Annotated in this window: 97 protein-coding genes, 3 pseudogenes and 2 riboswitches (1 of these 102 running past the window's edge); of the genes and pseudogenes, 51 read left to right on the plus strand and 49 right to left on the minus strand. The window is 68.6% G+C overall.

Annotation, left to right across the window (positions count from 1 at the left end; genetic code table 11):
- The first annotated feature begins 389 nt into the window (after window positions 1–389).
- A complete protein-coding gene (locus NBG84_RS13590) occupies window positions 390–1,112 on the plus strand; it encodes a polysaccharide deacetylase family protein (protein ID WP_250919647.1) in 723 nt (240 codons plus the stop codon).
- A 178-nt stretch (window positions 1,113–1,290) separates the two neighbouring features.
- On the opposite strand, the gene NBG84_RS13595 is transcribed toward NBG84_RS13590, so the two are convergent.
- The 7 genes from NBG84_RS13595 to NBG84_RS13625 all read right to left on the minus strand — a co-directional run bounded on the left by NBG84_RS13595 (window position 1,291) and on the right by NBG84_RS13625 (window position 10,232).
- Window positions 1,291–2,568 carry a thymidine phosphorylase gene (locus tag NBG84_RS13595; RefSeq protein ID WP_250919762.1) on the minus strand — a complete coding sequence of 426 codons (1,278 nt, stop codon included), beginning with the start codon at window positions 2,566–2,568 and terminating at the stop codon, window positions 1,291–1,293.
- A gap of 97 nt (window positions 2,569–2,665) precedes the next feature.
- A complete protein-coding gene (locus NBG84_RS13600) occupies window positions 2,666–3,061 on the minus strand; it encodes a cytidine deaminase (RefSeq protein ID WP_250919648.1) in 396 nt (131 codons plus the stop codon).
- The gene (locus NBG84_RS13605; RefSeq protein WP_250919649.1) at window positions 3,058–4,347 is read right to left on the minus strand and encodes an ABC transporter permease; all 1,290 of its coding nucleotides are present in this window, start codon (window positions 4,345–4,347) and stop codon (window positions 3,058–3,060) included. The genes NBG84_RS13600 and NBG84_RS13605 overlap by 4 nt, the downstream gene beginning before the upstream one ends.
- Entirely contained in the window at window positions 4,344–5,456 is a 1,113-nt protein-coding gene (locus tag NBG84_RS13610) for an ABC transporter permease (protein ID WP_250919650.1), read from the minus strand. The genes NBG84_RS13605 and NBG84_RS13610 overlap by 4 nt, the downstream gene beginning before the upstream one ends.
- A complete protein-coding gene (locus tag NBG84_RS13615) occupies window positions 5,453–7,162 on the minus strand; it encodes an ABC transporter ATP-binding protein (protein WP_250919763.1) in 1,710 nt (569 codons plus the stop codon). Before NBG84_RS13615 ends, NBG84_RS13610 begins: the two co-directional genes overlap by 4 nt.
- Window positions 7,163–7,401: 239 nt before the next feature.
- A complete protein-coding gene (locus NBG84_RS13620) occupies window positions 7,402–8,448 on the minus strand; it encodes a BMP family lipoprotein (RefSeq protein WP_250919651.1) in 1,047 nt (348 codons plus the stop codon).
- 554 nt (window positions 8,449–9,002) lie between these two features.
- Window positions 9,003–10,232, minus strand: coding sequence for an amidohydrolase (locus NBG84_RS13625; protein WP_250919764.1), 1,230 nt, complete (start codon window positions 10,230–10,232; stop codon window positions 9,003–9,005).
- 514 nt (window positions 10,233–10,746) lie between these two features.
- Here NBG84_RS13625 and NBG84_RS13630 point away from each other — a divergent pair.
- From NBG84_RS13630 to NBG84_RS13640, 3 genes and pseudogenes are all read left to right on the plus strand, one after another.
- Window positions 10,747–11,337: pseudogene (locus NBG84_RS13630) on the plus strand (CBS domain-containing protein); the annotation flags it as partial.
- A 275-nt stretch (window positions 11,338–11,612) separates the two neighbouring features.
- Complete coding sequence (locus NBG84_RS13635; RefSeq protein WP_250919652.1) at window positions 11,613–12,536, plus strand: universal stress protein; 924 nt, start codon at window positions 11,613–11,615, stop codon at window positions 12,534–12,536.
- A gap of 208 nt (window positions 12,537–12,744) precedes the next feature.
- Window positions 12,745–13,743, plus strand: coding sequence for an Acg family FMN-binding oxidoreductase (locus NBG84_RS13640; RefSeq protein ID WP_250919653.1), 999 nt, complete (start codon window positions 12,745–12,747; stop codon window positions 13,741–13,743).
- A gap of 444 nt (window positions 13,744–14,187) precedes the next feature.
- On the opposite strand, the gene NBG84_RS13645 is transcribed toward NBG84_RS13640, so the two are convergent.
- The 3 genes from NBG84_RS13645 to NBG84_RS13655 all read right to left on the minus strand — a co-directional run bounded on the left by NBG84_RS13645 (window position 14,188) and on the right by NBG84_RS13655 (window position 17,061).
- The gene (locus tag NBG84_RS13645) at window positions 14,188–14,487 is read right to left on the minus strand and encodes a DUF1876 domain-containing protein (protein WP_250919654.1); all 300 of its coding nucleotides are present in this window, start codon (window positions 14,485–14,487) and stop codon (window positions 14,188–14,190) included.
- Between the two features lie 80 nt (window positions 14,488–14,567).
- Window positions 14,568–15,227, minus strand: a complete 660-nt coding sequence (leuE, locus tag NBG84_RS13650; RefSeq protein ID WP_250919655.1) for a leucine efflux protein LeuE — start codon at window positions 15,225–15,227, stop codon at window positions 14,568–14,570.
- A gap of 253 nt (window positions 15,228–15,480) precedes the next feature.
- Entirely contained in the window at window positions 15,481–17,061 is a 1,581-nt protein-coding gene (locus tag NBG84_RS13655) for an acyl-CoA mutase large subunit family protein (protein ID WP_250919656.1), read from the minus strand.
- A gap of 161 nt (window positions 17,062–17,222) precedes the next feature.
- Between NBG84_RS13655 and NBG84_RS13660 the strand changes: the two genes are divergently transcribed.
- Entirely contained in the window at window positions 17,223–18,179 is a 957-nt protein-coding gene (locus NBG84_RS13660) for a L,D-transpeptidase family protein (RefSeq protein WP_250919657.1), read from the plus strand.
- Between the two features lie 290 nt (window positions 18,180–18,469).
- Here NBG84_RS13660 and NBG84_RS13665 read toward each other — a convergent pair whose 3' ends face one another.
- The 4 genes from NBG84_RS13665 to NBG84_RS13680 form a co-directional block, all read right to left on the minus strand.
- On the minus strand, window positions 18,470–19,531 hold the full coding sequence (locus NBG84_RS13665; RefSeq protein WP_250919658.1) for a hypothetical protein: 1,062 nt from the start codon (window positions 19,529–19,531) through the stop codon (window positions 18,470–18,472).
- Window positions 19,531–20,337 carry an RNA polymerase sigma factor gene (locus tag NBG84_RS13670; protein WP_250919765.1) on the minus strand — a complete coding sequence of 269 codons (807 nt, stop codon included), beginning with the start codon at window positions 20,335–20,337 and terminating at the stop codon, window positions 19,531–19,533. Before NBG84_RS13670 ends, NBG84_RS13665 begins: the two co-directional genes overlap by 1 nt.
- Window positions 20,338–21,307: 970 nt before the next feature.
- Complete coding sequence (locus NBG84_RS13675; RefSeq protein WP_425608629.1) at window positions 21,308–21,919, minus strand: hypothetical protein; 612 nt, start codon at window positions 21,917–21,919, stop codon at window positions 21,308–21,310.
- Between the two features lie 614 nt (window positions 21,920–22,533).
- Window positions 22,534–24,195, minus strand: a complete 1,662-nt coding sequence (locus NBG84_RS13680; protein WP_425608630.1) for a beta-N-acetylhexosaminidase — start codon at window positions 24,193–24,195, stop codon at window positions 22,534–22,536.
- Between the two features lie 475 nt (window positions 24,196–24,670).
- Between NBG84_RS13680 and NBG84_RS13685 the strand changes: the two genes are divergently transcribed.
- The 6 genes from NBG84_RS13685 to NBG84_RS13710 all read left to right on the plus strand — a co-directional run bounded on the left by NBG84_RS13685 (window position 24,671) and on the right by NBG84_RS13710 (window position 29,418).
- A complete protein-coding gene (locus tag NBG84_RS13685; protein ID WP_425608634.1) occupies window positions 24,671–25,165 on the plus strand; it encodes a 2-oxo-4-hydroxy-4-carboxy-5-ureidoimidazoline decarboxylase in 495 nt (164 codons plus the stop codon).
- A 149-nt stretch (window positions 25,166–25,314) separates the two neighbouring features.
- On the plus strand, window positions 25,315–25,695 hold the full coding sequence (gene sdhC / locus NBG84_RS13690) for a succinate dehydrogenase, cytochrome b556 subunit (RefSeq protein WP_308312055.1): 381 nt from the start codon (window positions 25,315–25,317) through the stop codon (window positions 25,693–25,695).
- 8 nt (window positions 25,696–25,703) lie between these two features.
- Entirely contained in the window at window positions 25,704–26,180 is a 477-nt protein-coding gene (locus tag NBG84_RS13695) for a succinate dehydrogenase hydrophobic membrane anchor subunit (RefSeq protein ID WP_250919660.1), read from the plus strand.
- A gap of 20 nt (window positions 26,181–26,200) precedes the next feature.
- Entirely contained in the window at window positions 26,201–27,955 is a 1,755-nt protein-coding gene (sdhA, locus tag NBG84_RS13700; RefSeq protein WP_250919661.1) for a succinate dehydrogenase flavoprotein subunit, read from the plus strand.
- Entirely contained in the window at window positions 27,955–28,713 is a 759-nt protein-coding gene (locus NBG84_RS13705; RefSeq protein ID WP_250919662.1) for a succinate dehydrogenase iron-sulfur subunit, read from the plus strand. Before sdhA ends, NBG84_RS13705 begins: the two co-directional genes overlap by 1 nt.
- A gap of 177 nt (window positions 28,714–28,890) precedes the next feature.
- Complete coding sequence (locus tag NBG84_RS13710; RefSeq protein WP_250919663.1) at window positions 28,891–29,418, plus strand: hypothetical protein; 528 nt, start codon at window positions 28,891–28,893, stop codon at window positions 29,416–29,418.
- 97 nt (window positions 29,419–29,515) lie between these two features.
- Here the strand turns inward: NBG84_RS13710 and NBG84_RS13715 are convergent, their stop codons facing one another.
- The 3 genes from NBG84_RS13715 to NBG84_RS41090 are packed head-to-tail and all read right to left on the minus strand — an operon-like array spanning window position 29,516 to window position 33,663.
- The gene (locus NBG84_RS13715) at window positions 29,516–32,011 is read right to left on the minus strand and encodes a DUF4132 domain-containing protein (RefSeq protein ID WP_250919664.1); all 2,496 of its coding nucleotides are present in this window, start codon (window positions 32,009–32,011) and stop codon (window positions 29,516–29,518) included.
- A complete protein-coding gene (locus NBG84_RS13720; protein WP_250919665.1) occupies window positions 32,011–32,307 on the minus strand; it encodes a hypothetical protein in 297 nt (98 codons plus the stop codon). Before NBG84_RS13720 ends, NBG84_RS13715 begins: the two co-directional genes overlap by 1 nt.
- A 51-nt stretch (window positions 32,308–32,358) precedes the next feature.
- Entirely contained in the window at window positions 32,359–33,663 is a 1,305-nt protein-coding gene (locus NBG84_RS41090; protein ID WP_308312056.1) for an alpha/beta fold hydrolase, read from the minus strand.
- Window positions 33,664–33,812: 149 nt separating this feature from the next.
- On the opposite strand from NBG84_RS41090, the gene NBG84_RS13730 reads away from it, so the two are divergent.
- Genes NBG84_RS13730 through NBG84_RS13740 form a run of 3 tightly spaced genes read left to right on the plus strand, consistent with a single transcriptional unit; the run spans window position 33,813 to window position 35,471 of the window.
- A complete protein-coding gene (locus NBG84_RS13730) occupies window positions 33,813–34,259 on the plus strand; it encodes a hypothetical protein (RefSeq protein WP_250919666.1) in 447 nt (148 codons plus the stop codon).
- Between the two features lie 4 nt (window positions 34,260–34,263).
- On the plus strand, window positions 34,264–34,686 hold the full coding sequence (locus NBG84_RS13735; protein ID WP_250919667.1) for a thiol-disulfide oxidoreductase DCC family protein: 423 nt from the start codon (window positions 34,264–34,266) through the stop codon (window positions 34,684–34,686).
- Window positions 34,687–34,697: 11 nt separating this feature from the next.
- Entirely contained in the window at window positions 34,698–35,471 is a 774-nt protein-coding gene (locus NBG84_RS13740) for a TetR/AcrR family transcriptional regulator (protein WP_250919668.1), read from the plus strand.
- 45 nt (window positions 35,472–35,516) lie between these two features.
- Here the strand turns inward: NBG84_RS13740 and NBG84_RS13745 are convergent, their stop codons facing one another.
- Window positions 35,517–37,964, minus strand: coding sequence for an MMPL family transporter (locus tag NBG84_RS13745; protein ID WP_250919769.1), 2,448 nt, complete (start codon window positions 37,962–37,964; stop codon window positions 35,517–35,519).
- 214 nt (window positions 37,965–38,178) lie between these two features.
- Between NBG84_RS13745 and NBG84_RS13750 the strand changes: the two genes are divergently transcribed.
- Together NBG84_RS13750 and NBG84_RS13755 are read left to right on the plus strand one after the other, a co-directional pair.
- On the plus strand, window positions 38,179–38,886 hold the full coding sequence (locus tag NBG84_RS13750) for a response regulator transcription factor (protein ID WP_250919669.1): 708 nt from the start codon (window positions 38,179–38,181) through the stop codon (window positions 38,884–38,886).
- On the plus strand, window positions 38,883–40,685 hold the full coding sequence (locus tag NBG84_RS13755; protein ID WP_250919670.1) for a sensor histidine kinase: 1,803 nt from the start codon (window positions 38,883–38,885) through the stop codon (window positions 40,683–40,685). The genes NBG84_RS13750 and NBG84_RS13755 overlap by 4 nt, the downstream gene beginning before the upstream one ends.
- A gap of 187 nt (window positions 40,686–40,872) precedes the next feature.
- Here NBG84_RS13755 and NBG84_RS13760 read toward each other — a convergent pair whose 3' ends face one another.
- From NBG84_RS13760 to NBG84_RS13770, 3 genes are read right to left on the minus strand one after another with little or no spacing between them, the layout of a single operon-like run.
- Complete coding sequence (locus NBG84_RS13760; protein ID WP_250919671.1) at window positions 40,873–41,076, minus strand: DUF397 domain-containing protein; 204 nt, start codon at window positions 41,074–41,076, stop codon at window positions 40,873–40,875.
- 60 nt (window positions 41,077–41,136) lie between these two features.
- Complete coding sequence (locus NBG84_RS13765) at window positions 41,137–41,349, minus strand: DUF397 domain-containing protein (RefSeq protein ID WP_250919672.1); 213 nt, start codon at window positions 41,347–41,349, stop codon at window positions 41,137–41,139.
- Complete coding sequence (locus tag NBG84_RS13770; RefSeq protein ID WP_250919673.1) at window positions 41,349–42,179, minus strand: helix-turn-helix domain-containing protein; 831 nt, start codon at window positions 42,177–42,179, stop codon at window positions 41,349–41,351. Before NBG84_RS13770 ends, NBG84_RS13765 begins: the two co-directional genes overlap by 1 nt.
- A gap of 103 nt (window positions 42,180–42,282) precedes the next feature.
- Between NBG84_RS13770 and NBG84_RS13775 the strand changes: the two genes are divergently transcribed.
- From NBG84_RS13775 to NBG84_RS13795, 5 genes are all read left to right on the plus strand, one after another.
- Window positions 42,283–42,549, plus strand: a complete 267-nt coding sequence (locus tag NBG84_RS13775) for a hypothetical protein (RefSeq protein WP_250919674.1) — start codon at window positions 42,283–42,285, stop codon at window positions 42,547–42,549.
- Window positions 42,550–42,587: 38 nt separating this feature from the next.
- Entirely contained in the window at window positions 42,588–42,821 is a 234-nt protein-coding gene (locus NBG84_RS13780) for a hypothetical protein (protein ID WP_250919675.1), read from the plus strand.
- The gene (locus tag NBG84_RS13785) at window positions 42,818–43,369 is read left to right on the plus strand and encodes a hypothetical protein (protein WP_250919676.1); all 552 of its coding nucleotides are present in this window, start codon (window positions 42,818–42,820) and stop codon (window positions 43,367–43,369) included. Before NBG84_RS13780 ends, NBG84_RS13785 begins: the two co-directional genes overlap by 4 nt.
- Window positions 43,370–43,726: 357 nt before the next feature.
- Window positions 43,727–44,077, plus strand: a complete 351-nt coding sequence (locus NBG84_RS13790; protein ID WP_250919677.1) for a hypothetical protein — start codon at window positions 43,727–43,729, stop codon at window positions 44,075–44,077.
- Window positions 44,074–44,277, plus strand: a complete 204-nt coding sequence (locus tag NBG84_RS13795; RefSeq protein WP_250919678.1) for a hypothetical protein — start codon at window positions 44,074–44,076, stop codon at window positions 44,275–44,277. Before NBG84_RS13790 ends, NBG84_RS13795 begins: the two co-directional genes overlap by 4 nt.
- Before the next feature lie 81 nt (window positions 44,278–44,358).
- Here NBG84_RS13795 and NBG84_RS13800 read toward each other — a convergent pair whose 3' ends face one another.
- Window positions 44,359–45,858, minus strand: coding sequence for a metallophosphoesterase (locus tag NBG84_RS13800; protein ID WP_250919679.1), 1,500 nt, complete (start codon window positions 45,856–45,858; stop codon window positions 44,359–44,361).
- An 11-nt stretch (window positions 45,859–45,869) separates the two neighbouring features.
- Window positions 45,870–46,121, minus strand: coding sequence for an SCO4848 family membrane protein (locus NBG84_RS13805; RefSeq protein ID WP_250919680.1), 252 nt, complete (start codon window positions 46,119–46,121; stop codon window positions 45,870–45,872).
- 136 nt (window positions 46,122–46,257) lie between these two features.
- Between NBG84_RS13805 and NBG84_RS13810 the strand changes: the two genes are divergently transcribed.
- Window positions 46,258–47,490, plus strand: coding sequence for a D-alanyl-D-alanine carboxypeptidase family protein (locus NBG84_RS13810; RefSeq protein ID WP_345780614.1), 1,233 nt, complete (start codon window positions 46,258–46,260; stop codon window positions 47,488–47,490).
- Window positions 47,491–47,787: 297 nt separating this feature from the next.
- On the opposite strand, the gene NBG84_RS13815 is transcribed toward NBG84_RS13810, so the two are convergent.
- The 3 genes from NBG84_RS13815 to NBG84_RS13825 are packed head-to-tail and all read right to left on the minus strand — an operon-like array spanning window position 47,788 to window position 50,555.
- Window positions 47,788–48,765, minus strand: coding sequence for a YihY/virulence factor BrkB family protein (locus NBG84_RS13815; RefSeq protein ID WP_250919682.1), 978 nt, complete (start codon window positions 48,763–48,765; stop codon window positions 47,788–47,790).
- Between the two features lie 55 nt (window positions 48,766–48,820).
- Entirely contained in the window at window positions 48,821–49,792 is a 972-nt protein-coding gene (locus NBG84_RS13820; protein WP_250919683.1) for a decaprenyl-phosphate phosphoribosyltransferase, read from the minus strand.
- Window positions 49,785–50,555, minus strand: a complete 771-nt coding sequence (locus tag NBG84_RS13825) for a phosphatase PAP2 family protein (RefSeq protein ID WP_425608631.1) — start codon at window positions 50,553–50,555, stop codon at window positions 49,785–49,787. Before NBG84_RS13825 ends, NBG84_RS13820 begins: the two co-directional genes overlap by 8 nt.
- 173 nt (window positions 50,556–50,728) lie before the next feature.
- Between NBG84_RS13825 and dprE1 the strand changes: the two genes are divergently transcribed.
- Window positions 50,729–52,180 (plus strand): decaprenylphosphoryl-beta-D-ribose oxidase, encoded by a 1,452-nt coding sequence (dprE1, locus tag NBG84_RS13830; RefSeq protein WP_250919684.1) that lies wholly within the window; start codon window positions 50,729–50,731, stop codon window positions 52,178–52,180.
- A 50-nt stretch (window positions 52,181–52,230) separates the two neighbouring features.
- The gene (dprE2, locus tag NBG84_RS13835; RefSeq protein ID WP_250919685.1) at window positions 52,231–52,986 is read left to right on the plus strand and encodes a decaprenylphospho-beta-D-erythro-pentofuranosid-2-ulose 2-reductase; all 756 of its coding nucleotides are present in this window, start codon (window positions 52,231–52,233) and stop codon (window positions 52,984–52,986) included.
- 357 nt (window positions 52,987–53,343) lie between these two features.
- Here the strand turns inward: dprE2 and NBG84_RS13840 are convergent, their stop codons facing one another.
- Both NBG84_RS13840 and trpS read right to left on the minus strand, forming a co-directional pair.
- On the minus strand, window positions 53,344–53,934 hold the full coding sequence (locus tag NBG84_RS13840) for a 2'-5' RNA ligase family protein (protein ID WP_250919686.1): 591 nt from the start codon (window positions 53,932–53,934) through the stop codon (window positions 53,344–53,346).
- A gap of 438 nt (window positions 53,935–54,372) precedes the next feature.
- Window positions 54,373–55,386, minus strand: a complete 1,014-nt coding sequence (gene trpS / locus NBG84_RS13845; RefSeq protein ID WP_250919687.1) for a tryptophan--tRNA ligase — start codon at window positions 55,384–55,386, stop codon at window positions 54,373–54,375.
- 73 nt (window positions 55,387–55,459) lie between these two features.
- Here trpS and NBG84_RS13850 point away from each other — a divergent pair, with 73 nt between their 5' ends.
- A complete protein-coding gene (locus NBG84_RS13850; RefSeq protein WP_250919771.1) occupies window positions 55,460–56,035 on the plus strand; it encodes an RNA polymerase sigma factor in 576 nt (191 codons plus the stop codon).
- Between the two features lie 264 nt (window positions 56,036–56,299).
- Here the strand turns inward: NBG84_RS13850 and NBG84_RS13855 are convergent, their stop codons facing one another.
- A complete protein-coding gene (locus NBG84_RS13855; RefSeq protein WP_250919688.1) occupies window positions 56,300–56,467 on the minus strand; it encodes a hypothetical protein in 168 nt (55 codons plus the stop codon).
- Between the two features lie 119 nt (window positions 56,468–56,586).
- On the opposite strand from NBG84_RS13855, the gene NBG84_RS13860 reads away from it, so the two are divergent.
- Window positions 56,587–57,321, plus strand: a complete 735-nt coding sequence (locus tag NBG84_RS13860; RefSeq protein WP_250919689.1) for a hypothetical protein — start codon at window positions 56,587–56,589, stop codon at window positions 57,319–57,321.
- A gap of 88 nt (window positions 57,322–57,409) precedes the next feature.
- Window positions 57,410–58,153: a hypothetical protein gene (locus NBG84_RS13865; protein WP_250919690.1), complete on the plus strand. Its 744-nt coding sequence runs from the start codon at window positions 57,410–57,412 to the stop codon at window positions 58,151–58,153.
- Window positions 58,154–58,474: 321 nt separating this feature from the next.
- Here the strand turns inward: NBG84_RS13865 and NBG84_RS13870 are convergent.
- Window positions 58,475–59,742, minus strand: a pseudogene (locus NBG84_RS13870) (serine hydroxymethyltransferase).
- A 30-nt stretch (window positions 59,743–59,772) separates the two neighbouring features.
- A riboswitch (ZMP/ZTP riboswitch) is annotated at window positions 59,773–59,864 on the minus strand.
- 201 nt (window positions 59,865–60,065) lie between these two features.
- Between NBG84_RS13870 and rocD the strand changes: the two are divergent.
- The 9 genes from rocD (at window position 60,066) to NBG84_RS13915 (ending at window position 68,634) form a co-directional block, all read left to right on the plus strand.
- Window positions 60,066–61,271, plus strand: coding sequence for an ornithine--oxo-acid transaminase (rocD, locus tag NBG84_RS13875; RefSeq protein WP_250919691.1), 1,206 nt, complete (start codon window positions 60,066–60,068; stop codon window positions 61,269–61,271).
- 584 nt (window positions 61,272–61,855) lie between these two features.
- Window positions 61,856–62,521, plus strand: a complete 666-nt coding sequence (locus NBG84_RS13880; RefSeq protein ID WP_250919692.1) for a polysaccharide deacetylase family protein — start codon at window positions 61,856–61,858, stop codon at window positions 62,519–62,521.
- Window positions 62,522–63,266: 745 nt separating this feature from the next.
- The gene (locus tag NBG84_RS13885) at window positions 63,267–64,079 is read left to right on the plus strand and encodes a DMT family protein (RefSeq protein ID WP_250919772.1); all 813 of its coding nucleotides are present in this window, start codon (window positions 63,267–63,269) and stop codon (window positions 64,077–64,079) included.
- A gap of 115 nt (window positions 64,080–64,194) precedes the next feature.
- The gene (locus NBG84_RS13890) at window positions 64,195–64,428 is read left to right on the plus strand and encodes a PQQ-binding-like beta-propeller repeat protein (RefSeq protein ID WP_250919693.1); all 234 of its coding nucleotides are present in this window, start codon (window positions 64,195–64,197) and stop codon (window positions 64,426–64,428) included.
- 176 nt (window positions 64,429–64,604) lie between these two features.
- Window positions 64,605–65,666 (plus strand): alpha/beta fold hydrolase, encoded by a 1,062-nt coding sequence (locus NBG84_RS13895; RefSeq protein WP_250919694.1) that lies wholly within the window; start codon window positions 64,605–64,607, stop codon window positions 65,664–65,666.
- Window positions 65,666–66,010, plus strand: coding sequence for a hypothetical protein (locus tag NBG84_RS13900; protein WP_250919695.1), 345 nt, complete (start codon window positions 65,666–65,668; stop codon window positions 66,008–66,010). The genes NBG84_RS13895 and NBG84_RS13900 overlap by 1 nt, the downstream gene beginning before the upstream one ends.
- Before the next feature lie 385 nt (window positions 66,011–66,395).
- Entirely contained in the window at window positions 66,396–66,572 is a 177-nt protein-coding gene (locus tag NBG84_RS13905; protein ID WP_250919696.1) for a hypothetical protein, read from the plus strand.
- A complete protein-coding gene (locus tag NBG84_RS13910; protein ID WP_250919697.1) occupies window positions 66,572–67,480 on the plus strand; it encodes a hypothetical protein in 909 nt (302 codons plus the stop codon). The genes NBG84_RS13905 and NBG84_RS13910 overlap by 1 nt, the downstream gene beginning before the upstream one ends.
- Window positions 67,481–67,767: 287 nt before the next feature.
- Window positions 67,768–68,634 (plus strand): helix-turn-helix domain-containing protein, encoded by an 867-nt coding sequence (locus NBG84_RS13915; RefSeq protein ID WP_250919698.1) that lies wholly within the window; start codon window positions 67,768–67,770, stop codon window positions 68,632–68,634.
- Window positions 68,635–68,651: 17 nt separating this feature from the next.
- Here the strand turns inward: NBG84_RS13915 and NBG84_RS13920 are convergent, their stop codons facing one another.
- The 4 genes from NBG84_RS13920 to NBG84_RS13935 form a co-directional block, all read right to left on the minus strand.
- A complete protein-coding gene (locus NBG84_RS13920; protein ID WP_250919699.1) occupies window positions 68,652–69,641 on the minus strand; it encodes a malate dehydrogenase in 990 nt (329 codons plus the stop codon).
- A 306-nt stretch (window positions 69,642–69,947) separates the two neighbouring features.
- Window positions 69,948–71,087 (minus strand): helix-turn-helix domain-containing protein, encoded by a 1,140-nt coding sequence (locus NBG84_RS13925; protein ID WP_250919700.1) that lies wholly within the window; start codon window positions 71,085–71,087, stop codon window positions 69,948–69,950.
- Between the two features lie 403 nt (window positions 71,088–71,490).
- On the minus strand, window positions 71,491–71,991 hold the full coding sequence (locus tag NBG84_RS13930; RefSeq protein ID WP_308312057.1) for a DUF3017 domain-containing protein: 501 nt from the start codon (window positions 71,989–71,991) through the stop codon (window positions 71,491–71,493).
- A gap of 725 nt (window positions 71,992–72,716) precedes the next feature.
- Complete coding sequence (locus tag NBG84_RS13935) at window positions 72,717–73,580, minus strand: bifunctional methylenetetrahydrofolate dehydrogenase/methenyltetrahydrofolate cyclohydrolase (RefSeq protein ID WP_250919701.1); 864 nt, start codon at window positions 73,578–73,580, stop codon at window positions 72,717–72,719.
- A gap of 257 nt (window positions 73,581–73,837) precedes the next feature.
- Between NBG84_RS13935 and NBG84_RS13940 the strand changes: the two genes are divergently transcribed.
- From NBG84_RS13940 to NBG84_RS13945, 3 genes are all read left to right on the plus strand, one after another.
- Window positions 73,838–74,434, plus strand: coding sequence for a hypothetical protein (locus tag NBG84_RS13940; protein WP_250919702.1), 597 nt, complete (start codon window positions 73,838–73,840; stop codon window positions 74,432–74,434).
- 208 nt (window positions 74,435–74,642) lie between these two features.
- Window positions 74,643–74,777, plus strand: coding sequence for a hypothetical protein (locus NBG84_RS40620; RefSeq protein WP_285366664.1), 135 nt, complete (start codon window positions 74,643–74,645; stop codon window positions 74,775–74,777).
- Window positions 74,774–75,862, plus strand: coding sequence for a protein kinase domain-containing protein (locus NBG84_RS13945; RefSeq protein ID WP_308312058.1), 1,089 nt, complete (start codon window positions 74,774–74,776; stop codon window positions 75,860–75,862). The genes NBG84_RS40620 and NBG84_RS13945 overlap by 4 nt, the downstream gene beginning before the upstream one ends.
- A gap of 314 nt (window positions 75,863–76,176) precedes the next feature.
- On the opposite strand, the gene purH is transcribed toward NBG84_RS13945, so the two are convergent.
- The gene (purH, locus tag NBG84_RS13950) at window positions 76,177–77,757 is read right to left on the minus strand and encodes a bifunctional phosphoribosylaminoimidazolecarboxamide formyltransferase/IMP cyclohydrolase (protein ID WP_250919703.1); all 1,581 of its coding nucleotides are present in this window, start codon (window positions 77,755–77,757) and stop codon (window positions 76,177–76,179) included.
- Entirely contained in the window at window positions 77,754–78,398 is a 645-nt protein-coding gene (purN, locus tag NBG84_RS13955; protein ID WP_250919704.1) for a phosphoribosylglycinamide formyltransferase, read from the minus strand. Before purN ends, purH begins: the two co-directional genes overlap by 4 nt.
- A gap of 362 nt (window positions 78,399–78,760) precedes the next feature.
- Here purN and NBG84_RS13960 point away from each other — a divergent pair, with 362 nt between their 5' ends.
- Entirely contained in the window at window positions 78,761–79,567 is an 807-nt protein-coding gene (locus tag NBG84_RS13960; protein WP_250919705.1) for a hypothetical protein, read from the plus strand.
- A 295-nt stretch (window positions 79,568–79,862) separates the two neighbouring features.
- Here NBG84_RS13960 and NBG84_RS13965 read toward each other — a convergent pair whose 3' ends face one another.
- On the minus strand, window positions 79,863–82,346 hold the full coding sequence (locus tag NBG84_RS13965; RefSeq protein WP_250919706.1) for a cell division protein PerM: 2,484 nt from the start codon (window positions 82,344–82,346) through the stop codon (window positions 79,863–79,865).
- A gap of 116 nt (window positions 82,347–82,462) precedes the next feature.
- Here NBG84_RS13965 and NBG84_RS13970 point away from each other — a divergent pair.
- Both NBG84_RS13970 and NBG84_RS13975 read left to right on the plus strand, forming a co-directional pair.
- A pseudogene (locus tag NBG84_RS13970) lies at window positions 82,463–82,654 on the plus strand (helix-turn-helix transcriptional regulator); the annotation flags it as partial.
- A gap of 426 nt (window positions 82,655–83,080) precedes the next feature.
- A complete protein-coding gene (locus NBG84_RS13975) occupies window positions 83,081–84,613 on the plus strand; it encodes a sigma factor-like helix-turn-helix DNA-binding protein (RefSeq protein WP_250919774.1) in 1,533 nt (510 codons plus the stop codon).
- A gap of 145 nt (window positions 84,614–84,758) precedes the next feature.
- Here NBG84_RS13975 and sucD read toward each other — a convergent pair whose 3' ends face one another.
- The 5 genes from sucD to NBG84_RS14000 form a co-directional block, all read right to left on the minus strand.
- Complete coding sequence (sucD, locus tag NBG84_RS13980; protein ID WP_250919707.1) at window positions 84,759–85,643, minus strand: succinate--CoA ligase subunit alpha; 885 nt, start codon at window positions 85,641–85,643, stop codon at window positions 84,759–84,761.
- Window positions 85,644–85,664: 21 nt separating this feature from the next.
- Window positions 85,665–86,846 carry an ADP-forming succinate--CoA ligase subunit beta gene (sucC, locus tag NBG84_RS13985; protein WP_250919708.1) on the minus strand — a complete coding sequence of 394 codons (1,182 nt, stop codon included), beginning with the start codon at window positions 86,844–86,846 and terminating at the stop codon, window positions 85,665–85,667.
- Window positions 86,847–87,503: 657 nt separating this feature from the next.
- Window positions 87,504–88,907, minus strand: a complete 1,404-nt coding sequence (locus tag NBG84_RS13990) for a VWA domain-containing protein (protein ID WP_425608632.1) — start codon at window positions 88,905–88,907, stop codon at window positions 87,504–87,506.
- A 207-nt stretch (window positions 88,908–89,114) separates the two neighbouring features.
- Window positions 89,115–91,724 (minus strand): DUF5682 family protein, encoded by a 2,610-nt coding sequence (locus tag NBG84_RS13995; RefSeq protein ID WP_250919709.1) that lies wholly within the window; start codon window positions 91,722–91,724, stop codon window positions 89,115–89,117.
- Window positions 91,721–92,845 carry an ATP-binding protein gene (locus NBG84_RS14000; RefSeq protein ID WP_250919710.1) on the minus strand — a complete coding sequence of 375 codons (1,125 nt, stop codon included), beginning with the start codon at window positions 92,843–92,845 and terminating at the stop codon, window positions 91,721–91,723. The genes NBG84_RS13995 and NBG84_RS14000 overlap by 4 nt, the downstream gene beginning before the upstream one ends.
- A gap of 118 nt (window positions 92,846–92,963) precedes the next feature.
- Here NBG84_RS14000 and NBG84_RS14005 point away from each other — a divergent pair, with 118 nt between their 5' ends.
- Window positions 92,964–94,304, plus strand: coding sequence for an SWIM zinc finger family protein (locus tag NBG84_RS14005; protein WP_250919711.1), 1,341 nt, complete (start codon window positions 92,964–92,966; stop codon window positions 94,302–94,304).
- A gap of 40 nt (window positions 94,305–94,344) precedes the next feature.
- Window positions 94,345–95,964, plus strand: coding sequence for a DUF5691 domain-containing protein (locus NBG84_RS14010; protein ID WP_250919712.1), 1,620 nt, complete (start codon window positions 94,345–94,347; stop codon window positions 95,962–95,964).
- An 837-nt stretch (window positions 95,965–96,801) separates the two neighbouring features.
- On the opposite strand, the gene icmB is transcribed toward NBG84_RS14010, so the two are convergent.
- Window positions 96,802–97,215 carry a coenzyme B12-dependent isobutyryl CoA mutase small subunit gene (gene icmB / locus NBG84_RS14015; RefSeq protein ID WP_250919713.1) on the minus strand — a complete coding sequence of 138 codons (414 nt, stop codon included), beginning with the start codon at window positions 97,213–97,215 and terminating at the stop codon, window positions 96,802–96,804.
- A gap of 692 nt (window positions 97,216–97,907) precedes the next feature.
- Here icmB and NBG84_RS14020 point away from each other — a divergent pair.
- The gene (locus NBG84_RS14020) at window positions 97,908–98,849 is read left to right on the plus strand and encodes an esterase/lipase family protein (RefSeq protein ID WP_486679375.1); all 942 of its coding nucleotides are present in this window, start codon (window positions 97,908–97,910) and stop codon (window positions 98,847–98,849) included.
- Window positions 98,850–99,199: 350 nt separating this feature from the next.
- Window positions 99,200–100,945: a M23 family metallopeptidase gene (locus NBG84_RS14025; protein ID WP_250919714.1), complete on the plus strand. Its 1,746-nt coding sequence runs from the start codon at window positions 99,200–99,202 to the stop codon at window positions 100,943–100,945.
- Between the two features lie 434 nt (window positions 100,946–101,379).
- On the opposite strand, the gene pcrA is transcribed toward NBG84_RS14025, so the two are convergent.
- On the minus strand, window positions 101,380–103,842 hold the full coding sequence (pcrA, locus tag NBG84_RS14030; protein ID WP_250919715.1) for a DNA helicase PcrA: 2,463 nt from the start codon (window positions 103,840–103,842) through the stop codon (window positions 101,380–101,382).
- Between the two features lie 604 nt (window positions 103,843–104,446).
- Here pcrA and NBG84_RS14035 point away from each other — a divergent pair.
- Window positions 104,447–106,075: an ABC-F family ATP-binding cassette domain-containing protein gene (locus NBG84_RS14035; RefSeq protein WP_250919716.1), complete on the plus strand. Its 1,629-nt coding sequence runs from the start codon at window positions 104,447–104,449 to the stop codon at window positions 106,073–106,075.
- Window positions 106,076–106,410: 335 nt separating this feature from the next.
- A riboswitch (cyclic di-AMP (ydaO/yuaA leader) is annotated at window positions 106,411–106,559 on the plus strand.
- 15 nt (window positions 106,560–106,574) lie between these two features.
- Window positions 106,575–107,717: a C40 family peptidase gene (locus tag NBG84_RS14040; protein WP_308312059.1), complete on the plus strand. Its 1,143-nt coding sequence runs from the start codon at window positions 106,575–106,577 to the stop codon at window positions 107,715–107,717.
- Between the two features lie 187 nt (window positions 107,718–107,904).
- Here NBG84_RS14040 and NBG84_RS14045 read toward each other — a convergent pair whose 3' ends face one another.
- The gene (locus NBG84_RS14045; protein WP_250919718.1) at window positions 107,905–108,258 is read right to left on the minus strand and encodes a hypothetical protein; all 354 of its coding nucleotides are present in this window, start codon (window positions 108,256–108,258) and stop codon (window positions 107,905–107,907) included.
- Window positions 108,259–108,513: 255 nt separating this feature from the next.
- Here NBG84_RS14045 and NBG84_RS14050 point away from each other — a divergent pair, with 255 nt between their 5' ends.
- The gene (locus NBG84_RS14050) at window positions 108,514–109,542 is read left to right on the plus strand and encodes a C40 family peptidase (RefSeq protein ID WP_250919777.1); all 1,029 of its coding nucleotides are present in this window, start codon (window positions 108,514–108,516) and stop codon (window positions 109,540–109,542) included.
- A 160-nt stretch (window positions 109,543–109,702) separates the two neighbouring features.
- Here the strand turns inward: NBG84_RS14050 and NBG84_RS14055 are convergent, their stop codons facing one another.
- From NBG84_RS14055 to NBG84_RS14065, 3 genes are all read right to left on the minus strand, one after another.
- Window positions 109,703–110,827 carry an alpha/beta hydrolase gene (locus NBG84_RS14055; protein ID WP_250919719.1) on the minus strand — a complete coding sequence of 375 codons (1,125 nt, stop codon included), beginning with the start codon at window positions 110,825–110,827 and terminating at the stop codon, window positions 109,703–109,705.
- A 217-nt stretch (window positions 110,828–111,044) separates the two neighbouring features.
- Window positions 111,045–111,740 (minus strand): LuxR C-terminal-related transcriptional regulator, encoded by a 696-nt coding sequence (locus NBG84_RS14060; protein ID WP_250919720.1) that lies wholly within the window; start codon window positions 111,738–111,740, stop codon window positions 111,045–111,047.
- On the minus strand, window positions 111,737–113,044 hold the full coding sequence (locus NBG84_RS14065; RefSeq protein ID WP_250919721.1) for a PspC domain-containing protein: 1,308 nt from the start codon (window positions 113,042–113,044) through the stop codon (window positions 111,737–111,739). Before NBG84_RS14065 ends, NBG84_RS14060 begins: the two co-directional genes overlap by 4 nt.
- 241 nt (window positions 113,045–113,285) lie before the next feature.
- Here NBG84_RS14065 and NBG84_RS14070 point away from each other — a divergent pair, with 241 nt between their 5' ends.
- Window positions 113,286–114,665 (plus strand): PspC domain-containing protein, encoded by a 1,380-nt coding sequence (locus NBG84_RS14070; protein ID WP_250919722.1) that lies wholly within the window; start codon window positions 113,286–113,288, stop codon window positions 114,663–114,665.
- The gene (locus NBG84_RS41095; protein ID WP_308312060.1) at window positions 114,652–115,146 is read left to right on the plus strand and encodes a hypothetical protein; all 495 of its coding nucleotides are present in this window, start codon (window positions 114,652–114,654) and stop codon (window positions 115,144–115,146) included. Before NBG84_RS14070 ends, NBG84_RS41095 begins: the two co-directional genes overlap by 14 nt.
- Here the strand turns inward: NBG84_RS41095 and NBG84_RS14080 are convergent.
- Window positions 115,053–115,343, minus strand: partial view of a DoxX family protein gene (locus tag NBG84_RS14080; RefSeq protein WP_250919723.1) — the 3' portion only. Its footprint extends 219 nt past the window's final position; the window shows 291 of its 510 coding nt (coding positions 220–510); the start codon falls outside the window, past its right edge — the gene reads right to left on this strand; its stop codon occupies window positions 115,053–115,055. The genes NBG84_RS41095 and NBG84_RS14080 overlap by 94 nt on opposite strands.

Raw genomic sequence — 115,343 nt, forward strand, 5'->3', positions numbered from 1 at the left:
CCAGCTGGGCGGTCCCGCGGTGGGCTCAGCGCGGCCAGGACGCGGTGCCCGCGCCCGTTCCGCGCGGAGAGATGGGCTGCCGCCAGTGGTGGGGCCTGGAAGGTGGGGCTCCTGGGGCCCAGGTGGTGGGCGTGCTGCAAGGTGCGATGGAGGGCTCCCGGAATCCGGGATTAGCGCTCCGCGGAACCGCCTGCTCGCGTTCAATGGTCCCCGGCCGAAGTTCGCACGAACGTGCGAGGAATCCGGCCTCGCGTGGAGGGCTGGCATGGAACGGCGAACGGGGTTCTGAGCACGGCCTTCGGGCGCCGCATATGTCCTGTGCACCGAAGCTTCGAGCCGCTCCGAGTCCTGCCCGACCACGACAGCCCATCAACCGAGAGGAACTCGGAATGAAAAAGCGAGGCAGGTCGCGGATATGGCTCGGCGCCGCCCTGGCGACCCTGATGTCAGCGTTCGCGTTGGCGCCGGGTGCCGCACAGGCAGACTCCGGGAACCGCTGCTCCGGGGGCTATGTGGCCATCACCTTCGATGACGGTCCGACCGCCAGCACGCCCGCGTATCTCCAGGCGCTGCGTGATGCCGGACGGGTCAGAGCCACCTGGTTCGTGACGGGCACGTTAGCGAGTGCCCAGCCTGACGGCACGCGACGGATCGCGGCCGAGGGCCATGAGATCGGCAACCACTCGTACACCCACCCGAACCTCGTCGCTCTCGACGCACCCACCGCGTTCGCGGAACTGCGGGACACCAGCCGTGTCGTCCGGGCGCAGACGGGCCGGGCACCGAAGCTCTTCCGGCCGCCGTTCGGGAGCACCGACGCGCGCACCCGGCAGGACGCTGCCAGGCTCGGGATGACCGAGGTGATCTGGACGGCCGACACGGTCGACTGGAGCGGAATCCCCACCGACACCATCGTGGCGAACGCGCTCACGGTGCAGGCGGGCGGCATCATCCTGCTGCACGACGGTCTCCCGGCGACGCTCGCGGCCATCCCGAAGATCGTCGACGGGCTCGCCGAACGCAGTCTGTGCGCCGGCCGGATCGTCCGCACGGCCACCCCGGTCCAGGCGTGGCCCGGCCTGACCTTCCACGCCAAGGCCGCCCGCTGGTGACAGAGCGGTTCCCGCGCTGGAAACCGTGCCGGTAACGGGTCGGCGCCGCCTCGTCCGCTGGTCCCGAGGTACGCCGGGGACGGTCCGGGCCCAACTGCCCGGACCGTCCCCGATGCGGTACGAGGCAACCTCAGGGCGTCCTGGATACCGTCGCCCCGCCCAGGGCGCCCGGCACCCCCTAGGCGATACGGCCCCGCACGATCGGCGGCGCCGTGAACTCCGTACCGGCCGGGGCGATGTCATAGCTCGACCCCAGCGACTGGAGTGCGTACGCGAACTTCTCCGGGGTGTCCGTGTGCAGGGTCAGCAGCGGCTGGCCCGCGGTCACCGGGTCACCGGGCTTGGCGTGCAGTTCCACGCCCGCGCCCGCCTGCACCGGGTCCTCCTTGCGGGCCCGGCCAGCGCCCAGGCGCCAGGCCGCGACGCCGATGTCATAGGCGTCGAGACGGGTCAGTACGCCCGAGGCGGGTGCGGTGACGACATGCTGTTCACGGGCGATGGGGAGGTCCGCGTCCGGGTCCCCGCCCTGGGCGGAGATCATGCGGCGCCAGACATCCATCGCCGAGCCATCGGCCAGCGCCTTCGCCGGGTCGGCGCCCTCGATACCCGCGGCGGCGAGCATCTCCCGGGCCAGGGCCAGGGTCAGTTCCACCACATCGGCGGGGCCGCCTCCGGCGAGGACCTCGATGGACTCACGGACTTCCAGGGCGTTGCCCGCGGTGAGGCCGAGCGGGGTCGACATATCGGTGAGCAGCGCGACCGTCTTCACCCCGCTGTCGGTGCCCAGCGCCACCATGGTGGAGGCGAGCTCTCGGGCGTCCTCGATGTTCTTCATAAAGGCGCCGGTGCCGACCTTGACGTCCAGGACCAGGGAGCCCGTGCCCTCGGCGATCTTCTTCGACATGATCGAGGAGGCGATCAGCGGGATGGCCTCGACGGTGCCGGTGACATCGCGGAGTGCGTAGAGCTTCTTGTCGGCCGGGGCCAGCCCGTCGCCGGCCGCGCAGATCACGGCGCCGGTGGTGTCCAGGACATGGAGCATCTCCTCGTTGGAGAGCAGCGCGCGCCAGCCGGGGATGGACTCCAACTTGTCGAGCGTGCCACCGGTGTGGCCAAGGCCCCGTCCCGACAGTTGCGGCACGGCCGCACCGCAGGCGGCGACCAGCGGGGCGAGCGGCAGGGTGATCTTGTCGCCGACGCCGCCGGTGGAGTGCTTGTCCGCGGTGGGGCGGGTGAGGGTGTCAAAGCTCATCCGCTCGCCGGAGGCGATCATCGCGGCCGTCCAGCGGGCGATCTCCGTCCGGTTCATGCCGTTCAGCAGGATGGCCATCGCCAGCGCCGACATCTGCTCGTCGGCGACCTCACCACGGGTGTAGGCGTCGATGACCCAGTCGATCTGCTCGGGGCTCAGCTCACCCCGGTCCCGCTTGGTGCGGATGACGGAGATGACGTCCATGGCATTCCTCCAGAATGGCAGCTCACCGCGCTCTACGCGCATAGAGACGAGGGTAAGGGAGCGGCCCCTCCTAAGGAACGGAGGGGCCGCGGGGGTTTTACCGAAGATGCTCAGGGCCGAACGGCTGCGGAAGTATCGCGACCAGGGGGACGATTCCCTTGGGCGTGTCCATCAGCAACTCGGGGCCGCCGAACTCATAGAGCAGCTGACGGCACCGACCGCAGGGCACCAGGCTCTCGCCCTGGCCGTCCACACAGGTGAAGTGGGTCAGCCGGCCGCCTCCGGTGGCCTGGAGTTGGGAGACAAGACCGCACTCGGCGCAGAGCGACAGCCCGTAGGAGGCGTTCTCCACATTGCAGCCGGTGACCGTACGTCCGTCGTCGACGAGGGCGGCGACGCCGACCGGGAAGCCCGAGTAGGGGGCGTACGCATGGGACATGGCCTCCCGCGCCCGTTCCCGCAGGGTCGCCCAGTCGACCGTCGCTTCGATCATTTGCCCTGGCCCTTGCGGTAGCGCATACCGTCCGCCTTGGGCATGCGGAGCCGTTGCGCGGAGAGGGAGAGGACCAGCAGGGTCACGACGTACGGGGTGGCGGTGACGAACTCGGTCGGGACCGTGTCCGTACCCAGGTACCAGACCAGCACACCGGCGGCGATGACTCCGCTGATCGCGGCCGTCCGGTAGCTCTTGCGGTAGAGCTTCCACAGCGCGATGCCGGCCAGGATGACGACGAGCAGAAGCAGTAGCGCGTGGACGGACTGGCCGCCGTTGCGCAGCTGGAGCGCGTCGGCGAAGCCGAAGAGGCCGGCGCCCATGGCGAGCCCGCCGGGCCGCCAGTTACCGAAGATCATCGCCGCCAGGCCGATATAGCCACGGCCGCCGGTCTGACCCTCGTTGTAGATGTTGGAGGTGACCAGCGCCAGGAAGGCACCGCCGAGTCCGGCCATACCACCGGAGACGATCACCGCGATGTACTTGTACTTGTAGACGTTCACACCGAGCGATTCGGCGGCGATCGGGTTCTCGCCGCAGGAGCGCAGCCGCAGACCGAACGAGGTCTTCCACAGCACCAGGAAGGTCAGCACGAACAGCAGCACGGCGACGATGGTGAGCAGCGAGAGATTGGTGACCAGACCGCGGAGCACACCGGCGATGTCCGAGACGAAGAACCAGTGGTGCTTCTCGATATCACCGAGCCAGTCGGAGACACCGGGCACGGTGATGGTGGTGATGGGCTCGGACGGCGGTGACTGTTTGGGGCTGCCGCCCTTGGCCAAGGCCTCAGGGCTGTTGAACCACAGCTTGGCGAAGTAGGTGGTGAACCCGACGGCCAGGATGTTGATCGCGATACCGGAGATGATGTGGTCGACGCCGAAGGTGACGGTGGCGATGGCGTGCAGCAGACCACCGGCCATGCCGCCGAGCACACCCGCGAGGACACCGATCCAGGGGTCGGTCTGCCAGCCGGCCCAGGCACCGAAGAAGGTGCCCAGGATCAGCATGCCCTCAAGGCCGATGTTGACCACGCCCGCGCGCTCGGCCCATAGACCGCCGAGACCCGCCATACCGATGGGCACGGCCATGGCCAGTGCGGCGCTGATCTGACCGGCGGAGGTGATGTCCTGCGCACCGGTGATGGCGCGCACCGCGGACAGGGCGACCAGTGCGCCCGCGATGATCAGCAGGATGACCGGGAAGGAGAGGCGGGTACGCCCCTTCTTGCCGCCACTCACCCTGGGTGCCGTGGGCGGCGGGGTGGAAGTCGCTGTGGCACTCACGCCGACACCTCCTGGTTCTCGGAGTTACGGGCCTGGGCGGCGAGCTTGGCGCCGACCTGCCGCTGCTGGCGCTTGAGGCCGTAGCGGCGCACCACTTCGTACGCGATGACGACACACAGCACGATGACGCCCTGGATGACGCCGACGATCTCCTTGTCGTAGCCCTGGAACTCCAGCTGGCCGCTGCCGCGCTCCAGGAAGGCCCACAGCAGCGCGCCGAGCGCGATGCCGACGGGGTTGTTGCGGCCGAGCAGGGCGATGGCGATACCGGTGAAGCCGATGCCGACGGGGAAGTCTCCGCCGTACTCGTAGGAGTCGTTGAGCAGCGTCGGCATACCGATCAGACCGGCCATGGCGCCGGAGATCAGCATGGAGGTGACGATCATCTTCTTGACGTTCACCCCACTGGCCTCGGCCGCGCTGCCGGACTGGCCGACCGTACGGAGGTCGAAGCCGAAGCGGGTGCGGGCGAGGGTGAACCAGAACACGATGCCCGCGATGATCGCGACGACGATGAAGCCCCAGACCGGAGCGGGCTGGGTCGGGAACTCGAAGAAGTGCGCGGACTCGGGGAGTGGCTTGGTGGCGATCTTCGTCCCCGCCTCGTCCAGCTCGCCGAGACGCCCCACCTGGAGCAGATAGCCGATGATCGCCGTGGCGATGGCGTTGAGCATGATCGTGGAGACGACCTCGCTGACCCCGCGGGTGACCTTGAGGACACCGGCGATACCGGCCCACATCGCGCCGACGATCATCGCGCAGAGGATGATCAGCGGGATCTGGATCGCGCCGGGGAGGGTGAGCGCACCACCGAGGGCGGCGGCGAAGAAGGCGGCGAGGCGGTACTGGCCGTCGACGCCGATGTTGAACAGGTTCATCCGGAAGCCGATGGCGACCGCGAGTCCTGCCAGGTAGTAGGTCGTGGCCTTGTTCAGGATGTAGACCTGGCTGTCCGACTTCGATCCGTAGTCGAACATGATCCGGAAGGCGTTGAAGGGCTCCTTGCCGGTGGCGGCCAGCACCACTGCCGTGACCAGGAACGCCACGATGATGGCGAGCAGTGGGGCCGCGATCGCCAGGAGCACCCGCTCCTTGTCGAACTTCTTCATCGGTCCTCTCCCCCGTCCGTGTCGCTGCCCGTGTCGGGGGTGCTGGGGTCATTGGGGGTATCGGCGCCGGCACGGGGGCCGGTGCCGCTGTCGGCTTGGGTGCCGGCCGGGCCTTCGGCCGAGGTGTCGTCGGCTGGAGTGTCGTCGGCTGAGGCCTCTTCGACGGGGGCTTCGAGATGCCCGGTGGCCGCGCCCGTCATCGCCGAGCCCAGTTCCTCCGGGGTGATCGTGGCCGGATCGGCGTCCGCGACCAACCGGCCGCGGTACATCACCCGCAGGGTGTCGGAGAGTCCGATCAGCTCATCCAGGTCCGCGGAGATCAGGAGTACGGCCAGGCCCTCCCGGCGGGCGGCCCGGATCTGGTCCCAGATCTGCGCCTGGGCTCCCACGTCCACACCCCGGGTGGGGTGCGCGGCGATCAAGAGCTTGGGCGCGTGGCTCATCTCCCGGCCCACGATCAGCTTCTGCTGGTTGCCGCCCGAGAGGGAGGCCGCGGTGACCTCGATACCGGGGGTGCGGACGTCGTACTCGCGCACGATCCGCTCGGTGTCGGCGCGGGCCGCCCGGGGGTCGAGGAAGACGCCCTTGCTGTTGGGCTTCTCGGTGACATGGCCGAGGATGCGGTTCTCCCACAGGGGTGCTTCCAGGAGCAGGCCGTGGCGGTGGCGGTCCTCGGGGATGACGGCCATGCCGTCCTCGCGCCGCTTGCGGGTCGGCCGGTGCGAGATGTCCACCGAGTCGAGGGAGAGCACTCCGCTCTCCAGGGTGCGCATTCCCATGATCGCCTCGACCAGTTCGGACTGGCCGTTGCCCTCCACACCGGCGATGCCCAGGACCTCGCCCTTGTGGATGGTGAAGTCGATGCCGTCGAGCAGTGAGCGGACGACTCCATCAGGGTCGGTGGCGGTCAGCCGCAGATTCTCCACCTGGAGCATCGGCACTTCGGTGACGGTCGACTCACGGGTCTCCGGTGAGGGCAGTTCGCTGCCGACCATCAGCTCGGCGAGCTGCTTGGTGGTGGTGTTGGCGGGGTCCGCGGTGCCGACCGTCGTGCCGCGGCGGATGACCGTGATGTCATCGGCGACCGAGAGCACCTCGCCCAGCTTGTGCGAGATGAAGATGACGGTCAGGCCCTCGGCCTTGAGCTCACGCAGATTGTCGAAGAGCGCCTCGACCTCCTGCGGTACCAGGACGGCGGTCGGCTCATCGAGGATCAGGGTGCGGGCACCCCGGTAGAGGACCTTGAGGATCTCGACGCGCTGCCGGTCGGCTACACCGAGGTCTTCGACATGGACATCGGGGCGGACGTTCAGACCGTAGGCGTCCGAGATCTCCTTGATCTTGGCGCGGGCCCTGTCGCCGATCCCGTACAGCTTCTCCGAGCCGAGAACGACGTTCTCCAGCACGGTGAGGTAGTCGGCGAGCATGAAGTGCTGGTGCACCATGCCGATGCCGCGGGCGATGGCATCGCCCGGGTTGGAGAACGTGACCTGTTCGCCGTCGACCTCGATGGTGCCCTCGTCCGGTTTCTGCATACCGTAGAGGATCTTCATCAGGGTGGACTTGCCCGCGCCGTTCTCGCCGATGAGGGCGTGGACGGTACCGCGGCGCACGGTGATGTCGATGTCGTGGTTGGCCACGACACCGGGGAATCGTTTGGTGATGCCGCGGAGCTCTACGGCATGGGAACTGCTGGACGCGTTGATGGCGCACTCTCCCTGGGCAGGAGCGGAGGAGGAGCAGAGGCGGGGTGGTAGCGGGGGCTGCCGGATGGTGCGGGGTGTCGGCTGGTCCGTTGCTGGATGCGTGGTGGCGAAAACTACCGTGCGCAACGGGAAGCTACGCGCGTAGCGCCAGCAACTTGTCGAGGCGATGGACCCACTACGTGCATCGGGGCCCGGAAGAGTGGGCGAGCCGCTCTTCCGGGCCCCGATCGCTGGACCGATCAGGTCGTGGTCTTGACCTTGATCTGACCGTCGACGATCTTCTTCTTCGCCTCGTCCAGCTTGGGCTGGATGTCCTTGAGGTGGTCACCCGTGGTGGTGAGGCTGACACCGTCCTCGGCGAGCGAGTAGACGTGCGTACCGGTCAGCGGCTTGCCGTCCTTGACGGACTTCGACAGCTCGAAGACACCGGTGTCGACGTTCTTCACGACCGAGGTCAGGATCGAGGCCGCGTACTTGGAGAGCGCCGGGTCCTTGGCCTGGTCCGAGTCGACGCCGATGGCCCAGGTGCCCGGCTTGGCGGCGACGGCCGCGATGGCACCGGCGCCGGAGCCGCCGGCCGCCGTGTAGATGACGTCAATGCCCTTGTCGAGCATTCCCTGGGCGGCGAACTTGCCCTTGTCCGGGCTGGCGAAGCCGGAGGTGTCCGTACCCGTGGAGAGGTACTGGATCTGCACCGTGGCCTTCGGGTTGGTCTCGGCGACACCCTGCTCGAAGCCGGCGGCGAACTTCTTGATCAGCGGAAGGTCGACACCGCCGATGAAGCCGATCTTGCCGTCCTTGGACTTCAGCGCGGCGGCGACACCGGCGAGGTAGGAGCCCTGCTCCTCGGTGAAGACGATGCTGTCGACGTTCTTGACGTCGGAGACCGAGTCAACGAGGCCGAAGGAGGTCTTCGGGTACTCCTTGGCGATCTTGTCGACCGCGGTCTTGTAGAGGTAGCCCACGGCGAAGACCGGGTTGTAGCCGTCCTTCGCGAGCGAGGCGAGGCGGGTCTCACGGTCGGCCGGGGTCTCGCTGGTCCGGGCGGTGAGCTCCTTGGTCTCCGCGCCGAGCTCCTTCTTGGCCTTGTCCAGGCCACGGGCGGCGGAGTCGTTGAACGAGTTGTCGCCACGGCCGCCGACGTCGTAGGCCATGCCGATCTTCAGCTTGCCGCTGTCGTCCGATCCTCCACCGCTATCGGTCGACGACTCGCCACATCCGGTGGCGGTGAGTGCGATAGCCGCGGCTGCGATGGACGCGACCGCGATCTTTGATACCTGGCGCAAGAGGAGGGTCCCTTCGAGGCTGACCGAAAGCGCCTCTTCCGGCGCTGGTTTCGCCGCGATCGTAACGCGCGTAGATGTCAGTTAAAACCACGTTCATGAGTCGTTATCGGATCGTCGCAAGACAGGCTCAGGCGCACCGCGCGGGCCCCGCTCGGGGAGCTGATCGTCCGGACGGATACCCCTAGATCGGGCGGGCGAATCGGTACATAACAGCGGCGGTCCTGAGGTGGTGCGCCAGCGGCCGACCCCTCAGGCCCCGGGCGATGCCCCTCTTCACGTCCCCCTCCCGCACACCTGGGGACCCACCCGTCCACCCGAACCGTTCTGGACCGCGTTGGACCGCGTTCGTCGGACCCGCGCCCCGGCGATCGGATACCACCGGGGGCTGTCTCCACGGAAGGCGACGGGGCTCATGGGTGCGCGCGAGGGGGGTGGGTGGCGATGGGCCCTTTGGACCGGCGGATGGCCGAGCGGGGGCTTGGCACCGGCGGGTGGCTCCCCGGTGGCCCTTGGCGACGGCAGAGGGCCGACCGGGTGGCCTGGCGCCCGAGGGGTCAGCCCGTGGCCGCCTCGGCGTCGAGCAGTGCCGCCGCGGTGAAGAGCTCGACCCCGACCTGGATCGCGTCCTCGTCGGCGTCGAAGTCACCTCGGTGCAGATCGCGCTTGACCGTGTCACCCGGCGTACGCACCCCCAGCCTGGCCATCGCACCGGGCACATGCTCCAGGTACCAGGAGAAGTCCTCGCCGCCGAGGCTCTGCTCGGTGTCCTCAATGGCATGGGCACCGCGGCGGGCCGTCTGTGCCGCGTGCAGCAGTTCGGTGACGTCCGGGTCGTTCACCACCGGCGGCACCCCGCGGATGTAGTTGATCTGCGACTTCGCCCGATGCAGGGTCGCGACCTCGTCGATCGCGGCGTGCACCAGATCCGGAGCGGCCCGCCACCCCGGGAGGTCCAGGCAGCGCACGGTGCCGGAGAGCTCGGCATGCTGGGGAATGACATTGCACGCGTGCCCCGCCTCGATGCGGCCCCAGGTGACGGCGAGCCCGGAACGGGCGTCCACCCGGCGAGCGAGCACCGCGGGGACCTCCGTGGCCACCTTCGCCGCCGCTGTCACCAGGTCCGTGGTCAGATGCGGCCTCGCCGTATGCCCACCGGGGCCGTCGAGGGTGACTTCGAGCCGGTCACAGGCCGAGGTGATGGGTCCGGGGCGCAGGCCGATGACTCCCGCGTCCACCTTGGGGTCGCAGTGGACCCCGATGATCTTGCCGACGCCTTCCAGCACTCCCGACTCGATGGCGTCGGCCGCGCCGCCCGGGAGTACCTCCTCGGCCGGCTGGAAGACAAGCCGCACGGGTCGGGGAAGCAGTCCCCGGCGATCCAGTTCGGCCAGCACGAGACCGGCTCCGAGTACCGCAGCGGTGTGGATGTCATGTCCACAGGCATGGGCCCGATGGGGAACGGTGGAGCGGTAGGGAACTCCCACCTTGGTGTCCGGGATGGGAAGCGCGTCGATGTCCGCACGGAGCGCCAGCAGGGGCGTTACGCCGTCCCAGGAGCCGATGTCACACATGAGTCCGGTACCGATGGACAGTACGCGCGGCTCCAGCCCGGCCTGCTCAAGGCGGGCCTTGAGGGCCGCGGTCGTACGGAACTCCTGGTTGCCCAGCTCGGGGTGCATATGCAGATCCCGGCGGAAGGCGATGAGCTCGGCACGTAGTTCGCTGGACAGGGTGCCGGGCAGTTCGACGCTCCCTGGCAGGTCGGCTTCGGACTCGCGGGACATCAGTTGGTTCACCTGTTGAAGGGTAATCCCAGGCAGGGGCCAACTGGCCACTGATCAACGAAAGTTCAATCCGATAGACGAAGAGAACATGGCCCCTAGGGGCATGATTGCCCGGGTCTGCGGGTATGGTCACGCCTCGTTTTTGACGGTACCGCAGCCCGGCGCACTTGGCCTTCGCTGGGAGCCGGGTGGGCGAGCGAGCGGGGGGCGAGCACCGCGAGGCTCCCGCACATCGGTTCGATCACACCGCATGACCTCCGCCTCCGCACCCCGTTCTGGTGCAACCAAGACCAAACGTTTGCAACCAGGATCAATCATTACAGACGGCAACACGGGACGGAGGATGTACCGCCCTGACGTCGGGCGCATGGGGAGCGACACCGTTATCAGGACCGTGAGCCCCCGCCAAAGGGTCGAAGGTCCCTGTGCGCTGACGTATCCGAGGTTCCAGTCTTGTGATCAGATCGTGTGATCAAAGGCGAATGATCGATATGTCCGGAGAGGTTGGCGAGCCATGAGAAACCGCAGGGTCACTGACCTGATGACGCCCACCGCTGTGAGCGTCCAGCGGGGAACCGGGTTCAAGGAGATCGCGCGCCTACTCGATGAGTACGGCATCACGGCCGTACCGGTGGTCGATGAGGACGAACGGCCGGTCGGCGTGGTGTCGGAGGCTGATCTGCTGCGCAGACAGACCTCGCAGACGATCGGGAACACGGCCGAGACACTGATGACCAGCCCCGCAGTCGTGGCACAACCGCACTGGAGCGCGATCCGGGCCGCCCGGGTGATGGAGCAGTACCGGATCAAACGGCTGCCCGTCGTGGACGGGGACGGCAGGCTGACCGGGGTGATCAGCCGCAGTGACCTCCTTCAGCTCTTCCTCCGCAGGGACCGGTCGATCCAGGAGGAGATCCTGGAGGACGTCCTCACCCAGACCCTGGGGCTGTCACCGTCCGCCATGACGGTGGATGTCACGGACGGCGTCGTCACCCTCAGCGGCACGGTGGAGCGCAGCAGCCTGATCCCGGTGACGGTGCGGCTGTGCGAGAGCGTGGACGGGGTGGTGGATGTGGTCGACCGGTTGCGCTACGAGGCCGATGACACCGGGGCGGCGGGGGCCGGGACCGGAACAGCAGAGACCGGAACGGCGGCGGGGGCCGCGCGGCCCGGGGAACCCGGGGTGCTTGAGGGGAGTACGGAAGCCTCTCCCGGGTCCATCGCGGCGGAGGTCTCCTCCGCCCTTGACTCGCCCAGGCCACCGGACGCCTCGCGCCGGGGTGGGGAGCCGGGGAACCTCGGGGTGGCGGCCCATGGGCTCCGTCCCGAACAGAGTCCTCAGCCCGAGGACGCCCAGGTGGCGGGTAGGAGGTCGGAGCGTTGACCCATCATGTGACCGCTGGTGTGGATGGCAGCCCGGAGGGTCTCGCGGCCGCCGAGTGGGCCGTCGAGGAGGCTCGGCTGCGCGGGGTGCCGCTCCGACTGGTGCATGTGGCGGAGAAGCCCCTCACCCTCGTGGTGGCCGCTCTCGCGATCAACGCCGACCAACCCGCTGGAGCTGCCGGCGCCGACGCGGCCGGTGACGCCGTCCTGCGGGAGACCGCCCGGACGCTTCGCGAGCGGCATCCGGACATCGAGATCACCACCCGCAGACGCTCGGGTCGAGCGCCCGCCGCGCTGGCGTCGGAAGCCGACGAGGCCGGGATGCTGGTGCTCGGTTCGCGCGGGCTCGGTGGAGTGGCGGGCTTCCTCATCGGTTCGGTCGGCACCGCCACGATCGGGGCGACCGCCCGTCCCGTGGTGCTGGTGCGGCCCGCACCGGCGGGTGAGCCGGGCCCCGCACCGGTGGGCCGGAGCCCGGACGGCGGGCGGGACCAGGCCGCCCAAGGCGATGTGGTCGTCGCGGTCGACATCCACGATCCCGCCGACGAAACCCTGGTCTTCGCCTTTGATGAGGCGGCACGACGAGGTTGCGCCGTCCGTGCCGTGCACGGCTGGCGGCTTCCCCGTCTCCTGGGACTGGCCATCGACGGGGACAGCCGGCTCGACCTGGAGCGGGAGATCACCCGCACCCTGCGCGATCTGCTGCTCCCGTGGCGGCAGCGGTATCCGTCGGTGAAGGTGGTCGAGGAGGCGCGTACGGGCTCCCCCGCACATGCCGTGCTCGCGGCCTCGGCGCAAGCCGCGCTGGTGGTCGTGGGTCGGCGGGTGCGGCGGTCTCCGGTGGGCGGCCACATCGGTTCGGTCGCCCATGCGGTGCTGCACCACTCCATCGCCCCGGTGGCGATCGTCGCCCACAACTGAAACGTTTCTTCAAGGTCGCCACCACCAGCCGCCGCCACGAGCCGCCAACACCAGCCGCCAACACCAGTCGGCACCACCAGCCACCACCGCCGTTCGGCGCTTCGCCCAAAACTCAAAAGCGCCAGCCGAAACGTTCCTTCATTTTCGCGACCACGGCCCACCCACTCCGCCCTCGCCATCTGCTGAACCGCTCCCCCGAGGAGGACCCGTGCCTTCACGACCACTCGATCCCGCCGCCGTGACGGCCATCGTCCAGGACGCGGCAGCAGCCCCCTCCCTCCACAACGCCCAACCGTGGAAGTTCCGGCTGCTGCGGGAGAACGGGGTGCTCCAGTTGCGCGCTGATCCGACCAGGGCGATGCCTGCCGAGGACCCCGCGAACCGGGCCCTGCACCTGGGGTGCGGAGCGGCGCTCTTCAATCTGCGGGTCGCCGCCGCGCGGCAGGGCTGTGAGCCGGTCACCGCGCTGCTGCCGGACGGCTCGGACCCCGCGCTACTCGCCGAGGTCCGGCTCGATCTCCCGGTACGCCCCGACGACGACCTCGCGGCGCTCCACCCGGCGGTCAGCCTCCGCCACACCAGCAGGTTCCCCTTCACCGACGAGCCGATTCCCGTCGAGGTGCTCGATGGACTGTGCGCGGCGGCGCTACTGGAGGGCTGCCGGCTGGCCTTCCCCGATGACTGGCATGTGCAGACGGTGTTGGACCTGGTGCATGACGCCGAGGACCGGGCCGTGCACGACCCCGAGGCACGGGCCGAGTTGGCCCGCTGGACCAGGACGGAAGCACCGGATGGAGCAGCCGGGAACAGGCCGGGGGACGGCATCCCGGCGGACGCCTTCGGCCCTCGGCCGCGGGGCACCACCGGCCCGATGCGGGACTTCGCCCAGGGGGCACCGGTCCCGGGCCGGGAGTCGGCGTCCTTCGAGCGATATCCACGGCTCGGACTGCTTGGCACCGCCGAGGACCGGCCGGTGGACTGGCTGCGGGCCGGTCAGGCGATGGAGCGCGTACTGCTTCAGGCCACGCTGGACGGGCTGGCCGCCTCGCTGACCTCACAGGCGCTGGAGTGGCCGGAGCTGCGCTGGGCGGTGCGGGACCCCGGGTCGGCAACGGGTCAGGTTCAGATGGTTCTGCGGCTGGGATACGGCCCCGAGGGGACACCGACCCCCCGCAGGCCGGTGGACGACATCCTGGAGATCCGCTAGACGCCCTCCCACCGACGGAGCGGTGGGAGCGGGTACGGGCAGGTGGACGGGAGGTGCGGACGGGCGGTAGCGGCCAGGGGAGGCCAGCGGCCGGCTCGCCCGTAGCGGCAGGGGCGGTAGCGGCCACGGGAAACCTTGGGCGCGCTCGCCCGTAGCGGCCGGGCCACGGGGGTGACCACGCGGCGGGTGACAAGGCAGCGCGGCCAGTGGCCGGAGTGGCTGAACCGCAGGACGGTCAGGACAGTCAGGACGGTCAGACAGGGCCAGCGGACGGACGGGAAGGTCCGAGCGGGTGGCTCAACGCCAGGAACCGCGCCCAGTGGTGACGACCGGTGGCGGTGTCCCGACGTTCGGCCATCGCGGGCTTTGGTGGGGGTTTGTGTTGGTGGGTTTGGGACACCCCCCGACCGGTCGCGTGGCTACCGTGCCCGGCCCCGTACCGCCCTATCCCGAGGCCGGTGACCATCCGGTGTCAGGAACCCCGGGCGCCACCGGCGGGCCCGCGCCCATGGCCTCCAGATCACGGTCGGCCGCCCGCATCAGCTGACCGGACAGGTCCCGCATCGCCCGTGCGGCAGCCAACTCATCCCCGATCTCGGGGATGTCGGCGTCCGTGGGACTGCGGCGGGCCGCGCCCCGCCCGGTCAGTCGCCCCGAACCGGTGTCGAGCACCGCGCGGGCCTTGGTCGTGCCCTCGCCCTCGGACAGCGTGAGGTTGACCTTCCATTCCAAGGTCCGGGTCATGGCGCACCTCCTTGGCCGCGCCCGGCCGTGGTCAGCCGCCATGACGCGGTCCTGCTCTCAGCATCGCATCCGCGAACGGCTCAGGCGCTGCTGAGCGTGAGCTTCACGGCGAACCCCAGGAACAGGGCGCCTGCCGCGGAGGTCGCTCCCGCCGAGAGTCGCCGGCGGCGCCGGAAGGCCGCCGCCAGATGGGTGCCGGTGAAGATGAGCAGCGTCAGGTAGAGGAAGGAGGCCAGCTGGGCGAAGGCTCCGAGGACGACGAAGGACAGCGCGGGATACGCATAGGCGGGATCGACGAACTGTACGAAGAAGGCGATGAAGAAGAGGATCGCCTTGGGGTTGAGCAGGCTGATCACCAAGGCCCGCCGGAACGGTCGCTCCGCGCTTCCGCTGCTCTCCGCCGTCTCGGTCATGGCCGACTCGGGTAGCTCGCGCCGGGCACGCCACATGGACCACGCGGCCCGCAACAGCCCGATCGCCAGCCAGGTCAGATATCCCGCACCGGCGAACTTCACTATCCCGAAGAGGATCGCGTTGGCCTGGAGCAGGGATGCGACGCCTGCGGCCGACAGGACCATCAGTACGGCGTCACCGCACCACACCCCGGCGGCGGCCGTGTATCCGGTACGCACTCCGCGCCGGGCGGCGACCGAGAGCACATACAGCGAGTTGGGGCCTGGCAGGAGGACAATCAGGATGAGACCTGCCAGATAGGTCGGAAGATCGGTAACTCCCAGCATGTTGGGGAGTTTCGCACAGGGACACGACAACGCGTCAGTGTGTTCCCCGTCACGGATCACGCCATGGACGCCGTCGTGTCGTGTACGCCGTCACGGGTGCCGTCAGGGACAGCACCGGTACGGACGCACCGGCGCCGATCCCTGAACCGGGCACAGCGGCTGACATGGGAGGCAGCCGTGAGAGGCGGGTGGAGAGAGGTAGGCGCGCAGGGCGGACATCCAGCGGGCAGACCTGAGGCATGCCCACGGACCGTTAGAAGACATCGGTCGGCTCGTAGTCGCCCCATACCTCCCGCAGGGCATTGCACACCTCCCCGACCGTGGCCCGGGACCGCAGGGCCTCCTTCATCGGAGGGAGCACGTTCTCGGTTCCGCCGGCTGTCTGCCGCAGTGCGTCGAGTGCCGCCGTGACGGCTCGCCCATCACGCTCCTCCCGCAGCCGCGCCAGCCGTTCGGCCTGCCGGGCCTCGATCTCCGGGTCGACGCGTAGCGGCTCATACGGTTCCTCGGCATCCAGCGTGAAGCGATTGACGCCGATGACGACCCGTTCACCGCTGTCGGTCTCCCGCGCGATCCGGTACGCGCTGCGCTCGATCTCCCCCTTCTGGAAGCCCTGTTCGATCGCGCTCACCGCGCCGCCGAGATCCTCCACCCGCCGCATCAGCGCGAGCGTCGCCTCTTCCACCTCGTCCGTCAGCCTCTCGATGGCGTAGGAACCGGCGAAGGGGTCGACGGTCGCGGTCACATCGGTCTCGTACGCCAGTACCTGCTGGGTGCGCAGCGCCAGACGGGCGGACTTGTCCGTGGGGAGCGCGATCGCCTCGTCGAAGGAGTTGGTGTGCAGCGACTGGGTGCCGCCGAGCACGGCCGCGAGGCCCTGCACCGCGACCCGCACCAGATTGACCTCGGGCTGCTGTGCGGTCAGTTGCACTCCGGCTGTCTGGGTGTGGAAGCGAAGCATCAGCGATTTGGGGTCGCGGGCCCCGAACTCCTCGCGCATCACCCGGGCCCAGATCCGCCGTGCCGCCCGGAACTTGGCGACCTCCTCCAGGATCGTCGTACGCGCGACGAAGAAGAAGGAGAGCCGGGGCGCGAAGTCATCGACGTCCATCCCCGCGGCGAGTGCCGTCCGAACGTACTCGATGCCGTCGGCGAGGGTGAAGGCGATCTCCTGCACGGGCGTGGCCCCGGCCTCCGCCATGTGGTAGCCGGAGATCGAGATGGTGTTCCAGCGGGGGATCTCGGTACGGCAGTAGCGGAAGATGTCGGCGATCAGCCGAAGGGACGGCTGGGGCGGAAAGATATAGGTGCCTCGGGCGATGTACTCCTTGAGCACATCGTTCTGGATGGTGCCGCTGAGCCGGTGCGCTGGTACGCCCTGCTCCTCGCCGACGAGTTGGTAGAGCAGGAGCAGCAGGGCGGCCGGAGCGTTGATCGTCATCGAGGTGGAGACCTCGTCCAGCGGAATCCCGCCGAAGAGCACCCGCATGTCGTCGATGGAGTCGATGGCGACACCGACCTTGCCCACTTCGCCATGGGCGATCGGCGCGTCGGAGTCATGGCCCATCTGGGTGGGTAGGTCGAAGGCGACCGACAGGCCCGTGGTGCCGTGCTCGATGAGTTGCCGATAGCGGGCGTTGGACTCGGCGGCGGTGCCGAACCCGGCGTACTGGCGCATCGTCCACGGTCGACCGGTGTACATCGATGGGTAGACACCGCGGGTGTAGGGGTAGGTGCCGGGCTCGCCCAGTCGTTCCACCGGGTCCCAGCCGGTGAGCGTCTGGGGTCCGTAGACCGGTTCGATGGGTAGTCCCGATTCGGAGTGGTGGGCCATGGCTGTGCCTCTCCGGGATGCGGCTCGTCATCACAGCCCTTCCCGTATTGCGGAGGATTGTGCAACCGAACCGGACGGGAATTCATCTCTTGGGACAGAGACCCATTCAGCGGACTCTTCAGATTTCAACCTATTTTCTGGTTCATAAGAGGACACAGAGGATGAAAATTGTGCAGAAGACCGCTGTATGGGGGCCACGAACCAGACCGGTCATCCATCGGGCGCTCGCCGCGGTAGCCGTCCTCGCGGTGACCGCGGGCTGTTCGGGGCCGACCGTCGACGGACCGACGGTACGGACGGACGGCAAGCCGGGTAGATCATCCGCGGCGAGCGGTGCGGGGCCCTCGCCGTCCTCGGCTGGGATGACTCCGGGGTCGGGACCTTCGCAGCCGGCGCCTTCGGAGTCCGCCTCGTCCGAACCCGCCTCTTCGGAATCTTCCGGCGCACCGCCGGAGGCCGACGCGGAGTCAAGCCCTCCACCCGCCGCGGTACTGATGTCCCGGGGAGCGCACGGCAAGCAGGTACGGGAGTTGCAGGCGCGTCTGGCCCAGATCGGCTGGTTCGACGACACCCCGAGCGGTGTCTACGGAAAGCTCACAGTCGCCGCCGTCAAGGGTTTCCAGGGCAAGCGCGGACTGCCCACGACCGGGGACACGGACACGGTCACCTGGCGGAGACTGCTGTCGATGACCACGGAGCCCACCGGTGCCGAGTTGCGGGGCAAGGCGGTCAACAAGCCGGTCGCCAAGCTCGATCCGCGCTGTCTCGACGGTCGGGTGATGTGTGTCAGCAAGACCACCCGCACGCTGTCCTGGGTGGTCGACGGCAGGGTGCGCTCCACGATGGACGTGCGTTTCGGCTCGCAGTACACCCCCACCCGCGAGGGTTCCTTCAGCGTCTTCCTGAAGTCCAGGGACCATGTCTCCACGCTCTACGACACCCCGATGCCGTACGCCCTGTTCTTCAGCGGCGGCCAGGCGGTGCACTACTCAGCGGACTTCGCGGCCCAGGGCTACAACGGCGCTTCGCACGGCTGTGTCAATGTCCGGGACCGTGCGGCGGTCGCCGCGCTGTTCTCCGAGGTCCGCAAGGGGGACAAGGTCGTTATCCACTGGTGAGGGCTACGGCGGATGAACCGGCGGAGCGAAGGAGGAAGAGGCGCGGGCGGGACCGGGGGAACGTGTCCCGCCCGCGCCATGTGCGCCTAGCCGCAGGTACGGGGGGAACCCCGGCTTCTGGCGCCGCCGATGACCAGTCGGCTCACTCTGTACTGCGCCGTAGGCCCCAGAAACGTCACACCTGACCGGCCAGTAGATAAGAACCGCTGGTCAGAGGGGCGCGGTGGCATTTCCCCAAGGGCGGTCCAAGAGTCTTGCCGCCGGTTTCGCGGTGATGGCGACCCCGCGCATCAGCGAGCGGCGGGGTTCTTCTTCGCGTTCTTGGTCTTCTTCGGCTTCTTGCCGTCCTTCTTGGTCTTGTCCTGGCCCTTGCCGGCCCCACCGCTGGCGGTGTTTCCCGGGGCCGGGCCGACCTGGCCGCCCTGCACTCCCTGGTAACCCTGGTTGCCCTGGTTGCCCTGGTTGCCCTGGTTGCCCTGGTTGCCCTGGTTGCCACCCTGCCCGGCGGTGCTGCCCTGCCCGGCGGTGCTGCCCTGGCCGGTGCCGCCGCCCTGGCCGTCCCCCAGCGCGGCACCGCTGAGGACGCCCGCGCAGAACTGGCCGACCGGGACGCCCTTGGCCGCCCTCTCCAGGCGCTTCAACTGCTGACGGTTGTGCTTTCCCGCCTGGAGGTCACGGCAGGCCGCCACGGTCTTGCGGTGCTTACCGCCCTTCCCCCGCGCCGCCTCCGTAGCCTTGGTCCCCTTGTCGGGGACGGCTTCCTCCGCGCCGACGACGGCACTCGGGCTCGACGGCATGGGTACCCCCCGCCCCGGAGGCGGTGGTGTGGACGGGCCGCCACTGGTCGAGGGAGGTCGGGAGGGCTGCTCCGTCTGGGCATCGGGCGACTTGCTGAGCAGGGGTTCGCCCGTGGGCACACCGGAAACCGAGGTCGCGGGCGCCGAGCCCGGATCGAACGGCGACGGCAGCAGGCCGGTTGTCGCCCCGACCGCAACCCCGCCGAACGCGCAACCGGCCAGCGCGGCGACCACACCGAAGCGGACCGGCCGCAGCAGACGGGTGACCAGCGAGGGCTTCGGGAGGGGGACCACTCGTACCATCCCGAAGTCGTGGTCCGTGCCCGCGGCCGCCTCCGATCTGGCCCTGCGGTAGGCAGCGGTGGCCACGGCCTCGCCCGCCATCTCGCCGTCGTCCGGGTGTGCGGGAACCTCCGGGCGGGCAGCGTGGCGCAGCGCAACGGTCAGTCGTGTGAGCTGGGTACGAGCGGGTTCGTCAAGAATTTCGACCGGCTCAGCGCGCAGCAAGCGCTCCGCTGTTTCCTTGTCAAGCCACTCGTACCGCTCATCGGCCATCACATGTCCTTCTGCGTCCGCAACCGTGTCTGCGTCACACCGGCGGGTGCCGTCGCACCCGGCCGAGGTCCACGCTGCGGAGGCACGCCATTCAGATCCGCCCCACACTCCGTAGGGTCGGCGCCCGGATGCCCATCGGCGTCCACGGGACCGTCCGGGTCGTCCGAACCGTACGCGCTGGCGACCGTTTCCCGGTAATCGATCTCCCTACCGGTGAACTCGGCTTCTGTACTGGTGAACTCGGCCTCGTCGAGGCTCTCGGCACCCAGCAGCTCGGCCAGCCGCTTCAGCCCGCGATGGGCCGCGGTGCGTACGGCTCCGGGGCGTTTGCCCAGGGTTTGGGCGGCGCTCTTCGCATCGAGTCCGACCACGACCCTCAGCACGATCGCTTCCGCCTGGTCCTGGGGCAGTTGGGCGATCAGCGCCAGGGTGCTACCGGTGGCGAGCGCTTCCATCGCCTCATCGGCGGTGTCGGACTCGGCGGGTCTCCCGGTGAGTTCGGTCTCATCGCCGCCAACGGCGGGCCGACGACCTCGCATTCGTATGTGGTCGAGCGCCCGATTGCGGGCGATCCGGGCGGCCCAGCCGCGGAATCGGTCGGCGTCGCCACTGAACCGGTCGAGATCGCGGGCGATCTGCAACCAGGCCTCGGATGCCACATCCTCGGCATCGGGCTCGCCGACGAGCGTCCGTACATAGCCGAGCAACCGCGGATGCACAGCGCGGTACACAGTACGGAAAGCGCATTCGTCCCCGTCCTGCGCCGCGAGCACTGCGGCGGTCAGCTCCGCGTCGTCCCCCAGCACTACCTTTACCTGTACCTGTTCCGAATCGCAGCTGGTCATCACTGCCCGTGCCCCCTGTAAGCGAGTGAGCACGCTACGGCGTGCTCAGGGGTCACGTCCATGGCTTGTACAACTTGCAACAATATGCCGACTCGCCCGACACGGCAGGGTGTGTGACAGAAATCGCCTGCTTGACGCTGAATGGAGTACGGGGCCGCTCTGCGGCTTCGATGGACGGCGACCGGGGCCTCTCCTGTGGGGGGTGGCGGCCCCGGTCGTCTCTCCGTCTGCCTCCTCTGACTGCGGCCAAACCCCTGCCGGGTCGGCCGCTGGTCACCGGCCGCCGAGATGGTGGCTCTGTCCCGGGTCTTCCCCGGCGTTCCTCGATCGTGGCAGTGGGCGACGACGGTCGACGGATCGACGGTAGACGGATCGGCAAGGGTCTCTAAACCAGTCGGTGTCCGCAGCTGTACGGGGACGGGTACCGGTGCTTCGACGGCGGCCGCACGGCTCGACCGTGACAGGCGCGAAGACCGGCACCGGCGCGGCACCCCGCCGGCCCGGAGCGAGCCGCGTTCCGTACAGCGCGGGTGATCTGATCGGTGTGCGTCCGTGTCGGATGCCTGGAGGGACGACGGCCCGGCACCGGCCGGGACCCGCGCAGCAGCTTGCTGCCAGCTCCCACAGCACAGGCATTCGACCCGCCAGTCGGACGGCAGCATGCCGCGGGCCCCCTGAGGAACCACCTGCCGAACGAGCCCGCGACAGCACTCGGAACGGACCGCCAGGAGCGTCAGCGTTCCCGGTGAGTGCGGGATTCCCCCTACGTACGGGATTCCCGGTGCGGACGGTCCGATGGGCGTCAGCCAGGGCGGTCGGGGCGGGGAGTGACCGACCAGGCAGGTCAAGCGAGGGGTCGGGCCGGGGCGGGGCTCGGCCGGGGTGAGACCGGGGCGCGCCGGGCGGTGGTCGGGGCCGGCGCCCGCCCCGCTCAGCGCTTGACCCGAGCCCGTCGGGATACCACCGCGCGCAGCACTCGCTGCCCCTCGGTGGAGACCCGCTGCACTTGCCGTAGCCCGAGCCTGCCCTCCCCCTCCGCGAGGATCTCCAGCACGCGGATCTGCCGGCGCAGTTCTCCGGTCACCAGCGGGCCCGCGTGGGTGGGCTCGCCTTCGCGGCATCCCTTGAGGACCTCGATCACGGCGGACGCGGCCGGCTCGCCGCCGGGGCCGGCGTCGAGCCGGTGGTGGAGTTCAAGCGCCGCGACCGAGCAGTCATCGGCCCACTCGCGCATCGGTTCGACATCCCAGTCGTCGGGCGCGGCGTCGAGCATCTGCCGTATGAGTGCGGCAGCCTCGTCCTCGATTTCGGGGGCGGCGCGCGCCAGCCCCTCCCTGGCTTCACCGAGCCGCCCGGACCAGCCCCCCGCTCCCTCGGCCAGCCCTGCCCACAGCGGGCCGAGCGGGTCGGCCTCCGAGGTGAGCAGGGGCAGGCAGCGCTCCAGGCAGGCAAGCCCACTCGCGGCCAGGCCCCGCTCATCTGTCTGTGCGATCAGTTCCCTCAGGCACTTCGACGCCACTGACGCCTCCCCTCGCGCACGCATGTCATTACCGCGCACACCTGAGCCCCGTGGCTCAATCGCGTCACACCGAAGACACCGGAGAACCGGGTCCGTCAGGGCGGTATGACAGACCGCTCATCAGCATGGGTCTCGGGCTGCTTGGCGCAAACTACTCCCATCCAAGCCCCGTCCGCCACGTTTGCGCGGAGCTGAGCGGTGTTGCACTCCAGGCATCCTCGGTTATCAAGTGAGCACTACCCATACACACTTGCACCACACTTCTGTTACATTCTGGGCACCTGGAGCTCGGGTTTTGGAGCAACTTGTTGATCCCGCGAGCTCCCGGGCAGCAGCGGTGTGAGCCCGCACACCCCCGGGCGGACTCACACCGCACGCCCGTGATCAGGGCCGATCGCGCTTTCCATGCCTTGCGGCCCACGATCCGGCGCCGCGCCGGAGCAGCCGGACCTCCCGAAACAACGGGACCATCCGAACAACAAGGGCTCCCTGAGCGGCGGGACCTCTCGGAGCGGCGGGCAGCAGGGCACCGGCCGCTCTCCGAACGCCGTATGGCCACTCCCCGAGGACATCGAAGCCACCCTGTCGGCCTCGATCACACCGAGCGCCCTCCAGCGGGTGACACGCAACGGGCGGCCTCAGTCGACTTGTTGTGCCAACGCCGAGAAGCTCGCCCAACTCCGGGCCGGCTTCCGTGGGTCCCAGACCTTCTGGGCCATCGCGCTCAGCGGCAGGGCGATGCCCCGCGCGATCTGCTCGGGCGTCTGCGACCGGGCCAGATCGCACCAGATGGCGAACCGTGCGCCCAGGATCTGCTTCGAGTACTTCGCGGGAACCGGCCGGGTCCCGCGCAGCACCAGCGGGGTCCACTGTGCGTAGATCCGCTCTCCGGTCGGGTAGCGGAAGTCATTGGGTTCACCCAGCACGTAGTAGAGGTACTCGTCGTTGACGTTGATCACGCGACGCCCCTCCGCCAGATACTCGACGGGCGGTCGGGCGCCGATCTCCTTGCCGGTCCAGTACTCGACCTCGATGTCCTTGTCGACGCTCACCCGGCCTCCGCGGAAGTAACCGTCGTTCCACGCCTTGAGCTTGCGGCCCAGCGGGCGCAGCACCGCCGCTCGGTCATTGACCCACTGTGTCGCCAGGTCCTGGACCTGCCCGTCGGGCCCGTACTTCTGCCGGGCGATGGTGGCGAGTCGGGGGAAGGAGGCCTCCGGGTCGCGCCGGGTGAGCGCCTGGTACTCGTCGCCCCCCAGATGCCAGTAGGCGCCGCCGAACAGATCCGCGTACTCCTTGAGCAGTTCGTCCACGAGCCGCGCGGACGCGGGCTGCCCGATGTCGATCGCACCCCGGACCCGTCGGCCGGCCGTGTCCCTGAGCTGCAACTGGGGGTATGCGGCGAGGACCGCCCCCAGATGTCCCGGTGAGTCGATCTCGGGGATGACGGTGATGTGCAGCGAGGCGGCGAGCGCGAGTATCCGCCGGACCTCGGCCTTGGTCAGATGCTCCCGGGAGACCACCTCCGGGTGGGTTTCGGACTCGATGCGAAACCCCTGGTCGTCGGAGAAGTGCAGCCCGAACTGATTGAGCTTGAGGTCGGCCATCTCCCGTAGCCGTCCCTCGATCCAGGCCGCGGAGAAGAACTTGCGCGCGGTGTCGACCATCAGCCCGCGCTGGGGTCGGTCCGGAGCGTCGCGTATGACGCCTTCGGGTATCGCCCCGCCGGAGCGCACGGCCTGCTTGAGGGTGCGGGTGCCGTAGAAGACTCCGGCTTCGGCGGGGCCGGCTATGCGGACCCGATTGCCGCTGGTGTGCACGGTGTAGGACTCGGGCCCGCCGGGCTGGGAGGCGACGAGGGCCAGTTCCACATCTCCCGCTCGCACCGGCACCGCACCCCGGTAGCTGATCTTGAGCTCGCCGGCGAGCAGTCGGGCCTCGTCCGCAAGGGCTTCGCCGCCCCGGGCGATCACGACACCCGCCCCGGGCGCGGGCCGCCAGCCGGGACCGCGGGCGGGTTCATGCGTCCGCACGGCGGGGATGGTCGCGGGGGCCGTGGAGAGGGGGTAGGTCCGAGTGGGTGAGGGACTCGGCGCGGTCGGGGCGGTGCCGTTGTCGACCCCGGCTTCCGTCCGGCTGGATCGAGCCGACTGACCGGAATCGCCCGGTTCATCGGAGCTTCCGTTGGAGCAGCCGCTCACTGCTATCGAGAGGGCGGTGGTCACGGCGACCGCCGCACCGAAGTGCCGAGCGCGCTCGGAGTGCCGCATCACGCGCATACCTCCCTCAGGGGAATCCATCTCACGACCATCCTTCAAAGGGAACGAACTACTCGACAACGCCCATCACATAAAGCGAAAACTCTCCCGTTCGGGTGAAAACGGAGTATCCACCGGACGGTCCCCTCGCACTCATCGATACCGTGAAGAAACTCCCGCCACTTCTTTCACTCCTCCCTCATGAGCCCCCAGGGCTCCGGGGGGCTCCCCTAGCCTCCCTCGATCTGCCAACCATTTCTTCCCCACTCACCTCTCACTCCCTGCCATCCGCCCGATCCGCACCGACTCGCCCAGCGGTCCCACTGTTCTGCCCGAGGAGCCCACGCTGTCCAGCGAAGCCCCCGTCGGCCTCCCGAAGCGACCGCCGACGAATCACCGCACCCCTTCCGCCACGGCGGCCGACCCCCGGACCCGGCTCCCCTGGCAGCGCGCCAGCGTTCCCCCCGGCCTGGCACGTTTCAACGGCGAGGAGCCCGGCTCCGCCGTCGCCGCCCTGCTGAAGTGCTGCGCCAGCCGCCGCTGGGCCGAACGGCTGGCCGAGCACCGCCCGTACCCCGATCTCGACGCCCTCCTCGCCGCGGCCGACGAGGCCAGCTACGACCTCTCCCCCACCGACCTCAGCGAGGCACTCGCCGAGGAGCCGGCGGCCAGACCGACCTCGGGCGCCGTGCCGGGGGCCGCCCTCACCGCGCTGGCCGCGGCCCACGCCGCGTACGAGAGCAGGTTCGGCCACTCCTTCGTCATCTGCCTCAGCAAGTACCGACCCGCTGAACACCTCGACGAGATCCTGGCCGGCGTCCACACCCGACTCGCCCATGAGAGGGATGTAGAGCAAGACGTCGCCGCCGAGGAGCTACGCGGTCTGGCGCGCTCCCGACTGGCTCAGTTGATGGCCGACCCGCCGGACGGCATGTCGGTTGCCGCGGTCACGGCTGGAGCGCCCGGGCCCCATACCACCAGGCCCGGCGATAGCCCGTCCGTGCCTCTTTGATTGCCTGTTTGATCACACCTGAGGACCCCGAGCGAACGAACCGACAAGTCGTCGCTACGATGGCCAGGGCCGGTGGACCATACCCGGCCGGGCCAGACCGACCATCGCAAGCCGGGAGGCCCCGATCCCCGCTCCCGGAGGGCTCTTCCGTGCCGGCTGGAACGCTGTACCGCGGCCGGGAAGGAATGTGGTCATGGGTGGCTCATCGAGTCACCGGCGTCCTCATCTTCTTCTTCCTGTTCGTCCATGTCCTTGACACTGCTCTCGTCCGTGTCTCCCCCGAGGACTACGACAAGGTCGTAGCCGTCTACAAGACGCCGATCGTCGCCCTGTTGGAGTACGGCCTCGTCGCCGCCGTGCTGTTCCACGCGCTCAATGGCCTGCGGGTCATCGCCGTGGACTTCTGGTCCAAGGGACCGCGCTACCAGAAGCAGATGCTCTGGACCGTCATGGGCATCTGGATCGTGCTGATGGCGGGTGCGCTCTACCCCGTCCTCGGACACGCCGTACGCGAAGTCTTCGGGAGCTGACGCCGGATATGTCTGCTGACACCTCTTCCGCGATCGGTCCCGTCGAGAGCGGCTCGCTCTACGACGTGGACAACCCGGCCCCCCTGATCGAGGCCCCGCGCAAGCGCACCGGCAAGACCCCGCGCGCCACCCGCGGCAACTTCGAGATGGCCGCATGGCTCTTCATGCGGCTCTCCGGCGTGGTGCTGGTCGTGCTGGTCATCGGCCACCTGCTGATCCAGCTGGTGCTGGACGGCGGCGTCTCCAAGATCGGCTTCGCGTTTGTCGCGGGTCGCTGGGCGTCCCCGTTCTGGCAGGTCTGGGACCTGCTGATGCTCTGGCTCGCCATGCTGCACGGCGCGAACGGCCTGCGTACGGTCATCAACGACTACGCCGAGCGGCCGAACACGCGCCTGTGGCTCAAGGGCCTGCTGTACACCGCGACGGTGTTCACCATCCTGCTGGGCACGTTGGTGATCTTCACCTTCGACCCGAACATCCGCTAAAGCCGGGGCTGACGAACCACATGAAGATCCACAAGTACGACACCGTCATCGTCGGCGCTGGCGGAGCGGGAATGCGCGCGGCCATCGAGGCCACCAAGCGCAGCCGTACCGCCGTCCTGACGAAGCTCTACCCCACGCGCTCCCACACGGGCGCGGCGCAGGGCGGCATGGCCGCCGCGCTCGCCAATGTGGAAGAGGACAACTGGGAGTGGCACACCTTCGACACGATCAAGGGTGGTGACTACCTGGTCGACCAGGACGCCGCCGAGATCCTGGCGAAGGAGGCCATCGACGCCGTCCTCGACCTGGAGAAGATGGGCCTGCCGTTCAACCGGACCCCGAACGGCACCATCGACCAGCGCCGTTTCGGCGGGCACTCCCGCAACCACGGCGAGGCCCCGGTCCGCAGGTCCTGCTACGCCGCGGACCGCACCGGCCACATGATCCTCCAGACGCTGTACCAGAACTGCGTGAAGGAGGGCGTGGAGTTCTTCAACGAGTTCTACGTCCTGGACCAGCTGATCACCGAGGTTGACGGGGTCAAGAAGTCGGCCGGCGTGGTCGCCTACGAGCTGGCCACCGGCGAGATCCATGTCTTCCAGGCGAAGTCGGTCATCTACGCCTCCGGCGGGACCGGCAAGTTCTTCAAGGTGACCTCCAACGCCCACACCCTCACCGGTGACGGCCAGGCCGCCTGCTACCGGCGCGGACTGCCACTGGAGGACATGGAGTTCTTCCAGTTCCACCCGACGGGCATCTGGCGGATGGGCATCCTGCTCACGGAGGGCGCCCGCGGTGAGGGCGGCATCCTGCGCAACAAGGACGGCGAGCGCTTCATGGAGAAGTACGCGCCCGTCATGAAGGACCTCGCCTCGCGCGATGTCGTCTCGCGCTCCATCTACACCGAGATCCGGGAGGGCCGCGGCTGCGGCCCCGAGGGCGATCACGTCTATCTCGACCTGACCCACCTGCCCCCGGAGCAGCTGGACGCCAAGCTGCCGGACATCACCGAGTTCGCGCGCACCTACCTCGGCATCGAGCCCTACACGGACCCGATCCCGATCCAGCCGACCGCGCACTACGCCATGGGCGGCATCCCCACCAACGTCCAGGGCGAGGTGCTGCTCGACAACACCACGGTCGTCCCCGGTCTGTACGCCGCCGGTGAGGTCGCCTGCGTCTCGGTGCACGGCGCCAACCGGCTGGGCACCAACTCGCTGCTCGACATCAATGTCTTCGGCAAGCGCTCCGGCATCGCCGCCGCCGAGTACTCCGCCAGCAACGACTACGTCGACCTGCCGGAAGACCCCGCGTCGCTGGTCGAGGCCCAGGTGGAGCGGTTGCGCGAGGCCACCGGCAACGAGCGCGTTGCGGACATCCGGCGCGAGCTCCAGGAGACCATGGACGCCAACGTCATGGTGTTCCGGACCGAGCAGACCATCAAGACGGCCGTCGAGAAGATCGGCGAGCTGCGCGCCCGCTATCTGAACGTGTCCATCCAGGACAAGGGCAGGCGTTTCAACACGGATCTGCTGGAGGCGATCGAGCTGGGCAACCTGCTCGACCTGGCCGAGGTCATGGCCGTCTCCGCACTCGCCCGCAAGGAGTCCCGCGGCGGTCACTACCGCGAGGACTACCCCAACCGCGACGACGTCAACTTCATGCGCCACACCATGGCGTACCGCGAGGTCGGCGACGACGGCTCCGAGAGCATCCGTCTCGACTACAAGCCGGTCGTCCAGACCCGCTACCAGCCGATGGAGCGTAAGTACTGATGGCTACCCCCGTACTGGACAAGGCCGAGGCCGAATCTTCCGCCTCGCCGTACATCACGGTCACCTTCCGCATTCGCCGCTTCAACCCGGAGGTCTCCGAGGACGCGGTCTGGGAGGACTTCGCGATCGAGATCGACCCCAAGGAGCGGGTGCTCGACGGGCTCCACAAGATCAAGTGGGATGTCGACGGCACCCTGACCTTCCGTCGCTCGTGCGCGCACGGAATCTGCGGGTCGGACGCCATGCGGATCAACGGCAAGAACAGGCTCGCCTGCAAGACGCTGATCAAGGACCTCAACCCGGAGAAGCCGATCACGGTCGAGCCCATCAAGGGCCTGACGGTCCTCAAGGACCTGATCGTGGACATGGAGCCGTTCTTCCAGGCGTACCGGGACGTCATGCCGTTCCTGGTCACCAAGGGGAACGAGCCGACCCGGGAGCGTCTGCAGTCCGCCGAGGACCGGGAGCGTTTCGACGACACCACCAAGTGCATCCTGTGCGCCGCGTGCACCAGTTCGTGCCCGGTGTTCTGGAACGACGGCCAGTACTTCGGCCCGGCGGCGATCGTCAACGCGCACCGCTTCATCTTCGACTCGCGTGACGAGGCGGGCGAGCAGCGGCTGGAGATCCTCAACGACAAGGACGGTGTGTGGCGCTGCCGTACGACGTTCAACTGCACGGACGCGTGTCCGCGTGGCATCGAGGTCACCAAGGCGATCCAGGAAGTGAAGCGGGCGCTGATCACGCGTCGCTTCTGACCTGCGCTCACTCCCGCGTGCCCGTACGCCTGTACGCGGCGAAGGCTCCGATTCCGGTGGGATCGGGGCCTTCGCCCGTTGGCACCGTTATCGGTACGGACTTCACCGAGCGCGCCGGGACCTGGCAGGATCGAGGGAACGTCTGTTTGTGTCGCAGCGGGAAGCGGGGAAACCAAGATGACCGAGCCCAATCCATACGCGGCGGAGGGCGAGCCTGAGTACCAGTGGGGGCCAACACAGCCCTATGGGTACCCCCATGACACCACTCCGGGATATGGCTATCCGCAGCAGCCTCCGGGCTACTCCCAGACCCAGGCCGCCGGGGTGCCGGTGCCGTTCCAGGGGCCGGCCATGGGCGGCACACCGCTGCTGGCGATCGGTGATATCACCGTGATGAGCGACGCGATCATCACCCCTGCCGGACCGATGCCGCTCAAGGGCGCGGTCTGGAACGCGACGGACATGTCGCGCACCGAGGAGAAGATCCCGACCTATGCGGTCGTGTTGGCCATCGTCTTCGCGCTCGCCTGTCTGCTGGGCCTGCTCTTCCTGTTGATCAAGGAGCGTAAGACCACGGGCTTCGTCCAGGTGACGGTGGCGAGCGCTGGCAAGCATCACGCGACGATGATTCCGGTGCACAGTCCCTATGCCTTCCAGGAGATCATGGGTCAGATCAACTACGCCCGATCGGTCAGCACCATGTAGCAGCGCGCCACGGGACAAGAGGGCAGGCCACCATCAGAGTGGGCCTGCCCTTTCTCATGGACGGCGCCGATCGCCCCGATGCCGGGTGACGGCCCCCTCAGAGCTGGCTGGTGATCGTCGGGTCGGTGATCTCCCTGTCCTTAGCCAGCAGCATCGCCTTGCTGAGGATCACCGAAAGCACGCCATCCCCCTCGAACGGCAGATACCCGGCCTCCGTCCCGCTTCCCCGCCCGGTGGGCACGATGCAGAGATAGCGGTCCTGCGGCGCGATCAGAACGTTTCCCGAGCCCAGGTGGATGCGGTAGGCGTTCATCTCGCCCCGGACACGCAGGAAGCGTCCCTCCACCGTGCAGCGGTCCCCGATCGCCAGCCGGGGTATCAGTCGGGTGAGCAGTTCGGCTCGGAGCTTGGCGCTCGTGGACAGCTCTCCGAAGCCATAGGAGTGCCAGTAGTCCCGGAAACGGCCTCGGGGTCCGCCGTCCTGCCACGTCGGGTCGTTGCCGACGGACGCGACGCCGACGAACAGGTCCACATCGCGCAGGACTTCGCTGAGCACCAGCTCCGGTACCGAGGAGAGCGGCAGGGGGTCCAGCAGAGGGCGGCCGTCCCTACGCCAGTTGGCGCCCTGGCTATAGCGACCGCCTCCTGCGTGGGCCCAGTTGTGTGCGGCCGCCAGGGGGTAGAAGCGGACCTGATCGGTGGAGATCCTGGTGTAGGCGCCGGATTCGGTGAGATCGTCCTCCTCCCGGCCACCGACGCTTTCGATCCAGAACTCAGCGCGCAGCCCCCACTGGGGCAGCTCCTTGTACGCGGGCGGGCAGGTGTCGTCCACACAGAGCCGCAGCTTGGAGGTCCAGCCGCGGGTGGCGGCCAGGGAGTGGAACTGGTGCTGGCGCAGGAAGTGGCCCGCGAAGCGGTTGGAGTAGTCGCCGGTGGTGCGTTCGGCGTCGGTGAGGGGGTAGGTCTCTCGATGGGCCTGCTTGAACGGCTGGGTGATCTCGCGGATCTCCAGCCACTCCCGCCAGCCGGCGACTTGGGCATCGGCATGGCCCAGGGGATGCCAGAGGGTGATGGGCGCGGCGGGATCAGAGCTCACCGGCCGGCCGTCGACCGTACGCAGATCCCTGCCTTCAAAGGCGGCCGGGGTGCCGTCGACCGTCCAGATCAGTCTGCGGGCGAGGGTGCCCAGCAACGGGTGGTCGAGGATGCACTCACGCCATGGGCCGAGGGCCCAGCTTCGGCGGGCGAGGAACTGCCGGTCCAGCCGCTCGGACTGGGCGGTCAGCATTCTGTCGATGTCCTTGGCGGCGGCTCTGACCTCCTTGATCGCGTCCGGGAACGCGTTTCTGACGGCGGCGGGGGCAGTCTTGACGGCCCGTCCGGCCCCGGTGCGCCAGGACAGCAGGGCCTTGGTCCCCTGGACCTCCAGAAGGGCGGTGGCATCGCCGACCGGGTGCTCGCCGCGGCCCACGGCGCTCAGCCCGTAGCTGGGGACACTGAGCTCCTCGATCTCCGCACGGCTCAGTCCGGCGGCCTCCGCCCGGACGTCGAGCGCGGTACCGATCATCTTCAGCGTGGCCTTGTAGGTGACCCGGGTGGCGAGCCGAGCCAACTCTGCCAGTGCCCCCTCCCCCTCGATACGTGCCAGCGCGGTCACCGCCGCATTGGCGACCTTGGGGTTTCGGGGACCGATACCGGGGACCTTGCGCAGCGAGGTCTCCGCGAGGCCACCGAGGCCCCGGACGATGTCCTGCCCCGGTGTCAGCAGGGCGGTGAGCCAGGCGAGTCCGCGCAGCGCGTCGACGTTGTACGGGTCGTACTGGGAGTCGGCCCGGGGGTTCTCCCACTCGGAGACGGGGTCCAGCGGCAGTGTCCTGGGCTTGCCCGCCAGGTCCAGCCAGCTCAGCGCCGTGTGCCGGACGGTGGCCGGTCCGATCTGGTCCACCAGGGCGAGCACGGCCCTCTCCCAGGCGCGGGTGGGCCTGCTGGACACCGCCGCCCGTAGTTGTCCCAGCAGTCGCCGCCCCGGCTCCCCGAAGGTCTCGGCATCGGCGAGCGCCTGGTCCGCCCATGCCTCACCGGGGTTGAGCACGGGCTCCTCGAAGAGATGCAGCATCTGATCGAGCACCGGCCCGGACCAGTAGGCGGCGAGGCGGGACCGGCGGATCATGGCGATGAACGGCCCGGGCAGGGCACGGCCCGCCGCCACTTCGCCTTCCACCAGGGCCAGTAGCTCTTCGTGGTCGTGACACATCACGCGGCGGGAGAGCTCGTCGATGCGTTGGAGTCGCTCGGCGCTGAGCAGACCGGAGCTCGGGTCCGCGACCCGGAGCAGGGTCAGCAGGACGCTCCGCTCGCCCTCCGGGTCCGTCGCCCGCTGATAGCGGCTGGTCCACAGCTGTGCGAGCCGTCGCCGCTGTTCCTCGGGAAGTTCTCTGACGCGTTCGGGGAGACAGGCCCGGTCGCCGTGCCAGGTGTTGCCTTCGCGGGTGCCGATCCGCACCAGGAGCTCCGCGAGCTCGTCCAGGTCCCCACCGCTGATGGTCTCGCGCACGGCCATGATGTCGGCATACGCCGATTCCGGGGCCCTCATCAGCCACCCACCAGCGGAACGAGCTTGAGGAAGATGACCTCGGGCGCCTCGGCGATCTCGATGGGCTCATCCAGCTCCACTATCTGCCGGTCCCCCACCAGCACCAGGAACCCATTGCGGCCAAACGCCTCGATCGCCCGCTCATAGGCCGCGTCCGCCCCCTCCGCGGGGGCCTCCTCGCTCACCCGAAGCCGGATGAGCTCCCGTAGTGCGAGGCGCTCCTCGTCGACCAGGACGCCCATCGCGCCCCGGCGTTCCCCTGTGGTCGTCTCATCGACGAAGGTCACCAGTCCCATGCCGAAAACCGTAGCTCCGCCCACTGACAGTCGGCGCTGAGCTGCACTTCCTCAGCCGAGACCGGCCAACAGGACCAGTTGTTCGGGCAGCAGGGGCACGCCGAACCGATGGTGCAGGGCGAGGACATCGCGTGCGTCGTTCGCGTCGATGGCGTATCCGGCGTGTGCGGCGACCTGGAACCCAGCCGTGACACAGGGCAACACCTTCCCCAGGACCGTGCCGGTGGCCGTGAGGGAACCCACGGGGTAGGCGAGTCCGCCGGGGCCGTGGATCCGGGTGCCGTGCTGATCGAGGGCGGTGGCGGTGAAGTCCACGTAATGGATGTCCACAAGCCGTCCCGCCGCATCGGCGAAGACCGGGTTGAACGGGCCGTCGTCCCGGATCTCCTGGAAGCCGGCCTCCCCGAGCGCCTGCCGGAGTCGGTCGGCGTCTCGGCTGTCCACGGCGATGTCGAGGTCGCCATGGGGCCGGGTCTCCTCGCCGAGCAGTGCGTCGACGCCCCAGCCGCCGTCCAGCCAGACCCGGGCCCCGGCTCGTTCGAAGAGCCCCCAGAGGTCGAGGACATCGTGGGCGGTCATGGTGGGCAGCAGGTGCTCCGTGAGGAAGTCCAGCAGCAGTTGCGTGGTCTCCGCCGGGCGTTCCAGACCGGGGAGATGGCCCGCCCAGGGCAGTTCCCGGGCGCTGGCCTCGGGAAGCAGGGAGGCCAGTCGGGCCGCTGTGGTGCGGAAGTCGGGCAGGTCATACGCGCCGGAGAGCACCAGTGCGGGGGCCCGGACGGCGGCCAGGGCCGCCGGGTCGAAGTCATGGTCGCCGTAGTGCTCGCCATGCTCCTGTGCGCCGGCCACCTGCACTTCAAAGGCGTGGAGCTGCATCTTCGCCACCAGGGCGTGCGCCTGCGGGCCGGCGTCGGGGCCGAGCCACGTTCGGGCGTTGAGGGCTGCCGCGCCGGACAGGTCGCCCCGCTCGAAGAGCTCGGTCTCCTGCTCGTCGTACGCGATGAGTTCGGGGCTGGTGCCTTGGTCGGGGAGTCCGGCGCAGAGCAGGGCGAGGGCGGTGATGCGCTCGGGAGCTCGGGCCGCGAGCTCCAGGGCGACCCGGCCGCCGTAGGAGGAGCCGACCAGTGCCGCCCGTTGGACGCCGAGCCCATCCAGCAGTTCCAGGACGTCCTCGGCGTCGGTGAAGGGGCCGTCGGCCGCGGGGGTGTCCCCGTATCCGCGGAAGTCGCAGCGCACGACGCGTAGTCCAGCGCCGGTCAGGGTCGGCCATTGGGGGTCCCACATCCGGCGGTCGCAGACGGTCGAGTGCAGCAGCAGGACCGTCGGGCCGGTCCCGGCCAGGTCATAAGTCAGTTTCATTGGGCTGAGGTTAGGTCAGAACCGCAGGTCACGCCGCTGCTTTAAGAGCGCCTGGGGAGAGCGCCCGGGGTTTCGCTTGAACATGTTCAAAAACAGGTCTACATTCCGTCTCAACAGCTTTTTTGAACACGTTCAAGGAGTGTGGGGGCATGGACGACCTCAATGTGGTCGCGTACATCGTCTATCTGCTGATCAGCGTGGCCCTGACGATCTGGGTGGCCCGCACCCTCAGCAAGAACGGGCGGATCTTCCTGCAAGACGTGATGCAGGGGAACGAGAAGTTGGCCGACGCGGTGAACCATCTGCTGGTCGTCGGCTTCTACTTGGTCAACCTCGGCTTTGTCGCCCTCTACCTCCGGGTCGCCGAAACCGTCGACGACGCCCGGGAACTCTTCGACGCGCTCTCCGTGAAGCTGGGAGTCGTGCTCCTCGTCCTCGGTGTGATGCACCTGGGCAATGTCTATGTGCTGAACAAGATCCGCAGGCGCGGTGTGATGGAGCGCGAGCAGGTCCCTCCGGTGGGGGCGCAGGGCTGGACCAATCCCGCTGGCAGGACTCCGCCGGCCGGCGGCGGCCGGGCGCGGGCAGGCGCGTGACGCCATGGCCACACCGCACGAGCAGCGCACCCCGGTCACCTCGCTGACCGTCCTCTATGACGCCAACTGCTCCCTGTGCGTCCATCTACGGCACTGGCTCAAGGGACAACCCCAACTCGTCCCGCTGTATCTGGTGCCGGCCGGATCGGACCAGGCGCGCCAGCTGTTCCCCGAACTCGACCACGCCCGCACCATGCGGGAGATCACCGTCATCGGTGACCAGGGCCAGATCTACAGCGGTTCCGCCGCCTGGATCATCTGCCTCTGGGCCCTGGCCGAGCACCGGCCCAAGGCACACTGGCTCGCCACCCCCAGCGGAGCGCCCTTCGTCCGCGGCACCATGTTGGCCGCCGCCAAGTACCGCGAACTCTCCGGAGCGGGGACGGGTCAGGCGCCCTGCGACGACCAGTGCGAATCGCCCGGCTAGGCTCGGGCACTGTGAGTGAAGAGAAGGCCCTCAAGAGCGTCCCGAAGAGTGAACAGACCCGGACGCTCATCCTCGAAACCGCGCTCCGGCTGTTCCAGGAGCGCGGTTACGACAAGACGACCATGCGGGCCATCGCCAAGGAGGCCGGAGTATCGGTGGGCAACGCCTACTACTACTTCTCCTCCAAGGAGCACCTCATCCAGGGCTTCTACGACCGGATCGCCGCCGAGCACCAGGCGGCGGTGCGACCGGTGCTGGAGCGGGAGACCAAGCTGGAGGCCCGGCTGGCGGGGGTACTGCTCGCCTGGTTGGACATCGCCGAGCCGTACCACGAGTTCGCGGCCCAGTTCTTCAAGAACGCGGCCGACCCGGACAGTCCGCTCAGCCCCTTCTCGCCCGAATCCGAGCCCGCGCGCGAAGAGGCCATCGACGTCCACCGCAAGGCGCTCGCCGGTGCCAAGACCAAGGTGCCGGCGGAGCTCGCCGACGCCTTCCCCGAACTGATGTGGCTCTCCCAGATGGGACTCGTCCTCTACTGGGTCTTCGACCGTTCGGAGGGGCATGAGCGCAGCCGTCAACTCGCGGAGCGCGGTGCCAAGGTCACCGCGCGGGGCATCTACCTCTCCCGCTTCCGGGTGCTGCGCCCCCTGGTCCACGATGTGCATGAACTGCTCACCGATCTACTGCCCGGAATGGCGCAGAATGTCGTGGCCCGTCAGCAGGCCGCACCGCACAAGCAGACGGCGCCCCGGAAAACTTCCACCAGCGAGCCGGACGAGGAGTGATCACCCCGGCTCAGCAGCGAGCCGGAGTGATCAGTACGGCCGGGTTCAGTGGTTGGCTCCCACCTCCGTCAGCACCACATCCTGAACCAGCGGGTCGCCGCCGATCACGATGTGCCTGGCCCACTGCTCCCGCGTCCGGGCCGTCACATTGAGCAGATACGCGCCCGACTCGGGCGCCGAGAGGATGTACGAACCGTCCGCGAGCGACTCCACCCGGTCGATCTGACCGCCCTCCGGTGACACCAGGGTGAGCACCGCCGCCATGACCGACTCGCCCGACGGGGTAAGGACCAGGCCATGGACCACCGAGCCCCGCGACACCGAAGGTGCGGTGACCCCCGAGGGGCCCGAGGGACCGGGCGGCAGGGTCTCGGGCCGTGCGTCCTGCGGCTCCACCGCCAGGTGGGGCAGCCGTCTGTCCAGTGCAGCGGGAAGCCACCAGTTGGACGTACCGAGCAGATGCATCAGAGCCGGGACCAGGGCCGTACGCAGGATGAACGCGTCCAGTGCCACCGCCACCGCCAGCCCCACACCGGCCATCGCCCCCTCCATGTCCCCGCTGAGGATGAAGGCGCCGAAGACACAGATCATGATCAGGGCGGCACAGTTGATGACCCGGCTCGTCTCGGCCAGCCCCACCCGTACCGCCCGGGCGTTGTCCTTGGTGTGCACCCACTCCTCATGCATCCGGCTGACCAGGAAGACCTGGTAGTCCATGGAGAGCCCGAAGAGCAGGGACAACATGATCACCGGCAGGAACGCGGTGATCGGGCCCTCCTTGCCGATGCCGAGCAGTTCCGTCCCATAGCCCCACTGGAAGATCGCGACCATCACCCCGAAGGACGCCGCCGCGGCGATCAGGTTCATCACCGCGGCCGTCAGGGGCACCACCACCGAGCGGAACGCGATCATCAGCAGCAGAAAGCCCAGGGTGATGATCGTGCCGACGAAGTACGGCAGCCGGTCGCTCGTGACCTGCGCGAAGTCCTTGAAGATCGCGGTGACGCCACCCACATGGACCTTCTCGCCCGATTCCGGGATGACCTCGTCCCGCAGGGTGTCGATCAGTTGATCGGTCTCCACCGACTGCGGCGATGTGGTCGGCACCACCTGGATGACGGTCAGCCCCGAACCCGGCTGCGACGGCAGGGCCATCACATGGGCCACCCCCTTGGTCACCCGCACCCGCTCGACCAGGGCTTCCACTTCCGCCGGTTCGGCACGGTCGGCCACCAGTTGCAGCGGTCCGTTGAAGCCGGGACCGAAGCCATCGGCGAGCAGGTCGTAGGCCTGCCGAGTCGTCGAGCCCTCCGGATGGTTGCCCTGGTCGGTGGCACCGAGCCGCAGCGAGAGCACCGGGACGGCCAGGGCCACCATCACCACCAGGGCCAGGGCGCCGATGGCCCGGGGCCGACGCTCCACCAGCGCCGACCAGCGGGCCGCGAGCCCGGCGGCCTCACTCGACTCAGGTCCCCGCGCGACCAGTCGCCGCCGCTGGCGCCTGCTGAGCACCCGCGGGCCCAGCAGACCCAACAGCGCGGGCAGCAGGGTCACGGCGGCCAGCACACTGAGGATGACGGTCAATGAGGTGGCGATGACCACACCGTCGAGGAAGCGCATGTTCATCACCAGCATGCCCGCGAGGGCGATGCACACCGTCCCACCGGCGAACAGCACCGCACGCCCCGAGGTGTTGAGCGCATGGACCGCGGAGTCCTCGGGGTCCCTGTTCTGCAAGAGGCCCTTGCGATGCCGGGTGACGATGAACAGCGCATAGTCGATGCCGACGCCCAGGCCGATGAGCGAACCGAGCAGCGGAGCCACCTCGGGCATGTCCGTGGCATGGCTGAGCAGCATCGTCGACATCATCGCGGTGCCGACCGCGAAGACGGCCACCACCAGCGGCAGTGCCATCGCGAACAGCGAGCCGAAGGCCAGGAAGAGCACGACGGCCGCGGCCCCCAGACCCACGAGTTCGGCCGTTCCCGTGGGTGGTTCCTGGATGCGGACGATGGCCTGTCCGCCGATCTCCGCCTGGACGCCGTCCCCGGCCAACCCCTCGGTGATGTCGACGACATCCTCGACCAGCGGCTTGGGCACCGCGTCGGCCTGCTCGGCGAAGGTGATCTGGGCGTAGGCCGTCCGTCCGTCCTCGCTGATCTGAGCCGCGCCTTGGGGCGCGTAGGGGCTGACGACCTCGCCGACCCCTGCCAGGCCGGCGATCTCCCGCAGCGCCGGCTCCATCCGCTGCCGTACGGGGGCGTCCCGCACCGAACCGTCCGACACCCGCCACACCAGGGTGTTCTGATCCCCCGACCGCTCCGGGAACGCCTTGACCAGCAGGTCGAACGCGTGCTTGGAGTCGGTGTCCGGGAGGCTGAAGACATTCGAGTAGTTGGTGCCCGCCGCGCTGCCGGCCGCCCCCAGGCCCAGCAACGCCCCCAGCCACACCATCACAACCACCAGCCGGTGCCGATAGCACCACCGCGCCAATGCCGCCACGATCACTGCCCCTTCATTGGTTCGTGTTGCCCCCGAGTGGGTTTCAGAATCGGTCGTCCGGCACGTTCACCACGGAGTTGGGCCCTGACTCACAAGGAACTCCCAGGCAGCGGAAGGTCTTGGACGCCTGCCGCTCGCCGATACTGAGAACCCCTCGCCGACGGACGGGAATCGGCGGGGGCGCGAGGGACCAGAAGGGGCGGGCATGAGCCAGGAGGAGCGGAACGGGGACGGCGGCGGGGCGACCGTACTGGTCGTGGAGGACGAGCCGAGCATCGCCGATGTCCTGGCCATCGCCCTGCGCTACCACCGCTTCGAGGTGATGACGGCGGGCAGCGTACGGCAGGCACGACGGCTGGCACAGCGGACCAGACCGGATGCGGCCCTGCTCGATGTGATGCTTCCGGACGGCGACGGGCGCGTGTTCGGGCGGGAGTTGCGGGCGCTCCATCCCGAGACGGCCGTCGTCTTCCTCACCGCCCGCGACGCACCGGCCGAGATCGTGGGCGCACTCGGCTTCGGCGACGACTACATCACCAAGCCCTTCAACGTCGACGAGGTGGTGGCCCGGGTCAGTGCCGTACTGCGGCGGACCCGATCGGCCGATGTGCTCTCGGTACGACCGCCCCTGCGGTACGGGGACCTGGAGTTGGACGAGACGACGTACGCGGTCCGCCGCGCGGGCCGCTGCGTACAGCTCACCCCTACCGAGTACGCGCTGCTGCGTTTCCTCGTACGCAACGGAGGGCGGGTGGTCCCCAAGGATCAACTGCTGCGGCATGTGTGGCAGTACGAGCACGAGGCGGAGTCGACCGTGGTGGAGACGTACATCAGCTATCTGCGGCGCAAACTCGATCCGCTGGGGCCACCGCTGATCACCACCCGCCGAGGTGTGGGATACGGGCTCGCATGAGAGGGGTGAGGGGCGGACGGCGGGGCGGGTTCTGGGGCCAGGGCCCCGATCGGTGTGGTTCCCGGGACCCGGAGGCGGACTCGGCGGGGATCGCGGCGGTCGCGCCGAAGGGCGCCAGCCGGTGGGACCGGCTGGTCACCTGGTTCAAACACCACCACCACCAGCACTCGCCGCACTCCCTGCGCGGGAAGCTGACCGCGGTCAATGTCATCCTGCTGGCCCTCGGGATCGCCGCGGCCACGGCCGTCAGTCTGATGGGGATGCAGCACTATCTGATGGACCGGGTCGACACGGAGCTCATCGGCAACCGCGAGGCCCTGGAGGGCACGGGCTTCACCCAGAAGGAAATCGACTCCTTGCGGGCCATGGGCACGCTGCTCGAACAGTTCGCCCCGGGAGACCGGCGGTCCAGTCTCCCTCGTTCCGACACCCTCATCGTCGCGCTCGACAGCGAGGGCCAACCCACCGCCCTGGCCGGGATCGAGCCCAGCGCACGACAGCGAACCATCGCGGCAGCCGTCGACAACCCGGCCGGGCTCAGTCGCTCCGGCGAGGTGCGGAGCATCACCATCGACGGCGAGCCCTACCGGATCTGCGCCGCGCAACTCGGCGATGACACCACCGTACTGATGGCCACCAGCACCGGAGCGATCCAGAACGCGATGCGCAGAGCCCTCAAGCTCGACATCGTCTTCGGGGCGGTGCTGCTGGTACTGCTGGCCCTGCTCACCATGGGCTGGGCCAGGCGGCGGCTCCGTCCGCTGGAGGACATGGTGCAGACCGCCTCCGCGATAGCGGAGGGCGACCTCACCCGACGCGTACCAATGGACTCGCACACGGCGACCGAGATCGAGCAGTTGCGGATCGCTCTCAACGCCATGCTGCACCAGGTCGAGTCGGCCTTTGAGACCCGCGAGCGCAGCGCGGCCCAACTGCGTCGCTTTGTGGCGGATGCCTCGCATGAGCTGCGTACCCCGCTGTCCGCGATCCGCGGCTATCTCCAGTTGTACGACAGGGGGATGCTGCGCAAGCCCGCCGAACGTTCCCGGGCGTTGGCCCGGATGAACGCCGAGGCGGACCGGATGGGCCGACTGGTGGAGGAGTTGCTGACGCTGGCCCGACTGGATCGACAGGCCCCGCTGCGGATGTCCGCGGTGGAAGTGGGCCAGTTGGTGCGGGACGCGGTGGATGATCTACGGGCTCAGCAGTCCGGCCGACCGATCGTGATCCGCGCGGACGGGCCGATGACCGTCCGGGGCGATGAGTCGGGGCTGCGCCAGATCGTGGGGAACCTGTTGGGCAATGTCCGGGCGCACACGCCCGCCGAGGCCCAGGTGACACTGGAACTGGTACATGAGGAGGGCGACGGGCCGGGACCGGGACGGGTACGGCTCATGGTCGCGGACGCGGGACCGGGGATGACCGCACAGGACGCGGACCGCATCTTCGACCGCTTCTTCCGGGCGGCGGCAGGGGGCCAGTCAGCCACTCGGGAGCCGTACGAGCTTCCGGCCGCGGGGTTGCGGGGGGCGCCGGATGAGCGACTGACCGCGGAGCCGGGCCCGGTCGATGGGTCGAGGAAGGCGGCAACCGACGGACGCGGGGTGCCCGAAGAGCAGCAGGAGGTGGCACAACCACCTGGCAGTGGCCTCGGCATGGCCATTGTGCAGGCGGTCGTGGCCGCTCACAGCGGTGAGGTGTCCGTACGGACAGCGCCGGGCGAGGGCCTTGCGGTGACGGTCGTACTACCAGCGGCGAGAGAAACGCCCCTTCCGCCGCCCGTGTCCTCCCCCACCTGAGTGTCGCCGTAGCGCGCTCCAGGCCGGTCACCGTGGGATTGCCCACCCCGGCGAGACCAACCACCGACCAGCTCCGCGACACCAGGGAGCCCCCGTACTCGCTACCCACCAGGGCGGCGAATACGGGGGCTGTCTGCGTCCCCGTCGATCCGGAGGAATGGAGCGGCGGGGCTCGGAGTGTGCGGGTCTACAGCTCAGCAGAGCGAGCGAGGGTAACCAGCCCGGCAAACGCGTCGCTGGAGACCATGAGGACAGGGCCATTACTGACCTTGCTGTCCCGGACCGGGACTACGCCGGTACTAGCTGCGTGCGCGGGGGCCCACTCAACGCAGGCCCCACCGTTCACTGTGCTGTAGGAGGACTTGACCCACTGGAGGGATTCGGTCGTCACAGAGTGCCCTTTCGAATCTGGTCGATCATGTCAACGAACACAACGTGAGGACGTGCGGTACTACAGCTCGGCAGAGCGAGCGAGGATGACCAGCCCGGCAAACGCAGAGGCGGAGACCATCAGAACAGGGCCGTCCGAGCACTTGCTGTCCCGAACCGGGACTATGCCGGAGGTGAACGCACCCTCCGGGGCCCACTCAACGCAGGCCCCACCGTTCTCGGTGCTGTAGGAGGACTTGACCCAACGCAGCGGGGAAGAGCTGGTCTTGGTCATCACAGAGTGCCCTTTCGTAGATTTTCGATCATGGCGACAGATTCCGCCTGGGAGGCTGCCCCGATCTGTAGCTGATGGTAATTCCTCACCAGCGGCAGTACGGAGGACGGCTCACGGTCTAGATGCCCATGGGTCTGAGACTCTACGTACGACATCAGCGACCGATCAGGCAGCGTCAGAAGATAGACCATCCGAACAAAGGGCTTGCTCTCTCCCATGGAGTACGGCGCGATCTGGAGACCGGAGTTCGGTAGTGCGGCGAACTCGACCAGCCGTGCCAACTGAGCGTCCATAACGTCAGCTCCGCCGATCGGTCGCCGGATACAACTCTCGTCCAACACCGCCAAGATCAGCGGTGATGGCGTTCGGGCCAGTACCGCTTGCCGCTGTATCAAGTAGTCGACTCGTTCAGTGGCCTGTTCGGGGGTGATGTCACCGCGCAGTGCAGCAGCGTCCGCCAACGCGCGTGCGTACTCCCGCGTCTGGAGTGGTCCGGGAATCACTCCCGACTCGAACAACCGGACCTCTGACGCTCGCCCCTCATGGGTTACGTATTCCGGAAACCCCTCCAGAAGTGCCGTTTGCCGTACCGCCAGACTCCGGCGTTCCAGCTGATCTCCGGTGCCCAACGCCCGATCGCAACTTGCGGCGAAGCGTCGAGTTGGTAGGCGACGACCAGTTTCTACGGCCGAGACATGCGAACCGGTGCACCCAATGCGATCCGCTAACTCGTCCTGCGTCCAGCCGCGACTATCCCGCAACCTGCGCAGACGTGCTCCGAAAGCCGCCTGAGGGCCGATCTCAGGGTCCAGTTCCTTGCGGTTCACCATCCGAATCGCCACCAATCAATCAATTTCAGCAAGTTGAGCAACGCTCCACTCACAGTCCACGCTGAACCTCTCGGTAGCGGAACCACTACGGAGAGGAACGGCCTTGTCCGGCAAAAATGTAGCGGAACACCAGACACCCCGACTCAATGTTGGTGAACTCGCCTACGACACCAGCAAAGGTGCACTCGGGGTGGTCATGGACACGGGTACGGATGCGGGGGACGGTCGCTACGCGCTCCGGCCGCCCCAGGGCGGTGTCGAGTGGAGCGCGTTGTGTGCGGAGGTTCGACCGGCGACGGTGGCGGACCAACTCCGGCCCGCTCTGGCCGAGATGAACACCCGCAGCAGTGGGGGTTCGGCATGGGGATGACCCGACTGTTCAGGTACGCCCGATGGACTTTGAGGCAGGTGGAGTCCAGCGGGGTCCGCGCGCACATCGAGTGTGTGTCCGGCACCCCGCCGTGTGGGGCGGAGCCGCCCGATGCGGAAAAGGGGCTCGCCCCGGACGAGGTGGAAGCGTGGGCCGAGTACCACTTCCGGAGCACCGGGCACCGCCGCTATGACCGCGTCTGCTGCGACACGGTGCAGTGGGACCCGCCCGAGGACATCGACCCGCGCACCATCACGGGGGTGACCTCATGAACCACCCCTTCGACTACTGGGCGGAGGTCACGGCAGAAGGGCCCGTATACGGAAGCCATGACACAGCCCGGGTGGTCCTCGCCGAGTATCAAAGTCCCTTTATCCGGGCGGCGGTCCGCTGGTTGGCCACGCAAGCGCTCCGCATCGCTGACGGTCTCGACCCGCACCCCCGGATGCGTTGGTTTCCCACTGGTGCACTCCGCATCATCCCCGACCACATCGGCGACCAACTCGACGATGTACCAGCACAGTTACGCGCCTGGGCAGGGTCGGCCGACGAACGGCGCGCGACGTACCAGAGGTTGCGGAACGGCGACCCGTTCGCGCTGATCGTCAGTGATCACAGCGGTGTGTATGTGCTCGCTCTCTGGCCGGTGGCCATGGCGGCCACCCCAACAACCCCCCACGCCGATCGTGCTCGACACCGAAAGCGGCGCCAGGGCATCCCCCTCCTGAAGACATTCCTGAAGAGACTCCTGAGGAGATCCCTGAAGGGAGTCCGGCGAGGGCGCACCCACCGGTCCGCTCTCGTCCCGTCCCTGGTGTGAGATCGTCCGCCCCCTGAATACCCGGCCACTGTGATTCGCGGGTTCATCATGCGGGGCGGTCACCGGTCCGCCCGGCCTCCGTTGAGAGTCGGCAGTCGGGCGGACCACCTACCCCCGCTTCGTGCGGCAGCGTCCCCCTGACGCTGCGGAGGAACGCACGGAGCGGCACCCCCTCGCGTCCGGTGCGGTCACCACCTGGACCGAGGGAAGGGGAGCGAACCACCGCGTTCACTCCCGGCCCCGGCCGCCTCCCGGCCCCCGCACGGGCGACCGGGGCCACCCCCGAGTTCCAGAAAACCCCCGCGACGGGAGCAACCGTCCGGGGGCATGGCCAACGCTTTCCAAAGGAGCGTCAACATGCGAAACCCTATCGTCCGTGCACTCGTAAGGGTGCTGAACTTCATCTTGTGGACTCGCCGACCCAAGCCCGGACGGCACACTGCCCGGTACCTCGCCCAGCACGCTTCGCCCACTCCCGTACCGCCGGAGCCCACTCTCAACTCCTGTGCGTGGTCCCGGCCGTGGACCGGTCCGAGTGCGGAGCTCGCCCGTTCGATCTTCCGGGCCGAAGAGGCACAGTTACTCACGCCCGAGTGCCGAGAGCGGTTCTTCGCCACCGCATGGGCAGAGCGGGGCTATGACTACCCGTACACCGCCAGCACCGGAGTTCACCAGGTCAGGGTTCGTACGGCGGCAGTGGCCGCATGAGTCCGGAGGAGCTGTTCCCGGAGGTCTCGCCCGACCCGGCCGCGTACTGCTGCGACTGCGGCAGGATCACCAGAGCCCCGATCACCGTCCGCTACGTCCTCAGCTCCAGCGGGCCCGGAACGATCCTCTACGCGTGCCCCGGCTGTTTCCCCAGGCTCGATTGCGGACCCACTCCCGAAGACGTGATCCGCAAGACGTGATCCGCAGGCAGTAGCCCCGTACGCCGTGGTTCGTCCGGATCAGGCTGGGGCCGTGCCCCAGCCTGATCCAGACGTGAGGCACTAGGCCTGCCGGGACGCCAACTGCACCACGGTGATGTCCGATGAGGCACCCACCCGCACCGGTGGGCCCCATGCTCCGGCGCCCCGGGTCACATAGAGCTGGGTGTCGCCGTAGCGCTCCAGGCCCGCCACGGTGGGATTGGCCAGTTCGGCGAGGTAGCTGCCGGGCCAGAGTTGGCCGCCGTGGGTGTGTCCGGAGAGCTGGAGGTCCACTCCGTGTTCGACGGCGTCATGGATGACGACGGGCTGGTGGGCCAGCAGCACCGAGGCCCGGGAACTGTCCCGGTCGCCGAGGGCCTTGCGGAAGTCGGGCCCCTTGCCGACCTTCTCGCCTTCGATGTCGTCGACTCCGGCGAGGTCGAACCCGTCGATCTCCACCCGCTCGTTCTCCAGCGGGCGAAGTCCCAGCTCGCGCACGTGGTCGACCCACTCCTCGGCCCCGGAGAAGTACTCGTGGTTCCCCGTGACGAAGAACGTGCCGTGCCGGGCCTTGAGCTGGGTGAGCGGCTCGGCGGCCGGACCGAGGTCGGCGACGCTGCCGTCGACCATGTCGCCGACGATGGCGATGAGATCGGGCTGGGCCGTGTTGATGGTGTCGACGATCCGCTGGGTGTGCCCCCGGCCGAGGATGGGCCCGAGGTGGATGTCGCTGACCACGGCGATCCGGAAGCCATGGGCGGCGCGGGGCAGCTTGGCCAGCGGGACGGTCACCCGTTTGATCTTGGGCCCGCGCAGTACTCCATAGGTGCCGTAGCCGACGGTGCCCAGCGCTGCTGCTGCGGCTCCGCCGCCGACCACCCGGGAGACGAAGAGCCGGCGGGAGACCGTCTGGGGATGCTCGGCGCCGGGGTGGGCCTTGACCTCCTGGACCGCGCTCTGGTCGAGGGAGGACTCACGGTCCGCGGTCGCTCGTATGGATGAAGGGGATTCCAGGGGGGCGGAGTCGGTGCTGGTGGCGGTCTCGGCGTTGTCCTGCTGGTGGGATGCGCCGACGGCGGCCGTGGTGGTGGTGCCGGTGTTGGCGCTGGCGCCGGTGGTGGCTTCAGCAGCGGTGGCGGTCGGCCCTGAGGGCACCGTCACCGCACCCCGCACGGTCGACTTCGCGGGGGTCGGTTCAACCGGCCTGGAAGACGCGGCCGGCTCGGAGGAGTGCGGGGGGTCGGACGGTCGGGACCCATCGGACACCCGGGAGCGGCGCAGCCATACCGCCCGTACGCCCTCACCGACCAGCAGGGCGAGCACCAGATAGAGCAGCACCGCCAACCAGAGGTAGCCAGGCCAGGCGACCACTCTTTCCAGCCAAAAAGGAGCTCCGGCCCGGCCGGCTGTCAGCGCTCCGAAGGAGAACAGCGGGAGCACCCAGATCAGCACGGTGCCCACCCCGCGGGCAGCCCCACGGGCCTGTGTCGTGTCGCGGACCAACCTCCGCCAGACGTACCAGTGCGCCCCGACGAGGAGGGCGAGCACCGCCACGAAGACGAGTACGACGACCACGATCACAGAAAGCTCCCCTATTCTTCGCGTTCCTCGCGCCGCAAAGCGCGGACGGCACGCAACCCAATGAGTCCTACGACCGTCCCCAGAAGAAAGGACGTAATGGCGAGCAGCAGATGAACCCAGAAGTAAGCCGTTGGATCGCCCGCGTCATCGAAGGCGAGTCCGCTGCCGTCCTGCCATAGGTTTTTGACGAAGGTGACCCAGATGAACCAGCTCCACACACCGAAAGCGAGCAGGAACCAGGATGTGGGGCGGTTGAGCTTCATCCTTCCAGTATTGCCGTCAGCTGCCGACCGAGGTTCTCGGGGTGGGCTGACCCAGCGGCGTTCCCGGCGAGTCATCAACCCGATAAGCATATTTTCTGATCAGCACTGTACTTTCACGCACGTGCCTGCCTTGAAGATGATCACTGCGAAGGCCGCGCGGAGGACCGCGCTGACGGTCACCGCCGCCTTGCTGCTCCCCCTGTTCGCCGCCGTGCCCGCGGCTGCGGACACCCACGATCGCAAGGCGGATAACAAGCCACAGAAGCACCCGAATCCCCCGGCCGTCATGTCCACGGTCGGCGGGGCCCAATTGGGCAAGCCGGGCACACAGGTCAGCCTGGGTGCGGGCGCACCCGTACTTCCCAAGGATCTCAGCGGTCGCTCCTGGTTGGTCGCTGACGCGGAGTCCGGAGCGGTGCTGGCGGCCCACAACGCGCACTGGCGACTGCCCCCCGCGTCCACCTTGAAGATGCTCTTCGCGGACACCCTGCTGCCCAAGCTACCGAAGGAAGCCACGCATCTGGTGACCGAGGCGGAGCTGTCCGAGGTGGGCACGAACAGCAGCCTGGTCGGGGTGAAGGAGGATCTGACCTACACGGTCAACGATCTCTGGCTCGGGGTCTTCCTGCGCTCGGGCAATGACGCGGTCCATGTGCTCTCCGCGATGAACGGCGGCATCCCCAAGACCGTCCAGGACATGCAGGCGCACGCCGAGGAGTTGCAGGCGCTGGACACCCGGGTCATGTCACCCGACGGCTATGACGCGGCGGGCCAGGTCTCGTCCGCCTACGACCTCACGCTCATCGCCCGCAACGGCATGCAGAAGAAGGACTTCCGCGACTACGCCGCCACGGTCCGCGCCAAGTTCCCCGGTGAGATGGACGGCGCCAAGCGGGATACGTTCGAGATCCAGAACACCAACCGGCTGCTGACCGGTGACTACGGCGTCGCGCCGTACCAGGGGATCGCCGGTGTGAAGAACGGCAACACCACTCATGCGGGGTCGACCTTCACCGGGGTTGCCGAGCGCAATGGGAAGGTGCTCCTGGTGACCGTGATGAACCCCGACTCCGGCGAGAGCCAAGCGGTCTACAAGGAGACCGCGCGACTGCTCGACTGGGGCTTCGCCGCGACGGGGAAGGTCACCCCGGTCGGTGAACTGGTGCCGCCGCGGTCGGCGAAGCTGAAGGAGGCGGGTGGCGGTGCGGGACCGGACAAGCACGGCTCCCAGGCCAGGCCGGTGGGCATCGCGAAGGATGAGTCATCGGGTGGAGTCGGCATCGCGCTGGCCATCATCGGTGGAGTGCTGATGGCGCTGGCGGCGGGCGTGTTCGTGGTGAACCGACGCTGGCCGTCCGCCCGCGGGTAACCGGCCAACGCGGCACGGGATCGGGCTCGGGCGCGTCCTCGCACCTCGCTCTCATGCCTCATGCCTCATGCCTCATGCCTCATGCCTCATGCCTCATGCCTCATGCCTCACACCTCCTGGCTCCTGCCTCCTGGCTCCTGCCTCGTGCCTCGTTCTCGGCTCGCGTCCCGGTCCCGGTCCCGGTCCCGGTCCCGTTGCAGTTGGCGGAGCGGGGCCGCGGGGTCGACACCGCTGAGCGCCTTGGCGCCTCCGGTCAGTCAGTCAGTCAGTCCGGTCGGTCCGGTCAGTCCGGTCGGTTCAGCGGCTGAGGCCGGCGGGGGTGTTCGGGGACTCCGGTGCGCCCGGGGACTCCGGTGCGCCCGGGGTGTCGGGTGCGCCCGGGGTGTCGGGTGCGCCCGGGGTGTCCGTGGTGTCCCGGACCTCGCCCTTGCTGGGTGTCGCCGTCCACGCGGCGCAGAACAGCAGCAGCTTGGCCGTGAAGTTGATCCACAGCAGCAGGGCGATCGGCACTCCGAACGCCCCGTACATGCTCTTGGAAGCGACCCCCTGCATATACCCACTGAGCAGCAGTTTCAGCAGTTCGAACCCGACCGCGCCAATCAGTCCCGCGACCACGAGGCGGCGCCGCGGCGGGTGGGCGCTCGGCAACAGGGTCAGCAGATAGATCAGCATCAGGAAGTTCGCGAGAACGGCGAGAGCGATGGCCGCGACCGACAGCAGGACTCCCCCCACACCGCCCTTGTCGAGTCCCAGCCGGTCCGTCGTCCAACCGACCGCGCTGGAACCGAGCGCGGACGCGCCCAGCGAGACCAGGGCGGTGGCGCCGAGCCCGAGCAGCACCCCCGCGTCCTTGGCCTTGCGGATGAAGGGATTGCCCTCGTCCTCGTCGTCGGTCCCCCACACGGCCCGCAGACAGTCCCGCATGGCGCCGACCCAGCCGATACCGGTGAAGAGCAGCAGCGCGCCAGCGACCAGTCCGACCGTCCCCGCGTTGGCCACCAGGGAGTCGATGTCCAACTGGTCGGAGATACCGGGCACCTGCTCGCCGATCTTCTCCTGCAACTTGTTCAGCTGATCATCGCTGAGCAGGGCCGCCCCCACAGCGGCGGCCACGGTGATCAGCGGGAAGAGGGCGAGGAAGCTCAGAAAGGTGATGGCGGCAGCGAGACGGGTCCAGTGGACCCGTTCCATGGTCTCGTAACTGCGCCAGGCGTGGGTCTGCATCATGCGGGCGGCAGCGGGCCCGATGACGGGGAGCTTGGTCAACCAATCCATGCCGTACGCCTACCCTCGGTACCGAACACCAGTGGCCGGAAAATGCGCCGGAAGGTCACAGTCCGGCGACGGCGAGCCCATACATCGCGGCCCACACCACACCGATCACGGCCAGCGCGCGATCTCGGAGCACCACGTCCTCGGGTTCACCGGCGGTGCCGCGGTCCGCGAAGACCGCGTACCGCAACACCGCGAGGATGAAGGCGATCATCGACAGCTGACGCCAGGGAAGCAGCGCCTCCTCGTCGGTGCCGCCGCTCTCCAGCGCCCACAGGCAGTAGGCCAGTACGGCGACCCCGGCCGCGAGCTGCCACACAAAACGCAGATAGCCGGTTGTGTACTCGTTCAGCAGTGCCCTGGTCGCGCCCTTGCCACCCGTTTTGCCCTCCATCTGCACGGCCTCCGAGTAGCGCTTCGCGGCCACCATGAAGAGCGCCCCGAACCCGGTCGTGATCAGAAACCAACGGGACAGCGGGATGCCGAGAGCGACCCCACCGACCATGGCGCGCAGCAGGAATCCGGTGGTGACGACGGCCATATCGACGACGAGTACGTGTTTCAGCCAGATGCAGTAGGCGAGTTGCATGGAGAGATAGGCGGTGAGGAGCGCGCCGGTCAGCGCGTTGCACAGGACCGCCGCAGCGACGGTGGCAAGGACGCCTAGGGCCGCACCGACGGCGTAGGCGGTGTGCGGAGGCACCTGGCCCGCTGCCACCGGGCGCCGGCACTTGACCGGATGGGCCCGGTCGGCCTCGGCGTCCCGGGCGTCATTGATCAGATAGACAGCCGCTGCGGCCGCGGTGAAGAGGACAAAGACCACGGCGAGCTGGGCTGCGGTGTGGAAGGAGTCCAGCTCACCCGCGGCGGCCGGAGCGGCGAGAACCAGCAGGTTCTTGACCCACTGCCGGGGCCGTGCGGTTCTCAGTAGCCCGATGAGCGGGCCGCCGCCCCGGGCCGGTGACGGTCTACGGGGCTTCTTGGGTCGCCGTTCCGGCCGTTCCAGTAGGGCCGTGCCGTGCTCAGTCACCGCGCTCGCCTCCCCTGGTGCCAAGGGTGGCCAGCGGACGGATCATCCAACGGCGGCCAAGCCGGGCCGCGAGCCCGCCCAGCGCGGCGCCCGCGGCGATGTCCGTGGGGTAGTGGACTCCGACCACGAGCCGGGAGACGCACATGGCGGCGGCGATCGATGGCAGCAAACGGCCGCCGCTGGGCAGGAGAGCGCCGAAGGCGACGACGGCGGCCGCGGCAGAGGCGGCGTGGCAACTGGGGAAGGAGTACCGCCCCAGGGTGTTGACCAAGGGCGGGCGAAGCGCCTGCTCAGGGGGGCTGCCCGGGTGTGGAGCAGCACCCGTGGCAGGGCGGGCCCTGCGCACCACCCGCTTCATCCCCATGCCCATCAGATGCGCCCCACCCACCACGGTGGTAGCCCGGAGCCACGCACCGCGCCGCTCACCGTCGCTCGCCGCGCCCGCAAGACCCGCGGCGAGCCAGAGCGCGCCGTGCTCCCCGGCGAAGGAGAGGGCCTGGGCCGCCGCGGCGATCCCCCGTTGGCCGCCGCAGTCACGAGCCATGACCAGCAGCCTTCGGTCGACGGCTCGTAGTCGACGGTCGGCGGCCGACCATCTCCTATCCGCTGGACGACGGTCGGCGGCCAGCCACCCTCTGTCCGATGGTCGACGGTCGGCTGCGGCCAGCCATCTCCCGTCCGGCGGTTGACGGTCAGCGGCCGACAATTCGCCGTCCAACGATGACCGTCCGCACTGAGCCTCCATATATTCGGCGTAGATCATCCTCCGCCCCTTCCCATGAACCGCCGCCCCTTCCCATGAACCAGGGGGGACTCTTGTGGGCGAACGCCCGAGTTTGCGTGTCATTCTTTGATGACACTCGTTTAATCACCCATTTCGGCGAGTCCATAGGGCACTGCAAAAATGTGGGCATAAGCGGCGATACGGTCTTAGCTATGTCCCCCGATGCTCCTTCCGCCCCCGCCGACCCCGCTCAGCCGCACACCCCCGTGAGCACCAACACCCCCCAGAGCCACACCGCTGAGACCCATGGCGACGAGGACGACCCCTTCGTCTCCATCAGCGGCTGGGGACGCACCGCCCCGACCACCGCCCGGGTGCTGCGCCCCCGCACCGCCGCCGAGGCGGCGGCGGTCGTCCAGGGCTGGGGTGCCCGCGGAGGCATCGCACGAGGGCTCGGCCGGGCCTACGGTGACGCCGCCCAGAACGCCGGCGGCTGTGTCCTCGATATGACGGGCCTGGCACGCATCCACACCATCGACGGCCAGGCGGGAACCGTCGTCTGCGATGCCGGAGTCAGCCTGCACCGGCTGATGGAAGTACTGCTACCGCTCGGCTGGTTCGTACCGGTGTCACCCGGCACCCGACAGGTGACCGTCGGCGGAGCGCTCGGCGCGGACATCCACGGCAAGAACCACCATGCCAGCGGCTCCTTCTCCCGCCATGTGGAATCGCTCGAACTCCTCACGGCCAACGGGGAGGTCCAGACCCTCCGCCCCGGCAGCGACCTCTTTGACGCCACCACAGGCGGCATGGGCCTGACCGGAGTGATCCTCTCGGCGACCGTACGGCTGCACCGGGTGGAGACATCCCTGATGTCCGTGGACACCGAACGGGCGGCCGACCTCGACGAGCTACTGGCCAGGCTCACCACCGATGACCATCGATACCGGTACTCGGTCGCCTGGATCGATCTCCTCGCCCGCGGCAAGGCGCTGGGGCGCTCGGTCCTCACCCGCGGGGAGCACGCGCCCCTGACCGCGCTACCCTCCCGCGCCCGTCACCAGCCGCTCGACTTTCGGCCGGGACGGCTGCCCGCACCCCCCGCCCAGCTACCGCGGGGGCTGCTCAACCGAACCACGGTCGGCCTCTTCAACGAGTTCTGGTACCGCCGGGCACCCCGGTCCCGTACGACGGAACTACAGCCCCTGACCAGGTTCTTCCATCCGCTGGACGCCGTACCGCACTGGAACCGGATCTATGGCGGCGACGGTTTCGTCCAGTACCAGTTCGTCGTCGGCCACGGTCAGGAAGAAGCCCTGAGGAGCATCATCCAACGGATCGCACGACGGGGTTGCCCCTCGTTCCTCGCCGTCCTGAAACGCTTCGGCACGAGTGACCCGGGGTGGCTCTCCTTCCCGATGCCGGGCTGGACGCTGGCCCTGGACATCCCCGCCGGGCTCGCCGGGCTCGGAAGCTTCCTGGACGAGCTGGACGAGGAGGTCGCCACGGCCGGCGGCCGGATCTATCTCGCCAAGGACTCACGGCTGCGCCCGGAACTGCTCGACGTCATGTACCCACGGCTGCCCGACTTTCGAGCGCTGCGCGCCCATCTGGACCCCCAGGGGGTCTTCACCTCCGACCTCTCCCGCCGGCTGGCCCTGTGACCCCGCATTCGCCCGCAATGAAACCGCGCACTCCAAGGAGTCATCCGATCATGAAGGACGCCTTCGGCACCCCGCAGTCCCTGCTCATCCTCGGTGGCACATCGGAGATCGGGCTGGCCATCGCCCGCCGGATGATCGCCCGTCGCGCCCGGACGGTCTGGTTGGCCGGCCGCCCCTCCCCCGAGCTTGAGCACGCAGCCGACTCCCTGCGCACCCTGGGAGCGGATGTCCGTACGGTCCCCTTCGACGCCCTGGACCCGGCGCCGCACGCGGAAGTACTGGGCAAGGTCTTCACCGAGGGTGACATCGATATGGTGCTGCTCGCCTTCGGAGTCCTGGGCGACCAGGCCAACGACGAAGGTGACCCACCGGCCGCGGTACGGGTCGCCCAGACCAACTACACGGGGGCGGTCTCAGCCGGGCTGATCTGCGCGGCGGCCCTTCAGAACCAGGGCCATGGCTCGCTGGTGGTGCTCTCGTCGGTCGCGGGTGAGCGGGCTCGCCGCACCAATTTCATCTACGGCTCCAGCAAGGCCGGCCTCGATGCCTTCGCCCAGGGGCTGGGCGACGCGCTGTACGGGACCGGGGTGCACGTCATGGTCGTACGCCCCGGCTTCGTCCGTACCCGAATGACCTCGGGGATGCCCGACGCGCCGCTGGCCACCACCCCGGAGGCCGTCGCCACGGCCGTGGAACTCGGGCTGCGACGCAGATCCGAGACGGTGTGGGTGCCGGGGGCCCTGCGAGTGGTGATGACCGCGCTACGGCACACACCGCGTTCGCTCTTCCGCAGACTGCCGCTCTGAGCCCATTCAACCTGAGCCCATTCAACCTGAGCCCATTCACCCTGAGCCGGCTCGCTCCGAAGACTGCTCGCTCTGAAAACTGCTCGCTCCGAAGGCTGCTCGCCGGCCCGTGCACAGGGCCGGCTCGGCAGCCGGATGCCAGCGTCCCGAGCCCTCACCACAGCTTCGAGCGACAGCTTCGAGCCACTGGGAGGTCCGAGCCCCAGAGAGAACCCGGGCTCCGGGCTCCGGGCTCCGGGCTCCGGGCTCCGGGCTCCGGGCTCCGGGCTCCGGGCTCCGGGCTCCGGGCTCCGGGCTCCGGGCTCCGGGCTCCGGGCTCCGGGCTCCGGGCTCCGGGCTCCGGCGAGGTCTACAGGTCTACGAGGTGAAGGGTGCCCTCGCCGGCTCATCGACGGGGGAACCCTGTGCGGGTACGGAGCCGATGCCGCCCCCGAACGCGTACTCGTGCAGCTTGCGCCAGACCCCGTCCGCGCCCTGCTCGTACAGCGCGAAGGAGGCGCATGTCCAGGCCGCCTCGAACTCCGCCAACTCCGCATAGGCACGGTCCATCGCCTCTTCGGAGATGCCGTGCGCCACGGTCACATGAGGGTGGTAGGAGAACTGCAGCTCGCGCACCAGCGGGCCGGATTCATCCCGTACCCGCTTCTGGAGCCAGGAGCAGGCAGCAGCGCCTTCGACAACCTGAACGAAGACGACGGGCGAGAGCGGGCGGAACGTCCCCGTGCCGCACAGCCGCATCGGGAACGGCCGACCTGCGCGGGCCACCTCGGTGAGATGGGCCTCGATCGCGGGCAGCAGCGCGGGATCGGCCTCCGTAGGAGGTAGCAGGGTGATGTGCGTGGGAATGCCATGCGCGGCAGGGTCCCCGAAGCCCGCACGCCGCTCTTGGAGCAGGCTGCCATAGGGCTCCGGGACCGCGATCGAAACGCCGAGCGTTACGGTCCCCACGTCGTTCTCCTCATCGTCTCGAACGGGCTGTGTGTCCATCCGTACGTCTGCTGTCGACGGATGTGGTGCAGCCGCCAGTGTGGCGGCTGCACCGTGCATGTGACCAGAGGCGTTGGACACACCCGGCGGGGCCGGGCTGGCTCCACAGATGTCCCGTGCCTGGTCAGGACTGCTTTGAGCGGCTGCAATACCGTTCGGGTGCGGTAGGCCACCGGTCGGTTGCCGATCCGCCCTTGGCCTCACCCGAGCTCGTTCCCCGAGCCGGCCTTCCTGCCGTTCCGGTACCGGGGACCGTGCCGGCCTCAGGCCGATTCCGGCCTTCCGGATCAGCGTTGACTCCACAGTCCGTACCTGCGCCGGGCTGGAGGGGAACGGAGTCGCTACGGATTCCGGCGTACCGATTCGGGTCCTTGCGGGCCCGGTTCCGCTTACTGCTTCCTAGTGCTTCGCGGGCAGGAATCCCACTCTGTCGTAGGCCGCCGCCAGGGTCTCGGCGGCTACGGCACGCGCCTTCTCCGCGCCCTTGGCCAGAACCGAGTCCAAGGTCTCGGGATCATCCAAATACTCTTGCGTACGAGTCCGGAACGGCGTGACGAACTCCACCATCACATCCGCGAGGTCGGTCTTCAGTGCGCCGTACATCTTGCCCTCGTACTCCTTCTCCAACTCGGCGACCGTCGCGCCGGTGAGAGTGGAGTAGATGGTCAGCAGATTGCTGATGCCGGGCTTCTCGACCGGGTCGAAACGGATCACGGTGTCGGTGTCGGTCACCGCGCTCTTGATCTTCTTCGCGGTCACCCTGGGCTCGTCGAGCAGATTGACCAGGCCCTTGGGCGTGGAAGCCGACTTGCTCATCTTGATCGTCGGGTCCTGGAGGTCATAGATCTTCGCGACCTCCTTGACGATGTGCGGCGCCGGGATCGTGAACGTCTCGCCGAAGCGGGTGTTGAAGCGCTCGGCGAGGTCCCGGGTCAGCTCGATGTGCTGGCGCTGGTCCTCACCGACCGGCACGGCGTCCGCCTGGTACAGCAGGATGTCCGCGACCTGGAGCACCGGGTAGGTGAAGAGACCAACGGTGGCCCGGTCAGCACCCTGCTTCGCGGACTTGTCCTTGAACTGCGTCATCCGAGATGCCTCGCCGAAACCGGTGAGGCAGTTCATCACCCAGCCGAGCTGAGCGTGCTCGGGCACATGGCTCTGGATGAAGAGAGTGCAGCGCTCGGGGTCGAGCCCGGCCGCGAGCAGCTGAGCGGCGGCGAGCCGGGTATTGGCCCGCAGCTCGGCCGGGTCCTGCGGCACGGTGATCGCGTGCAGGTCAACGACCATGTAGAACGCGTCATGGGTCTCTTGCAGCGCTACGTACTGGCGGATCGCTCCCAGGTAATTACCGAGGTGGAACGAGCCGGCAGTGGGCTGGATGCCGGAGAGAGCGCGGGGTCGGAGTGCGGCCATGTCGCTCATTCTCTCAGGTGTGGAACCGATCTCCGGCCGGCGGTGTATCAAAGGCGTGAGCACGCGGGAGGGGATGCTGGAGGGAGGCCGCGGCGTCGTAGACGAGAGCGCGGTGATCGCTCGGGTGCGCGCCGGAGAGCCGGAGGCGTACGCGGAGCTGGTGCGTGCCCATACACAGGTCGCGCTCAGGGCCGCGGTGGCCTTCGGAGCGGGCGCGGACGCCGAGGATGTGGTGCAGACGTCATTCCTCAAGGCATACCAATCGCTCGACCGTTTCCGGGAAGGCGCGTCGTTCCGTCCCTGGCTGCTACAGATCGTGGTCAATGAGACGAGGAACACAGTCCGCTCGGCGGTGCGGCTGCGGGCGCTCGCTGGACGGGAGGCGCTGTTCCTCGGCTCCGAACCACGGATACCGGAATCGGTGGACCCGGCAGTGGCCGCCGTCGCGGACGAGCGGCGTGCTCAGTTGCTGGCCGCGTTGGAGGAGCTGAGCGAGGAGCAGCGCCGGGTGGTGGCGTACCGCTATCTGCTGGAGATGGATGAAGCGGAGACCGCGGAGGCGCTGGGGGTGGCTCGGGGGACGGTGAAGTCCCGGCTGAACCGAGGGTTGACCAAGCTGGGACGGCTCATAGGGGGGGAAGGGAGGTGAGGAACATGGCTGAGGACCGCGGAGCTGAGCCTCCGAGCGGGGAGCAGCAGCTTTCGCCGGAGGAGCAACAGGCCCTCTCGCTGGAGCAGCAGGCATTGGCCGAGGAGTTGCGGGCACTGGGCCGGAATATCCGGATACCAGATGTGGACGGCGAGACGATGGCCGAGCGGGTGCTGGCACAGCTCCTCGCCGAGACTTCGCCCTCACCCCTGTCACCGGCTTCCATCCCCTCCCCTTCTCCTCCAGCTACGCCTTCTCCTCCAGCTACGCCCTCGTCTTCGCCTCTTTCACCGCCCGTATCACCCTCATCAAGCTCATCATCCGCTTCGGTATCTTTGCCGCCTCTGCCGTCTCTGCCACCTTTGCCGCCTCTGCCGTCTCTGCCGTCTCTGCCGTCTCTGCCGTCTCTGCCAGCTCCGACTTCTCTGCCATCGGATTCCTTCTCGCCCTCGGCCGCACGTGCTACCGCGGGGCAGCTTCGACAGACGGGACAGACGGGACAGGCAGGACAGGCAGCGCAAACGGGGCGGATCAAGCGGCTACGGCACTGGATGGATGAGCGGTGGCGGTCACTGACGGTCCTCTTCTCCGGGGTGCTGGTGGTGCTGGTGCTTACGCCTCCGGTGCGGGCGGCGGTGGCGGACTGGTTTGGCTTCGCTGGGGTCCGGGTGACATATGAGCCTTCGATGACACCGCGTCCTGGCGTGCATCCACCTATGTGCGCGGCCCCGATGCCCTTGGCTGAGGCGGAGCGCCGCGCCGGCTTCCGGGCCCGGGTGCCCACGGCACTCGGGCACCCGGACGCCGTCTCCCTGACGGCAGGACCTGGTGGACGCTCCGTGGTGAGCCTGTGTTGGAGCGAGCGGGGGCAAACGGTACGGCTGGATGAGTTCCGGGCCTCGCTTGACCTTGGCTTCGCCAAGCAGACCGGGGTCATGCCGGAATGGGTGACGCTAAGACCCGGCAGCGACGACGGCAGAGGTGGTGGCGAGGACAGCGGTGGTGGCGGCAGAGGTGGTGGTGGCAGCGACGCCCTGTGGTTCAAGACACCGCATGCGCTACGGCTGCCGCTGACCGATGCCCAGGGCAGCTGGACACCTGAGGAGCGGACCGCGGGCCCGACATTGCTCTGGTCCTTGGACGGCCAGGGGACAACGCTGCGTCTGGAGGGAGTGGCCTCACTTTCGCGTGCCGTGGAGATCGCGGAATCAACGCTGGCCGAAGTGGCCGAAACCGATGCCTCAGAAGGGGGAACCCGAGGGGGGCGAGCGGTGTACCAGAGGTGACGCTGCGCGGAGGGACCGTGCGGGGACATCCGCTGGGGGAAGTATGCGACTGCTGCGACAAGTTGCCGCGCTGGTGACAGTGCTGGCGATGAGCTGGTTCTTCGCGCCAAGCGCAGTGGCGGGAGGGCCGACTAGCGCTCTGCTGACCACACCTGATTCAGGGCGGGCCGCGGCGCTCCATATCTCTGACGCGAGGTATCAGACGCTGCTCGGATTGCTCGGCGAAGGACAGAGTGGTCAGCCGGACCCGCCGGGGCAGCTGAAGAAGGAGTCGACGGGAGCCGGTCTGGTCAACGTGTCGTGGCTGGTCCATGACATCAAGGCTTGGCGGACGGACCAGATCTATCCGAGCGAGCGGTTCGATGTCATCTGGACCTACTCGGCGTTGTCGGAGACTGATGTGGCTCCGGTGCAGGGTGTTTGGCGCAGGGTGCAGGAGCCCAAGAAGTTGTCCGGACTGCTGCAGGAGTTGGGATTGCTGGCCGGGAAGCGCGGCATTTCGGAAACCACCCCACTTCGACCAGGTCTGGCCCGAGCCACCCCGAGCGAGAACTCCGCGAACCAGGGCTCGGCAAGCAAGGGTTCAGCGGACCGGGATTCAGCGGGCAGTACGGCCTACGACACGGGGAAGGGTTCCCCCAGGGCCATGGAGCCCCTGAGGGAGTCGTCCTCCTCGGATGCCTTGGACGGCTGGTGGTGGGTGATACCGGGCCTGGCACTTGGTGCGGTGCTGGCCCTGCTGGTACGGCCGATGGTGTCCCGGCGTCTTCCCCCACCGCTCTGGCGAAAAGGCGGAGAGAGCGGGCCTCGCCAACAGCTTTTGGACGGCTGAGGGCCAACCCTCCAGTGGGAAAGAGGGCTGGTCGGAGCTGCCACGGGGTGGCTCAGTAACCCGCCGCCCGTTCGGTGGGCCGGGGCGCTACGGGGGGCGCCCCGGCCACACCAGAAGAGGGACCTACTGGTTCAGCCCGTAGGCCAGAACCGAGTCAACATCCCAGCATCGCCCGTCTCTGCTGACCTCTCCTCTGCCTCACGTGTCCTCTGCCTCACGTGCAGGCCCTAGCCAGCCGGGCCCCTGACAGCCAGCAGAAACCAACTACTCCCCTACGGACCGGTCAAGGCCGTCAAGGCCGTCAAGGCCGTCAAGCAAGGGCTATCCGGTCAGGCCTGGGGCCGGGTAAGAGGACATCAGCTCGGCCACCTCGGCGCGGATGGAGCTGAGCGCGGCCTCGTCGCCCAAGCCGGCCGCGGTCACGCCTCGGTCGATCCAGTCGGCGACAGCGGTCATATGTTCTGTCCCCAGGCCGCGCGAGGTGAGAGAAGGGGTGCCGATGCGGATACCTGAGGGGTCGAAGGGCTTCCTCGGGTCATAGGGGACGGTGTTGTAGTTCACAACGATCCCGGCCCGGTCGAGAGCCTTGGCGGCGATCTTGCCGGGGACATCCTTGGGGGTGAGGTCCATCAGGATCAGATGGTTGTCCGTGCCGCCGGAGACCAGGTCAAAACCGCGGGCCAGGAGCTCTTCGGCCAGTGCCTGGGCGTTGGCGACAACGGAGTGGGCGTAGCTGCTGAAGGACGGCTGCCCCGCCTCATGGAGGGCGACGGCGATTGCCGCGGTGGTCTGGTTGTGAGGGCCACCCTGTAGTCCGGGGAAGACGGCCTTGTCGATCGCCTTGGCATGCTCTTCACGGGACATCAGCATCGCCCCGCGCGGGCCCGCAGGGTCTTGTGCGTGGTGGTGGAGATGACATCCGCGTGCGGCACGGGTGAGGGATGGGCTCCACCAGCGATCAGACCGGCGATATGGGCGATGTCGGCGACCAGAACAGCACCGGACTCCTGGGCGATCTCCGCGAAGGCGGCGAAGTCGATGGTTCGAGGAAGGGCGGTACCACCACAGAAGATGATCTTCGGGCGTTCCTTGAGGGCTAGCTCACGGACCTCGTCGAAGTCGATCAGCCCGGTGTCCTGGCGCACGCCGTACTGCACACCCCGGAACCAGCGGCCGGTCGCCGAGACACCCCAGCCATGGGTGAGATGGCCGCCCATCGGTAGTGCCATGCCCATGACGGTGTCGCCGGGTTCGGCGAAGGCGAGATAGACGGCGAGGTTGGCCGGGGAGCCGGAGTAGGGCTGCACGTTGGCGTGCTCGACCCCGAACAAACCCTTGGCACGAGTGATGGCGAGCCGCTCCACCTGGTCGATGTTCTGCTGGCCCTCGTAGTAGCGGCGACCGGCGTAACCCTCGCTGTACTTGTTCTGAAGCACCGTGCCGGAGGCCTCCAGAACAGCGGCGGAGACATAGTTCTCGCTGGGGATAAGCCTGAGGGTGGTGGCCTGAAGCTGTTCCTCAGCTCCGATGAGAGCAGCCAGTTCCGGATCGGCGGCTGAGAGGGCCGGATGGGGAAGGGGCAGAGTCATAGGTGTCCTCCGGGTCATCGCTTCGACGGTCCCGGGTACCCAGGCGGGCGGCACCTCGTTTCACTGCTGCGCACATGGTTCCCTCGGGGTTAGCTCCCCGTACGCCAGTCGCCATGTGTGTGCACAACTCTAGCGCCCACGCGTTTCTGCGCACCGAGTACCCGCGGGGCCCGCAACCTGAGGGCGATGTGTGCAGCAAGGTTTCTTCAGCCACTCTACGAGCGACGATAGAAACAGAGGCATCACCCTGCCTCAGCCGGAAGCTTTGTCTTTACCCGACATGCCTCCGCGTGAGCCACCTGAACTACGCGATCGGAGATCCCGTGTCTGTATCTGAGAGCGCCATTGCCGCCGCCGAGGCACACAGCGCGCACAACTACCACCCGCTTCCTGTTGTCGTCGCCTCAGCGGAGGGTGCGTGGATGACCGATGTCGAGGGGCGTCGCTATCTCGACATGCTCGCCGGGTACTCGGCGCTCAATTTCGGCCATGGGAACCGTCGATTGATCGATGCCGCCAAGACGCAGCTGGAGCGGGTCACCCTCACCTCACGGGCTTTCTACCACGACCGATTCGCCGACTTTTGCGAACAGCTCGCCGAGCTGTGCGGTATGGAGTCGGTGCTACCGATGAACACCGGCGCAGAGGCGGTGGAGACGGCCGTGAAGACCGCCCGTAAGTGGGGATACCGGGTGAAGGGCGTCGTCGACAACATGGCGAAGATCGTCGTCGCGTCGAACAACTTCCACGGCCGTACCACCACGGTGATCAGCTTCTCAACGGACCCGGATGCCCGCGCGGACTTCGGCCCCTACACCCCCGGGTTCGAGATCGTGCCGTATGGGGACCTCACGGCGATGGAGGCGGCCCTCACGGAGAACACCGTGGCGGTACTGCTGGAGCCGATCCAGGGTGAGGCAGGGGTGCTGGTGCCCCCGCCCGGATATCTGGCGGGCGTCCGTCGGCTCACCCAGGAACGGAATGTGCTCTTCATCGCGGACGAGATCCAGTCGGGCCTGGGCCGCACCGGCCGGACCTTCGCCCTGGAGCACGAGGGCGTGGTGCCCGACATGTATGTGCTGGGCAAGGCGCTGGGAGGCGGGGTCGTGCCGGTGTCCGCGGTGGTCTCCTCCCAGGAGGTGCTGGGTGTGTACCGGCCCGGGGAGCACGGCTCGACCTTCGGCGGCAACCCACTGGCGTGCGCGGTGGCGCTGGAGGTCATCGCGATGTTGCGCACCGGCGAGTACCAGCAGCGTGCCACGGAGTTGGGCGAGCATCTGCACCATGAGTTGGGACTGCTCACGGGCACCGGGGTGGTGGAAGCGGTACGTGGCCGAGGGCTCTGGGCAGGTGTGGACATCGCACCCCGACACGGCACCGGCCGGGAGATCTCCGAGAAGCTCATGGACCGGGGCGTGCTGGTCAAGGACACCCATGGTTCGACGATCCGTATCGCCCCACCACTGGTGATCAGCAAGGAGGACTTGGACTGGGGACTGGACCAGTTGCGAGCGGTCCTCACAGACTGAGACAGCGCGCCCCAACCGGGGCCGGATGACGGCCTGGCCCTGACCGTTCAATTCCACCTCAGGCCAGGCCACTCCAGCTTCACCAACCCCAGCCCTCCCTAGCCCCAGTTCAAGGCCTACCAACCCCAACCCCAACCCCAACCCCCGCACCCGCACCCGCACCCGCACCCGCACCCGCACCCGCACCCGCAAGGCTCACACCCCGCCCCAACGTCACCCCCGTAAACGAAACCCACCCCTGACTCCCGACCCCCGCCACAGCCGCTTGCCCCTCCTCGCGCAGCTGGCGCAACTGGCGGCCATCGAACCCCTACCGAGCCTGGGTCGCGGTCGCCTACCGCTGGAGGCCAGGTTCCCGGGCGGGGCTCCGTACAACCACAGACAGGGCTCGCGTATCGCTAGAGGCGTGGCGCCCACACTCAGCTAGAGGGGCTCGTGTTCCGCAAGAGTCAGTTGAGGCGCCCGGAAGGGGTCCGCTCCAACAGTCCACGGGATCCGCCCTAGCAGCCCCGCGGACGCCCCGGTAGATGAGTTGGACCCAAGGGCATTGACACAAGAACTGGTCTGGACCAATGATGCGGGCCATGCCGAGACCCCGAGTGCTGCTCGCCGTCCTCGTACCTCTTCTCGCCCTCTTGGGCCTGACCACCCCCGCGCAGGCCGCTTGGCCCGCGCCGGTCCCCGTTGTCTCCAAGATCAGCACCACCGATCCGGTCATCTTCATCACCATTGACGACGGCTGGGCACACGACCCCGCCGCTGCCAGGATCCTGCTCGACCGGAACATCCCCGCGTCCCTGTTCCTGGTGTCGGACGCCGCGAGTAACGGCCCCCAGTACTTCCGCACCCTGCTCGACCACGGCCCCTCGCGGATCGAGAACCACACCGTCAGCCACCCGTCGATGACCACTCTGGATGCCGAGGGGCAGCGCGCTCAGATCTGCGGCGCACGCCAGCGGGCCCTGTCCACCTTCGGCTTCGAGCCGCGGCTGTTCCGCCCGCCGTACGGCGACTACAACGAGCAGACCCGCGTCGCCGCCGGTGCTTGCGGTGCCAAGGCACTGGTGACATGGACCCACGATCAGACCACCTGGGGCACATGGCAGCCCCCCATGCCCCAGTTGCAGTCGGGCGACATCATCTTGCTGCACTTCACGGATGGTCTCGCGGCCGATCTCACCCGGGTGCTGGCGGCTGCCGACGCTGCGGGCCTCAAGCCGGCGCGGCTGCGGGACTACATCGCCGACTGACGGGCGTTGGCCCGACCAGCGGCCCCACCCAGATGCACCAGCCTTGCACCAGCCAGTGCAGACCCACCGCCCCCGGTGACGGAAACGAGTAGGCGGGAACGAGTAAGCAGGGCCTGGCAAGCAGGGCCGAGTGAGCGAGAACGAGTGAGTGGGGCCGAGCAAGACGGCGTAGAAGACTCCCGAATGCCCGACCCCGCTGCCTCATCCCCCAACGAATCCATGCGCCGAGCATCACTCGGTGACGGTCAAGGCCAGGCAGCGGGGCCGAGTCCTGCGAGCGGCCGCTAGCGGCGGGGCTCGTCCCGTAGGACAGGCGCGGTACCCGATGGATGGCGAGTGGCGCCTGCGCCGCCCGGCCATCAGGGGCTCCTTGGCCTAGCCACCTCGGCAGCCAGCTCATTCGGCCCGTCGAGATCGGCGGCAGGCAGATTCCGACGCGGGAGAAAAGGCTCACGCCCGGGATGAGGCTCCTACCGGAGAAGGAGCTCAGGCCCGGGATGAGGCTCCTACCGGAGAAGGAGCTCAAGCCCGGGATGAAGCTCCTACCGGAGAAGGAGCTCAAGCCCGGGATGAAGCTCCTACCGGAGAAGGAGCTCAAGCCCGGGATGAAGCTCCTACCGGGAAAGGGCCTCACTCCAGGGATGGAGCTCCTACAGCGGATAGAGGCCTCGGAGAATCGCCAGCAGTGCCCTGCTAGAGAGCAGCATCAACACCATTGCCCTACTGTCACTTTGTGCTCTTTGGTATGTTCTGCGCGCTTGGTTCCGCGATCTGCTACGGCACCGCATCCGTCCTCCAAGCCATGGCGGCCAAGACGGCCGCACCCGGTTCCGGTTCAGGTGTCGATGCCGCACTACTGCTCCGCGCCCTACGCAACTGGCGCTACCTCCTGGGGCTCGCCCTGGACGGGTGCGGTTTCCTCCTACAGATCGTGGCCCTGCGCTCCCTCCCCATCTACGCGGTCGGCGCAGCGCTCGCCGCCAGCCTCGCGGTCACCGCCCTGGTGGCGTCCCGGCTGCTGAGGACCGAACTGAGCCGCGTGGAGTGGGGCGCGGTCGCCACGGTCTGCGCCGGTCTGGCCCTGCTGGGGCTCGCCTCCGGCGCGGAGGGCGATCGCACCGGCTCAGCCGCGCTGCGTTGGTCGCTGCTGGGTGTGGCCGTCGCCGTACTACTGGTCGGAGCACTGGCGGGACAGCTTCCGACCAGGCCGCGAGCGCTGGTGCTGGGACTGGGGGCTGGCGCGGGTTTCGGCGTGGTGGAGGTCGCCGTTCGGCTGATCGACTCCCTGGCGGTGCCTCAGGTGTTGGCCAATCCGGCGCTCTATGCGCTGCTGCTCGGTGGAGCGGCGGCCTTTCTGCTGTTGACGTCCGCGTTCCAGCGCGGTTCGGTGACCGTGGCAACGGCCGGAATGGTGCTCGGCGAGACCGTTGGCCCGGCCGTGGTGGGTGTGGTGTGGCTCGGCGACCACACCCGTACGGGCCTGGCCTGGTTGGCGGTGCTGGGGTTCACGATCGCGGTGGCGGGCGCGCTGACCCTGGCGAGATTCGGCGAGCCCTGACCTCCCGAGGTCAACCGCGGGGCCCGTAGCGTCACCTGGTCACCCACCCTCACGCGGCAAGTTGGGCGATAAGGCTGCTATCTGTCACCGGCCTCGCCAGACTGTCAGCAAGCTCATGGTGTCGGTACGCGGCCAGCGCAGCCTCACGACACCGAGAAAGCCCGTAGCGGAGGACGATGACCATCAGCTGTACGGGCTTGATATCGCCCCCGGTGAACCGCGATGGCAGTTCAAGGCCGGCGGCCCGGTGCGTTGCGCACCCGTGGTGGTGGACGGCGTGGTCTATGTGGGCAGCGATGACCACCATCTCTACGCGGTCGAGACCCGAAGCGGTCCCAGCCTCCTCTGAGCACGGCACTCGCGGAGAGCCGCCTCTCCCAGCGCCGGTCTGGGCCACCTCTCCCGGCGCCGCCGCGCCTCCTCCCCGCGAATAGATGCCCCTTTCTTTTGCCAGCAGACTCCTTTGATCTTGTGGGGAGTTGGTGCAGTATGAGCGCACTGATGTACGACTGAGTTGGGGGATGTGTGACTACACGCCGGGCGTTCCTGACCGTGGGTGCTGGGACCGTGGCTGTGCTGGGCACGGGAGCGAGCGCCGCCCCGGCGAGCGCGGCCAGTGTGTTCGGCTCGACCGTCGAGCCCACATACGACCAACCGCTCGGTATCGCCATGGAGGGATTCCCGACCGCGTATCCGGTGCGGTTCCTCCAACTGGTCAACCAGGGCGAGACCGTCAACATGGCGTATCTGGACATCGCGCCCACCGGCCCGTCGGTTTCCGGGCGTACGGTCCTCCTGCTCCACGGCAAGAACTTCGACGGCGGGTCATGGACCACCACGGCTCGCGCCCTCGCCACGGCCGGGCACCGGGTCGTGGTGCCGGACCAGATCGGTTTCGGGCGCTCGTCCAAGCCCGCGCTCGACTACGGCTTTGAACTGCTGGCCCAGAACACCGTGGCGCTGCTCGACCACCTCGCCATCGCTGACGTCGATGTGGTCGGCCACTCCATGGGCGGAATGCTCGGGGTGCGGTTCGCGCTGGAGCACCCGACGCGCACCCGCCGGCTGGTGCTGGCGAACCCGGTGGGGCTGGAGGACTACCGGGAGCTGGTGCCCGCGCACACCACCGAGCGGCTGTTCGCTGATGAGCTGGCGAACAACAACCTCGTGGGCATCCGGGCCTTCTACAAGTCCTATGTGGTGAACTGGCGCCGGGCGTACGAGCGGAATGTGGAGCTGCGCTACCGGATCACCCTGAGCGGCGAGTACCCGCGGTGGGCGCTGGCTTCGGCCCGCTCGTATCAGATGGCCTACCACCAGCCGGTGGTTCAGGATCTGCCCCTGCTGAGGCTTCCCGTTCTGCTGGTGATCGGCCAGGAGGACCGGGCCGCGGTGGGCAAGTCGTACGCCACCCCGGAGAACCGCGCCAAGCTGGGGAACTTCCCCGTGCTGGGGAGGCTGGCCGCCGCGGCGATCCCTGGTTCGCGGCTGGTGGAGCTGCCAGGCGTGGGCCACCTCCCGCATCTGGAGGCCAAGAAGCGCTTCGAACGTGAGGTGCGATCCTTCCTCGCGGCAGGCCAGGCATAGTGTCGTCGTACCACCGGGACGAGCGAGCGGTGCGGCATCAGCCCGCTCTGCTGCCGGTGACCTCGCAGGGTGTGGACGAGGGGTACCGGCTGGTGGGGCCGGATGGGCGGCTGACGGCCGTGGTGGAGCATGTGCTCTGGCTGGACAGCCATCCCGCGGGCCCTGACACCCATGTGGTGGTCTCGTTCGAGGACGGCTCTCAGGTGGAGTTCCCCTTCGATGTACCGCTGACGGCGGTGTGGCACGCGGAGACCCGCTCGCTCAACGAGACCGAACTGACCGCCGCGACCCCCGCGCAGTGGGGCAAGCAAGGCCACTTCCACGGAATCGACCCGGACGACTAGCCCGGTTCGGGCCACCGGTCATGCTGCCCTGCGAGGTGGTCGGGAGACGCTCCCGGGCGATGGACCCGGAAACGTCGGCCCATCTGACCGGTTGTTCTGACCGGTTGTTCCTTCTGACCGGGTGTTCTGATCGGTTGTTCCCTCTGACCGGATGTTCTCTCTGACCGGCTGCCCCTTTGAGTGCCTCAGCCGCCCTTGGCGCGGTGCCGCCCATCCGCATCAGGGCCGCCCCCCGAACGGCTACCCACGAAACGATCACCCGCCGGGGCGGCTACAACCCAGCTGACTATCCGCACCCGTTGAGGCAAGATGCCGACAGGGCCGGCAGTACATGAGAGCGCCGCTCGCGCCGGGACATCACCCGGCCAGGGGGGAGAAGGAGACCTTGAGCCAACCGACGCACCGCGACGCCAGAGTCAACGGCGACCACGTCACGCGAAGCACCGTCCACACCACCCGGATATCCCCGAGTGAACGCCTCGGCGGCGCCAACGGGACGCGTCCTGAAGCCGTCGCCACCGACCGGGACGCGACCAGCGCCGAGCACCCCGGTGAGGCCTGATGAGCGAGGACTGGAACGGACCCGACTGGCGGCTGAACCTCCCCGAGTCCTGGCTGCTCTGCGGATTCCTCAAACCGGACCCCACCCTGCGCAGTTGGGGTGCTTGCCATCACTGGGCGATGCTGGAACTCCAGCTGATGGGCGTCATCGAACCCGTCAGCCGGACGAAGATCGAGAAGAAGTACGTCCTCTTCGGGCCGCTGGAGCCGGTGGTGTCCCATGGCTTCGGTGAGGGCCCCCAGTCGCACATCCACCTCCCCGACTACTTCGACCGGGCCAAGGACCGGGTGCTCAGCGGAATGCGCTCCTACGCCGCTTCACCGGTGCTGAGTCAGCACATCTACCACCCGGGCATGATCCGGGAGAACATCTCCGCAGGCGGTCAGTTCAATCGAGAGCTGGTCCGCTCCCTGGCCGATCACGGCCTTCTGCGGATCAAGCGCGACAACTGGTCGGGCGTATCGAGCAAACCGACCGGGGAGACAGCCGCCGTGGTGGGGACGGTCGCGTACAACATCACCCGGGCGCGCGACCAGTTCCCCGGCTGGGTGCGGACGGATCGCGCCCGCGCGCTGGACTTCACCCGCCGGATGGGGGCGTTGGCCCTGATGGTGCCCGCCGTCCACAAGAGCTGGCGGCCCGCGTTGCGGGAGCTCTTCAGGGGAGCGTCGTCCGATGCCGTGGAGCAGTCGGAAGGCGCGCGGCTGGCCGATGCGACCCGGCGCGCCGCGGCCGACGAAGTCCGCAGCGCCGTACGCTCCGAGGTGTTCGGCGGCCTGGCGGACGGCTTCTACGACCAGCCGATGGTGGACATCGCCGACGGCCTGTTGAGCGAGGCTGACTTCTCCGGCGTCTGGGACTTCGCGGGGGTGGACGGCGGCGGCGATGGCGGGGGTGGCGGCGACTAGCCCCATCGGCCTTCCTACAGACGCCGAGGTTTCCCCTGGTCACACCGGATCGCGGCTTTCCGCGACCCGGTGGGCCGCGACCTCGCAGGGTGCGATGTCACCAAAGAACGTTGGGGAAGGACCTTCCAACCACCCCTCCAACTCCCCTGGTCACTCGAACAGGTGACGCGGTGGAATATTCGGGTGGGGGCGCGGTACGTTCGCGCTCACCACAGAAAAAATCAGCCCCCGGCGGGACGGCAATCCCGGACCGAGGGCCTAGTCACCAGGAAGAAAGCAGCTTCCCAATGAGTTCAGTGGATTCTAGCGCGCCCCCGTCCAGCGGTGTGATCCATGTGCGACACCGGCATGACACCCACTTCAGCGTCGTGGGCAACCATCTCGCCCAACATCGCACCCTCTCCGCTACCGCGATCGGGCTCGCCGTGCACATCCAGTCGCTGCCGGATGGGGCCGCGGTCGGCATCAAGGCACTGGCGGCGCGCTTCCCGGAGAGCGAGTACCGCATCGCCGCCGCGTTACGGGAGTTGGAGCGGGCCGGCTATCTCCAGCGCAGCCGGCTGCGGACCCCGGGGCAGCGGATCGTCACCCGCACGACCTACTTCGAACACCCCGGCGCCCCGACTACCGCCTCCGCCCCGGCCGTACAGCGGCGCTCTCGGGTGAGTCTGGTCAAGGCCGTCCGCTCCCCGGCCGCCGATCTTCTGGCCCGGCTGCGCTTGTCCGATCCTCGGCTGACGCTCTCGGTGCGGGACATCGTGTCCCTCTGCCCGGCCGTCACCGCCTGGCTGGAGCGTGCCGTACCGCCCGATCAGGTGCTGCGTACGCTCTCCACCGCGCTGCCCGCCGGTCCCATCCATCGGCCCGCGCGCCTCCTCGCCTACCGGCTCGCCCAGTGGCTGCCGCCCGAGGTTCCGGCCGCTCCCCCTGTCGTACCGCTCCAGGAGTGCGCGGAGTGTGAGCGGCCCTTCCGAGCGGCCGAGCCCCGGGTGCTGCCGGGACTGCCGCTCCGGGCGGGTCGCCGCCTGACATACGACCGCCCCCGGTCACCATCGGCGACCAGGGGCGGGTACGTACGGTCTCAGACCGGGAGGCTCAGACCTGGAGTTCCAGCCTCCGAGCCTCAGGCCCAGCCTCGCAGGCCCAGGCTTTGAGGCTCAGTTCCTTGGGCTTAGATCAGGCCGAGCGCGCGAACGGCGTCGCGCTCCTCCGCCAGCTCCTGCACCGAGGCGTCGATACGGGGACGGGAGAACGCGTTGATCTCCAGGCCCTGGACGATCTCGTACCGGCCGTCCTTCGTGGTCACGGGGAAGGAGGAGATCAGGCCCTCCGGGACACCGTACGAACCGTCCGACGGGATACCCATGGAGGTCCAGTCACCGTCCGCGGTGCCGTTCACCCAGGTGTGGACGTGGTCGATCGCCGCGTTCGCGGCGGAGGCCGCCGAGGACGCGCCACGGGCCTCGATGATCGCCGCGCCGCGCTTGGCGACGGTCGGGATGAACGTGTCGGCGAGCCATGCCTCGTCGCTGACGACCTCGGCCGCGTTCTTGCCGGCGATCTCCGCGTGGAAGATGTCGGGGTACTGGGTCGCCGAGTGGTTGCCCCAGATGGTCAGACGCTTGATGTCGGAGACCGCCGCGCCCGTCTTCGCGGCCAGCTGCGAGATGGCGCGGTTGTGGTCGAGGCGGGTCATCGCGGTGAAGCGATCGGCCGGTACGTCCGGCGCCGCCGCCTGGGCGATCAGCGCGTTGGTGTTGGCCGGGTTACCGACGACGAGGACCTTGATGTCGTCAGCGGCGTGATCGTTGATGGCCTTGCCCTGGGGCTTGAAGATGCCGCCGTTGGCCTCCAGGAGGTCACCGCGCTCCATGCCCTTGGTACGGGGACGAGCGCCCACGAGGAGGGCGACGTTGGCGCCGTCGAACGCGACGTTCGGGTCGTCGGTGATGTCAATGCCCCGCAGGAGCGGGAAGGCACAGTCGTCCAGCTCCATGGCGGTGCCCTGGGCCGCGCCCAGCGCCGGGGTGATCTCTAGGAGGCGCAGCTTGACCGGCACATCCGGGCCGAGCAGGTGGCCGGACGCGATACGGAACAGCAGCGCGTAGCCGATCTGGCCGGCCGCGCCGGTCACGGTGACGTTGACGGGAGTGCGGGTCATGGCGATCTCCGTAAGACAGCTGGCGGTAGGGGCGTCACTGCCCCGGGTCCGGAAGGCCCCTTCGCATCTGTCAGGAAGCTCTGTGACTCCTGATGAATCTTGATGTGAAGAGACATCCATCGGCCAGGCTATCCGACCCGAAGCAGCGTGCTTCGACGGGCCCTGGTGGTGCGGCGCACTCCCCCATGAACGCTTTCAAGCGCGCAGCTCAGCGGGGGTGCACTCGGCGACGGCGCAGTCGGCGGGGCGCTGAGCGCCCGCTCACTGGTCATCCATGCACCCTGCAACCGGCTGAGCACGGGCGACTCACTGGGCACCCGTGCATTTCTTCGTTCCGGTCGCCTGAACGATCGCGCAGGCCTTGGGCTCGGCCCCCGCTGCCACAGCCGTCATCGGCGTATAGGCGTCTTTGTCGGCATTGACCAGACCGGTCTGCCTGCCCTTGGCACGGACGCTGATCTCCACCGTGTCGCCGGGGGCGGCGGCCGTGATCCGCGCCCATGCCGCCTTGCAGATCTCGCTGTAGCGGACCTCGACCTTGGCCTCGCCCACCAGCACGGTCGCCGTGGTCTTGGCGAACTCGCCACCGCAGCCCATCGTCTCCGGGTCCTCGCCGGTGCAGTCCTTGCCGCTGCACTTCACCCCGGCCGGCAGTGTCGGCGTTCCGGTGCTTGCGGCTGGTGAGGGGGTGGCCGCCACGTTCTTGGTCTTGTCGCGGGCGCCACCGAGATCGGTGAGCAGAACCGCACCGGCGATCACCGCGAGCGCGCCGACCACCCCGCCCAGGAACATGCCGACCTTGCGCTTTCCGGGACCGTGCCCGGCGTTGGCGTTGCCCCCACCGGATTGACGTCTGGCCGCCGTGGGCGCGGCTCGATGGCCACCCCGGCTGGCTGTCTGCCCCATGCTGCCCGCCTGCCCCGTGTACGGGGGAACTCCCGCGGGCGTCCCGCCACCCGTCTGACCAGCCGACGTACGACCGCCGGACCGGCCACCGGGTTGGCTGCCCGGCTGACCGCCGAAGGGGCCGCCTGGTTGACCGCTGACCGGAGGGCCGCCGACGGAAGGGCTGCCGGCTGCTGGGCTGCCACCGGGGCCGGTGGAACCGAAGTCACCGAGCGCGGCCCGCGCCTGGGATATCCGTATCTGCTCCATCGTCCGGTCGTGGCGCATCTCCGCCCGGCTCCACGCCCGCTCCGCCAGCTCCCACAGCGTGGTGAGATGGATCGTGCTGGTGCCCGTCACCTCCGCCAGCGCGACGACCGCGCCCTTGGGGGCGAGTATTCGCCCGTTGAGATAGCGCTCCCAGGACGTCTTGCTGTAGCCCGTGCGGTCCGATACCGCCGCGATGCTCAGCCCGCTTCGATCCACGAGCCGCCGTAGATGCTCGGCGAAGTCCCGGACCTCCGGATCGAGCTCATCTGGCAGCGCTTTCCATCGAGGCATGGTCTTACCCCCCTTGTCCCCCGAACGTAGGTGCAGTGCCCCGCGCCTATTCGCCCCCTGCGCTTTTCATCGGCGTCCGCTGTGCGGACTATCCGATGAGATGCGCAGAGCCAGGATGTCAGTTCCTGGCACCGGCGTGCACGGGAGCATTCGGAATAGCGGTCGCGCCCCTAGTGCGCCCCCAAACCGAGTACGACATCAGTCTCCCACTCCCCGGGCGGCCGGATCACACCTTGCCGGAATGGTCACTTCCATGCCACAGGGCCGTCTTCGCCCCTTGAAAGAGAATTGGCGCGTCCATGACTCTGGAACGCAACCGGCGCCTGTCCTCCCTCGGGGGAGAGGACAGGCGCCGTACGCCTGGGTCATCGGGCAGGGGTTCACACCCCTGCCGGCGCCACGACTAGCGCACCGTGAACTTGACCAGGTCCTTGAGAAATGGCAGTTCCAGCCAGGGTTCCGGCTGCGCCATCATGGCCAGCAGGGTGATGGCTCCACCGAGCAGCCCATAGGTGACCATGTCGGTGAAGCGCGAGCGCACGGCGAGCATGCCGACCGAGGGCAGCACCCTGCGCATCACAGCGCCTGTGATCAGGGCCACACCCACGAGGATCGCGCCGACGCGAAACGCCTCGGCGAAGGGGTCGAGTCCAATGATCAGCAGCCCTGTCCCGGCCAGGGCGAGCACGGTGAGCAGGGGCCACTGACGAGCAGGTGCCGGAGCATCACCGGGGGCCGCCCGTCCACCACCCTCGGGGCGTGCCGTATCGGTGGTGAGGGTGGGCGGCCGCCTCGACGGTGCGGCCTGGGGCGAACTCGGAGTCGGCGCGGTGGACTTCGCCGCGTCCTCAGCCGCGTCCCCGTGCGGTGTCGCTGTCGCATTCTCAACCGCGGCCGCGTTCACGCCCGCGTTCGCGCCCGCGTGCCGGCTCCCGTTCGGTGTGGCGTCCGAGTTCGCGCTCCCGTTCGCCCCCGCACCCGCACCCGCGCTCCCGTCCCCGTTCGCTGTCGCGTTCCCGTTCGCACCCGCGTTCCCGTTCGCACCCGCGTTCGCGATCTCGTCCGCTGTCGCGTTCGCGTCCCCCTTCGGGGAGGGTTCTCCCTCGGCCGAGGCGCCGTCGGTGCCTTCACCATCGGCTGGGCCAACGCCTTCGCCAACACCCTGACCAGTCGCCTGGGCAGGTCCTGTCGTCCCGGGCCGGGGATCCGCGGCATCGCCCCCGGCCTCCGGGGCTCCGGTGGGAGGCCGCGGTCGACCGTTCCTGGAGGGCTCGGCTCCGGAATTCGCGGATTCCGCGGCTCCGGAATTCGCGGGGCTTGCTGAGTTCGCTTCTCCGTTCTGAACCCCTCGACCATCGTGAGCCCCAGCGTCACCAGGCCGCGCAGGTTCCCCAGAGCTAACCGGCTCACCATGTTCGGCGGTTCCCCCGGACCCACCAGGAACACCGTCGGCGGTTCCCCCGGATCCGGCAGGGCGATCCTGGGAACTGGCGCGGCCCAAGGGCCCCCGCGCGGCAGGTTCCGGCTCCGCGCTGCCCGCAGATCCAGCGGACCCCGCCGACACCACGCGATCCCCCGCCTCGGGATCATCGTTCGTACGTACGCCCATCAGGGCAGCCTCTCTCCTGGTCAGCCCGCCACCGCGACCGAGCGTTCCGCCGCCTCGACCACATTCACCAGCAGCTGGGCACGCGTCATCGGGCCGACGCCACCGGGGTTGGGGGCCACCCAGCCCGCGACCTCCGTCACCCCGGGGTGCACATCCCCGACGATCTTGCCGTTCTCGTCCCGGCTGACACCGACATCGAGGACCGCCGCGCCGGGCTTCACATCTTCGGGCTTCACCAAATGCGGTACGCCGGCCGCCGCGACGATGATGTCGGCCTGCCGCAGATGCGCCGAGAGATCGCGCGTTCCGGTGTGACACTGCGTCACCGTGGCGTTCTCTGACTTACGCGTCAGCACCAGCGGCATCGGGCGGCCGATGGTGATCCCCCGCCCCACGACGACCACATTCGCGCCATTGATCTCCACGCCATGGCGGCGCAGCAGCTGAACAATGCCGTACGGGGTGCAGGGCAGCGGGCCCGGCTCCCCCAGCACCAGCTTGCCCAGGCTCATCGGATGCAGCCCATCGGCGTCCTTCTCCGGGTCCATCAGTTCCAGCACCCGGTTGGCGTCGATCCCCTTGGGAAGCGGCAGCTGCACGATGTAGCCCGTGCACTCGGGGTTCTCATTGAGCTCGCGGACGACCTCTTCGATCTCCTCCTGGGTCGCGGTGGCCGGCAGCTCACGCTGGATCGACGCCATGCCGACCTGGGCACAGTCGCGGTGCTTGCCATTGACGTACCAGCGGCTACCCGGGTCGTCTCCGACGAGCAGGGTGCCGAGACCCGGTGTCACCCCCTTCTCCTTGAGGGCCTCCACACGGGCGGCAACTTCGGACTTGATCGCGGCTGCGGTGGCCTTGCCATCGAGAATCTGGGCAGTCATAGACCCATCCTCCCGGATGGACCCGCCCCGGTTCCAATCCCGTCCAGCCCTCGGGGACCCACCGGACCCTCGCATTTACTTCCGGCCATTGGTCGAGGTTGCACTTGCACAACACCTAGGGATACCGACTGGACAAAAAGTAGATGGGAATACCACGATGACGATGCAGACAATCGTGGAAGGTTGGGGGGACGACCGCTCGCTTGACAGTTCCTCCGTCGGCCGCGCGTCCCCGCTTTCTACGGAGGAATCCCCCCATGAGCTTCGGCGACCCGAACAACCCCTACGGTCAGCAACAGGGCGGTCAGCCAGGCTACGGCTACCCCCAGCAAGGTCAGCCTCAGGCACAGCCCTCGTTCGGCTACCCCCAGGCTCCGCCGGTGCAGTCTTTCGGCAGTGGCTACGGCGGCAGCTATGGCGGCCCCCCGACCACGATGCCGGGCGGGGTCAAGGCGGCCCGGGTCATGCTCTATGTCATCGGCGGCTTCCAGATCATCGGCGCGGTGCTCCTTTTCTGGGCGGGCGTCGCGATCGATGAGCTGAAGGACGACCCGGAACTCCGTAACGACCAGGCGTTCCAGGACCTGGCCCAGTACAGCGACAGCTTCGTGGGCGTGGGCGTACTCGCGCTGCTCTGGGGGGTGTTGGCCATATTCCTGGCCGCGAAGCTCGCCAATGGCGGCAGCGCCATCCGGATCACCACCATGGTCTTCGCCGTCATCACGGCAATCCTCGGGGTCTATCCCTTCATTGTTATTATCGTCGGTCTGATCTATACGGTGCTGGCCGTTCTGATCGCGGTGTTCGTCGGCAAATCCGACGGTGGCGCCTGGTTCAACCGTCCCCGCCACTGACCGCTCTCACTGGCCGTTACCGGCCGGATACCGATGTGATGTCGGTGCGCGCCTTTCGGCCCGAGGCCGTGACTCCCGCAACCATTGCGGGAGTCACGGCCTCCGCCCTTTCCGCTCCGCGGTGCGCCGGATACGACTCAGCCACGTTGTGCATTCGTTTATCGACGATTCCTAATCTGGTGGTAACCACCAGGGGAGGGAGTCGACCATGGACAACATCATCGTGGTACCGGTAAAGGGCGGCAGGGGAACCGCCACCCCCATAAACCACTTCCCGGTACGTCGGCATCTCATGAACCGCTCCGCGCCGCCCCTTGGCGTACCGGCGGTGACCATCCGATGAGCCACGGTTCCGCGCCGATCGCCCTTTCCGTGCCCCCGAGTCATCGCATCGGCCGCTGGGAGGTTCGCGAACGGTTGGCGTCCGGACCGTTCGCCACCGTCTACGCCGGCCGTCTCGCGCCCACGGACCCCAGCCACCCGGGCCTGAGCGCTGTCGGCCTGAGCGGTACGGGTTCAGGCGGTGCGGGTTCGGGCGGTGCGGGGCCAAGCGGCACGGACAGCGCTGGCCTGCCCAACCAGGTCGCGCTCAAGTTCCTTCTCCCGGGCACCCGTACCCCCCGTCAACTGCGCCATCTCCAGGACCTCGTCGCACGCGAGCGGGAGGTGCTCCGACGGCTGCGCCGCCCCCGGCTGCTTCGGATGTACGAGTCACTCACGGTCGACGGCCTCGACGAACCACTCCTCAACGGCGCGACCGTGCTCGTACTGGAACGGGCGGAATGCTCACTGGACTCGCTCCTCCGCCGCTGCCCACGCCCCATCACCGGCCCCGGGTTCCTCGCCCAGATCTGTGAGGGTCTGCACCAACTCCATCACGCGGGGTGGGTACACGGCGATCTCAAGCCGACCAATGTGCTGCTGCTCCCCGATCACTCCATCCGGCTGGGCGACTTCCATCTCGCCACCGAACTCCATGGCACCCACGGCTATGCCTCCGCGTTCCAGACCACCGACTACACCCCGCCCGAACTCCTCTGGGCACACAGGGGCGAGCACGGACGGCGCATCGGCACCACCGCGGACATCTGGGCGTTCGGGGTGCTCGCCCATCTGGTGCTCACCGGCACCTTCCCGCTGCCCGGTGCCACACCGGGAGCCCGCAGGGACACCGCCGTACGGTACGCCCGCGGCAAGGGGGAGCTTCTGCTGTCGCCCCTGCTCCCCACCGAGTGGCGGGAGATCGTCGGGGACTGTCTGGCGCGTACGCACGACGAGCGGAACCGACTCGACACGGCTGGGCTGCTGCGCCGAGTGGAGTCCGCGGCGGGCATCGCGCCCTCGCCACCTCTACGTCGCCGACTCCAGGACCTGCTGGGGTACGGCGGCGGAACGTCGTCACGACGGGTGCGGGAACGGGGTCGATGACAGGCAGACGCATCGGCGCGGAACGTGCCACGGGTGCGCGGCGGGCGACTACCGGCGGACGGTCGCGGACACCGGGGTACGGCGGTGTCCGCGACCGTGCCGGCAGATGTCATCGACGCGGCCCGCATCGACGCAGGGCCCTGGGCTGCGCACCATCGGCTGGGTGTGCCGGTGTGCGGGCCACTCGACGGGGGTGGCCCGCAGGTCGGTTCCGACCTGCGGGCCCCACCGCTGGGAACCGTCGGTGACTCGCGCGGTACACCGCCGGCGGATCGGCCGACACGACAGGGCGTCAGCAGCCGACCGGGCGTGGATCAGTGGAAGAAGTGACGCGTGCCCGTGAAGTACATCGTCACTCCGGCCGCCTTCGCCGCCTCGATGACCTGCTCATCACGGACCGAGCCACCCGGCTGGGCCACGGCCCTGATACCGGCGGCCGTCAGGATCTCCAGACCGTCCGGGAACGGGAAGAACGCGTCCGATGCCGCGTAGGAGCCCCTGGCCCGCTCCTCACCAGCGCGTTCCACCGCGAGCTTCGCGGAGTCGACCCGGTTGACCTGCCCCATGCCGACGCCCACCGACCCGCCGTCCTTGGCGAGCAGGATGGCGTTGGACTTGACCGCACGACAGGCCCGCCAGGCGAAGGCCAACTCAGCCAGCTCATCGGCGTCGAGCGCCTCACCGGTCGCCAGCGTCCAGTTCGCCACGTCGTCTCCGGAGGCCTGGAGCCGATCGGTCACCTGCACCAGCGCGCCACCGTCGATCGGCTTGGCCTCGACCGTGGCAGCGGGGGCATCGGGACAGCGCAGCACCCGAATGTTCTTCTTGCGGGCCAGCACCTCGACCGCGCCGTCCTCGTAACCGGGGGCGACGACCACCTCGGTGAAGATCCCCGCGATCTGCTCGGCGAGCGCGACGGAGACCGGGCGGTTGACGGCGATCACACCGCCGTACGCGGAGACCGGGTCGCAGGCGTGGGCCTTGCGGTGCGCCTCGGCGACATCGGCGCCGATCGCGATGCCACAGGGGTTGGCGTGCTTGATGATCGCCACACACGGCTCATCGTGGTCGTACGCGGCGCGACGGGCGGCCTCGGTGTCCGTGTAGTTGTTGTACGACATCTCCTTGCCGTGCAACTGCTCCGCCTCGGCGAGGCCACCGTTGCCACTGGCGTACAGCGCGGCGGCCTGGTGCGGGTTCTCGCCGTAGCGCAGCACATTGGACCGCTCGTAGGTGACGCCGATGAAGTCGGGGAAGCCCGACTCATCGGCGGGGGCGTACGAGGAGGCGAACCAGGAGGCGACGGCCACGTCGTACGCGGCGGTGTGCTGGAACGCCTCAGCCGCAAGGCGCTTGCGGGCGCCCAGGTCAAAGCCGCCGCCCTGAACGGCGGCGAGGACATCGGCATAGCGGTCCGGGCTGGTGACCACGGCGACCGAAGGGTGGTTCTTGGCAGCGGCGCGAACCATGGAGGGGCCGCCGATGTCGATCTGCTCGACACACTCGTCCGGGGTGGCGCCGGAGGCGACGGTCTCCCGGAAGGGGTAGAGGTTGACGATGACGAGTCCGAACGGCTCGACACCGAGTTCGGCGAGCTGCTCACGGTGGGACTCAAGGCGCAGATCGGCGAGGATGCCCGCGTGCACCCGGGGGTGCAGCGTCTTGACCCGGCCGTCCAGGCACTCGGGGAAGCCGGTCAGCTCCTCGACCTTGGTCACCGGGACTCCGGCCGCGGCGATCTTCGCAGCCGTCGAGCCGGTGGAGACCAGCTCCACGCCCGCCTCGTGCAAGCCGCGGGCGAGCTCCTCCAGGCCCGTCTTGTCGTACACGCTGATCAGCGCCCGCCGGATGGCCCGCTTCTCGGCCACGGCAGTCTCAGTAGCCTCAACAGTCACGGGATAACTACCTTTCGTCCCTCAATGCGGTAGCCGTTGCGGGCCAGACGCCCCACGACCTCGACGAGCAGTGCTCGCTCGACTTCCTTGATGCGCTCATGCAGAGCGGCTTCGTCGTCCTCCTGCCGGACCTCCACCACGCCCTGCGCGATGATCGGCCCGGTGTCGACACCGTCGTCGACGAAGTGGACGGTGCATCCGGTGACCTTGGCGCCGTACGCGAGGGCATCGCGCACTCCGTGGGCCCCGGGAAAGCTGGGCAGCAGGGCGGGGTGCGTATTGACGCAGCGCCCGCCGAAACGGGCGAGGAACTCCTTGCCCACGATCTTCATAAAGCCCGCGGAGACCACGAGGTCGGGTGCGTAGGAGGCGGTCGCCTCGGCAAGCGCCCGATCCCATGCCTCGCGGGAGTCGTAGTCCTTCACCCGGCATACGAAGACCGGCAGGCCAGCGCGCTCGGCGCGCTCCAGGCCGACGATGTCGTGCCGGTCAGCCCCGACGGCCACCACCTGGGCGCCAAAGCCCTCCGGGTCGGCGGCGCAGGCGTCGAGCAAAGCCTGGAGGTTCGTACCAGAGCCGGAGACCAGGACCACCAGCCGGGCAGGGCTGGCAACGGAGGGAACGGCGGGCGGGGAGGCCACAGCGGGTCTCTTTCTGCGTGATCGGCTTGGGGTTCTGCGGTAACGGCTTGGGGTCTGCGTCAAACGATTGGAGGTTCTACGTCAGTGCTGCTGCATTGCTGCGTCCGTGCTGCGTCAATGTGCTCACGCGACGAACTCTGATCGGATCGCCTTTGTGTGGTCGTACGAACGAGTCACGTTCCGCCATACGGGGAACCCTACGAAGAGGCCGACCGTCAGCAACGATACCGGCACGCGGGACGGCCCCCACGGGACGGGGGCGGAGCAGGGAGGTAGCGTCAGGGGAGCACCACCCGTCCCACGACGGGCACGACGACACACGACCCCATGTGCACAGGGTCTGAGGGGAAGACGTTCACCAGATGCGGGACCGACGCCGCCGTACGGACCTCCTGTTGCCGCGGGAGCGCCAGTCCACCGACGACAACAACCCCTTCGCGCCACCGCCCGAGGGAAGGCCGGACCAGCCGTGGCAGCCACGGCAACCGTCAAACGACAACCCGTCCGGGTCGGATTCCTCCGGGTCATCCGATGGCTCCGACGGATCTTCGGGCTCCTCAGGTTCATCGGGGTCCTCCGGCTCCTCCGATGAACGCGGCAGATGGGGAAGCCAGTGGAGCAGCCGTCAGCCAGGGCGCTCATCGGGCGGCTTCGGTGGTCGCCCCGGGGGCTCCGATGGCTCGAACGGCGGGCAGAAGGGCCCCGGGGGCACACCTCCTGGGTTGCGCTGGGACCCCACCGACCCGGCCCAGCGACGAGCGCGGTACTCCCTGCTGTCGGGCATGTGGGCGTTCTTCTTCGTCCTCTTCGACTTCACGGAGATCGCGCTGCTGCTCGGTGCGCTGTCGCTGTACTGGGGCATCAGCTCCCTGCGCGCGAAGAACGCCAAGACCAGCCCCGGGGGCTCCGCAGCGGCGAGCACCTCACACTCGGCAGCGACCGCCGGCGCGGCACACCAGGCCGCCGGCCGGTCACAGCGCACAGCGGCCGTGACCGGAGTGGTGATGGGAAGCATCGCGCTGCTGATCGTGGCGGGTGCCTTCGCGGCTCAGCTCGTCTTCCGGGACTTCTACACCTGTGAGCGGGACGCGCTGACCAAGGAAGGTCAGATCTCCTGCAACCAGGAACTCCCGAAGGATCTGCGGGGCTTGCTCGGAGTGAAGGAGTAGGTCTGGGCGGCTTGATGACGGGGCCCGGGCAGCAGCCGGGCCCCAGTCGTCCGGCTGCACCAGAGGCGAGCGAGCGGCAGCCTGCTCTCCTCGCTGGCTGGCTGCGGTAGAGGTGAACGAGCGGCAGCCGGGCCCCTCGCTGGCTGAACCCAGGCAGAGCCCGCGACAGCGGAACCGCCGGGGCAGGCGTCGCAGGCGCGGGCGGAAGCTGGGACCGGCCGGTGCCCGGTGGCACCGAAGGGCAGGCATATTCCCGAGTGGTACCGGCCGCGACCGCCACCGAGGTCAGGCCCGATCAGCCTTCGGCCCCTGATGAGCCGGCCGCCGTTGATGGATCGGGGGCGCTTCCCCGCTCCGAAGGGGCGGCCGCTTCGGCGGGTGGACCCTCCGGCGGCATCGAGCCGGCAGCCGTCGACTCCTTGAGGTGCCCGGGGCGCTCTGCCCGCCCGACGCTGGTGTTGGCCGGCTGCGACTCCGTGCTACGACCGGAACTCCTTGGCCAGGGGCTGATGGGCGCGGCCCACGGCTTGCGCAGGGATACGGAGGGTTGCGTCGCCGGTCTTGAGCCAGGACCGGGCGGGGCTTGACCCGTGCCTTCTGTGAAGGGCTGGACGAGGGGGCGGGCCAGGGGTCCGGCCGGCAATTCTGACCAGAGCCCTGACCGGAGGTCTGGCCGGAGGTCTGGCCGGAGGTCTGGCCGGAGGTCTGGCCGGAGGTCTGGCCGGAGGTCTGGCCGGAGGTCTGGCCGGAGGTCTGGCCGGAGGTCTGGCCGGAGGTCTGACCCAGCTTCGGTACGGCGTTCCGCTGGGGGCTTCCCTTGGGGTTCCGCTGGGGTTTCCGCGCCGGAATCCCGGCCCGGGCCCGTCTTCGGCCGAGGCGCCATCCACGCCGTCCCAATCTCCGGCGGCCCCCAGTCCTGGCGCGGTGTCTGAGCCGGCGAGCGGGGATCCGACTCCTCGTCGAAGTCCTGGGATGCGTCGCGACGGCGGTTGGGAGAAGACGCCGCCAGGGCCTGGGCATCGACCGCGAGGCCTTCCCCGGAGTGCTCCGCGGCATCTGCGTCCTGTCCGGGATGCCCGTCCTGCCCGGGCTGCGTAACGAGGGGTCCGCCCTTTCCCGCCTGGCTCTTCCCAACCTGGGCAGCGGGCACTTTCTCGCTCTTGGCCTCGCCTCTGACCTCGCCCTTGACCCTGGCGGCCAGCCAGCGCAGTCCGGCTGCCGCACTGTCACGTTCCGTCCAGGAATCCGATGGCAGAAAGTCGTAAGCCCCGGGATCTTCCACCGGACGGACATGACCGTTCTGATCGCTACGGCCGCCCCGATCGCCCCGACTGCTCTGGTTGCTCTGGTTGCTCTTCTCAGCCTGCTTCGACGACCGCCCGGTCTGGTCGTCTCGACCGGTTTGGTCGCTCTGGTTGGTTGGGGAGCCCTGGCCGACGCGGGACTGGGACTGCTCGGGTGCCAGGGTCTCCAACGGGACCGGCTCGGCCGACTGACCGCTTCCGCCCCGCCCTCGTGCTCGCCACATCCGTACCACCACGGCCACTGGGACGGCGATGCCGGCTGACCAGAGCAGCGCTGCCCCGCCGCTCTGCCACCACACCGGCCCGAAGTCGACCAGCCGTCCCTTGCCCAGTGAACCCCCGGCGGCCGCGGACATCGCAGCCGTCAGCAGCCCGCACCCCACCGCACCGAGCAGCGCCGTCACGGCGGTCTCCCGATTGCTCCAGATCACCTCGCGCTCAGCGCCCCTCGGGGCGGCGGTGGCCACCGTGAACCAGGCGACCACCAGCGCGGCTGCCACCGGAACCAACCCGGCCGCCCAGTTCAACGGGGTGCCCGCGCCCTCGGTCGGAACCGCGGCCAGCAAGGGAAAGGACGGTAGCGCGGGGTCTCCGATCACGACGACGGGCGTCGCGGTGGCTCCCGTACCGAGGGCGAACCCCGGCCCCAGCCCGTACCCCGCGCCCCACACCGCCGCGTTCGGTACCAGCGCGATCGCCAACAGCAGTACGGCGAGCCGCCCCGACCACTCCGACGCGAGGTGCCGGAAGGAGTCCTGGGTGGCGTCCGAGTGCCACACCAGGGCGGCGGCGACGAGCAGGGCCCCACCGACGATGAGCATCAGCGCCCCCGCCGCGGCGGCCCGCGACGCCACAACGACCCGGGTGCGAGCGAGCCGGCATCGCAGTGGCCCCGGCAGCCATCCGGGGAGTGGGCCACCCGACCGACCACTGGCCGTCCAGGCACCCGCGATCGCGGCGATGACCGTCACCAGCGGGAGGTGCAGCGCTGCGCTCCTGGCGTCCGCCATCAGCGGCCCGCGCGTCGCATAGACCGTCACCAGCGCCCCGACCAGCAGATATCCCGCACTGAGCGCACACACCGCCCCCCTCTCGGAAGGCCGTGGCCGCCCCTTCGCGGGAAGCAGGGCATCACGTACCGCACGGTGAACGAGCCAGGCGGGCAGGGCGATGAGCAGCAGCGGTACGACTCCGACCGGCGCGGGCGGCCCGGCGAGAGTCTCGGGGCGCACAAGCTCCATGCCATGGGCCAGCAACCAGATCCCGGCGGCCACATGGAGAGCGCCTTCCGGCCCGCTGTCCGGGTAGGGCGAGCTGATCCACAGCAGCATCACCAGAACGGCGACCGCACCGAGCCCAAGGCCCGCTGTGGTCGCACCGCGCACAAAGCACGCCACCAGAACGGCCTTGCGCCTGCCTTGGACGAGTACCGGAGTCGGTGCGGGCGAGGGGCCGTGATCAGTCGTCTGGGTCACCGGGCCATGCTCCCAACGACACGCGCTCTATCCATGTAACAGGCGAATGGCCGTTGTGTCGCTCAAGATACGTTTATGTACTTTTACGCCGAGTGCAACGCTTCGGGGAGCCCCACATGACCCAGAGCACGACACACTCCGCTTCCGAGGCTCCGCTGCCCTCGCCCAAGGAACGGCGCAGACTGCGCGAGGCGAAGTCGATGAGCGAGCAGGAGGTCGCCGCCGCGCTCGGCGTGACGAGGGCGACCGTAAGGGCCTGGGAGTCGGGTCGCAGCGACCCTCGGGGCAGACGGCGCGAGGCATACGCCAGGCTGCTGGATCCTTCCAGCCCCCTCCCGGGCACCGCGGGCACGGCCGCCGAAAGGGAGCAGGAGCCCGTGAACATGGTGGTGGAGGCTCCGACCGTGGGAGCTGGGGAGCCGCAGGCCGGGGAAGCCGGAGCTGGTGGGGGTGAACTCCATGGCGCTCCCACCGCTGTTCTGGAGGTGGGGGACGAGCACAGGGGTCACAAGAAACGCGCGGCTCGCAAGCCAGCTGCCGCGGCTGCGGCTGCAACCGGCTCTGGGCCTGGCTCTGGCCCTGGCCCTGGCTCTGAGTTTGCGTCTGCGTCTGCGTCTGGTTCTGGGTCTGGGTCAGGGGACTCGCTCTCCGCCGGTAGGGCGATCGCGGCCGTACCGGAGACAGTCGGGGGCGAGCCGACGGATGACTGGCCCCCCGTACCGCAGGTACCTCCTATGCCCGCGTACCCGCCCGCCGTGCGGGTTGCCCGGGAGGTAGACGCGTCGAAAGCCACTGAAGCCGACCAGACCGGCGGGGCAGTCGAGGCCGACCCGACCGGCGAGACAGAGCTGGCACCATCCAACCCTCAGATCGCACAGGAGCCGCAGCACTTGCAGGCGTTCCGGGTCTCCACCGTGTCCGACGAGTCAGCCCTTTCGGCGAGCTCTCAGCCAACATCGACTTCGGGGACTCCACCGGTCGATCCAACACCTTCTCCCACCACATCGGCACAGCCCCCGCTGGCGGCAACCGACCCCGGCGCGGCCGCGCAGATGTCGAAGCCGCCGAAGTCGCCGCTGGGGCAGACTGCTCAGGCGCCGAAGCCGTCCCGGGGTAAGCAACCGCACTCAGCCACCCGGCCCGTGCCGGCCGTCAAGCGAGCGGCTCGACCCACGCCACCCCATCCGGCCAGCCCTGCGCACCCCGTCCTGCACCCAGCACCCCCCGCTCCGGCCGGGCAGCACAAGGAATCCACCGGGGACACCGCCCACACTCCCCACACCGCTGACACCGCTGACACCGCTGACACCGAACGCTCCGACGGCACTGAACGCTCCGACGACAAAATCGCCGGACCGCCGGACTTCGATGAGCCGTCAGAACACCAACAGCGTCCCGAGACCGCCCGGGAGGAACCATCCTGGCCCCAGTGGGCATCACGTGACTCCCTGCTGGACGCCGTCTCGGGGCTCACCCCCGCGGAAGCGTTTGACGGCCTGTACACACGAGCGGCGCCCGACCTCGTTCGCCAGGCGTTCCTGCTGACGGGTCGTCGGCAGCTCTCCCATGAATCGGTCGAGCGCGCCTTCCACCTCGCCTGGCAGAACTGGCCCGAGGTGGCGACCGATCGAGATCCGGTGGGCTGGGTGAGGTCGGCCGCGTATGAGTACGCCATGTCGCCCTGGCAACGGCTTCGGCCCGCGCATCAGGACCCCGACACCCCACCGCTCGCTCCCGAACGGCGCAAACTGCTCGACGCTCTGCTGGAGCTGCCTCCCGCGTACCGCCGCACCTTGCTGCTCTACGACGGATTGGGCCTCGACCTCCCCGAAACCGCGGCGGAGACCGAGGCGAGCACGCCGGCCACGGCGAATCGGGTACTCCACGCGCGAGATGCCATCGCCGAGCGCCTTCCCCAGCTGAACTCGCCGGAAGCACTGCACGACGAGCTCATCGAGCTGGTGCGCGCCTGTCCGACACCGCGACCGCTACCCGCCCCGATCGTCCGCAGGAACAGCGAACGGCATGTCTGGTTCTGGACGCGAGCCGCTCTGACCATCACCACACTGATCATCTCCGTGACGGGCTTGACGGCCGCGACCGCACCCACCCAGTACCAATCGGTGGTCTCCCCGGGGCAACAGATCGGGGGTGTGCCCGCCCACGCAGGCCCGCAGCGGCTGTCGGAGCACGGTAGGGAGCTACGCGAGCAACTGCTCTCCGATCCGGCACACGGGCCAGGACGCCTGGTACCGCAGACCCGCTGAGAGCTGATCAACCGATCCGTCGGGACGTTGAATCCCCGGATCGGTTGATCCGGGCAGGCAGCAGGAACGGGAAACGGGTGTGGGCCCCGCCGCTATGCGCTGGCGGGGCCCACACCCATCACTCCGTACCGCCTACCCGTGAGCGTCAGCCCTTGAGCAGTTCCCGAGCGAGCACAGCGGTCTCGGTCGGGGTCTTGCCGACCCTGACGCCTGCGGCCTCAAGGGCTTCCTTCTTCGCCTGGGCCGTGCCGGACGAACCGGACACAATGGCGCCCGCGTGGCCCATCGTCTTGCCCTCGGGGGCGGTGAAGCCCGCGACGTAGCCGACGACCGGCTTGGTGACATGGGCCTTGATGAAGTCGGCCGCGCGCTCCTCGGCGTCGCCGCCGATCTCACCGATCATCACGATCAGGTCGGTGTCCGGGTCCGCCTCGAAGGCAGCGAGCGCGTCGATGTGGGTGGTGCCGATGACCGGGTCGCCACCGATGCCGACGGCGGACGAGAAGCCGATGTCCCGCAGCTCGTACATCATCTGGTAGGTCAGCGTGCCGGACTTGGAGACCAGACCGATCCGACCGGGCTTGGTGATGTCACCGGGGATGATGCCGGCGTTGGACGCGCCGGGGGTGATCAGTCCGGGGCAGTTCGGGCCGATGATCCGGGTCTTGTTGCCCGTGCTGGTGGCGTACGCCCAGAAGGCGGCGGAGTCGTGCACCGCGATGCCCTCGGTGATGACGACGGCCAGCGGGATCTCGGCGTCGATCGCCTCGACGACGGCCGCCTTGGCGAAGGCCGGGGGTACGAAGACGACCGAGACGTCAGCGCCGGTCTCCTTGATCGCCTCGGCCACCGAGCCGAATACGGGTACGGAGGTGCCGTCGAAGTCAACGGTCGTACCCGCCTTGCGGGGGTTCACTCCGCCGACGATGTTGGTGCCATCGGCCAGCATGAGCTTGGTGTGCTTCATGCCCGTGGCACCGGTCATGCCCTGGACGATGACCTTGCTGTCCTTGGTGAGGAAGATAGCCATGGTTGTGGAGTCCCTCGTCCCTTACTTCGCAGCCGCGGCGAGCTCAGCAGCCTTGTCGGCCGCGCCGTCCATGGTGTCCACGCGCTGCACGAGCGGGTGGTTCGCGTCGGAGAGGATCTTGCGACCCAGCTCCGCGTTGTTGCCGTCGAGACGCACGACCAGCGGCTTGGTGACGGCCTCGCCCTTGTTCTTCAGCAGCTCCAGGGCCTGGACGATGCCGTTGGCGACCTCGTCACAAGCGGTGATGCCACCGAAGACATTGACGAACACGGACTTGACGTCCGGGTCGCCCAGGATGATCTCCAGGCCGTTTGCCATGACCTCGGCGGAAGCGCCACCACCGATGTCGAGGAAGTTGGCGGGCTTGACGCCGCTGTGGCCCTCACCGGCGTAGGCGACGACGTCCAGGGTGGACATCACCAGACCGGCGCCGTTGCCGATGATGCCGACCTCGCCGTCGAGCTTGACGTAGTTGAGGTTCTTGGCCTTGGCAGCGGCCTCCAGGGGATTGGCCGCAGCCTTGTCCTCAAGAGCCTCGTGGTCGGGCTGACGGAAGTCGGCGTTCTCATCGAGGGAGACCTTGCCGTCGAGCGCGATGACGCGGCCGTCGGCGAGCTTGGCCAGCGGGTTGACCTCGATGAGGAGCGCGTCCTCGGCGATGAAGGTCTTCCAGAGGGTCACCAGGATGTCGGCGACCTGGTCAGCGACCTCGGCCGGGAACTTCGCAGCAGCGACGATCTCAGCGGCCTTCTCCTGAGAGACACCGTCGTTGGCGTCGATCGGGATCTTCGCGAGGGCCTCGGGCTTGGTGGCCGCGACCTCCTCGATGTCCATGCCGCCCTCGACGGAGGCCATGGCCAGGAAGGTCCGGTTGGTCCGGTCGAGGAGGTACGAGACGTAGTACTCCTCGGCGATGTCAGGCGCGGTCTCCGCCAGCATCACCTTGTGGACCGTGTGACCCTTGATGTCCATGCCAAGGATCTGACCGGCCTTCTCGACCGCGTCATCCGGGCTGGAGGCAAGCTTCACACCGCCGGCCTTGCCGCGGCCGCCGACCTTCACCTGCGCCTTGACGACCGACCGGCCGCCGAGTCGCTCGGTCACCGCGCGCGCCGCCTCAGGCGTGTCGATGACTTCACCGGCCAGCACCGGTACACCGTGCTTGGCGAAGAGATCCCTCGCCTGGTACTCGAACAGGTCCACGCGGTCCGTCCCTTTTCTGCTGATCGCGGTTCGTTGTCTGCGTGGGCGTGCCGCGAAGGGCAACGTGACTGCGATGGTCACAGGGGATGCGCACACGGTGTCCGGGCACGCGGCATGTCCGTCTGGCAGGTTATCCCCGTGGACGGTGGCTCCCTAAATCGGAGCTCACACAGGAGTGGTGATAACAGTCACAGATCGATCGCCAAGCCGTGTCGGAGTGGCGCTCCAAGCTCTCAGCCGCCGGTCGCTGCAACCCACTGACCTGCGAACCCTCGGGTAGACAGGGTGCCGATGCAGCACCTCGTCGCCGCCGTCGGGGGACGGCAGCGCCCCGGGCGCCAGGGTGGCCGATGAAGCGCCGACGGCCGCGGGGGGACACGACCGGGGCCCGTGGAACCGGCACGGTCGGCGGACGCCTGTGGTGGCCCAGGAGTGCTGGGGCCATGGTGGCCTGGGGGCTCCGTGTCGGAATACGTCGGTACGGCATACGACGGCGATCGTGAGGGCCGACGAACAGGGTTCCGGCGGACGAGAGATAGACGAAAAGGGGTGGAGAGAAAGGGGTGCCTACGGACGAGGGGTGGACGAAAGATGGGTGACTCCAGGGCTGAACCCATCACCCTCAGATGGGTGAGTCCAGGGCTGAACCCATCACCCTCAGAACCGGGCCCCGGCAGTACCCGCACCACTCACGGGGTCGGGTATCGGAAGGGGGCGCTTCTCGATCGCCGCGGCCATGACGTCCGGGAAGAGGTCGGGTGTGCAGGCGAAGGCCGGTGCGCCCAGTGCCGCCAGAGCGGCGGCATGCTCTCGGTCGTACGCGGGTGTCCCCTCGTCCGAGAGGGCGAGCAGTGCCACGAACTGCACCCCGGACGCCTTCATCGCGGCCACCCGTTTCAGCATCTCGTCGCGGATTCCCCCCTCGTACAGATCGCTGATCAGGACGACCACCGTGTCAGCCGGTCGGGTGATCTGGGACTGGCAGTACGCGAGCGCCCGGTTGATGTCGGTGCCACCGCCGAGTTGGGTGCCGAAGAGCACGTCGACCGGGTCATCGAGCTGGTCGGTGAGGTCCACGACCGCGGTGTCGAAGACCACCAGACGAGTGGCTATCGAGCGCATCGACGCCAGAACCGCGCCGAACACCGAGGCGTAGACAACGGAAGCCGCCATCGAACCCGACTGGTCGATGCAGAGCACCACGTCCTTCCTCACCGCCTGGGAGGCCCGCCCGTAGCCGATGAGTCGCTCGGGAACGACGGTGCGGAACTCGGGGAGGTAGTTCTTGAGGTTGCTCCGGATGGTGCGGTCCCAGTCGATGTCCCGATGCCGGGGCCTGCTGGTCCTGGCCGAACGGTCGAGCGCCCCGGTGAGTGTGGACCTCGTACGGGTGGCGAGCCGCTTCTCCAGATCGTCGACCACCTTCCGCACGACCGCCCGGGCCGTCTCCTTGGTCGTCTCGGGCATGGCCTTGTTGAGGGAGAGCAGGGTGCCGACGAGATGAACGTCCGCTTCCACGGCCTCCAGCGTCTCCGGCTCCAGCAGCAGGGTGGCCAAGCCCAGCCGGTCGATGGCATCACGCTGCATGATGTGGACCACCGAACTGGGGAAGTAGCCACGGATGTCTCCGAGCCAGCGGGCGACGGAAGGCGCTGAGCTGCCGAGCCCGCCAGCACGCTCCTTGGTCCTTCCGCCGCCGCTGGCTGCTCCGCTGCCATACAGAGCGGTGAGTGCTCCGTCCATGGCCACGTCCGCGCCCAGCAGCGAGCAGCCCGTGCCATCGGCGGATTCGCCACCTAGGACAAGTCGCCAGCGGCGCAGTCGCTCATCGGCCGCGGCTTCAGCGGTCAGCACAGCCCGATCCGTCGATGGGACGTCACTCGCGCGGTCCTCCCTCCCGGTACCGGGCCCTGCCGACCCGCTGGCGGCCGCTGGCCCTGCGCTGTGCCCTGTCGCAGGCCCTGTGCTCGGCCCTGTCGGGCCAGCGCCCAGCCCTTCCGTCCCTGCGTCGGGGCCCTCTGCCCCTGTGCTGCTGTCTGCCGTCCTGCTGGCTGCTTCCATTGGGTCGCTCCCCTCTCCTCCTTCGGTGTTTCCGCTTTTCCCGCTCTTCCCGCTCTTCCCGCTCTTCCCGCTCTTCCCGTTGCGCCCCTTCCGCGCCTTCCGCGCCTTCCGCGCTGACGACCTCACCGGCTCCCCCAGCCCGTGCCCCCTGCTGTGGAGATAGGCCCCTCGCCGCTGTCGCACCTGCCGCCGCCTCCGCTTTCGGGCTCACCCCCGGTCCCCCACAAGGGCACTGTCATCGACTCCGAGAAGCAGCCGCAGCACCGGCAGCACGGCGTCCGCCCGCCCCTGATCGAGACCACCGTCAAAATCGCGGTCGAACCCGCCCGCCATCCCTCTGCCCAGGCCCGGTGTCACCGCCCCGGAGCCCGGTCGACCGCTGAAGCGGGTCGTTGACCCGCGTCGAATCTGCTCGCCCAGGGTGCGGCGGACGGTCGACTCATAGGCGGCGAAGGTACGGCGCAGCAGAGGCAGCACATCGGTGAAGGCCTCCGCGCTCACCCCGGTCAGCCAGGCATCGACCAGCCCCAGTAGTCGCTCGTCGTGAACCAGCAGCAGTCCTCCGCCTGATGCTCCGCCGACAAAGCCCTCGATCCAGGCTGCGGCTTCGACCGGCGGGGCGGCGGAGGAGAGCGCCAGACTCATCAAACGGGCGGCCTCGGTCTCTTCGAGACGGCCCTCGTCCAGCAGAAGTCGGGCTGCCCTTCCGCGTATCACCCCGGGCACCGAGTCCTGGGAGGCCAACCGGTGCAGCACTGCCCTCCACCGCGCGGGCAGCTCTTCCGCGGTCGGCAGCAGGCCTATAGCGGTGTGCACGGCATCGACGTGACGGCGCATGGCAGCCGCGCCATCGGCATCGAGACCCGAACAGGCGGGCGGTAGGCCCACGCAGATCCGCTCCGCGAGGCCGGTCGCCACCCCGGCGAGGGCGCCGGTGTCCGTGGAGCGCACATCGCCGTAGCGCAGGGACCGGGCAAGGGCGGGCAGCGCCTGGGCGAGATGGCCGACGTCGCTGTCCAGCGCGGCCCGATCGGCGAGCGCCTGCATGACCACGGGAAGAGCGTCGGTCAACTCGGCCAGCAGACACTCCTCGGCCAGTGCGGTGATCTCAGCGAGAGCGGTGGCCGAGAGCGCCCGATACTCCGCTTTGGCCGTGGCGGCCAAGAGCACGGTGGTGCCCCAGACTCCGGCCTCCGCAACGCGCACAAACAGCTCAGGCTCCCAGCGCAACCGCCAACTCTCGCGAAACGTGCCGGTACTTGCCCGCCCGGCGGCCGGCTCGCCCCAAGCGACCGAGAGCAGTCGCAGCCGGTGCAGCAGTCGGCTCTTCGCCGCGTCCTGGTCCTTGCGGAGATCGAGATCCAACTGCCGCTCCCATGCCTCCGGCTTCAGCCGGAGCGTCCGCTGGGCCCTGGCAAGATCGCGCTGGAGCGGAACGGCGGGGGCACTGTCCGGCACTTGCCCCAGGACATCGCCCATGATGAGCCGGTCCCTGATCAGATCAAGCGGCACATCAGAGCCATCGCACATCACCGCCCGGACGGCATCGGTCGTTTCCACGAGACCGGCGAGCGGTCGTCCACGCATCGCGGCGAGCGTCTGGGCGAGCCGGACCGCTTCGATGACATGCGCCGAGGAAACGGGCTGGTCCTCGTCTCGCAGCAGCCCGGCGACCTTGGTCATCCATCGCTCGATGGGGCGGTCCTTCGACTGGAAGAGGTGTCCGTACCACCCTGGGGAGTCAATGCCGGCGCCGTATCCGCTGTGTCGGGCCAGTCGGCGGTGGGTCCAAGGAACCCAGGTCATCTCCGTCCTGGTCTTGGGCAGCCCCTTGAGGAGGGCCCGGTCGGCGCTGATCGTGGTCTTCGTCTGGAGGGCGGGCACATGCCAGGCACCGCAGACCACGGCCACGCCGTCCCCGAACTCCTTGCGCGCAGAACGCAACTGGAGCCGCATATGGGCCTCGCGCGCCCCGTCCCGCTCGTGTCCTCCGTGTCCGTACATGGCACGCAGGGCTGCCATGGCCTCCCCCACGGCGAGAAACGGCGCCAAGGTCTCATCCCGTCGCCGCTGCTGACGATCATCTCCGTCCTGTCCGCCCTGTCCGTCGCGCCTGCTCTGTCCGTCGTGTCCTTCCGGGGTGCCTTCCGGGGCACTGTCGTGGCCCGCAGCCGGGGTGCCACGGTGTTCGATGACGTCTTCCCACCAGCGCTCGGGGTCGTCGTATCCAGCGGTTTCAGCGAGCACGGCGATGGGGTCGACCCGCACATCGACTTCCGCAGGTGCTTCGCGGTCAACCGCAGTTGGCTGACGACTCCCTTCAGGGCCGGCTCCGCCATCAACATCGCCATGACCAGCGCCACGACCAGCGACATCGCATTCGCGGTCGCGAGCGCTTTCGTTGTCGGCTTCGGCTTCGGCTTCGGCTTCGGCTTCGGCTTCGGCTTCGGCCAGAGCGTATCGATCCGCCTCCTCAGCTCGCTCCTCCTCGGCAGCGATCGCCAGCGAATGCGCGGCCGGAAGGTCGATGAAGCGGACGGGAACGCCCCGCTCAACCGCCCATCGCATGGCCACCCACTCCGGCGAGAACTCGGCCAGCGGCCAGAACGCCGCCCGCCCCGGATCGTCCACAGCGTGCGCCAGCAGCGCCACCGGGGGTCGCATCGCCTCATCCCCGGCCAACGAGAGCAAGTCGTCTGCCTCTGGCGGACCTTCGATCAGCACGGCCATCGGTGAGATCGCGTCGAGCGCGGCCCGCACCGCGCGCGCCGAGCCCGGTCCATGGTGGCGAACCCCCAGGAGGAACGGGCCGGTCATACGCTCACCTCACGGCAGGCCCGGTAGAAGTCCTTCCAACCGTCGCGCTCGCGCACCACCGTCTCCAAGTACTCCTGCCAGATCACCCGGTCAGCGGCCGGGTCCCGTACCACCGCGCCAAGAATGCCCGCCGCCATGTCCGCGGGCCGCAGCACTCCATCGCCGAAGTGCGCGGCGAGCGCGAGACCGCCGGTGACGACGGAGATCGCCTCGGCGGTGGAGAGGGTGCCAGAGGGGGACTTGAGCTTGGTGCGACCGTCGGCTGACACCCCTTCACGCAGTTCCCTGAACACCGTGACCACTCGACGAATCTCCTCAAGCCCCTCCGGCGCGGCCGGCAGATCGAGGGAGCGCCCGATCTGGTCGACCCGCCGGGACACGATGTCCACTTCGGCGTCGGGCGTTGCGGGCAGTGGCAGCACCACGGTGTTGAAGCGTCGGCGCAGAGCGCTGGAGAGGTCGTTGACCCCGCGGTCGCGGTTATTGGCGGTGGCTATGAGATTGAAGCCCCGGACGGCCTGCACCTCCTGCCCCAGCTCCGGGATGGGCAGGGTCTTCTCGGACAGGATCGTGATGAGCGTGTCCTGCACATCGGCGGGAATTCGGGTCAGCTCCTCAACGCGCGCGGTCATTCCCTCAGCCATGGCGCGCATGACGGGACTCGGCACCAAGGCATCACGGCTGGGGCCGTGGGCCAGCAACCGCGCGTAGTTCCAGCCGTACCGGATCGCCTCTTCGGGGGTGCCTGCCGTGCCCTGCACCAACAGCGTGGAGTCACCGCTGACCGCGGCCGCCAGATGCTCGGACACCCAGGTCTTCGCGGTGCCGGGGACGCCGAGCAGAAGGAGCGCGCGATCGGTGGCGAGGGTGGTGACGGCCACTTCGACGATCCGACGGGGACCCACGTACTTGGGTGTGATCACGGTGCCGTCGGGCAGGGTCCCGCCGAGCAGATAGGTGGCCACCGCCCACGGCGACATACGCCAACTGATGGGGCGCGGGCGGTCATCGGCGGCGGCCAGCGCCGTCAGCTCCTGTGCGAAGGCGACCTCCGCATGGGGGCGCAGCGCCTCGCCGTCGGCCGCCGCGCCGATGCTCGAACCGGTCTCGGGCATGGTCATGTCTCCCCCTCCAGATCGTGCGATCCGATGTGGCTTCCACACTGCACCACACCACTGACAATCGACCGTTCATGCAGGTCAGAGCCGATTGTCAGTGGCAGCACATAGTGTTGTGGTCATGGATGAGGCGGGGGTTCGCTGGACACCAGAACAGGTCCTGGCGCTGGCTTCTGACGCCGCGTCACGGACTGCGGGAAACAAGCTCGGCGTGCGGGGCCCGTGGTCGACCGCGGGCAGTAGCGACACCGGAGCGGTTTGGGGTCTGTGCAAGGGCAGCGGAAAGAAGCCCTACCAGACGGTCATAGACACCACAGGACCTGCGTACAAGTGCAGTTGCCCGAGTAGGAAGTTCCCCTGCAAGCATGCGCTGGGGCTGCTTCTGCTGTGGACCACGGACGAGGAGGCAGTACGGGCGAGCGCGGAGCCGGACTGGGCCGAGGAGTGGCTGAGTGGGCGGCGGAGTCAGGCGGAGAGGGGCCGAGCAGGCCAGGCACAGGCATCGAAGACCATGGACCCAGAGGCGGCCAGGCGCAGGGCGGAGCGCCGGGCCGAGAGGATCACGGCGGGCGCGCTGGAGTTGGAGCAGCGTCTCACCGACCTCCTGCGCGGGGGACTGGCAGCTGCCGAGCAGTCGGGTTACGGGCTCTGGGAGGAGACGGCGGCCCGCATGGTGGATGCACAGGCGCCAGGGCTGGCCTCCCGGGTGCGGGAGTTGGGGGCGATTCCCGGCTCGGGAGCGGGATGGCCCGTGCGGTTGCTGGAGGAGTGCTCATTGGTCCATCTGCTGGACAGCGCCTGGATGAGGATCGAGCGGCTTCCGGAACCACTGGCGATGACGGTGCGCACTCGGGTCGGCCTGCCCTCAGCCGCAGGCAGTCAGTCGATCCGCGATCGCTGGCTGGTCCTCTCTCAATACGACTCAGCAGAAACGAAGATCACCACACGCCGTATATGGGTGTACGGAAGGGAATCCGAACACATGGCATTGCTGCTCTCGTTCGGGGCGGCGGGACGTGCGCCACAGCTGTCGCTGCCCGTGGGGACCATGGTCGACGCCGAGCTGACTCCCCATCTGGGGGCGGGTCAGCTCCGGGCGGAACTCGGCGCGCAGTTCGGGATACCGGTCCCGATGGGCTCACCGCCGCCCGGCGGTCCGGTGGCATCGGCCCTCGAAGCGTACGGGCGGGCACTGAGCGCTGATCCCTGGCTCGACAGTTGGCCGGCGACACTGGCGGAGGTGATCCCCGTCCCGGACGGCGAGGGATGGCAACTGGCCGACGCCGAAGGCGGGGCGGCTCTTCCCATCGCGTCGGCCGCGCTCTCCCGCGCCGGGCTCTGGAGGCTTGCCTCGCTCTCCGGGGGCCGCCCGATCACCGTGTTCGGCGAGTGCGGCCCCGCCGGTGTCACACCGCTCGCGGCCTGGTCCGGTGACGCGTTCGAGACGGTCACGCTGATCTGAGATGAAGGCTCTGGGGGCTGCGACAGCAAGAAGGGACACCATGACCGACAGCAGCAACACCGACCTATGGGAAGGGCTTGTCACTTCCGCGTTGCTGGGCACCGATCGTCGCAGCCCGCCGGAGGCGGTCCTGCCATCGGGCAGGGAGGCCACCGTCGCCCTACTGGACGCGGCAGCCGTATACACGGTGCGCCGCAGGGCAGGCCTGGTGCCGGTCCCGGCGGCACCACGACCCGACCCCGCGCCTTGTGACACCAGACCACAGCCGCCGTTGGCTGCCCGCCGACGACTGGCCCAGTTGTTGGCCGACCGTGCCGTGCCGTCCTCGGGGGGTCGACGCGGGGCGGCTCCCGATTTGACCGAGCTCCTGCCCCAGTGGCTGACCAAGGCCAATGAACACGGCTACCAGGCCCCACCGCCCCTGCTGCCCGCCCTGCTGGACGCTGCCCGTGCCCGTACGGATCTCCGGCCGCAGGTCCTCGCCTTCGCCGGGTCGCGTGGGCTCTGGCTGGCTCGCTTCAACGCCGAGTGGAGGTTCGCGCTCCGTGGCGCTTCGGGCGGTGGCGCACTACTGCCGGACGCGACGGACGCCGGTGCGGTCGCGGCGCTGTGGGAGGAGGGTCTGTTCGCCGAACGGGTCGCCCTGCTGGCTGCCGTCCGGGCTCAGGACGCCGGATCGGCGCTGGCACTGCTCGCCGGGACCTGGTCCACCGAGCGGGCAGAGGACCGGTTGATGTTCCTGGACTCCCTTCGGGCGGGACTATCCGAGGCCGATGAGCCCTTTCTGGAGCAGGCGCTGGGGGATCGCAGCCGCAATGTCCGCGCCACAGCGGCCGAGTTGCTCTCCGCGCTGCCGCACTCCGCACTCGCCGGGCGAATGGCGAAGCGGGCGGTGTCCTGCGTCGGCCCGCACGGGAGTGCCGGGGTGCCGTCCATAGCCGTGGCGGCTCCGCGTGAGTGCGATGCGGGCATGCAGCGGGACGGCGTGGTTCCCACCCCACCGACCGGCCGTGGCGCACGCTCCTGGTGGCTGGGTCAACTGGTGGAGGCAGCTCCGCTGTCGGCCTGGCCAGAGCGGTTCGGGGGACGTTCCGCACGGGAGATCGTCGCGCTCCCGGTGGCTGACGGCTGGAGCGATGAACTCCACGCGGCCTGGTGCCGGGCCGCGGTGCGCCAGCGGGATGCGGAGTGGTCCCGCGCGCTGCTGGATTCACCCGTCACTCCTCCGGAGTCGGGGCTTGGCACTTCCTCACTGGCCGAGCGCGCCATGCTGCTCTCCATACTGCCCGCGGCCGAACGGGCGCTCTGGGTCGCGGAGTTCATTGCGGCACATGGTTTGTCGGAGGCGTTCCAACTCCTCGGGGTGTGTGCCGTTCCGTGGGCGGAGCCGCTGGGACGCTCGGTGGTCGATGCACTCGACATAGCGCGGGAGGCGGGGAGCTATCCCTGGAGCTTCAGCGGAGTGATGGGGCTGGCCGAACGCTGCCTGGACCCCGGTGAGTCGAGCCGCCTTGATCTTCTGACGGCGACTCCGGACGAGGTGGAGGGAGCATCCCCGGGGGCAGGAAGTTACTGGTCGGAGGCGTTCCAGAGACTTGTCTCCACCTTGCGGCTGCGGGAAGCGATGCAGCGGGAGTTGGTGGGGACCCTCCCCGGCTGATGGGCTCCGTGCGAGTGGTCTTCCGGCCTGAAGCCGGAAGGCCACCGCGGCCAGCGGCCTCTCCCCCTTCCTACCGGCGCCCGAACCGCTGTGGGCTCTTGTCGCCCCGCACCCGCATGCTCCGCTGTTCTGCCCCCGTTCCCGGACGCTGTTTCCGTCGGCATACCCGCCCGCGCATCACCGGCTGGCCTCCTGGCCAGCGAGGCCGGGGCTTCCCAGGACGAAACCAGCGCCCGGGGGCCAAGAAGCACAGGCCCACCGACAGCACCACGGTGAGGCGACACCAGCACCAGCACCAGCACCAGCACCAGCACCAGCACCAGCACCAGCACCAGCACCAGCACCAGCACTGGGAGGCAGCACTCCATGGGAGCGGTTCCAACCAGTGGCCACAAACCCACGACCCACATCGAAGACGTGGCGCTTCCCCCCGGTCGCAGTGCTCACGGAGGGGCGCAGAGAAGTGCGGGAAGGCGGCCCGCTGGCAGCGGGCCGCACTGCGTGGCTAGACCGGGGCCGTCGGTACCGTTCAGGGCGCCAAGTCCTCCGGTCACCGGGTGTGATCACCTTCGTACGCACCTTCATGCCTCGGTGCGCAGGTCCACGGCCGCTTCCTCCGCGCCGACCCCGCACCAGAGCCGATCCAGAACGCTCAGCGCCGCATGGGCCCATCACCCCATGAGCACCTGGCGTAACCCGCGCTCAACCAAGAGCGCTGGCCGAGTCGCGTTAGGCCGAACGGCTGAACAGATGGACACCGCCCGAGGTCGTCAGACGCCTTTCACCGTCGCGGACATGGAGCGGTAACCGCGGGATTCCAACCCTCAGGCCAGTGGATCACGCCCCGGCGGGCTCCCGGACGTTCGCATTCACCCAGTCGACGATCGACGTCGTCGTTGCCCCGGGGGTGAAGATCTCGGCCACCCCCAGCTCCTTCAGCGGAGGAATGTCCGCCTCCGGGATGATGCCGCCGCCGAAGACCTTGATGTCCTCGGCCTCCCGCTCCTTCAACAGCTCAATCACCTTGGCAAACAGGGTGTTGTGGGCGCCCGAGAGGATGGAGAGCCCAATCGCATCCGCATCCTCCTGGATCGCTGTGGCCACGATTTGTTCGGGCGTCTGGTGTAGGCCCGTGTAGATGACTTCCATACCTGCATCGCGCAGTGCCCGCGCAATCACCTTGGCACCGCGATCATGGCCGTCGAGCCCCGGCTTGGCCACCACCACGCGGATCGGACCCGTCACACCCATCGCTGCCTCCACATAGCCGACTCCGCCGCAAGTGAACGAACGTTATCTCCAGCATCCCGCACCCACCCGTTTCACAGTGGACAGGGAGGGGGAAATCACACACTGGGACATGTTCGCTATGTGTCGTCCCCGCTCTTCATGCGGGACAACCCGCTGCGGGGTCGGCGCAAGGGAGCCGCTTCAGCGCCGGGCCTCCGCGCCGTCAGCCGCACGGCACGGAGGAACGGCACTCACTGTCGCGAGCGCCGCCGCCATCGGCGACCGGGACAGCGCCTGAGGAGGCCCCATGAGGGCATACGAGGGACGACGACGTCCCCTGTATGTCGTACGGAGGTCGGCCCATGCAGGTCCTGCCCTTCCTTTCCCTCAGCCTGAGCCTGAGCCTGCTCCCCCTACCTCACTGCCTGTCACTGACACCGGGCCTGGGCCCCTGGGATCTGCGCACCGTCAGCCTGCGCACCGCGCAGCAGCTGCTCACCCTCCGTGATCTACGGGGCCCCGCCACCGTCCTGCGCGCCACCGCGCTTGAGTTGGCCATTCTCGCCGGGCACGTACTGCTCTACCCCTCCGGCCTGACCGCCGAGCGCCCCGCACTGGATCAACCCGAGCTTCGGGACCCTGACCAGGAACCACGGAGCCAGGAACCACGGAGCCAGGACCAGGGACCAGAGGGAGGCGGCGGCGGGAAACGCCTGGGGCAGGAAGGTGGACACAAGGCTCCCAGCCGCGGCAAGAGCAAGGGCCGGGCCCCGCAGAACGAGAGACGGGATCAGGAGCAGGGCCGCCCCCAGGCCCCGGCGGCCCGCACGGCACCACGCCAGGCACCGAGCAAACCGCCGAGCCAGTCGCAGAGTCGGCCGCAGCGCGGCAATCGCCCGACTCCACCCCCCCGAGCGTCGGCGCACACCCTGCCGCGCGGCTCGAAGCAAGCCCCCGACCGCGGCGCCGATACCGCGGGGCCTTCCGCCCCCACGTCACTGCCGACCCGCCGGACCCCCGACCACCCTCCTGTCGTGATGCTTCACGGCTTCGTCGACAATCGCTCCGTCTTCGTCCTCTTGCGGCGCTCCCTCGCCCGGCATGGCTGGCACCATCTGGAGTGTCTGAACTACTCGCCCCTCACCTGCGATATCCGTGCCGCGGCCGAGCTGCTCGGTCGCCATATCGAGGAGATCAGCGACCGCACCGGGCAGAGCAGGGTCGATATCGTCGGGCACAGCCTGGGCGGGCTGATCGCGCGCTACTACATCCAGTGCCTCGGTGGTGATCTACGGGTACGCACCCTGGTCACGCTGGGAACCCCGCACTCCGGAACCACCGTCGCCCCGCTCGCCAGCGCACACCCCATCGTGCGGCAGATGCGCCCCGGCTCCTCGGTGATCGAGGAGCTCAGCCGGCCGGCACCCGGATGCCGTACCCGGTTTGTGAGCTTCTGGAGCGATCTCGATCAACTGATGAGCCCGGTCGAGACGGCCCGTCTCGACCACCCCGATCTCAACGCCGAGAACGTCCAAGTCAGCGGCGTCGGCCATCTCGCCCTTCCGGTCCACCCCGCAGTGGCCGCCGGCATCCGGCAAGTACTGGAGCCCGATGACTCCCTCATGGACACCTCGGGTACCGCCTCGGTCGCCTAGCGCCCGCTACGCCCGCGACGCGCGCGGCGGATTCCGGTGGAACCGATCACGGGCACAGCACCTACCCGAGTCCACCTCAAGACCCCCATGCCCATCGGCAATTCACCCGACGACAGCGGCATAACGGACAGCCGAACATCGAACACGTTTCGAACATAGGGCCAAGGCTGTTCCTGTACCCCTCCGAAAGACGCTCGAATGCCCGTTTCCTGATTGGCTAAAACCCCAGGAAGATTGTCGCCGCCGCATACCGCCGGGTACAGTCGCGCCACTGGTTCCCCCCGCTGGGATTCCTCTGCTCCATGGCCCCAGAAAAGCCAGTTCCTGCTGCCGAGGCGAGAGAGAAGTTGGTGAACGACCAGCACGCCCACGCCGGGCACGTCGATTACGACAACAACCCCACCGGCAGCTTTGACATCGATCCGCTCTTCGGTGCGCTCCCCGGCACGTCGGCCGGATACGAGACGAGCCACAGCGGTCACTTCGACACCAGCCAGTGGGACACGGGCTCGCACCAGAGCGCCGGCTACGAGACGTACGCCGAGCAGCAGGTCGAGCACTTCCCTCAGGCCGCCGATCCCTCTGGCCAGTACGACACGACCGGGCAATGGGACGCCTCGGCCTGGAACCAGAGCGGACAGACTGGCCAGTTCAACACGGCGGCGGCAACCTTCGCGGCTGACTCCGGCGGGCAGTGGACAGCCCCCGGCAATGACAGCGGCGCATACGATGCGACCGCGTGGAACGTGGCCGCAGACGCCGTCCTACCGCAACAGTTCACACCGGAACATGATTTCGCCGCAACCGATTTTGGTGTGGACGTCGCGACGGGCTTCGGCTCCGAACCGCCACCAGAGCCGGCACCCGACCTCAGTACCGAATCCGCCCAGGAGTTCAGTACTGAAACGTATGAGACCGACGCGTATGAGACCGATACGTATGAAGCCGATCCGTATGGGGCTGTGGCGTACCAGACGGGCACATACGAGGCCGGACCCTATGAGACGGGGTCCCACGAGACCGCGGCCTACGGCACCGGAACGTATGACGCTGGAACGTACGACGGAGAAGCGTTCGCCACCGGGGTGTACGAGGGACAGAGCGAGGGCGCGCTCCTCACGGAGGAACTCGACAGTACGGGTGAGCTCCTTCTCGATGTCGACCCCGACCACGAGTTCGTGCTCGACACCGACGGCCTCGATCCCGGCCTCCTTGAGGACGGATCCGCCGAGAACGACTTCACCGACGCCGCTGCCGACCACCACCTCGACGCAGAGCTCGGCCTGATCACCCCCGTCACACCGGTATCTCCCCGTCCCGTGCGTCGCGCCAACGGAAGCGGAAACCGCGGTCGACGCCGCACCCCCGCGAAGCGTTCGGCTTTCCTCACCGTCGCCGTCCCGTCCGCCTGTGTCATGGGTGTGGCGGGTATCGCCGCCGCCTCGGTCGGCAGCCTCAGCGGAGGCGACGTCAAGAAGGACGACAGCACCAAGCTCGCCGCCGCGGACGTGGCCACGACGGCCGCCAAGACGGCCGCGGCCAACAACAAGATGGACACTCAACTCGCCGCGCTCCACGCCGAAGCCCGTGACTTCGGCGACCGCGCCTCCCGCACTCAGGAACGTATCGACCTGAAGGCCCGTCAGGCGGCGGACCGCAAGAAGCGCGAGGACGAGGCCAAGCGGCGCGAGGCACTGCGCCCCAAGTTCTCCCTCCCGGTGCGGCAGCCCGGCATCAGCGCCTACTACGGCCAGTCCGGCGTCAACTGGGTCTCGCTGCACACCGGCATTGACTTCCCGGTCGGCTACGGCACAGAGGTGCTCGCCGCAACCGACGGCACCGTACGCACCCAGACCCACTCCGCCTACGGCAACATGGTCATCCTGACCGCTCCCGATGGAACCGAGACCTGGTACTGCCACCTGAGCAGCGCCAGGATTCGCTCGGGCACGGTGAAGGCCGGCGATGTGATCGGTTACGCGGGTGACTCGGGGAACTCGATCGGACCGCACCTCCACTTCGAGGTCAGGCCCGGTGGCGGGGCCGCGATCAACCCCTTGACCTGGCTCCAGAGCCACGGCCTCAATCCAGCGTAGACATCATCGGCCGGTACCCGATTCCCGTCGTCATCCGGACACAGAAGTGACGGCTTGCCAGGAAGGCCCGTGAGCCTGAGCAAGCGTCACTGCCCTGGAGACCCCGCTCGTACGAGAGAACAGTGCGGTCGCTCAGCCACCGCCCGAGGGACGATCGAGCGCCGGGCATCGAGCGCTGGACATCGCCCGGTGGACCATCAAGCGTCGGACGGTCGAGCGTCGAGCCCGACCGGGCAGAGCGCCAACGCCCGCCACCCGGACCTGGCACCGCTCCTTCCCAGCGCCTCCAGCAAACGGGACACGGCACTCCGCGAACGCCAATGGCAACCCGCTGTCCGGAGCGGGCAGCCCTGAAGGCTGGGGCAGACCACACCGGCCAGCCCCCGGGTGGACATCAGACCCGGCGGGGCTGGCAATCCGCTCCTGGCCCTACCTCACAGCTTCTCGACCGGCGCGTACCTCAGCAGCAGCCGCTTGGGCTTCTCGTCCCCGAAGTCGATCGTCGCCTGTGCGTCGGCGCCCACGCCCTTGACCTCGACCACCGTGCCCAGGCCGAACTGGTCATGAGTGACCCGGTCGCCGATCGTCAGCGAGATCACGGGCTTCTCGGCCGCACCACGCCGGGTCGCGAATCCTGCGGCCGCCGTCCGCCCACGCGACGATGAAGCCGACGACAGCCGGGAGCCCAAACCGGACACGGGACCCGCGGGCGCGGCCATCGGACCTGTCCGCTTCCACTCCAGGTACTGGACGGGGATCTCTTCCAGGAACCGCGACGGCGGATTGTAGGCGGGCTGACCCCATGCGCTCCGCATCGAGGACCGGGTGAGATAGAGCCGTTCCCGGGCGCGGGTGATGCCGACATACGCCAGCCTGCGCTCCTCCTCCAACTCCTTCGTCTGGCCGAGGGCGCGCATATGCGGGAAGACCCCGTCTTCCATGCCGGTCAGGAACACCACCGGAAACTCAAGCCCCTTGGCGGTGTGCAAGGTCATCAGGGTGATGACTCCGGAGCCGTCTTCGTCCTCATCCGGGATCTGGTCCGAATCGGCGACCAAAGCGACCTGCTCCAGGAACTCCGCGAGGGTGCCCGCGCCCTGGTCCTCGGAGCGGGCCTGCTCGAACTCCAGCGCGACGGCCGCCAGTTCCTGAAGGTTCTCGATCCGAGTCTCGTCCTGCGGGTCGGTCGAAGCCTGGAGCTCTGCCAGATAGCCCGTCCGCTCCAGCACCGCTTCCAGCACGACCGCGGGCCCCGCGCCCGAGTCGACGATCGTCCGCAACTCCTCCATCAGCGCGTTGAACCGCTTGACGGCATTGGCCGAACGGGCCGCCATTCCATATGCCTCGTCCACCCGCCGCAGTGCCTGCGGGAAGGTGATCTTCTCCCGTAGCGCCAGGGCGTCCATCATCGCCTCGGCACGGTCACCGATACCGCGCTTGGGGACATTGAGGATGCGGCGCAGCGGAACACTGTCTTCGGGGTTGGCCAGGACCCGCAGATACGCCAGGACGTCCCGGACCTCCTTGCGCTCGTAGAAGCGCACTCCGCCGACGACCTTGTACGGCAGTCCGACCCGGATGAAGATCTCTTCGAAGACACGGGACTGGGCGTTCGTCCGGTAGAAGATGGCGACATCGCCCGCCTTGGCGTCCCCGGCGTCCGTCAGGCGGTCGATCTCATCCGCGACGAACTGCGCCTCATCGTGCTCGGTGTCGGCGACATAGCCGGTGATCTGCGCACCCGCCCCGGCGTTCGTCCAGAGGTTCTTGGGACGACGGCTCTCATTGCGCTCGATGACCGCATTGGCCGCGGAGAGGATGGTCTGGGTGGAGCGGTAGTTCTGCTCCAGCAAGATCGTCGTCGCGTCCGGGTAATCCTCCTCGAACCGGAGGATGTTGCGGATCGTCGCACCGCGGAAGGCGTAGATCGACTGGTCGGCGTCGCCGACGACACAGAGCTCTGCGGCCGGTAGGTCCTCATAGCCCGAGCCCACGAGCTCCCGCACCAGCGTGTACTGGGCGTGGTTGGTGTCCTGGTACTCATCGACCAGGACATGGCGAAAGCGCCGCCGATAGTGCTCGGCCACATCCGGAAACGCCTGGAGCAGATGGACGGTGGTCATGATGATGTCGTCGAAGTCCAGGGCGTTGGCCTCGCGCAGCCGCGCCTGGTACATCCGATACGCCTCGGCGAGCGTCTTCTCGAACTGGTCCGCCGCCTGGTCGGCGAAGGACTCCTCGTCGATCAGCTCGTTCTTCAGGTTCGAGACCTTGGCGCTGAACGACTTCGGCGGGAACTTCTTCGGATCGACGTCGAGATCGCGGCAGACCAGGGCCATCAGTCGCTTGGAGTCCGCCGCGTCATAGATCGAGAACGACGAGGTGAAGCCGAGCTTCTTGGACTCCCGGCGCAGGATGCGCACACAGGCGCTGTGGAAGGTGGACACCCACATCGCACTCGCCCGCGGGCCGACGAGCTGTTCGACGCGCTCCTTCATCTCACCGGCGGCCTTGTTGGTGAAGGTGATCGCCAGTATCTGCCCGGGGTGGACGGCCCGGGTCGCCAGCAGATGCGCGATCCGGTGGGTCAGCACCCGGGTCTTGCCCGAGCCGGCTCCGGCGACGATGAGCAGCGGAGAGCCCGTGTGCACGACGGCGGCCCGCTGCTGGTCGTTCAGCCCGTCCAGGAGGGCGTCGGGGTCCACGACGGTGCGGGGCGCACCATCGCGGTGGTACGCGTCCCGAGCCGGGGGCACATCAAACGCGCCCTGGAAGAGGTCGTCCGGGATCGTCTCCCGGGCCTGGCCCTCGGGACCCTCATGGTCCTCGGGCGGCGGGGGCTCCTCCGAGGAGTGCTGGAGGTTCGCCAGGAAGTGTTCGTCAAAGAGGCTGCTCATCGCTCTACGAGTCTAGGCCGCCCCACTGACAGCCCGCCGCCGCATTGCCGGACCGCGCTGAAAGGCGGCCCGACCCATCGCGAATCCATGGCTCAGATGCTCGGGGACCGCCCCCGGCTCACCAGGGGCAGCGGCCAGACGGGAGGCCGTCAGCTGGGGCCAGCGGCACCAGCCAGGACCGCCTTCCGGTCAAGCCATGCCCCGGAGACCGGCCCGATGCCCCGAAAACCGGACCGATGGGGTAACTCCGCGTAACCAGGCGGGCGGGCATGACCAGGCGGACATAAGCAAGCGAATGTGCCAGGGCGGATGCGACCAGGCGCGGGAAAACGCTTTGGCAGGCCCGGGGCAGGCGGGTACCGTCATCGGCGTATCTGCTGTCGTCGTGAGGAGAGGCCGTTGCTCCGCTGAGGTTCGAGATGCCGTGCCCCCGCTCTCTGACGAGTGGTGTGCGCGCATATGACCTCAGAAGTGGGCTGCCTCAGAGCCGACGCTCCCTCGTTCGGCGACTTCCTCCTTCTCTGATCTTCCCTGTGCCGTGGTCAGCGGCGTACGGCATCTCCGCGTGCAGTCCTGTCGGCACATCGAAGTCGGAGATCCGTCTATGTCTCATTCCCCTGCTGCGTCTGTGGTCTGTTCCCACCTCTCGTTTACCTGGCCCGAAGGCACCGACGTGCTGAAGGACATCTCATGCGCCCTCGGCTCGGGTCGTACCGGGCTGATCGGCGACAACGGCAGCGGTAAGACCACACTGCTCCGGCTGATCGCCGGGGTGATCGCGCCCACCAGCGGAACCGTCCAGGTCGGTGGCGAGCTCGGCTACCTCCCCCAGGACCTCACGCTGGCCACCGGACACCGGGTGGAGGAGGTCTTGGACATCGCCCGCACCCGCGCTGCTCTGCATGCCATCGAGGCCGGTGACGCCAGCGCGGAGCACTTCGACGCCATCGGTGACGACTGGGACATCGAGGAACGCACCCTCGCCACCCTGGACCAGCTCGGTTTGGGCCACATCGGGCTGGACCGCACGGTGGGCGAGGTCTCCGGCGGTGAAGCGGTGCTGCTGCGGCTGGCCGCGCTGCTGCTGGCCCGCCCCGATGTGCTGCTGCTGGACGAACCGACCAACAACCTCGACCACTCGGCCCGCCAACGTCTGTACGGGGCGCTCGCCGGCTACTCGGGGGCCGTGGTCATCGTCAGCCATGATCGACACCTACTGGAGCAGGTGGATCAGATCGCCGAGCTGCGGAGCTCGGCGGTGCGTACGTTCACGGGCCCGCTCAGCACCTATCAGGACGCCATCGCCATCGAGCAGGAGGCCGCCACCCGTATGGTCACCGCGGCCGAGGCGCGGGTGACCCGGGAGAAGCGGGAGCTGGATCAGTCCCATAGCCGTCAGGCGCGCAGCGTCCGCTACGGAAGGAAGATGTACGCCGACAACCGGCTGGACAAACCCACGATGCAGGCCAAGAAGCGGTCCGCCCAGGTGTCCGCGGGCAAGGAGCGCGGTATGCACGAACAGCGGCTGAGCACGGCGCGCGAGCGACTGGAGCAGGCCGAAGCCCAGGTGCGCGAGGACGTGACCATCCGCCTGGACCTACCTGCCACATCCCTCCCTGCGGGCCGGGGTGTGCTCAGCCTGAACCAGGTGCGGCTGCGCTCCGGCGCCTGGCTCGGCTCACTCGATGTCCACGGCCCGCAGCGCATCGCCCTGCTGGGTGGCAACGGAGTGGGCAAGACCACCCTGCTGCGCACCCTCTGCGGCCAGCTCGCCCCGACCGAAGGCCTGGTGTCGGTCCAGGTGCCGCTGCGCTGTCTGCCGCAGCGGTTGGACGTCCTCGACGATGGGCTCACGATCGTCCAGAACGTCACCCGGCTGGCTCCACGGGCCACCGGCAACCAGATCCGCGCCCAACTGGCCCGTTTCCTCTTCCGGGGCGGCCGGGCCGAGCAGCGGGTGAGCACCCTCTCCGGAGGGGAGCGTCTACGTGCCACGCTGGCCGCGCTGTTGCTGGCCGAACCCGCCCCGCAACTGCTGCTGCTGGACGAGCCCACCAACAACCTCGATCTGGCCAGCGTTGATCAACTCACCCAGGCACTGGCCGCTTACCGAGGTGCACTTGTCGTTGCCAGCCATGATCGGCCGTTCCTCCGTGCGGCCGGGATCACCCGTTGGCTCAGTCTGGACGGCGGGGGGCTGACCGAGGTGGAGCGCGAGGAGCTGCACCGGTAGGGCCGGGGGCGGTGGCATTCGTACGGGCGGGGGCCATGGATTGATGGCCCCCGCCACCCTGCGGAATCAGCTGCGGTGGCTTGGTTTCATTGCACCTGATCCCGCTGCACCTGGCTGAGTGCGCAATTTCGCCCACGATCGATCACCCTTCGCACCCACCCGGACGCGAAAGGTGAATTTCTGGGCCCCGATGCCCGCCGATTGCAAAGGTCACGAAAATGTATCGGACAAAACGAACACCAATCTTCACAGCAGCCTCACGTGTTGGCTAGCGTGCTGGTTCAAGCAGCCCGTACTCCTGTGGCGATCCACGTCCATCGGGCCGCCCACGCCTCATTCGGTCTCCGCCCCCATGGGAGACCGGAACTGGGGGACCACCAGGTACCACCAGGGTGAATCGGACCCGAATGTGCGCCGGTCCGTAGGGCTCTTCCGTTCCGCCCGAACCCGACGGCCCACCCGGTAGGCGGACAACGGAAGAAGGAGATGCCGGCCCTTGGTGTCGCATCGCAAGGCCCGAAGTCGTACCGCGAAACCCTCGCCCGCCGTTGGACTCACCACGGCAGCCATCGCATCCGTCGGACTTCTTTCGGCGCAGCCCGCCCAGGCGACGCCGAATGACCCGACCCCCACGGTGGAGGAGGTGCAGAAGAAGATCGACGCCCTCTATCGGCAGGCCGGTACGCGAACACAGCGGTACAACACGGCGCAGCAGGCAGCCACCGACAAGCGCCGACAGGTCGAAGAGGTTCGTGACGACCACGCCACCCGGGCCGAACGGCTCAGCGAACTCCTGAGAGCGGGCGACCCCGCGACCCGGTACCGCTCCGCATCGAATTCCCCGACCGGTAGATCCCTGTTCACCGAAGCGCCACCGACTGCCGGGGACCAGGCCGACGCACAGCACCGGATGAGCGACCGCCAGCGCGGCGTGCCCGCCGATGCTGGGAGCGGGTCGGCCCAGGCCGCCGGGCAGCGGGTCAGGGTGGCCGAAAGGCCTGAGTCCCTCACTCGCTCCCAAGGTGTCCTGCGGGCGGGAAAGCACTCGGTCCAATCGAAGTTGGCCGAGGCACGCACGCTGATGTCGCGATGGGACGCCGACGCCAGGACCCGACTGCTGGCCGTCGAGCAGGAGCAGGCGATCGCTCTCCGCCGTGCGACGGAGGAAGCGGCCAGACAGCAGGCCTCGGCCCGGACCATGGAGGGAGCGGAACTGAGGCGTCTGGAGCAGCAGCGCCGTCAGCACCCGAGTTTCCAGCCGACGACGGGTGCTTCCGCCGCGGCGAAGGCCGAGCGGGTTCTCGCCTTCGCTCGTGCGCAGGTGGGGAAGCCGTATGGCTGGGGTGCGACCGGGCCCAGCTCCTATGACGGCTCGGGGCTGACGCGGGCCGCGTGGAGGGCGGTCGGGGTGGATCTCCCCCGTACCGCCGCGGCTCAGGCGACGGTTGGCCAGCGGGTGGGGACAAGGGATCTACGCCCCGGTGACCTGGTCTTCTACTCGGTAGATCACAGCCATGTGGGCGTCTACGTCGGTGACGGGAAGATGATCCACGCGCCGAGGCCGGGCGCGGACCGCCGCGCGGGTGTCCGGGTCGAGTCGATCTACACCATGCCGATCCAGGGAAGCGTCCGCCCGGCCTGACCGATGCCGGGCCCGGAGCGCTCTCCAGAGTGCGGGGAACGATCGAAGGCCTGGTGCGTCCGACCTCAGACGCACCGGGCCGCACCCGGCGCGGCCAAGTCCACGTCCAGCGGCCAACGCTCACCCGGACCAGGACCAGGACCGGGCCCCGGACCCTCCGGTCCAGAGACTCCAGGACCAGGGGCCCTCAGGTCCAGACGGTGGCGATGAAGATGTTCGCGACGGTCAGTCCGCCCACCGCGGCGAACAGCCCCTTCTCCACGGTCTCCTCGTCGCGCTTGACGTACACCAAGCCCAGGATGACGATCAGCACCGCCATCTTGACGCCGATCTTGATGTTGTTCACGGTCTGGTCGTCCGCCTGGTTGAGGCCGACCAGGGCCACGCCCGTGACCAGCATCGTCAGCGCACCATGAAGCATCGCCGGAGTGAAGCGTGCCGTACCCGCGGATATCGCCTTCATCTGGGTGAGGAAGCCGCCCAGCAGGGACGCGATTCCGATGATGTGCAGGGCCACGAAGACATTGATGAGTGCTTCCATGGGGCGGAGCCTAGCCCTCCCCTTATCACCCCTCTCAGGCCAGGTCAGCCTCATTCGCCGCATCGGTCGTGGTAGTGCGGAGTGGGAGCCTCCGACGCACGAACACCTTCGCAAAGCGGTATCAGTCGTCCAGCTTCGACCAGATTCGATCCATAGCCCTCCTGAACCAGCATTTCGGGCATACGGTCCTGCCGCAGGCGACCTCCCGCCTCCCGGCTCCCCCGGCCGGCAATACGGAAGGACGTGGACACTCTCGTGGCCGCGCACCGGAAGACCCGAGCCCACCGGAAAGACCACCCGCACCCACTCACCGGCACCGCCACCCGGACCGCGACCACCCTGGTACTCGCCGGAGCGGCGGTCGTCACCGCCTTCCAGGGCACTGGAGCGGCCGAGCCGGTGCTCACCCCCGCTCAGATCAAGGCCAGGGTCGACGAGTTGTACCAAGAGGCCGAAGTCGCGACCGAGCACTACAACGGGGCCCGGGAGCGAGCCGCTCGGGAGCGCGCCGCACTGGACCGGCTGCGCGACGAGGCCGTACGGAGCACCGAGCGGCTCAACACCGCCCGCCACGCGCTCGGCTCGATCGCCACCGCCCAGTACCGCGCCGGGGGCATCGACCCCGGGCTCCAACTCGTCCTGTCCTCAGACCCGGACGAGTATCTGGAGCGGGCCGCCTTCGCCGCGCATATCGGCGATCGACAGGCCGCGTCCGTCGCCTCGGCTCAGCAGGAGTTGCGGCATCTCACGGAGGTACGGGAGCGAGCGGGCCGGCGTTCGGCGGCCCTGGGGGCCCACCAGAGGGAGTTGAGCCGCCACAAGAAGACCGTCCAACGCAGGCTCGCCGCCGCTGAGCGTCTGCTGAACACCCTGCCCAGCACTCATGGCACCCCACGCACCGCTTCCGTAGCGCCGGTACTCTCCCCCACCACCGGCACTCGCGCCGCGCACGCGGTCGCCTACGCCTACCGAGCGTTGGGGAAGCCCTATGTCTGGGGCGCGACGGGCCCCGGCGCCTTCGACTGCTCGGGGCTGACCAGAGCGGCCTGGCAGGCGGCCGGGATCTCCCTACCCCGGACCACCTACAGCCAGATCGACGCGGGACAGCGCGTCTCCCGGGCTGCGCTCGCCCCGGGTGATCTGGTCTTCTTCTACTCCGGCGTCAGCCATGTGGGGCTCTACGTCGGTGCTGGCAAGATGATCCACTCGCCCCGGCCCGGTGGGGTGGTCCGTATCGCATCGATCGACGAGATGCCCTTCGCGGGCGCGTCCCGGCCCGGCTGACGGCCCGATCTACGACGCGCCCGGCCGACCGGCGCGAAGCGGGGTTCAAACCCACGTTCAGGTTCGGCTTCGGCTTCGGCTTCGGCTTCGGCTTCGGCTTCGGCTTCGGCTTCGGCTTCGGCTTCGGCTTCGGCTTCGGCTTCGGCTTCGGCGGAGCATCTCATCCCGGGTGCCGACCTCGTTCGGTCAACTGGCGGGTCAACCAGGCGAAGGCATACGGAATCTCCCGCTCCCAGACTCGGGTGCGATGCCCGCCATCGGTTCTGCGTACCTCAACCACCGTCGGCGGCTCAGCCGCCCGACGCAGCGCGAGACCCGGCAGATAGCCGTCCGCCCCCTCCCCGGTGGCCAGCAGCGACACCCTCGGTGGGGTCAGGGCCGAGGTCAGTACGCGCAGTACGTCGTGGCTGCGACGGAGGTCCGGGTCCTTGCCGGTGAGCGAGTCGTTCTCGGCGGCGGGGTCGTTGTAGCCGGAGAGGCTGACGGCGGCGGAGAACCGGTCCGGATGGGCGAACGCCAGTTTGGCGGCGCCGTGCCCGCCCGCGGAGTAGCCCATGACGGCCCAGTCGGCGGGGTCGAGCGAGACGCGGAAGTTGTCGGCGACCATCTTGCGCACATCGACGGTCAGCCAACTGTCCGCGTTGACCGTGCCGGGGATGTTCGCATAGCCGGGGTCCTTCCCGCCGAGCAGCATGGTGCGGGGCGCTACCAGGACATAGGGCTCGACCCGGCCCGATGCGATGAGGGGCCCCAGTTGGGATTGAACCTTCATGGTGCGAAACCAACTGCGTGCGGAGCCGGGAAACCCGGGAAGCAGTTCAATGGCACGGAAGGTGCTGTTCCGGTGGGCGGGTTCGTTGTACTGCGGGGGTAGCCAGACATAGACCTCGCCCTGCGCGCCCGAGATGCCGCCGCGTAGGTGGGTACGGAGAACGCCCTCGCCCATCTCCGGGTCATCCACCGCCGCGAAGGTCTGACGCAGCACCGGGAGGGTCGCCAACGACCGGCCGCCGGTGCCGCTGGGGCCCAGGTCAGGTGCTTCGCCCGCATGATCTGCCATACCGAGCAGATCGCCCCAGCTGTCGTAGAGGCCATTGGCGTTGTTCACCATGACAAAGACCACCAGCACGGCGGTGACCTGGGCGAAGAGCACCATCAGCAGTCGCCACAGGCTTCGGATGGCAGCGGGGCCGCGGACCCGGCTCCACAGCGCGAAGGGCAGGACGACAGCGGCCAGCGCGAGCACGATCGTGAGCGCGAAGAAGGTGTTCCCCGTTAGATCCACCCGTACAGAATGGGACGAAAACCACTGAAAGCCCGTCAGGTGACGGCGTGCGCGGCGGTGTCCTTCTGATGGCTGGGGCACCCGACGCGATGCGCTCGCCAACTCCCTCGTGCCGCCCGTAGAGGACGGGCAACCGCAGGAGGAGGACCAGGCCCTCCGTACCGCGGTCGAATCCCCGGCCGGGGCCCACCGCGCCGAAGGGCCGTGGCCCCGGGACTCACACCAGTCGTCGGGCGGTGGCCCAGCGGGTCAGCTCATGGCGGTTCGACAGCTGAAGCTTGCGCAGCACCGCGGAGACATGCGATTCCACGGTCTTCACCGAGATGAAGAGCTGCTTGGCGATCTCCTTGTAGGCGTATCCCCGGGCGATCAGGCGCAGCACCTCGCGCTCACGCTGGGTGAGCCGATCCAGGTCCTCGTCGACCGGAGGCGCGTCGGTGGAGGCGAAGGCGTCCAGAACAAAGCCCGCGAGCCGGGGGGAGAAGACCGCGTCCCCGTCCTGGACCTGGAAGATCGAGTCCACCAGATCCGTACCCGTGATCGTCTTGGTGACATAGCCGCGGGCGCCGCCGCGGATGACGCCGATCACATCCTCCGCCGCATCGGACACGGAGAGTGCCAGGAATCGAACGGGATCTTCCGGGACCGCCATCAGCGGAGCGCAGCGGCGTAGCACCTCGACCCCACCACCGCCCGGGAGATGGACATCGAGGAGCACGACCTCGGGACGGGTCGCCGTGATCACGGTGACCGCCTGATCCACGTCGGCGGCCTCGCCGACCACTTCCACCCCGGTACGTTCGGTCTCGCCGATCTCCGCCTGCACTCCGGTGCGGAACATACGGTGGTCATCGACGAGCACCACGCGCACCCGCCGCTCGCCGCTCTCCCCTGGCGCCGCTGCTTCGGTCATTCCTCTGCCCTCTCCATGGCCCGCTCCATCTCCAGCTCGACCTCCGTGCCCCCGCCGGGCGCCGGGCGGAGACGGGCCGTGCCGCCGTTGCGCTGCATACGGCCGATGATCGACTCTCTGACGCCCATTCTGTCGTCCGGCACGGAGTCCAGGTCAAAGCCGGGTCCACGATCCCGTACGGAGACATAGACCGTACGGCCGTCGACTTCGGCGAAGACCTGAACGGCACCGCCCTCGCCACCGTACTTGGCCGCGTTCACCATCGCCTCGCGTGCGGCTTGCATTTGTGCGACAAGTCCGTCGTCGAGCGGGCAGTCACCCACCACCACGACCTCCAGGGGGACGCCGTGCTTGTCCTCGACCTCGGCGGCGGACTTCTTCACGGCCTCGGCGAGCGTGTCGGGTTCCTCGGACTCCTCCTTGCCGGTGCCTTCGGGCTTGTAGAGCCAGTTGCGCAACTCGCGCTCCTGGGCGCGGGCGAGTCGGCGGACCTCGCCGCCGTCATCCGCGTTGCGCTGTATCAACGTCAGGGTGTGGAGCACGGAATCATGGACATGGGCGGCGACCTCGGCCCGCTCCTGGGCACGGATGCGCATGGTCCGTTCCTCCGAGAGGTCCTGGCTCATCCGCACCAGCCACGGTCCGGCGAGCAGGGCTATCCCCGCGATGACGGCGATGGCGGCGGTGAGCACATTGCCCAGTTGGGCGGCGGAGCCGCGGACGACGACGAAGACGGTGAAGCCCATGCCGACCAGGGCCACTCCGGCGAGGCCCCGACCCACCTGGAAGAGCCGGCGACGGCGCGTGTTGGCCTCGCTCCAGCGGGCCCGGCGGGCGTTGTCGGCCTGCCGCCACACCAGGACCACGCCCGCGCCGATCAGCAGCGTCGGCCAGACATAGCGGTTGGTGCCGGTGTTGGCGTCGAGGTTGCCCATGAAGATCGCCGCACCGAAGAACAGCGCGATCATGGCGAAGAGCTGCCCCTTGTCGGGCTTGCGGAGCTTACGTCTGCCGTCGCTGGCGAACTCGAAGAGGGAACGCGGCTCGGTCCCCTTACCGCCGAGACCGAGTGGAACCACGATCCAGAAGACCGCGTAGAGCAGAATTCCAAGGCCCTGGGTCATGAACAGCACGAGGAAGACCAGCCGGACCCAGATGACCGGTAGACCGAGATGGCCGGCCAAGCCGCGCGCCACTCCCCCGAAGAAGCGTCCGTCGGCACTGCGGTAGAGCTTGCGCGGCGATGCTTCCTCGGGCGCGGCGGCGCGCGGAGGTGTGGCGGATCGGGGCGTGGCGACGGGCATGGACCGATCGTCACATGAGCGCAGGCCCCGCGGTATCGGGGGCGACCCTGAGACCACCCCGGGAACCACCCCGGGGATTCGTTTCGGACACCCTCGGGATCACCGTGTCGGTGAGCGGGACACCATCAGGGTCGGATCTCAGGGGCGGGCCAGGGTCGGTCTGGGTGCCATCACGGCCCAATGCCCGTCACCATGGACGTATGACTGAGCCGATCACCCTCCCGCGCCAGGTGGTGCACGTATGACCGGGCCGACCGCCGCGCACGGGGCGGGAAGGGGCGGGCAAACGGGACCGGTCGGCTCGGGGGGTGCGTCCGCTGGCGCGCCCCGACCCTCAGGGCCCGGCGCCCAGCCCGGTCAGCAGATCGCCGACCCTCCCGACGGGCGCCCGCTGCGCCGTACGCCCCGCCAGAAGGTCCTGGGCGGGGTCTGCGGCGGCCTCGGCAGATACTGCGACATCGATCCGGTGATCTTCCGGATCGTGATCGGTGTGCTCGCGGTGACCGGTGGAATCGGCCTGATCCTGTACGGCTTCGCCTGGTTGCTGATCCCCCTGGAGGACGAGGAGGAGAACGAGGCCCGGCGGCTGCTCGCCGGCCGGGTCGACGGCGCGGCGCTGACGGCCATCTTCCTCTCGCTCATCGGCTGCGGACTCTTCCTCACCATGTTGAACAGCGGCGGGATGCTCCTCTTCGCCGCGTTGCTCACGCTCACGATCTCGGGCGCGGCCGTGTGGTCGCAGCGCCGCCGTACGGTCACTCCCGAGACCGCCCATCTCGATCCGGCCACGGCACATACGGTGTCCGAGGCCCCGCCGGAGACCAAGGCGCCGCCCACCCCGGAGGGAAGGTCCTGGTGGCGTGACCCCCTCGTCAAGAACCGCACCACGGGTCCCTCCCCGACCGGCTATCTCTGGGGTCCGGAAGACGCCATCGCCGATCCGCCCGGAGAGCGCTCCAAGCCCGCCCCGGGACGGTCGCGGCCCACGAGTCCCCGCCGCATCGGGGGCCTGGTGTTCTCCCTCGCGCTGGCGATGGGCTACCTCGGGACCCGGTTGAGTTGGGACGGCAACCCGCTGGGCACCAGCCTCCAGATCGGGCTGGTCTGTGCGCTGGCGGTGTTCGGCCTGGGGACCGCGATCAGTTCGGTGCTGGGCCGAACCGGCCTCGGCACGGGCATCCTGACGATTCTCACCGCACTCCTCCTGGCGGGCGCCGCGGCGCTCCCCAAGGACATCAGTACCCGGTGGCTGAGTGAGGAGTGGAAACCCGCCACGATCGCGAAGGTCCAACCCCAGTACAGGTTGTCCTCGGGTGACGCGACCCTCGATCTGAGCACCCTCGCCGTCCCGGCCGGGCAGTCGCTCTCCACGACGGCCGAGGTGGGCGCCGGTCGGCTCAGGGTGGTCGTACCGAAGGACGCGCCGGTGAAGGTGTGGGCCACGGCGGACGTCGGCGCGATCTCCCTGCCGGACGATCCCAAGAACGACATCGACATTTCCACCGACCAGGAGCGACGGCAGAGTCTGTCCGCGCCCGAGAACGCCCAGCCGTCGGGCACCATTGAGCTCCGTCTTGAAGTGACCATCGGACAGGTGGAGGTGACCCGTGCCACGTCCTGACATCGAGGACCCCTCGACCGGCCCGTCTGACAGCCCAGGAAGAGGTGACAAGCCGGGCGGAACCCCTTCCGGGGCGCGCCCGCGAGGCGGGGATCAGCAGGGCAGGGGCGGCAAGTGCGTTCCCGGATACCGCAGCAGCCCCCTGGGTGAGTGCGCTACGGGCAGGCAGCGGCGCGGCGATCCGCTGGACCACCTCTCCCCGAGGGAGGTCCCTTCCCGGGTCAGGCATGACTTCGCGCCGGGCAGGCTGGTCGCCGGCCTGACCGCGCTCACCCTCGCCCTGCTGTACAGCGGCGATGCGTCAGGCGCCTGGCACGTCCCCTGGTTCATGGTCTTCCCGGTGCTCACCGGGGGGCTCTTCCTGGCCGGGGCGGCCAGCTTCACGCGCTACAGCGTGCGCCGACGCCGGGCCGCGATGACCGCGTCGAGCGAGAACACCGAGGCGCCCGCGAGCACCAGCGGCAGCCAGGCCATCAGATAGACCAGGTCATTGCCGTAGTAGTACGGCTCGGTCGCCCAGCTCACCGTCAGCCAGAGGCTCAGCGAGATCAGGGCTCCCCCCAGGGCCGCGAGGCGGGCCAGCAACCCTACGAGGGTGCCGATACCGACGGCCAGTTCACCGAGGGCGATGGCGTAGCCGAAGCCCTCGGGGTTCTTCAGGGCGAGATCGACCAGCCA

It is taken from the genome of Streptomyces albipurpureus, from assembly GCF_023701525.1.
Lineage (GTDB): Bacteria > Actinomycetota > Actinomycetes > Streptomycetales > Streptomycetaceae > Streptomyces > Streptomyces albipurpureus.

Excerpts from the sequence above, each read along its gene's own strand:
- NBG84_RS13755 (WP_250919670.1), top strand. The coding sequence starts at position 38,883 with ATGAGAGGGGTGAGGGGCGGACGGCGGGGCGGGTTCTGGGGCCAGGGC.
- icmB (WP_250919713.1), bottom strand. The coding sequence starts at position 97,215 with ATGGGTGTGACGGGTCCGATCCGCGTGGTGGTGGCCAAGCCGGGGCTC.
- sdhA (WP_250919661.1), top strand. The coding sequence starts at position 26,201 with ATGAAGATCCACAAGTACGACACCGTCATCGTCGGCGCTGGCGGAGCG.
- NBG84_RS14010 (WP_250919712.1), top strand. The coding sequence starts at position 94,345 with ATGACCGACAGCAGCAACACCGACCTATGGGAAGGGCTTGTCACTTCC.
- trpS (WP_250919687.1), bottom strand. The coding sequence starts at position 55,386 with ATGGCCGCACTCCGACCCCGCGCTCTCTCCGGCATCCAGCCCACTGCC.
- pcrA (WP_250919715.1), bottom strand. The coding sequence starts at position 103,842 with ATGAGCAGCCTCTTTGACGAACACTTCCTGGCGAACCTCCAGCACTCC.
- NBG84_RS13855 (WP_250919688.1), bottom strand. The coding sequence starts at position 56,467 with ATGGCAGAGAAGTCGGAGCTGGCAGAGACGGCAGAGACGGCAGAGACG.
- NBG84_RS13825 (WP_425608631.1), bottom strand. The coding sequence starts at position 50,555 with ATGATCTACGCCGAATATATGGAGGCTCAGTGCGGACGGTCATCGTTG.
- NBG84_RS13910 (WP_250919697.1), top strand. The coding sequence starts at position 66,572 with ATGAGCGAGGACTGGAACGGACCCGACTGGCGGCTGAACCTCCCCGAG.
- NBG84_RS13790 (WP_250919677.1), top strand. The coding sequence starts at position 43,727 with ATGCGAAACCCTATCGTCCGTGCACTCGTAAGGGTGCTGAACTTCATC.
- NBG84_RS14065 (WP_250919721.1), bottom strand. The coding sequence starts at position 113,044 with ATGCCCGTCGCCACGCCCCGATCCGCCACACCTCCGCGCGCCGCCGCG.
- NBG84_RS14060 (WP_250919720.1), bottom strand. The coding sequence starts at position 111,740 with ATGACCGAAGCAGCGGCGCCAGGGGAGAGCGGCGAGCGGCGGGTGCGC.
- NBG84_RS13880 (WP_250919692.1), top strand. The coding sequence starts at position 61,856 with ATGCCGAGACCCCGAGTGCTGCTCGCCGTCCTCGTACCTCTTCTCGCC.
- NBG84_RS13675 (WP_425608629.1), bottom strand. The coding sequence starts at position 21,919 with ATGCGTGCGCGAGGGGAGGCGTCAGTGGCGTCGAAGTGCCTGAGGGAA.
- NBG84_RS13610 (WP_250919650.1), bottom strand. The coding sequence starts at position 5,456 with ATGAAGAAGTTCGACAAGGAGCGGGTGCTCCTGGCGATCGCGGCCCCA.
- NBG84_RS13665 (WP_250919658.1), bottom strand. The coding sequence starts at position 19,531 with ATGGCCGATGAGCGGTACGAGTGGCTTGACAAGGAAACAGCGGAGCGC.
- NBG84_RS13785 (WP_250919676.1), top strand. The coding sequence starts at position 42,818 with ATGAACCACCCCTTCGACTACTGGGCGGAGGTCACGGCAGAAGGGCCC.
- NBG84_RS13590 (WP_250919647.1), top strand. The coding sequence starts at position 390 with ATGAAAAAGCGAGGCAGGTCGCGGATATGGCTCGGCGCCGCCCTGGCG.
- NBG84_RS13705 (WP_250919662.1), top strand. The coding sequence starts at position 27,955 with ATGGCTACCCCCGTACTGGACAAGGCCGAGGCCGAATCTTCCGCCTCG.
- NBG84_RS13710 (WP_250919663.1), top strand. The coding sequence starts at position 28,891 with ATGACCGAGCCCAATCCATACGCGGCGGAGGGCGAGCCTGAGTACCAG.
- NBG84_RS13815 (WP_250919682.1), bottom strand. The coding sequence starts at position 48,765 with ATGGATTGGTTGACCAAGCTCCCCGTCATCGGGCCCGCTGCCGCCCGC.
- NBG84_RS13660 (WP_250919657.1), top strand. The coding sequence starts at position 17,223 with ATGAAAATTGTGCAGAAGACCGCTGTATGGGGGCCACGAACCAGACCG.
- NBG84_RS13680 (WP_425608630.1), bottom strand. The coding sequence starts at position 24,195 with ATGGATTCCCCTGAGGGAGGTATGCGCGTGATGCGGCACTCCGAGCGC.
- NBG84_RS14045 (WP_250919718.1), bottom strand. The coding sequence starts at position 108,258 with ATGGAAGCACTCATCAATGTCTTCGTGGCCCTGCACATCATCGGAATC.
- leuE (WP_250919655.1), bottom strand. The coding sequence starts at position 15,227 with ATGCTGGGAGTTACCGATCTTCCGACCTATCTGGCAGGTCTCATCCTG.
- NBG84_RS13715 (WP_250919664.1), bottom strand. The coding sequence starts at position 32,011 with ATGAGGGCCCCGGAATCGGCGTATGCCGACATCATGGCCGTGCGCGAG.
- NBG84_RS13770 (WP_250919673.1), bottom strand. The coding sequence starts at position 42,179 with ATGGTGAACCGCAAGGAACTGGACCCTGAGATCGGCCCTCAGGCGGCT.
- NBG84_RS13595 (WP_250919762.1), bottom strand. The coding sequence starts at position 2,568 with ATGGACGTCATCTCCGTCATCCGCACCAAGCGGGACCGGGGTGAGCTG.
- NBG84_RS13885 (WP_250919772.1), top strand. The coding sequence starts at position 63,267 with ATGTTCTGCGCGCTTGGTTCCGCGATCTGCTACGGCACCGCATCCGTC.
- NBG84_RS13795 (WP_250919678.1), top strand. The coding sequence starts at position 44,074 with ATGAGTCCGGAGGAGCTGTTCCCGGAGGTCTCGCCCGACCCGGCCGCG.
- NBG84_RS13645 (WP_250919654.1), bottom strand. The coding sequence starts at position 14,487 with ATGACCCGGACCTTGGAATGGAAGGTCAACCTCACGCTGTCCGAGGGC.
- NBG84_RS13945 (WP_308312058.1), top strand. The coding sequence starts at position 74,774 with ATGAGCCACGGTTCCGCGCCGATCGCCCTTTCCGTGCCCCCGAGTCAT.
- NBG84_RS14000 (WP_250919710.1), bottom strand. The coding sequence starts at position 92,845 with ATGACCATGCCCGAGACCGGTTCGAGCATCGGCGCGGCGGCCGACGGC.
- NBG84_RS13850 (WP_250919771.1), top strand. The coding sequence starts at position 55,460 with ATGCTGGAGGGAGGCCGCGGCGTCGTAGACGAGAGCGCGGTGATCGCT.
- NBG84_RS13860 (WP_250919689.1), top strand. The coding sequence starts at position 56,587 with ATGGATGAGCGGTGGCGGTCACTGACGGTCCTCTTCTCCGGGGTGCTG.
- NBG84_RS13735 (WP_250919667.1), top strand. The coding sequence starts at position 34,264 with ATGGCCACACCGCACGAGCAGCGCACCCCGGTCACCTCGCTGACCGTC.
- NBG84_RS13655 (WP_250919656.1), bottom strand. The coding sequence starts at position 17,061 with ATGGCCCACCACTCCGAATCGGGACTACCCATCGAACCGGTCTACGGA.
- dprE1 (WP_250919684.1), top strand. The coding sequence starts at position 50,729 with ATGTCCCCCGATGCTCCTTCCGCCCCCGCCGACCCCGCTCAGCCGCAC.
- NBG84_RS13915 (WP_250919698.1), top strand. The coding sequence starts at position 67,768 with ATGAGTTCAGTGGATTCTAGCGCGCCCCCGTCCAGCGGTGTGATCCAT.
- NBG84_RS14035 (WP_250919716.1), top strand. The coding sequence starts at position 104,447 with ATGTCTCATTCCCCTGCTGCGTCTGTGGTCTGTTCCCACCTCTCGTTT.
- NBG84_RS13960 (WP_250919705.1), top strand. The coding sequence starts at position 78,761 with ATGCGGGACCGACGCCGCCGTACGGACCTCCTGTTGCCGCGGGAGCGC.
- NBG84_RS13750 (WP_250919669.1), top strand. The coding sequence starts at position 38,179 with ATGAGCCAGGAGGAGCGGAACGGGGACGGCGGCGGGGCGACCGTACTG.
- NBG84_RS13890 (WP_250919693.1), top strand. The coding sequence starts at position 64,195 with ATGGTGTCGGTACGCGGCCAGCGCAGCCTCACGACACCGAGAAAGCCC.
- NBG84_RS40620 (WP_285366664.1), top strand. The coding sequence starts at position 74,643 with ATGGACAACATCATCGTGGTACCGGTAAAGGGCGGCAGGGGAACCGCC.
- NBG84_RS13990 (WP_425608632.1), bottom strand. The coding sequence starts at position 88,907 with ATGGAAGCAGCCAGCAGGACGGCAGACAGCAGCACAGGGGCAGAGGGC.
- NBG84_RS13810 (WP_345780614.1), top strand. The coding sequence starts at position 46,258 with ATGATCACTGCGAAGGCCGCGCGGAGGACCGCGCTGACGGTCACCGCC.
- NBG84_RS13805 (WP_250919680.1), bottom strand. The coding sequence starts at position 46,121 with ATGAAGCTCAACCGCCCCACATCCTGGTTCCTGCTCGCTTTCGGTGTG.
- NBG84_RS13720 (WP_250919665.1), bottom strand. The coding sequence starts at position 32,307 with ATGGGACTGGTGACCTTCGTCGATGAGACGACCACAGGGGAACGCCGG.
- NBG84_RS41090 (WP_308312056.1), bottom strand. The coding sequence starts at position 33,663 with ATGAAACTGACTTATGACCTGGCCGGGACCGGCCCGACGGTCCTGCTG.
- NBG84_RS14070 (WP_250919722.1), top strand. The coding sequence starts at position 113,286 with ATGACCGGGCCGACCGCCGCGCACGGGGCGGGAAGGGGCGGGCAAACG.
- NBG84_RS13935 (WP_250919701.1), bottom strand. The coding sequence starts at position 73,580 with ATGACTGCCCAGATTCTCGATGGCAAGGCCACCGCAGCCGCGATCAAG.
- NBG84_RS13865 (WP_250919690.1), top strand. The coding sequence starts at position 57,410 with ATGAGCTGGTTCTTCGCGCCAAGCGCAGTGGCGGGAGGGCCGACTAGC.
- NBG84_RS13695 (WP_250919660.1), top strand. The coding sequence starts at position 25,704 with ATGTCTGCTGACACCTCTTCCGCGATCGGTCCCGTCGAGAGCGGCTCG.
- NBG84_RS13765 (WP_250919672.1), bottom strand. The coding sequence starts at position 41,349 with ATGACCAAGACCAGCTCTTCCCCGCTGCGTTGGGTCAAGTCCTCCTAC.
- NBG84_RS13625 (WP_250919764.1), bottom strand. The coding sequence starts at position 10,232 with ATGTCCCGCGAGTCCGAAGCCGACCTGCCAGGGAGCGTCGAACTGCCC.
- NBG84_RS14005 (WP_250919711.1), top strand. The coding sequence starts at position 92,964 with ATGGATGAGGCGGGGGTTCGCTGGACACCAGAACAGGTCCTGGCGCTG.
- NBG84_RS13730 (WP_250919666.1), top strand. The coding sequence starts at position 33,813 with ATGGACGACCTCAATGTGGTCGCGTACATCGTCTATCTGCTGATCAGC.
- NBG84_RS13920 (WP_250919699.1), bottom strand. The coding sequence starts at position 69,641 with ATGACCCGCACTCCCGTCAACGTCACCGTGACCGGCGCGGCCGGCCAG.
- NBG84_RS13940 (WP_250919702.1), top strand. The coding sequence starts at position 73,838 with ATGAGCTTCGGCGACCCGAACAACCCCTACGGTCAGCAACAGGGCGGT.
- NBG84_RS13600 (WP_250919648.1), bottom strand. The coding sequence starts at position 3,061 with ATGATCGAAGCGACGGTCGACTGGGCGACCCTGCGGGAACGGGCGCGG.
- dprE2 (WP_250919685.1), top strand. The coding sequence starts at position 52,231 with ATGAAGGACGCCTTCGGCACCCCGCAGTCCCTGCTCATCCTCGGTGGC.
- NBG84_RS13925 (WP_250919700.1), bottom strand. The coding sequence starts at position 71,087 with ATGCCTCGATGGAAAGCGCTGCCAGATGAGCTCGATCCGGAGGTCCGG.
- NBG84_RS13975 (WP_250919774.1), top strand. The coding sequence starts at position 83,081 with ATGCCCGCGTACCCGCCCGCCGTGCGGGTTGCCCGGGAGGTAGACGCG.
- NBG84_RS13995 (WP_250919709.1), bottom strand. The coding sequence starts at position 91,724 with ATGACCGGCCCGTTCCTCCTGGGGGTTCGCCACCATGGACCGGGCTCG.
- sucD (WP_250919707.1), bottom strand. The coding sequence starts at position 85,643 with ATGGCTATCTTCCTCACCAAGGACAGCAAGGTCATCGTCCAGGGCATG.